118 protein-coding genes and 1 riboswitch (2 of these 119 cut by a window edge) are annotated in these 110,537 nt (G+C 68.2%); of the genes, 47 read left to right on the forward strand and 71 right to left on the reverse strand.

Annotation, left to right across the window (positions count from 1 at the left end; all coding sequences use genetic code 11):
* The 4 genes in view from EV650_RS36065 to EV650_RS36080 are tightly spaced (at most 54 nt apart) and all read left to right on the forward strand, a layout consistent with a single transcriptional unit that may run on beyond the window.
* Positions 1–450 carry the 3' end of an NAD-dependent epimerase/dehydratase family protein gene (locus EV650_RS36065; RefSeq protein ID WP_134123622.1) on the forward strand. The gene continues 453 nt to the left of window position 1, outside the view, so the window shows 450 of its 903 coding nt (coding positions 454–903); the start codon falls outside the window, past its left edge; the stop codon is at positions 448–450.
* Entirely contained in the window at positions 447–1,166 is a 720-nt protein-coding gene (locus EV650_RS36070; protein WP_134123623.1) for an LmeA family phospholipid-binding protein, read from the forward strand. Before EV650_RS36065 ends, EV650_RS36070 begins: the two co-directional genes overlap by 4 nt.
* Positions 1,167–1,220: 54 nt before the next feature.
* On the forward strand, positions 1,221–1,934 hold the full coding sequence (locus tag EV650_RS36075; protein WP_238174699.1) for a PadR family transcriptional regulator: 714 nt from the start codon (positions 1,221–1,223) through the stop codon (positions 1,932–1,934).
* Positions 1,931–2,458, forward strand: coding sequence for a DUF1707 SHOCT-like domain-containing protein (locus EV650_RS36080; protein ID WP_134123624.1), 528 nt, complete (start codon positions 1,931–1,933; stop codon positions 2,456–2,458). Before EV650_RS36075 ends, EV650_RS36080 begins: the two co-directional genes overlap by 4 nt.
* Here EV650_RS36080 and EV650_RS36085 read toward each other — a convergent pair.
* A complete protein-coding gene (locus EV650_RS36085) occupies positions 2,446–2,832 on the reverse strand; it encodes a VOC family protein (protein ID WP_134123625.1) in 387 nt (128 codons plus the stop codon). The two genes, EV650_RS36080 and EV650_RS36085, sit on opposite strands and share 13 nt — an antisense overlap.
* Positions 2,833–2,886: 54 nt before the next feature.
* Between EV650_RS36085 and EV650_RS36090 the strand changes: the two genes are divergently transcribed.
* Positions 2,887–3,471: a helix-turn-helix domain-containing protein gene (locus EV650_RS36090; RefSeq protein ID WP_134123626.1), complete on the forward strand. Its 585-nt coding sequence runs from the start codon at positions 2,887–2,889 to the stop codon at positions 3,469–3,471.
* A 192-nt stretch (positions 3,472–3,663) separates the two neighbouring features.
* Here EV650_RS36090 and lplAB read toward each other — a convergent pair whose 3' ends face one another.
* Positions 3,664–4,713 (reverse strand): lipoate-protein ligase LplAB, encoded by a 1,050-nt coding sequence (gene lplAB / locus EV650_RS36095; protein WP_134123627.1) that lies wholly within the window; start codon positions 4,711–4,713, stop codon positions 3,664–3,666.
* 71 nt (positions 4,714–4,784) lie between these two features.
* Here lplAB and EV650_RS36100 point away from each other — a divergent pair, with 71 nt between their 5' ends.
* Entirely contained in the window at positions 4,785–5,399 is a 615-nt protein-coding gene (locus tag EV650_RS36100) for a hemerythrin domain-containing protein (protein ID WP_166678394.1), read from the forward strand.
* Here EV650_RS36100 and EV650_RS36105 read toward each other — a convergent pair whose 3' ends face one another.
* Together EV650_RS36105 and EV650_RS36110 are read right to left on the reverse strand one after the other, a co-directional pair.
* Positions 5,400–5,981, reverse strand: a complete 582-nt coding sequence (locus EV650_RS36105) for an adenylate kinase (protein WP_134123629.1) — start codon at positions 5,979–5,981, stop codon at positions 5,400–5,402.
* Between the two features lie 139 nt (positions 5,982–6,120).
* Complete coding sequence (locus EV650_RS36110; RefSeq protein ID WP_134123630.1) at positions 6,121–6,498, reverse strand: YciI family protein; 378 nt, start codon at positions 6,496–6,498, stop codon at positions 6,121–6,123.
* A 170-nt stretch (positions 6,499–6,668) separates the two neighbouring features.
* On the opposite strand from EV650_RS36110, the gene EV650_RS36115 reads away from it, so the two are divergent.
* Complete coding sequence (locus EV650_RS36115) at positions 6,669–7,424, forward strand: SDR family oxidoreductase (RefSeq protein ID WP_238174700.1); 756 nt, start codon at positions 6,669–6,671, stop codon at positions 7,422–7,424.
* On the opposite strand, the gene EV650_RS36120 is transcribed toward EV650_RS36115, so the two are convergent.
* Positions 7,388–8,266: a DUF3800 domain-containing protein gene (locus EV650_RS36120; protein ID WP_134123631.1), complete on the reverse strand. Its 879-nt coding sequence runs from the start codon at positions 8,264–8,266 to the stop codon at positions 7,388–7,390. The two genes, EV650_RS36115 and EV650_RS36120, sit on opposite strands and share 37 nt — an antisense overlap.
* A gap of 239 nt (positions 8,267–8,505) precedes the next feature.
* Positions 8,506–9,327, reverse strand: coding sequence for an SAM-dependent methyltransferase (locus tag EV650_RS36125; RefSeq protein WP_134123632.1), 822 nt, complete (start codon positions 9,325–9,327; stop codon positions 8,506–8,508).
* A 219-nt stretch (positions 9,328–9,546) separates the two neighbouring features.
* Between EV650_RS36125 and EV650_RS36130 the strand changes: the two genes are divergently transcribed.
* Complete coding sequence (locus tag EV650_RS36130) at positions 9,547–10,992, forward strand: polysaccharide lyase 6 family protein (RefSeq protein ID WP_134123633.1); 1,446 nt, start codon at positions 9,547–9,549, stop codon at positions 10,990–10,992.
* A 118-nt stretch (positions 10,993–11,110) separates the two neighbouring features.
* Complete coding sequence (locus EV650_RS36135) at positions 11,111–11,656, forward strand: dihydrofolate reductase family protein (RefSeq protein ID WP_134123634.1); 546 nt, start codon at positions 11,111–11,113, stop codon at positions 11,654–11,656.
* Here EV650_RS36135 and EV650_RS36140 read toward each other — a convergent pair.
* Positions 11,653–11,952, reverse strand: coding sequence for a YciI family protein (locus tag EV650_RS36140; RefSeq protein WP_134123635.1), 300 nt, complete (start codon positions 11,950–11,952; stop codon positions 11,653–11,655). The genes EV650_RS36135 and EV650_RS36140 overlap by 4 nt on opposite strands.
* Before the next feature lie 60 nt (positions 11,953–12,012).
* On the opposite strand from EV650_RS36140, the gene EV650_RS36145 reads away from it, so the two are divergent.
* Positions 12,013–12,570: a GNAT family N-acetyltransferase gene (locus tag EV650_RS36145; RefSeq protein WP_134123636.1), complete on the forward strand. Its 558-nt coding sequence runs from the start codon at positions 12,013–12,015 to the stop codon at positions 12,568–12,570.
* Here the strand turns inward: EV650_RS36145 and EV650_RS36150 are convergent.
* On the reverse strand, positions 12,533–13,294 hold the full coding sequence (locus EV650_RS36150; RefSeq protein WP_134123637.1) for a class I SAM-dependent methyltransferase: 762 nt from the start codon (positions 13,292–13,294) through the stop codon (positions 12,533–12,535). The two genes, EV650_RS36145 and EV650_RS36150, sit on opposite strands and share 38 nt — an antisense overlap.
* A complete protein-coding gene (locus EV650_RS36155; protein ID WP_134123638.1) occupies positions 13,291–14,223 on the reverse strand; it encodes an SDR family oxidoreductase in 933 nt (310 codons plus the stop codon). Before EV650_RS36155 ends, EV650_RS36150 begins: the two co-directional genes overlap by 4 nt.
* A gap of 97 nt (positions 14,224–14,320) precedes the next feature.
* On the opposite strand from EV650_RS36155, the gene EV650_RS36160 reads away from it, so the two are divergent.
* Complete coding sequence (locus EV650_RS36160; protein WP_134123639.1) at positions 14,321–14,989, forward strand: TetR/AcrR family transcriptional regulator; 669 nt, start codon at positions 14,321–14,323, stop codon at positions 14,987–14,989.
* On the opposite strand, the gene EV650_RS36165 is transcribed toward EV650_RS36160, so the two are convergent.
* The 5 genes from EV650_RS36165 to sigJ all read right to left on the reverse strand — a co-directional run bounded on the left by EV650_RS36165 (position 14,990) and on the right by sigJ (position 18,265).
* Positions 14,990–15,841: an HAD family acid phosphatase gene (locus EV650_RS36165; protein ID WP_134123640.1), complete on the reverse strand. Its 852-nt coding sequence runs from the start codon at positions 15,839–15,841 to the stop codon at positions 14,990–14,992.
* A gap of 105 nt (positions 15,842–15,946) precedes the next feature.
* Entirely contained in the window at positions 15,947–16,423 is a 477-nt protein-coding gene (locus tag EV650_RS36170) for a GNAT family N-acetyltransferase (protein ID WP_134123641.1), read from the reverse strand.
* Complete coding sequence (locus EV650_RS36175; RefSeq protein ID WP_134123642.1) at positions 16,420–16,779, reverse strand: DoxX family protein; 360 nt, start codon at positions 16,777–16,779, stop codon at positions 16,420–16,422. The genes EV650_RS36170 and EV650_RS36175 overlap by 4 nt, the downstream gene beginning before the upstream one ends.
* Positions 16,779–17,405 carry an NAD(P)-dependent oxidoreductase gene (locus EV650_RS36180; RefSeq protein ID WP_134123643.1) on the reverse strand — a complete coding sequence of 209 codons (627 nt, stop codon included), beginning with the start codon at positions 17,403–17,405 and terminating at the stop codon, positions 16,779–16,781. Before EV650_RS36180 ends, EV650_RS36175 begins: the two co-directional genes overlap by 1 nt.
* Entirely contained in the window at positions 17,402–18,265 is an 864-nt protein-coding gene (gene sigJ, locus EV650_RS36185; protein WP_134123644.1) for an RNA polymerase sigma factor SigJ, read from the reverse strand. Before sigJ ends, EV650_RS36180 begins: the two co-directional genes overlap by 4 nt.
* Before the next feature lie 97 nt (positions 18,266–18,362).
* On the opposite strand from sigJ, the gene EV650_RS36190 reads away from it, so the two are divergent.
* On the forward strand, positions 18,363–19,367 hold the full coding sequence (locus EV650_RS36190) for a hypothetical protein (RefSeq protein ID WP_134123645.1): 1,005 nt from the start codon (positions 18,363–18,365) through the stop codon (positions 19,365–19,367).
* Here EV650_RS36190 and metH read toward each other — a convergent pair.
* The 5 genes from metH to EV650_RS36215 all read right to left on the reverse strand — a co-directional run bounded on the left by metH (position 19,252) and on the right by EV650_RS36215 (position 27,242).
* On the reverse strand, positions 19,252–22,869 hold the full coding sequence (gene metH / locus EV650_RS36195) for a methionine synthase (protein ID WP_134123646.1): 3,618 nt from the start codon (positions 22,867–22,869) through the stop codon (positions 19,252–19,254). The genes EV650_RS36190 and metH overlap by 116 nt on opposite strands.
* Positions 22,870–22,891: 22 nt before the next feature.
* A riboswitch (S-adenosyl-L-homocysteine riboswitch) is annotated at positions 22,892–22,969 on the reverse strand.
* 69 nt (positions 22,970–23,038) lie between these two features.
* Complete coding sequence (locus tag EV650_RS36200) at positions 23,039–23,572, reverse strand: TetR/AcrR family transcriptional regulator (RefSeq protein WP_134123647.1); 534 nt, start codon at positions 23,570–23,572, stop codon at positions 23,039–23,041.
* A complete protein-coding gene (locus EV650_RS36205; protein WP_134123648.1) occupies positions 23,569–24,978 on the reverse strand; it encodes an MFS transporter in 1,410 nt (469 codons plus the stop codon). The genes EV650_RS36200 and EV650_RS36205 overlap by 4 nt, the downstream gene beginning before the upstream one ends.
* 177 nt (positions 24,979–25,155) lie before the next feature.
* Positions 25,156–26,601, reverse strand: coding sequence for a S1C family serine protease (locus EV650_RS36210; RefSeq protein ID WP_134123649.1), 1,446 nt, complete (start codon positions 26,599–26,601; stop codon positions 25,156–25,158).
* Positions 26,602–26,684: 83 nt separating this feature from the next.
* Positions 26,685–27,242 (reverse strand): TetR/AcrR family transcriptional regulator, encoded by a 558-nt coding sequence (locus EV650_RS36215; protein WP_134123650.1) that lies wholly within the window; start codon positions 27,240–27,242, stop codon positions 26,685–26,687.
* Between the two features lie 97 nt (positions 27,243–27,339).
* Here EV650_RS36215 and EV650_RS36220 point away from each other — a divergent pair, with 97 nt between their 5' ends.
* Genes EV650_RS36220 through EV650_RS36230 form a run of 3 tightly spaced genes read left to right on the forward strand, consistent with a single transcriptional unit; the run spans position 27,340 to position 29,687 of the window.
* Positions 27,340–28,170 carry an oxidoreductase gene (locus EV650_RS36220; protein ID WP_134123651.1) on the forward strand — a complete coding sequence of 277 codons (831 nt, stop codon included), beginning with the start codon at positions 27,340–27,342 and terminating at the stop codon, positions 28,168–28,170.
* Between the two features lie 28 nt (positions 28,171–28,198).
* On the forward strand, positions 28,199–29,047 hold the full coding sequence (locus EV650_RS36225; RefSeq protein WP_134123652.1) for an alpha/beta hydrolase: 849 nt from the start codon (positions 28,199–28,201) through the stop codon (positions 29,045–29,047).
* A complete protein-coding gene (locus tag EV650_RS36230; RefSeq protein ID WP_134123653.1) occupies positions 29,040–29,687 on the forward strand; it encodes a TetR/AcrR family transcriptional regulator C-terminal domain-containing protein in 648 nt (215 codons plus the stop codon). Before EV650_RS36225 ends, EV650_RS36230 begins: the two co-directional genes overlap by 8 nt.
* On the opposite strand, the gene EV650_RS36235 is transcribed toward EV650_RS36230, so the two are convergent.
* Positions 29,650–30,789 (reverse strand): epoxide hydrolase family protein, encoded by a 1,140-nt coding sequence (locus EV650_RS36235; protein ID WP_134123654.1) that lies wholly within the window; start codon positions 30,787–30,789, stop codon positions 29,650–29,652. The two genes, EV650_RS36230 and EV650_RS36235, sit on opposite strands and share 38 nt — an antisense overlap.
* 63 nt (positions 30,790–30,852) lie before the next feature.
* Here EV650_RS36235 and EV650_RS36240 point away from each other — a divergent pair, with 63 nt between their 5' ends.
* A complete protein-coding gene (locus tag EV650_RS36240; protein ID WP_134123655.1) occupies positions 30,853–31,797 on the forward strand; it encodes a helix-turn-helix transcriptional regulator in 945 nt (314 codons plus the stop codon).
* Between the two features lie 16 nt (positions 31,798–31,813).
* Positions 31,814–32,623, forward strand: coding sequence for an alpha/beta fold hydrolase (locus EV650_RS36245; protein WP_134123656.1), 810 nt, complete (start codon positions 31,814–31,816; stop codon positions 32,621–32,623).
* Positions 32,624–33,011: 388 nt separating this feature from the next.
* Here EV650_RS36245 and EV650_RS36250 read toward each other — a convergent pair whose 3' ends face one another.
* From EV650_RS36250 to EV650_RS36265, 4 genes are read right to left on the reverse strand one after another with little or no spacing between them, the layout of a single operon-like run.
* Entirely contained in the window at positions 33,012–33,920 is a 909-nt protein-coding gene (locus EV650_RS36250) for a ribonuclease Z (RefSeq protein WP_134123657.1), read from the reverse strand.
* Positions 33,913–34,887, reverse strand: coding sequence for a pyridoxal-phosphate dependent enzyme (locus EV650_RS36255; protein WP_134123658.1), 975 nt, complete (start codon positions 34,885–34,887; stop codon positions 33,913–33,915). The genes EV650_RS36250 and EV650_RS36255 overlap by 8 nt, the downstream gene beginning before the upstream one ends.
* Positions 34,884–37,865 carry a glycine--tRNA ligase gene (locus EV650_RS36260; protein WP_166678410.1) on the reverse strand — a complete coding sequence of 994 codons (2,982 nt, stop codon included), beginning with the start codon at positions 37,863–37,865 and terminating at the stop codon, positions 34,884–34,886. The genes EV650_RS36255 and EV650_RS36260 overlap by 4 nt, the downstream gene beginning before the upstream one ends.
* A 57-nt stretch (positions 37,866–37,922) precedes the next feature.
* Positions 37,923–38,456: a TetR/AcrR family transcriptional regulator gene (locus EV650_RS36265; protein WP_238174701.1), complete on the reverse strand. Its 534-nt coding sequence runs from the start codon at positions 38,454–38,456 to the stop codon at positions 37,923–37,925.
* A 91-nt stretch (positions 38,457–38,547) separates the two neighbouring features.
* Here EV650_RS36265 and EV650_RS36270 point away from each other — a divergent pair, with 91 nt between their 5' ends.
* The 3 genes from EV650_RS36270 to EV650_RS36280 all read left to right on the forward strand — a co-directional run bounded on the left by EV650_RS36270 (position 38,548) and on the right by EV650_RS36280 (position 41,653).
* Complete coding sequence (locus tag EV650_RS36270) at positions 38,548–39,441, forward strand: TIGR03564 family F420-dependent LLM class oxidoreductase (RefSeq protein ID WP_134123660.1); 894 nt, start codon at positions 38,548–38,550, stop codon at positions 39,439–39,441.
* Positions 39,438–40,694, forward strand: coding sequence for an RNA polymerase sigma factor (locus tag EV650_RS36275; protein ID WP_134123661.1), 1,257 nt, complete (start codon positions 39,438–39,440; stop codon positions 40,692–40,694). Before EV650_RS36270 ends, EV650_RS36275 begins: the two co-directional genes overlap by 4 nt.
* A 176-nt stretch (positions 40,695–40,870) precedes the next feature.
* Positions 40,871–41,653 carry an alpha/beta fold hydrolase gene (locus EV650_RS36280; protein WP_134123662.1) on the forward strand — a complete coding sequence of 261 codons (783 nt, stop codon included), beginning with the start codon at positions 40,871–40,873 and terminating at the stop codon, positions 41,651–41,653.
* A gap of 99 nt (positions 41,654–41,752) precedes the next feature.
* Here EV650_RS36280 and EV650_RS36285 read toward each other — a convergent pair whose 3' ends face one another.
* Positions 41,753–42,379 (reverse strand): superoxide dismutase, encoded by a 627-nt coding sequence (locus tag EV650_RS36285; protein ID WP_134123663.1) that lies wholly within the window; start codon positions 42,377–42,379, stop codon positions 41,753–41,755.
* A gap of 221 nt (positions 42,380–42,600) precedes the next feature.
* The gene (locus EV650_RS36290) at positions 42,601–43,545 is read right to left on the reverse strand and encodes an NADP-dependent oxidoreductase (RefSeq protein WP_134123664.1); all 945 of its coding nucleotides are present in this window, start codon (positions 43,543–43,545) and stop codon (positions 42,601–42,603) included.
* Positions 43,546–43,619: 74 nt separating this feature from the next.
* On the opposite strand from EV650_RS36290, the gene EV650_RS36295 reads away from it, so the two are divergent.
* Positions 43,620–43,979: a winged helix-turn-helix transcriptional regulator gene (locus tag EV650_RS36295; protein WP_134123665.1), complete on the forward strand. Its 360-nt coding sequence runs from the start codon at positions 43,620–43,622 to the stop codon at positions 43,977–43,979.
* Here EV650_RS36295 and EV650_RS36300 read toward each other — a convergent pair.
* The 3 genes from EV650_RS36300 to EV650_RS36310 all read right to left on the reverse strand — a co-directional run bounded on the left by EV650_RS36300 (position 43,935) and on the right by EV650_RS36310 (position 46,059).
* Positions 43,935–44,756 carry an alpha/beta fold hydrolase gene (locus tag EV650_RS36300; RefSeq protein ID WP_134123666.1) on the reverse strand — a complete coding sequence of 274 codons (822 nt, stop codon included), beginning with the start codon at positions 44,754–44,756 and terminating at the stop codon, positions 43,935–43,937. The two genes, EV650_RS36295 and EV650_RS36300, sit on opposite strands and share 45 nt — an antisense overlap.
* A gap of 36 nt (positions 44,757–44,792) precedes the next feature.
* Complete coding sequence (locus EV650_RS36305) at positions 44,793–45,170, reverse strand: YciI family protein (protein WP_134123667.1); 378 nt, start codon at positions 45,168–45,170, stop codon at positions 44,793–44,795.
* A gap of 76 nt (positions 45,171–45,246) precedes the next feature.
* Entirely contained in the window at positions 45,247–46,059 is an 813-nt protein-coding gene (locus tag EV650_RS36310; RefSeq protein ID WP_134123668.1) for an SDR family NAD(P)-dependent oxidoreductase, read from the reverse strand.
* Positions 46,060–46,114: 55 nt separating this feature from the next.
* On the opposite strand from EV650_RS36310, the gene EV650_RS36315 reads away from it, so the two are divergent.
* On the forward strand, positions 46,115–46,723 hold the full coding sequence (locus EV650_RS36315; RefSeq protein ID WP_202875220.1) for a TetR/AcrR family transcriptional regulator: 609 nt from the start codon (positions 46,115–46,117) through the stop codon (positions 46,721–46,723).
* Here the strand turns inward: EV650_RS36315 and EV650_RS36320 are convergent.
* A complete protein-coding gene (locus EV650_RS36320; protein ID WP_134123669.1) occupies positions 46,720–47,076 on the reverse strand; it encodes a YciI family protein in 357 nt (118 codons plus the stop codon). The genes EV650_RS36315 and EV650_RS36320 overlap by 4 nt on opposite strands.
* 17 nt (positions 47,077–47,093) lie before the next feature.
* Complete coding sequence (locus EV650_RS36325; protein WP_238174702.1) at positions 47,094–48,548, reverse strand: LCP family protein; 1,455 nt, start codon at positions 48,546–48,548, stop codon at positions 47,094–47,096.
* Positions 48,549–48,714: 166 nt separating this feature from the next.
* Here EV650_RS36325 and EV650_RS36330 point away from each other — a divergent pair, with 166 nt between their 5' ends.
* The gene (locus EV650_RS36330; RefSeq protein ID WP_134123670.1) at positions 48,715–49,662 is read left to right on the forward strand and encodes an NAD-dependent epimerase/dehydratase family protein; all 948 of its coding nucleotides are present in this window, start codon (positions 48,715–48,717) and stop codon (positions 49,660–49,662) included.
* Here the strand turns inward: EV650_RS36330 and EV650_RS36335 are convergent.
* Positions 49,645–50,520 (reverse strand): hypothetical protein, encoded by an 876-nt coding sequence (locus EV650_RS36335; protein WP_238174703.1) that lies wholly within the window; start codon positions 50,518–50,520, stop codon positions 49,645–49,647. The two genes, EV650_RS36330 and EV650_RS36335, sit on opposite strands and share 18 nt — an antisense overlap.
* A 186-nt stretch (positions 50,521–50,706) precedes the next feature.
* Positions 50,707–51,600 (reverse strand): GntR family transcriptional regulator, encoded by an 894-nt coding sequence (locus EV650_RS36340; RefSeq protein ID WP_134123672.1) that lies wholly within the window; start codon positions 51,598–51,600, stop codon positions 50,707–50,709.
* Positions 51,601–51,678: 78 nt separating this feature from the next.
* On the opposite strand from EV650_RS36340, the gene EV650_RS36345 reads away from it, so the two are divergent.
* Positions 51,679–52,269 (forward strand): HhH-GPD-type base excision DNA repair protein, encoded by a 591-nt coding sequence (locus EV650_RS36345; RefSeq protein WP_134123673.1) that lies wholly within the window; start codon positions 51,679–51,681, stop codon positions 52,267–52,269.
* Positions 52,270–52,404: 135 nt separating this feature from the next.
* Entirely contained in the window at positions 52,405–52,995 is a 591-nt protein-coding gene (locus tag EV650_RS36350; RefSeq protein ID WP_134123674.1) for a TIGR03086 family metal-binding protein, read from the forward strand.
* Here EV650_RS36350 and EV650_RS36355 read toward each other — a convergent pair.
* From EV650_RS36355 to EV650_RS36365, 3 genes are all read right to left on the reverse strand, one after another.
* The gene (locus EV650_RS36355; RefSeq protein ID WP_134123675.1) at positions 52,945–54,177 is read right to left on the reverse strand and encodes an FAD-dependent monooxygenase; all 1,233 of its coding nucleotides are present in this window, start codon (positions 54,175–54,177) and stop codon (positions 52,945–52,947) included. The genes EV650_RS36350 and EV650_RS36355 overlap by 51 nt on opposite strands.
* 162 nt (positions 54,178–54,339) lie before the next feature.
* Positions 54,340–56,361 (reverse strand): NADPH-dependent 2,4-dienoyl-CoA reductase, encoded by a 2,022-nt coding sequence (locus EV650_RS36360; RefSeq protein WP_134123676.1) that lies wholly within the window; start codon positions 56,359–56,361, stop codon positions 54,340–54,342.
* Entirely contained in the window at positions 56,358–56,900 is a 543-nt protein-coding gene (locus EV650_RS36365; protein ID WP_134123677.1) for a PadR family transcriptional regulator, read from the reverse strand. Before EV650_RS36365 ends, EV650_RS36360 begins: the two co-directional genes overlap by 4 nt.
* A 127-nt stretch (positions 56,901–57,027) precedes the next feature.
* On the opposite strand from EV650_RS36365, the gene EV650_RS36370 reads away from it, so the two are divergent.
* Together EV650_RS36370 and EV650_RS36375 are read left to right on the forward strand one after the other, a co-directional pair.
* Entirely contained in the window at positions 57,028–57,507 is a 480-nt protein-coding gene (locus EV650_RS36370) for a cation:proton antiporter regulatory subunit (RefSeq protein WP_134123678.1), read from the forward strand.
* A 1-nt stretch (position 57,508) separates the two neighbouring features.
* On the forward strand, positions 57,509–58,726 hold the full coding sequence (locus EV650_RS36375; RefSeq protein WP_134123679.1) for a cation:proton antiporter: 1,218 nt from the start codon (positions 57,509–57,511) through the stop codon (positions 58,724–58,726).
* A 43-nt stretch (positions 58,727–58,769) separates the two neighbouring features.
* On the opposite strand, the gene EV650_RS36380 is transcribed toward EV650_RS36375, so the two are convergent.
* Genes EV650_RS36380 through EV650_RS36390 form a run of 3 tightly spaced genes read right to left on the reverse strand, consistent with a single transcriptional unit; the run spans position 58,770 to position 61,299 of the window.
* Complete coding sequence (locus EV650_RS36380) at positions 58,770–59,228, reverse strand: methylated-DNA--[protein]-cysteine S-methyltransferase (protein ID WP_238174704.1); 459 nt, start codon at positions 59,226–59,228, stop codon at positions 58,770–58,772.
* 41 nt (positions 59,229–59,269) lie between these two features.
* Positions 59,270–59,824 carry a GNAT family N-acetyltransferase gene (locus tag EV650_RS36385; RefSeq protein ID WP_134123681.1) on the reverse strand — a complete coding sequence of 185 codons (555 nt, stop codon included), beginning with the start codon at positions 59,822–59,824 and terminating at the stop codon, positions 59,270–59,272.
* A 2-nt stretch (positions 59,825–59,826) separates the two neighbouring features.
* Positions 59,827–61,299 (reverse strand): AlkA N-terminal domain-containing protein, encoded by a 1,473-nt coding sequence (locus tag EV650_RS36390; protein ID WP_134123682.1) that lies wholly within the window; start codon positions 61,297–61,299, stop codon positions 59,827–59,829.
* A 134-nt stretch (positions 61,300–61,433) separates the two neighbouring features.
* On the opposite strand from EV650_RS36390, the gene EV650_RS36395 reads away from it, so the two are divergent.
* The 4 genes from EV650_RS36395 (at position 61,434) to EV650_RS36410 (ending at position 66,768) form a co-directional block, all read left to right on the forward strand.
* Positions 61,434–62,174 (forward strand): SDR family oxidoreductase, encoded by a 741-nt coding sequence (locus EV650_RS36395; RefSeq protein WP_134123683.1) that lies wholly within the window; start codon positions 61,434–61,436, stop codon positions 62,172–62,174.
* A gap of 29 nt (positions 62,175–62,203) precedes the next feature.
* Entirely contained in the window at positions 62,204–62,980 is a 777-nt protein-coding gene (locus EV650_RS36400; protein WP_134123684.1) for an LLM class flavin-dependent oxidoreductase, read from the forward strand.
* 93 nt (positions 62,981–63,073) lie between these two features.
* Positions 63,074–64,078: a LacI family DNA-binding transcriptional regulator gene (locus EV650_RS36405; protein WP_134123685.1), complete on the forward strand. Its 1,005-nt coding sequence runs from the start codon at positions 63,074–63,076 to the stop codon at positions 64,076–64,078.
* A 44-nt stretch (positions 64,079–64,122) separates the two neighbouring features.
* Positions 64,123–66,768: a glucosidase family protein gene (locus EV650_RS36410; RefSeq protein WP_238174705.1), complete on the forward strand. Its 2,646-nt coding sequence runs from the start codon at positions 64,123–64,125 to the stop codon at positions 66,766–66,768.
* 401 nt (positions 66,769–67,169) lie between these two features.
* On the opposite strand, the gene EV650_RS36415 is transcribed toward EV650_RS36410, so the two are convergent.
* The 10 genes from EV650_RS36415 to EV650_RS36460 all read right to left on the reverse strand — a co-directional run bounded on the left by EV650_RS36415 (position 67,170) and on the right by EV650_RS36460 (position 75,417).
* Positions 67,170–67,922, reverse strand: coding sequence for a hypothetical protein (locus EV650_RS36415; protein ID WP_238174706.1), 753 nt, complete (start codon positions 67,920–67,922; stop codon positions 67,170–67,172).
* Positions 67,919–68,824: an ATP-binding cassette domain-containing protein gene (locus EV650_RS36420; protein WP_134123687.1), complete on the reverse strand. Its 906-nt coding sequence runs from the start codon at positions 68,822–68,824 to the stop codon at positions 67,919–67,921. Before EV650_RS36420 ends, EV650_RS36415 begins: the two co-directional genes overlap by 4 nt.
* Entirely contained in the window at positions 68,824–69,186 is a 363-nt protein-coding gene (locus tag EV650_RS36425; RefSeq protein WP_238174707.1) for a GntR family transcriptional regulator, read from the reverse strand. Before EV650_RS36425 ends, EV650_RS36420 begins: the two co-directional genes overlap by 1 nt.
* 57 nt (positions 69,187–69,243) lie before the next feature.
* Positions 69,244–69,870 (reverse strand): GOLPH3/VPS74 family protein, encoded by a 627-nt coding sequence (locus EV650_RS36430; RefSeq protein WP_166678395.1) that lies wholly within the window; start codon positions 69,868–69,870, stop codon positions 69,244–69,246.
* Between the two features lie 187 nt (positions 69,871–70,057).
* A complete protein-coding gene (locus EV650_RS36435; protein ID WP_134123689.1) occupies positions 70,058–70,267 on the reverse strand; it encodes a type II toxin-antitoxin system antitoxin in 210 nt (69 codons plus the stop codon).
* 13 nt (positions 70,268–70,280) lie between these two features.
* Complete coding sequence (locus EV650_RS36440; RefSeq protein ID WP_134123690.1) at positions 70,281–71,186, reverse strand: SPFH domain-containing protein; 906 nt, start codon at positions 71,184–71,186, stop codon at positions 70,281–70,283.
* Positions 71,187–71,746: 560 nt separating this feature from the next.
* Entirely contained in the window at positions 71,747–72,445 is a 699-nt protein-coding gene (locus tag EV650_RS36445) for an aminotransferase class IV (RefSeq protein ID WP_134123691.1), read from the reverse strand.
* 12 nt (positions 72,446–72,457) lie between these two features.
* Positions 72,458–73,810: an aminodeoxychorismate synthase component I gene (gene pabB / locus EV650_RS36450; protein ID WP_134123692.1), complete on the reverse strand. Its 1,353-nt coding sequence runs from the start codon at positions 73,808–73,810 to the stop codon at positions 72,458–72,460.
* Between the two features lie 43 nt (positions 73,811–73,853).
* Positions 73,854–74,633 (reverse strand): class I SAM-dependent methyltransferase, encoded by a 780-nt coding sequence (locus EV650_RS36455; protein ID WP_134123693.1) that lies wholly within the window; start codon positions 74,631–74,633, stop codon positions 73,854–73,856.
* A 70-nt stretch (positions 74,634–74,703) separates the two neighbouring features.
* Positions 74,704–75,417, reverse strand: coding sequence for an iron-dependent transcriptional repressor DtxR (locus tag EV650_RS36460; RefSeq protein WP_134123948.1), 714 nt, complete (start codon positions 75,415–75,417; stop codon positions 74,704–74,706).
* A 52-nt stretch (positions 75,418–75,469) separates the two neighbouring features.
* On the opposite strand from EV650_RS36460, the gene EV650_RS36465 reads away from it, so the two are divergent.
* Genes EV650_RS36465 through EV650_RS36480 form a run of 4 tightly spaced genes read left to right on the forward strand, consistent with a single transcriptional unit; the run spans position 75,470 to position 79,165 of the window.
* Positions 75,470–76,783, forward strand: a complete 1,314-nt coding sequence (locus EV650_RS36465) for a cryptochrome/photolyase family protein (protein ID WP_134123694.1) — start codon at positions 75,470–75,472, stop codon at positions 76,781–76,783.
* A gap of 56 nt (positions 76,784–76,839) precedes the next feature.
* On the forward strand, positions 76,840–77,232 hold the full coding sequence (locus tag EV650_RS36470) for a GntR family transcriptional regulator (protein ID WP_165549724.1): 393 nt from the start codon (positions 76,840–76,842) through the stop codon (positions 77,230–77,232).
* Positions 77,229–78,107: an ABC transporter ATP-binding protein gene (locus EV650_RS36475; RefSeq protein ID WP_134123696.1), complete on the forward strand. Its 879-nt coding sequence runs from the start codon at positions 77,229–77,231 to the stop codon at positions 78,105–78,107. Before EV650_RS36470 ends, EV650_RS36475 begins: the two co-directional genes overlap by 4 nt.
* A complete protein-coding gene (locus tag EV650_RS36480; RefSeq protein ID WP_134123697.1) occupies positions 78,104–79,165 on the forward strand; it encodes an ABC transporter permease in 1,062 nt (353 codons plus the stop codon). Before EV650_RS36475 ends, EV650_RS36480 begins: the two co-directional genes overlap by 4 nt.
* On the opposite strand, the gene EV650_RS36485 is transcribed toward EV650_RS36480, so the two are convergent.
* The 3 genes from EV650_RS36485 to EV650_RS36495 form a co-directional block, all read right to left on the reverse strand.
* The gene (locus tag EV650_RS36485) at positions 79,131–80,390 is read right to left on the reverse strand and encodes an APC family permease (RefSeq protein ID WP_238174709.1); all 1,260 of its coding nucleotides are present in this window, start codon (positions 80,388–80,390) and stop codon (positions 79,131–79,133) included. The two genes, EV650_RS36480 and EV650_RS36485, sit on opposite strands and share 35 nt — an antisense overlap.
* A gap of 1 nt (position 80,391) precedes the next feature.
* Positions 80,392–80,931 carry an HIT family protein gene (locus tag EV650_RS36490; protein ID WP_134123699.1) on the reverse strand — a complete coding sequence of 180 codons (540 nt, stop codon included), beginning with the start codon at positions 80,929–80,931 and terminating at the stop codon, positions 80,392–80,394.
* A gap of 77 nt (positions 80,932–81,008) precedes the next feature.
* Positions 81,009–81,566, reverse strand: coding sequence for a TetR/AcrR family transcriptional regulator (locus tag EV650_RS36495; protein ID WP_134123700.1), 558 nt, complete (start codon positions 81,564–81,566; stop codon positions 81,009–81,011).
* Between the two features lie 73 nt (positions 81,567–81,639).
* Between EV650_RS36495 and EV650_RS36500 the strand changes: the two genes are divergently transcribed.
* On the forward strand, positions 81,640–81,894 hold the full coding sequence (locus tag EV650_RS36500; RefSeq protein WP_134123701.1) for a hypothetical protein: 255 nt from the start codon (positions 81,640–81,642) through the stop codon (positions 81,892–81,894).
* Here the strand turns inward: EV650_RS36500 and EV650_RS36505 are convergent.
* From EV650_RS36505 to EV650_RS36525, 5 genes are all read right to left on the reverse strand, one after another.
* Complete coding sequence (locus tag EV650_RS36505) at positions 81,891–82,730, reverse strand: class II fructose-bisphosphate aldolase (RefSeq protein ID WP_134123702.1); 840 nt, start codon at positions 82,728–82,730, stop codon at positions 81,891–81,893. The two genes, EV650_RS36500 and EV650_RS36505, sit on opposite strands and share 4 nt — an antisense overlap.
* An 11-nt stretch (positions 82,731–82,741) precedes the next feature.
* On the reverse strand, positions 82,742–83,656 hold the full coding sequence (locus EV650_RS36510) for a 1-phosphofructokinase family hexose kinase (RefSeq protein ID WP_202875222.1): 915 nt from the start codon (positions 83,654–83,656) through the stop codon (positions 82,742–82,744).
* Positions 83,644–84,774: an N-acetylglucosamine-6-phosphate deacetylase gene (nagA, locus tag EV650_RS36515; protein ID WP_134123703.1), complete on the reverse strand. Its 1,131-nt coding sequence runs from the start codon at positions 84,772–84,774 to the stop codon at positions 83,644–83,646. The genes EV650_RS36510 and nagA overlap by 13 nt, the downstream gene beginning before the upstream one ends.
* Positions 84,771–85,718 (reverse strand): ROK family protein, encoded by a 948-nt coding sequence (locus EV650_RS36520; protein WP_238174710.1) that lies wholly within the window; start codon positions 85,716–85,718, stop codon positions 84,771–84,773. The genes nagA and EV650_RS36520 overlap by 4 nt, the downstream gene beginning before the upstream one ends.
* 182 nt (positions 85,719–85,900) lie before the next feature.
* Positions 85,901–86,536, reverse strand: a complete 636-nt coding sequence (locus tag EV650_RS36525; RefSeq protein WP_134123704.1) for a TetR/AcrR family transcriptional regulator — start codon at positions 86,534–86,536, stop codon at positions 85,901–85,903.
* Between the two features lie 235 nt (positions 86,537–86,771).
* Here EV650_RS36525 and EV650_RS36530 point away from each other — a divergent pair, with 235 nt between their 5' ends.
* A complete protein-coding gene (locus EV650_RS36530; RefSeq protein ID WP_134123705.1) occupies positions 86,772–87,494 on the forward strand; it encodes a hypothetical protein in 723 nt (240 codons plus the stop codon).
* Here EV650_RS36530 and EV650_RS36535 read toward each other — a convergent pair.
* From EV650_RS36535 to EV650_RS36555, 5 genes are all read right to left on the reverse strand, one after another.
* Positions 87,491–88,096: a CGNR zinc finger domain-containing protein gene (locus tag EV650_RS36535; RefSeq protein WP_134123706.1), complete on the reverse strand. Its 606-nt coding sequence runs from the start codon at positions 88,094–88,096 to the stop codon at positions 87,491–87,493. The genes EV650_RS36530 and EV650_RS36535 overlap by 4 nt on opposite strands.
* Positions 88,097–88,099: 3 nt before the next feature.
* Positions 88,100–89,074, reverse strand: coding sequence for an SPFH domain-containing protein (locus EV650_RS36540; protein ID WP_134123707.1), 975 nt, complete (start codon positions 89,072–89,074; stop codon positions 88,100–88,102).
* Complete coding sequence (locus EV650_RS36545; RefSeq protein WP_238174711.1) at positions 89,074–89,367, reverse strand: hypothetical protein; 294 nt, start codon at positions 89,365–89,367, stop codon at positions 89,074–89,076. The genes EV650_RS36540 and EV650_RS36545 overlap by 1 nt, the downstream gene beginning before the upstream one ends.
* A gap of 327 nt (positions 89,368–89,694) precedes the next feature.
* Positions 89,695–90,111, reverse strand: coding sequence for a nuclear transport factor 2 family protein (locus EV650_RS36550; RefSeq protein ID WP_134123708.1), 417 nt, complete (start codon positions 90,109–90,111; stop codon positions 89,695–89,697).
* Positions 90,102–90,908, reverse strand: coding sequence for an MBL fold metallo-hydrolase (locus tag EV650_RS36555; protein ID WP_134123709.1), 807 nt, complete (start codon positions 90,906–90,908; stop codon positions 90,102–90,104). The genes EV650_RS36550 and EV650_RS36555 overlap by 10 nt, the downstream gene beginning before the upstream one ends.
* 55 nt (positions 90,909–90,963) lie before the next feature.
* On the opposite strand from EV650_RS36555, the gene EV650_RS36560 reads away from it, so the two are divergent.
* A complete protein-coding gene (locus tag EV650_RS36560) occupies positions 90,964–91,866 on the forward strand; it encodes a helix-turn-helix domain-containing protein (protein WP_134123710.1) in 903 nt (300 codons plus the stop codon).
* 34 nt (positions 91,867–91,900) lie between these two features.
* Here the strand turns inward: EV650_RS36560 and EV650_RS36565 are convergent, their stop codons facing one another.
* Positions 91,901–92,617, reverse strand: a complete 717-nt coding sequence (locus tag EV650_RS36565; protein ID WP_134123711.1) for a TetR/AcrR family transcriptional regulator — start codon at positions 92,615–92,617, stop codon at positions 91,901–91,903.
* 115 nt (positions 92,618–92,732) lie between these two features.
* Here EV650_RS36565 and EV650_RS36570 point away from each other — a divergent pair, with 115 nt between their 5' ends.
* Positions 92,733–94,913 (forward strand): MMPL family transporter, encoded by a 2,181-nt coding sequence (locus tag EV650_RS36570; protein WP_134123712.1) that lies wholly within the window; start codon positions 92,733–92,735, stop codon positions 94,911–94,913.
* On the opposite strand, the gene pdxH is transcribed toward EV650_RS36570, so the two are convergent.
* The 3 genes from pdxH to EV650_RS36585 are packed head-to-tail and all read right to left on the reverse strand — an operon-like array spanning position 94,856 to position 97,733.
* Complete coding sequence (gene pdxH, locus EV650_RS36575) at positions 94,856–95,503, reverse strand: pyridoxamine 5'-phosphate oxidase (RefSeq protein WP_238174712.1); 648 nt, start codon at positions 95,501–95,503, stop codon at positions 94,856–94,858. The genes EV650_RS36570 and pdxH overlap by 58 nt on opposite strands.
* Positions 95,504–95,512: 9 nt before the next feature.
* Entirely contained in the window at positions 95,513–97,180 is a 1,668-nt protein-coding gene (locus EV650_RS36580; protein WP_134123713.1) for a hypothetical protein, read from the reverse strand.
* A 31-nt stretch (positions 97,181–97,211) separates the two neighbouring features.
* Positions 97,212–97,733 (reverse strand): hypothetical protein, encoded by a 522-nt coding sequence (locus tag EV650_RS36585; protein ID WP_134123714.1) that lies wholly within the window; start codon positions 97,731–97,733, stop codon positions 97,212–97,214.
* Positions 97,734–97,892: 159 nt separating this feature from the next.
* On the opposite strand from EV650_RS36585, the gene EV650_RS36590 reads away from it, so the two are divergent.
* Positions 97,893–99,005 (forward strand): citrate synthase 2, encoded by a 1,113-nt coding sequence (locus EV650_RS36590; RefSeq protein ID WP_134123715.1) that lies wholly within the window; start codon positions 97,893–97,895, stop codon positions 99,003–99,005.
* On the opposite strand, the gene EV650_RS36595 is transcribed toward EV650_RS36590, so the two are convergent.
* Positions 99,002–99,757: an AraC family transcriptional regulator gene (locus tag EV650_RS36595; RefSeq protein WP_238174713.1), complete on the reverse strand. Its 756-nt coding sequence runs from the start codon at positions 99,755–99,757 to the stop codon at positions 99,002–99,004. The two genes, EV650_RS36590 and EV650_RS36595, sit on opposite strands and share 4 nt — an antisense overlap.
* 101 nt (positions 99,758–99,858) lie before the next feature.
* On the opposite strand from EV650_RS36595, the gene EV650_RS36600 reads away from it, so the two are divergent.
* Positions 99,859–100,719 (forward strand): phytanoyl-CoA dioxygenase family protein, encoded by an 861-nt coding sequence (locus EV650_RS36600; RefSeq protein WP_134123716.1) that lies wholly within the window; start codon positions 99,859–99,861, stop codon positions 100,717–100,719.
* Between the two features lie 92 nt (positions 100,720–100,811).
* On the forward strand, positions 100,812–101,936 hold the full coding sequence (gene serC, locus EV650_RS36605; protein WP_134123717.1) for a phosphoserine transaminase: 1,125 nt from the start codon (positions 100,812–100,814) through the stop codon (positions 101,934–101,936).
* A 187-nt stretch (positions 101,937–102,123) separates the two neighbouring features.
* Here the strand turns inward: serC and EV650_RS36610 are convergent, their stop codons facing one another.
* The 3 genes from EV650_RS36610 to EV650_RS36620 all read right to left on the reverse strand — a co-directional run bounded on the left by EV650_RS36610 (position 102,124) and on the right by EV650_RS36620 (position 104,933).
* A complete protein-coding gene (locus EV650_RS36610) occupies positions 102,124–103,221 on the reverse strand; it encodes an SdiA-regulated/phytase-like domain-containing protein (protein ID WP_134123718.1) in 1,098 nt (365 codons plus the stop codon).
* Positions 103,218–104,471 (reverse strand): class I SAM-dependent methyltransferase, encoded by a 1,254-nt coding sequence (locus EV650_RS36615; RefSeq protein WP_134123719.1) that lies wholly within the window; start codon positions 104,469–104,471, stop codon positions 103,218–103,220. The genes EV650_RS36610 and EV650_RS36615 overlap by 4 nt, the downstream gene beginning before the upstream one ends.
* A 96-nt stretch (positions 104,472–104,567) precedes the next feature.
* On the reverse strand, positions 104,568–104,933 hold the full coding sequence (locus EV650_RS36620; RefSeq protein WP_134123720.1) for a hypothetical protein: 366 nt from the start codon (positions 104,931–104,933) through the stop codon (positions 104,568–104,570).
* Positions 104,934–105,094: 161 nt separating this feature from the next.
* Here EV650_RS36620 and EV650_RS36625 point away from each other — a divergent pair, with 161 nt between their 5' ends.
* Entirely contained in the window at positions 105,095–105,691 is a 597-nt protein-coding gene (locus tag EV650_RS36625; protein ID WP_134123721.1) for a helix-turn-helix domain-containing protein, read from the forward strand.
* A 20-nt stretch (positions 105,692–105,711) separates the two neighbouring features.
* On the forward strand, positions 105,712–106,995 hold the full coding sequence (locus EV650_RS36630; RefSeq protein ID WP_134123722.1) for an MFS transporter: 1,284 nt from the start codon (positions 105,712–105,714) through the stop codon (positions 106,993–106,995).
* Here the strand turns inward: EV650_RS36630 and EV650_RS36635 are convergent.
* On the reverse strand, positions 106,925–108,028 hold the full coding sequence (locus EV650_RS36635; protein ID WP_238174714.1) for a hypothetical protein: 1,104 nt from the start codon (positions 108,026–108,028) through the stop codon (positions 106,925–106,927). The two genes, EV650_RS36630 and EV650_RS36635, sit on opposite strands and share 71 nt — an antisense overlap.
* Before the next feature lie 184 nt (positions 108,029–108,212).
* Here EV650_RS36635 and EV650_RS36640 point away from each other — a divergent pair, with 184 nt between their 5' ends.
* The 3 genes in view from EV650_RS36640 to EV650_RS36650 are tightly spaced (at most 18 nt apart) and all read left to right on the forward strand, a layout consistent with a single transcriptional unit that may run on beyond the window.
* Positions 108,213–109,175: a carbohydrate ABC transporter permease gene (locus tag EV650_RS36640; protein ID WP_134123723.1), complete on the forward strand. Its 963-nt coding sequence runs from the start codon at positions 108,213–108,215 to the stop codon at positions 109,173–109,175.
* Positions 109,175–110,035, forward strand: coding sequence for a carbohydrate ABC transporter permease (locus EV650_RS36645; RefSeq protein WP_134123724.1), 861 nt, complete (start codon positions 109,175–109,177; stop codon positions 110,033–110,035). Before EV650_RS36640 ends, EV650_RS36645 begins: the two co-directional genes overlap by 1 nt.
* 18 nt (positions 110,036–110,053) lie before the next feature.
* On the forward strand, positions 110,054–110,537 hold the start of the coding sequence (locus EV650_RS36650) for an ABC transporter substrate-binding protein (protein WP_134123725.1). It continues 827 nt past the right edge of the window; the window shows 484 of its 1,311 coding nt (coding positions 1–484); the start codon lies at positions 110,054–110,056; its stop codon lies off the right edge, out of view.

Consider the following 110,537-nt stretch of genomic DNA (forward strand, 5'->3'; position numbering starts at 1 on the left):
GGTGCGGGCGCGGTGTCGCCGTTCAGTGTGACTGTGCTGCCGAAGGTGATCGCTGGCAAGCGCGGGATGATGCCGGGCGACCTGGATGCACCGCACAGCTGGACGTACGTCGGCGACGTCGCACGGACTCTGATCGCGGTGGCCGGTGACGAGAGCGCGTGGGGCCGCGCCTGGCACGTGCCGACCCCGGCGCCGCTGTCGGTCCGGGAGCTCGCCAGTCGCGCCGCCGAGCTGGCCGGCGCGTCCAAGGCACAGGTCGCCACGATGCCGTCCTTCGTACTGCGGCTAGCAGGGTTGGTGGACCCCGCCGCGCGCGAGATGGTGGAGATGCAGTACCAATGGCAGCGGCCGTTCGTCCTCGACTCCACCGCAGCAACTGTTGCCTTTGGCCTCAAACCGACGACGACCGATGAAGCACTCCGGGAAATGATCGTGAAAGGCAAGCGATGAGCTCCAACAGACCAGGCCGGTGGTTCCGCCGCCTCATCGTCACGCTGGTCGTGCTGGCGGTGCTGGCGATCGCCGTGGACCGGATCGCCGCGGTGGTCGCGCAGAACCAGCTCGCGTCGATGGCGACCAAGGAGGCCGCGAAGTACGACGTACGCTCGGCGGACACCTCGGTCAAGATCGGGGGCTTCGGGTTCTTCCCGCAGCTGTTCAAGGAGGACTTCTCCAAGGTCACCCTGACGATGGAGAAGCCGACGCTCACCAAGATCCCGGGTGAGAACCTCACCGTCGACATGCACAGCGTGCATGTGCCGCGATCCCTGCTGACACAGCAGTCCGGCGCGGTGACCATCGACACGACCAACCTGCGGCTGCAGTTCGCGCCGCGGGAGCTGGGCAGGCTCGCCGTCGCGGCCACCGACCTCCAAGGGCTGAGTCTGGTCGTGGTCGACGGCAAGCTGCACGCGAAGTTGACGCTGGGCGGATCCAGCGCCGACGTACCGATCACTCCGAAGATCAGCAACGGCCGGATGGCGCTGGCCGTCGACCAGCTGCCCGACGGCATCCCGGCCGTGCTGCGGACCGCCCTGCAGAACCGGCTCGCCGACGGCATCGAGATCCCGAAGCTGCCGTTCGGCGCACAGGTCACCGGGGTCAGCATCGAGGACAACTCCGTCGTCCTGACCGCGGCCGTGCAGGACCTGAAGTTCAATTCCTGACTCTCTTGGGTTGCGATGGTTCGCGATATATCGTCGAACTATCGCAATCACTTCGTGAGGGACGGGTGGGTCGAGATGACCGGATCGGCGTACGCCGCGGGCTTTCCTTGGCAGCAGTTCGCACGGCATTGTTCAAACTTCGACGACATCTTGGATGAGTTGCGCGCGGCGATGACCGGCCGCCGTACTCACCGGGGACACCAGCAGCAGCACTTCGGGCCGCAGTGGGGCATGTTCGGCGGCGGGCAGCCGTTCGGCCCGCCGTGGGGACCGCCGCCGCGGTGGCGCGGCCCGAAGGCCCGACGCGGCGACGTGCGGGCGGCGATTCTCGCCGTGCTCGCCGAGCAGCCGATGAACGGCTACCAGATCATCCAGGAGATCGCCGACCGCAGCGGTGGCGTGTGGAAGCCGAGCCCCGGCTCGATCTACCCGACCCTGCAGCAGCTCGAGGACGAGGGCCTGGTGGCGGCGGACGCCGAGACCGGCCGACGGACGTTCCAGCTGACCGACGAGGGCCGGGCGTACGTCGCTGAGCACCAGGACGAGGTGTCCGCGCCGTGGGAGGCGATGAGCCAGCCAGCCGGTGGCGACGACGAGAACGGGTTCCGGCCGGTGCTCGGTCAGGTCGCGACGGCGATGTGGCAGATCCTTTCCACCGGTACGCCGGAGCAGCAGGCGAAGGCCCGTGAGGCAGTCGGCGAGCTGCGCCGGAAGCTGTACGGCATCCTCGCCGAGGACGGCTCGGACAGTGAGCAGGACAAGTCATGACTGACCGGAGTCGGTCCCGAGGCGCCCGTCGCGGGCCTGACTGGCAGGGCTGGGGCGACCGGCACCAGCCTGGTTGGCCCGGCGACTGGCGGGACTCGCGCTGGGACGAGCCGCGTGAGGCCCGGCGTGACGACGTACCGACGAAGCGGTTGCGGATCGGCGACGCGGAGCGGGATCAGGCCGTGTCGCTGCTCAGTGAGCACTTCGTCGCCGGGCGGTTGACGCAGGCCGAGTTCGAGGAGCGGAGCGAGCAGGCGACCCGGTCGCGGTACACCGACGACCTCGAGCCGTTGTTCGACGACCTGCCGGCCTCGACGGAGCTACAGCTCGTGCAGGGTGGTCCGGTTCGGCCCCGCCGCCGGCCCGGCCCCCCGCCGCCGATCCTGATGCTGATGCCGTTCCTGATGGTCGGTCTGGTGATCAGCTCGATCGCACTGACCGCGCCGTGGTTGCTGTGGGGCGTGTTCTGGATCGTGATGATCAGCGGCATGTCCCGCCGCCGCTGGAACCACTACCGCCGCTGACGGTTCCGCGGGATCTCCTGCGCGAACTCCACGACGAACCCGTCCGGGTCGGCAACATGGACCGTCCGATGTCCCCACGGACGGTCCGCCGGCCCGGATAGCACGCGTACGCCGTCCGCTTCCAAGCGCTCGGCGTACGCATCCACGTCGTCAACCATCACCACCACTTCCCCACCGGCGCCCGGCATGACCCCACCCCCGGTCAACCACTCCGCCCGCCGCCGCTCGTACAACGCGAACCGAACCCCACCCGCGTCGAACTCCGCATACCCCGCATCCGTGAACTTGTACGCAAGCCCCACCACATCCCGGTAGAACTCAACCGACCGCCCCAAATCCCCCACATACAAGATCACGTACCCGATCCGCTCCATGAGCGAGACGCTACGCGCGTTGCCGCCTCGCGGTGTTGCATATATGCTACAAGCATGGAGGCGGGAGAGCTGGTGAGACGGGCACGGCAAGACGCCGGGCTGTCCCGGAGCGCGCTCGCGGCCAGGGCCGGGGTTCCGACCTCCACCGTGTCTCGCATCGAGGCCGGGTCGACCGATCCGACACTGACGATGCTTTCGCGATTGATAGCCGCGTCCGGCCATGAGCTGTCGATCACGACGGACAGCACCGCCCGGACGCATGGGCCGTCGATCGCGAGCCTTACCGATGCCTTCTCGCCAGACGCGCCAGTTCGCAAGGTGAACTGGGCTCGCCTGCGTGGATTCCTCGACCAGCTCCTCGCGCATCCCCACCTGACCGCGGACGCCATCGAGTCTCCCCCCAACCGGACCGGCGACGCCGCGTTCGACGCGCTCCTGGCCGGCATCGCGGAGAAGCTCGCCGACGACACCGGGCTACCCCGACCTCGATGGACCCGATCCGTGCCTCCCTCACCCGTTCCTTGGGAGGCTCCCGGTACGCCGTCGCGCGTCGAGCGAGCGCGCGCACAGGCCCCGGCCCAGTTGGCCGCTCGCAACATCTGGCTGGCGGCCCACGACCTCTGGCGTGACGCAGCATGAGTCAGCCCGACGCACACTGACCTACGACGACATGACGGTTCTGTGGCCGAGGTGGTGGGTTCCCCGATGCACGGGCCGCTGTGGAGGCCTATTACCTGGCCTATCCGTTCGAGGAGCACGATCCACACCTCGTCGACTACGTCCAGCAGATCGCGGACCAGGCCGCGCAAGTCTGATTGTCGTAGGCAATGGTCAGGGGACTCGGGTGAGCCAGTCGTTGGTGCCAAACTTTGCGTCGACGAGGTCCTGGGCGAGGGCGACGGTTGTGGGGTCGATTGTGCCGGGGGTTAGGCCGTAGCGGGTTCGGAAGGTGCCGATCATTCGGTTGATGACTTCGGCTCGGTCGAGGCCCGTCTGGCTGCGTAGGGGGTCGACGCGTTTGTTGGCGCTGGTTGTGCCCTTGTCGGACAGCTTTTCGCGACCGATGCGCAGTACGTCGAGCATCTTGGCTGCGTCCATGTCGTACGCCATCGTGACGTGGTGCAGGACCGCGCCGCCGGCGAACCGCTTCTGTGCGGCGCCGGCGATCTTGCCCGCCGGTGAGGTGATGTCGTTGATCGGCTGGTACGTCGCCGCGATGCCGAGATCGTTGAGCGCACCAATGACCCAGTCGTCCAGGAACGCGTACGAGTCGACGAACGACAGGCCGGAGACGAGCGACTCCGGAACGTAGAGCGAGTACGTGATCGTGTTGCCCGGCTCGACGAACATGGCTCCGCCGCCGCTGATCCGCCGTACCACCGTCACGTCGTTCCGCGCGGCGCCGTCCAGGTCGACCTCGTTGCGCAGGGACTGGAAGCTGCCAATGATGACCGCGTTCGAAGCCCATTCCCAGACACGCAAAGTCGGCGGACGCTCACCGGATCCGACCTGCTCGGTCAGTACTTCGTCCAGCGCCATCTGCAGCGCAGGCTCCCGCGGTACGTCGTGCACGAACTGCCACTCGTGGTCCCGCCAACCCGTTGCCCCGGTCAACGCCCGTCGTACCGCGACGGCCACCGCCTCAGGCGAAAAGCCAAGCATCTCGACCCCATCGCCCAGCACGCCCCGCACCCGCGCGGAGATCTGAGCCGCGGACGTGTCGACCGGCAACCCGGCCAACGCGCCGTTGATCCGCTCCAGCGCATCATCCGGCTCGAGGAAGAAGTCGCCGGAGATCTGCGCGGTCCGCACGTGCTCGTCGATGACGTCCAGGTCGGCAACGACGAGCTTCCCGCCCGGAACCTTGTACTCACCATGCATACCCAGCAACAACTTGCGCTGGTCAACGGTTGTTCCCGAGGCGCATACTCCGGGCCATGGGGGAAATGAGCATGAACAAGGCCATCCATGCCGCCGTACGACGGGATCTCGGTCGCTTCATCGACGCGCTGAGGAAGTTCAAGGACGGGGACCGGGAGCGGGCCGACCAGTTGGCGGCTGCCTGGGAGAACTTCGACGAGCAACTCACCCGGCACCACCAGGGTGAACACGAGACCGCTTGGCCCGCGTTGGAACAGGTCGGTGTGAGCCGGGACCTGCTGGCGCAGTTGGACGCCGAACACGACACGATGGCCAAGGCACTCGCGGCGGCCAGGACGACGATGGGCGGGGTGCACACCTTTGCGAGCGCAGCGGACGCGGAGGCCGCACTCGGCGCGATGCAGGAGCTGCAGCGGGTCACGGTCGAGCACTTCGAGCACGAGGAAGCGGAGATCGAGCCCGTCTACCTGGCCAAGAAGGACTCTCCGGAAATGAAGGCGATGGGTCGCGAGTTCGCCAAGGTCGGCCCGGTCCAAGGCGGCACGTTCTTCGCCTGGGCCCTCGACGGCGCCACCTCCGACGAGTCCGCCGCCATCGCCGACACCGTGCCCAAGCCGGTCCTCGTCGTGATCACCGGACTCTTCGGCCGCACCTACCGCAAGGCCGTGGCCCCGGTCTGGAAGTGATCAGGCCGCAGGCTTGAGTTGTACGGCGACCAGCCGGATCTCGGCGCGGACCGTGTCGATGTCGGCGGACGCGTCGACCTCGTGATGGATGCCCCGGGTCGCGTAGAACGCGATCAGCGGAGCGGTCTGATCGTGGTAGATCTCGAAGCGCCGGCGGATAACTTCCTCGGTGTCGTCCGAGCGGTGCTCGATCTCGGCCCGGCGCAGCAGCCGGTGCACCAGCGTGTCCGCCTGGACCTCCAGCACCAGCGCCGCGTCCAGCGAACGGCCTTGCTGGTCGAGGATCTCGTCCAGGACGCCGGCCTGGTCGAGGGTCCGTGGGTACCCGTCCAGGACGAATCCCGGACGGGCGTCGGCGGCCGCGAGGCGGTCGCGGACCATCTCGTTGGTGACCTCGTCGGGCACGTACTCGCCCGCGTCGAGATACCGCTTCGCCGTCCGCCCGAGCTCGGTGCCGTCCGCGATGTTGGCGCGGAACAGGTCGCCGGTGGAGATGACAGGTACGCCGAGATGTCCGGCGAGATGGCCCGCGTGTGTTCCCTTGCCCGCTCCCGGCGGCCCCATCATCAAGACAGTGGTCACGGCGCGCCCTCCTGACTCCCGGTAATTAACGCAGAATATGGGAGCCGCCGCTCCGGCGGTACGTCGTACGTCACTCCGAATGACCGGGCTTTGGTCACACCGCTCATTTCTGTCCGGAATCGCTACTTCTCGAGCACGCTCAGAACTCCCACTCCGGCCGGAGCTCGATCACATCGCCGGGACCGGCGAACTTGGCCGCCAGCTCCTCGGCCCGCTCCGGGGTCGCGCAGTCGAGGACGAAGAATCCGGCCAGCTGCTCCTTCGACTCGGCGTACGGCCCGTCGGTGCTGACCGGCCGCTTCCCCTCCCAGCGGAACGTCCGCGTGGTCGAGGGCGCGTCCAGCGCCAGCCCGGACACCAGCTCACCCGACGCGGACAGCTCCTTCAGCATCTCGTCGAACTCCTTGCCCATCGCCTCCCGTTCGGCCGCCGGGATCGCCCGGCCCACCTCGGTGAAGTCGATCGTCGGGTGACCCCACGGTTGCGGGTTGGAGTGGATCAGGACCACGTACTTCATCTCATAACCTCCAGTGTCGAGCCGGTACGCCGTACTGCGCCCCGGCACCGATGACGTCGGAGGCGCGGACAGCCCCTCGACATTTTTACTCGATGTATTCCAGCTCACATCCGGTCACACTCACCCGGCCGGGATCCGTCAGCCGGATAGACGCGAGAGGAGAACACATCATGACTACGATTCTGGTGACCGGCGGGACCGGGACGATCGGCCGCCACGCCGTACCGCTGCTTCAAGACGCCGGCTGTAAGGTCCGGGTCCTCAGCCGACACGCCCACGACCGCGGCGACGGCGTCGAGTACCTGGCGGTCGACCTGCTGAAGGGCGACGGACTGGACCAGGCGGTGGACGGGGTCGACACCATCCTGCACCTCGCCGGCGGACCGAAGGGCGACGAGATCGGCACCCGCAACCTGGTCAAGGCTGCCGAGAAGGCCGGAGTCGGTCACTTGGTACACATCTCGGTGACCGCGGTCGACCAGCTGCCGCTGACGTACTTCAAGTCCAAGCTGGGCGCCGAGCAAGCCGTCCTTCAATCGTCGGTGCCGTCGACGGTACTGCGGGTCGCCCAGCTGCATGATTTCGCCTGGAACACCGTGCAGACGATGGCGAAACTGCCCGTACTGCCGATGCCCGGCGGGATCCGGTTCCAGCCGGTCGACGGCCGGGACGTGGCCCAGCGACTCGTCGAGCTCGCGCTCGGTGAGCCACAGGGCCTCGTTCCGGACCTGGTCGGTCCGAAGGTGTACAGCCTGTCCGAGCTGGCCCACGACTATCTGCGGGCCACCGGCAAGCATCGGCTGTCGCTCCCGATCCGCGTACCCGGCAAGGCAGGCAAGGTCTACCGCGCGGGCGGCAACCTCACCCTGACCGGCGCCGAGATCGGCACTCATACCTGGGAAGACTTCGTCGCCGCACAGGTGTAAGGCTCGAGCAGCTCCACCAGATCCGGCGTACGGCGGCGTGCGATCCCGGCCAGGAAGTCCGCCACCTGCACCCGCGGATCATGCTTGGAGTCGACCTGCGTGAACGAGCGCAGCGGCGCCGGCTCCACCCGTTCGGCCAGGAACGCTCCCAGCCTGGCCACCCGGCCAGGGGTCAGCGCACTCTGCTCGTCATGCACCACGTCGACCGATCGACGGCCGGCGCTCCAGTAGAGGATCGTCTCGGCGAGCGCCGGCACCAGCGGCTCGAGTGGTGGCGGGATGTCCGGATCCTCGTCGATCAACCGCTGCATCACCTCCTCGACCCGGGCACGGGTGATCGCACGCAACGCCGGTGCGTCGGCCGGCATCGTCGCGAAGAACCGATCGACGGCGTCGTGATCCATCAACCGCACCCGCTTGGTCCGGCTCAGGTCCACGAAGGCCGCGAGGAATCCGGTCCGCGGCCGCAACGCAGCCACGACCCCAGAATGATCCGAGCCGAGGCTGGTCCCCGCGCCGTACGACGGCTCCTCGGTGAACAGCTCGAGCACCCGCGCGGCGACGTACCCGGTCTTGTCGATGAGGTGGACGTGCGCGCGCCCGCGCAGGCTGGTGAGCAGCCACTCGAGCGCGGGCCGCTGCTCGGGTCGGAGCAGCTGGTTCGCCTTGTACTCCGTCCGTCGGCGCAGACGGGATCGCAGTACGTCGATCACGTCGGCGGCCTCGGGTACGGCGAGATCGACACTGGCATGGGTGATCACGGGTGAGGTGGGGTCGAGCAGGTTGGTTCCGGAGAACCCCGACTCGTCACACGCGACCTCTACCCAGGAATGGGTTGTCATCTGAAGGCTGACTCCAAGGCTGAAGGACTGCACGCTTCGGAGCCCGTCCGCGGGACGGGCGTGATCGGACGCGCCAGGAATCATCGGGCGCGGTTGATCAGTAAGCGGCAGCAGCCTGAGCAGACATGCGACCCATCATGGTCCGGCGGCTCGCCGGACTCCAGTGAATTAAGAGGGCGTCTGAGAGCCCTGCGCCTACTGCGGGGCACTCGGTGCGGTGCAGGGTTCTCAGACGCCCTCTAAGGCTTGCGGCCGAGGGCGACGAGCAGCAACTTCCCGGCGCCGGTCGGGGTGAGCGTCTGCTTGTCGTCCGGCCACCACGCCGTCAGGTCGACCAGCCCGGGCTCGACAAGCTCGAGCCCAGCGACGAGCGACGCAGTCTCGTCCCGGGTCCGGAACCCGATCCGCGGGAAGGGTTCCCGCAGCTTCTCCTCGATCGCGGACGAGAACTCGGCCAGCCGGCCGCCGTCGCGCGGGTTGAGCGGATGAGTCAGCGCCAGATACGACCCGGACGGTACTGCGGCCAGGTAGTCCGCGATGATCTGGACAGCCTCGGGACCGGGGACGTTGTGCAGGACGAGGCCGAGCAGGATCCCGACCGGCCGGTTCAGGTCGAGTGCTGCCTTGACGACCGGATCGGTGAGTACGGCGGCCGGATCCGTCAGGTCCACGCCGGCGAAGAAGCTGTGACGGTCGTCGGCGAGCAGCGCCTGACCGTGCGAGATCGCCGTCAGGTCGTTGTCGACGTACACGACGGTCGCGTCGGCGTTGGCCCGCAGCGCGACGTCGTGGGTGTTCTGCGCGGTCGGGAGGCCGGCGCCGAGATCGAGGAACTGGTCGACCCCACCCTCGGTCGCCATCCGGAAGACGGCCTCGGCCAGCCAGCGCCGGTTCTGCCTGGTCAGCTCGGGCACTTCGGGCGCGATCTTCAGCAGCTCGTGGACGAACCGGCGATCGACCTCGAAGTTGTTCTTGCCGCCGAGCAGCAGGTCGTAGACCCGCGCCTGGGACGCCCGGTCGAGGTCGATCGGGGCCGGCCGCGCGTCGTTCCGCTCGGGCACCCGCCTCACCTCGTTCCGCCATCCGAAAGTTCCGCCATCCGAAAACCTGGATTGCCGGAAGGCTACCGAGCCAACCGTCCACTGGCTGCATCGGGGCTCTGTCGTGGAACCTCGGGCCTTCAGCGTCCCGCCCCACGGGAGTTCGTCGGCAAACGCTTGCCAGCCCTTCGAAAGGCCATCCACACTGAGCGCCTACCGCCCCACCTCCCAGGAGGAACCATGCACCGACGAACGTTCCTGATCGGCAGCCTCGGTCTCACCGCGACCACCTTCGCCAGACCGGCGAGCGCCACCACCACCCGGGCGCGAGCCGTCCGGGTCCGCACCCTCGACGAGCTCCGCACCGCGATCACGGCCGCCAAACCAGGCGCCGACATCGTGCTGGCGAACGGCACGTACGACGTACCCGGTGAGCAGACCATCGCCGTCAACGGGAAGCACGGGACCTCGGATGCACCGATCACGGTGCGGGCCGAGTCGGTCGGCGGCGTGACGCTGACCGGCAACCATGGGTTCGTCTTCGCGAATTCGTCGTACGTCGTGATCGACGGGTTCAAGCTGCGCCAGCAGACGACCTTCGAGGTGCCGACGACCTGTCAGCACGTCCGGATCAGCCGGAACGACATCCAGCTCGGCGACATCGAGGGCCTGCACTGGGTGATGGTCACCGGCGACGCGACAGTTGTCGAGCGCAACCACTTCCACGGGAAGTCCAAGCTCGGCGTCTTCCTCGGCGTCGAGGGTCCAGGCTCGGACGGGATGGCCCGTGGAGTGCACATCGTCCGGAACTACTTCTCCGACCACACGTACGCCGGTGACAACGGCGGCGAGCCGATCCGCCTCGGACTGAGCGGCCGGTCGCTCAGCGACGCCGGCGCGATGGTCGAGGAGAACCTGTTCGAGCGCTGCAACGGCGACCCGGAGGCGATCTCGGTCAAGTCGACCGGCAACACCATCCGGCACAACACGATCCGGGACAGTCTCGGCGGAATCGTGCTCCGGCACGGCAACCGGTCCCGGGTGGACGCCAACTTCCTCCTTGCCGGAAGCAACGGAATCCGGATCTACGGCAACGATCACCTGATCGTGAACAACTACGCCGAGCAGATCGCCGGCGCCGGCATCGTGCTCGGCAGCGGTAGCGTCCGCGACCACAAACCCGAGGACTCCCCCGAGAGCCGCCGCGGCAACGACGCACCGGACCGCGTCACGATCGCGCTCAACACCGTCCTGTCCTGCGGTACGGCGATCAGCGGCGAGTCGCAACGCCCGCTGCCGCCGCTCGGCTGCTCGATCACCGACAACCTGCTCGTGGGCGACACCGGCACGCAACTGGTGAGCATGCCGTACCTCGACGGGATCACCTTCGCCGGCAACCTCTGCTGGGGCGCCGCCGCCGACGGCACCATCCCCACCGGTGGATCCACGAGGAAGGACCCGAAACTCGCGGCCGGCTCCGACGGCGTACGACGACTGACCTCCGGCAGCCCCGCGATCAACGCCGCCAAGAAGACCTACCCGACCGTGACCCGCGACCTCGACGACCACCCGCGCACCGGCAAGGCGGACGTCGGCGCCGACGAGTACGACAAGGCGGCCCCGTCCAACCGCCCATTGCAACCGGCGGACGTCGGACCGGGTTCGCGGACCGCCATGCATGCATAAGTCGCGATTCCCACGTTGAACCGGCACCGAGCGGCGGGTTCTGCATGCGTGGCGGTCCGCCCCGATGAGTTTTCTCGCCCTCACTCGTCTCAACACCACCTACAAGTCAGGAGGACGCATGGCGAAGGCGAAGGTGTTGTATTCGGTGACGATGTCGGTGGACGGCTTCATTACCGGGCCGGGCGGGGACATGCAGTGGATCCGGCCGTATCTCGGGCCGAACCCGGAGGTCAACGAGCTGGTCCCGCGGATCGGGTCGATCCTGGTCGGCCGGCGGTCGCACGACGGGGACGACCCGTACAAAGGTGAGCCCGGCGAAGGGCAGGCGTTCGGCGGTGGGTGGGACGGACCGATCTTCGTCGTCACGCACCGCCCACTCGCCGACCCCGAGCCGGGTGTCACGTACGTCGATGACTTCGCCAAAGCACTCGCGGCGGCGAAGGAGGCGGCCGGCGACAAGTACGTCAACGTGATCGGAGCCAATATCGCCAAGCAGTGCATCGAGGCCGGCGAACTCGACGAGGTCTTCCTCCTCTACGCACCGGCGATGCTCGGCGACGGCACCCGCTTGTTCGATCACCCCGGCGGCCACACTGTTCGGCTCGAACGAATCAGCGTCACCGAGACCGCGATGGCCACCAGCCTCTGGTTCAAAGTCATCTAGAAGTCCGCAGCGGTCGGCTGCATCACCGCTCGGATCTCGACGGATCGACCGGCGACTCGCGCGTCTGGCAACAGGCGCGCGAGTTCGACCGCCCGATCGCGGGTCTCCACGTCGATCACGTAGTACCCGTCGATCAGCACGGGCTCGGTGGTCCCGTCGGGCAGCCGGACGGACAGCTGTGGATCCGCGAGCAGCTCACCGCCGACCAGTTCACCGGCGTCGTAGGCAACTCGCTCGAACTCGTGGCGCTGCAGGCGCGGCTCACCGTCACCCTGCAGGAGCAGTAAGAACTTCATCGGCGCACTCCTCTCACTCCTACGACGGAGTCGAGCGCGCTGTCTTGACATGATGACCCAATGTTCGTGCGCACCGAGCGGCTGACCCTGCGCCGCTTCGCTCCGGCCGATGCCGAGCGGTTCGCCGCCTACCGCTCCGATCCCGTGGTCGCCAACTACCAGTCGTGGACCGCTCCGCTTCCGCTCGCCGAGGCCCAGCAGACGGTCGAGCGGTTCGCGCAGGATGATCCGGAGGCGCCCGGCTGGTTCCAGTACGCCGTCGATCTGGACGGCGCCTTGATCGGTGACCTCGGCCTCAAGCTGCACGAGAACCTGATGCAGGCCGAGCTCGGCTTCACCCTCGCAGCGGAGTACCAAGGCCATGGCTATGCGTCCGAGGCTGTGCGTGGTTTGCTCGAATATCTCTTCGTCGAGCGTGAGCTGCATCGGGTCTCGGCGGAGTGCGACGCCCGCAACACCGCGTCGGCCCGGCTGCTCGAGCGCGTCGGCTTCACCCGCGAAGGTCTGCGGTTGTCCAACACCTGGTTCAAAGGCGAGTGGACCGACGACCTGATCTTCGGCTTCCTCCGTGACGACTACCTCAACCGATCGCGGCCCACGCCCGCGCCGTCAGCTTGATCGAACCGTCCGCCTCGATCGGCAACCGGGCGCGCACCGCCTCCCGCAACTCGACCTGATCCGCCTCGGCCAGACTGCGCAGGTACGCCGGAGCAACGCCCTGCCCACCGAGGAACGGATTCCAGTAGTCGTCGAACGATTCGAACTGCGTCGGTACGACGATCTCGCGGATGCGGACCGTGCTGAACCCGGCCGCGGCGAACAGTTCGTCGAGCCCTTCCGGCGTACAGAAAGCGAACCGGCGACCCTCGTCCTGATCGCGGTCCTGCGGGCGGACCTCGGTCATCGCGTCGAAGAAGTACCGCATCAACTGCATGCCGCCGGCGTAGTCCCAGACGTAGATCGCAACAGTCGACCCGATCTCGCGCATCCGCCGCAGCGCCTCGACCCGCTCCGGGACGAAGTTGAGCACGAGTCCCGAGACCACCGCATCGAACGGGCCGTCGGGCAGCTCGGCCGCCGAACGTACGTCGAAGCTCACTCGCTCGTCGTGGATCGTCTGCCGGGCGTACTCGATGAAGCCGTCCGACGGATCGACCCCGACCACGGCCGCCGGATCCGCCGTACGAAGGATCGTGCTGGTCAGTGCGCCGGTACCGCAGCCGACATCGAGCCAGCGCAACCCCGCCGGCTGCTCGAGCCAGTCGACGAACTCCGTGGCGACGAGCCGGCTCCAGCGGCCGACGTACGACTCGTAGATTCCCCCACTCGACCACTCACTCACTTGGGCAGGATAGACGGGAGCGACGCGCCCGTCAGGCCCTCGGCAACCGTCCAGAGGCGGGCGCTGGTCGCGGCGTCGAGAGCGGCCTTCGGCTGCTTGGCGACGGCGGTGGGACCGACGAGACCGAAGATTCCGGACGGGCCGTAGTAGCCGCCGGCCTCGGCGGTCGGGTCGGCGGCCGCGAACAGGAGAGGCTCGGCGCCGGTCTCGACGTCCTGCTTCGGGAGCGGGTTGAAGCGCATGCCCACTCGGTTGATGAGCGACGGCCGCTCCCGGCCGAGCGCGGCACCGGCGGACTGCAGGTTGGTGCGGGTGTAGCCGGGGTGCGCGGCGACGCTGAGCAGGCCCCAACCGCGGTCGGCGGAGAGCTTGGCCAGGTGGTTGCTCATCATCAGGTCGGCAAGCTTCGACTGCGAGTACGCCGCCGTACGCCGGTACCGCCGCTCCCACTGGAGGTCGTCGAAGTGGATGGTGCCGAAGTTCGCGGCGCCACTGGCCATGGTTGCGATCCGCGGTGCGGGAGCGGCGAGGACCAGCGGAAGCAGGCGCACGGTCAGCGCGAACGGGCCGAGGAAGTTCGATCCGAACTGCAGCTCGAAGCCGTCCTTGGTGGTGATGCGGGTCGGCGGGACCATCACGCCGGCGTTGTTCACCAGCAGGTCCAGGTGCGGCTCGTCGGCGCTGAGTTGCTCGGCGAACTCCTGGATCGAGGCCAGGTCGGCGAGGTCGACCCGGCGGATCTCGAGCTGCGCGTCGGGGTGCTCCGCCAGGATCTCGGCCTTCGCTGCCTCGCCTTTGGCCGGCGTCCGGACGGCCATCACAACCCGGGCGCCGGCGGCCGCGAGCCGCTTGGTGGCCTCCTTGCCGGTACCGCTGTTGGCGCCGGTGACGACGACGAGCTTGCCGGTCTGATCGGGTACGTCGTACATGGTCCACTCTCCATAAAAGACTGACGGTCTGTTATGGCTCGACGCTATCAGACCGTCGGTCCGATAACAACAGACCGATGGTCTGTAGAATGTGAGCGTGACGACATTCAAGCGCGCCCGGAGCGCGGAGCAGCGGGCCGAGCGGCAGCGGGCGATCCTCGCGACGGCCGCCGCCATGCTGACCGAGATGCCGGTCGCGGATCTGAGCCTGAACGAGCTGAGCCGCCGGGTCGGTCTGGCGAAGTCGAACGTGCTGAACTACTTCGACTCCCGCGAGGCCGTCCTGCTCGAGCTGTCGAGCAGCGAACTCACGGCCTGGGTGAAGGACCTGGACGCCACGGTCGGCGATGCGCTACCGGAGCTGACGATCAGAGATCGGACCGAGCAGTTGATCAGCGCCGTCGTCGGCACGCTGGCGGAGCGGCCGGTCCTCTGCGATCTGATCAGTGCGCAGGCAGGAGTCCTGGAGCGCAACATCTCGACCGAGACGGCGCTCGCCTTCAAACGGGCGGCGATGCAGAGCTTCGAGCAGATGATCGAGGCGGTCGTCGGCGTTCTGCCGGAGCTGGGGCGGGACGGAGCGGGCCAGTTCATCGCCACCGCGAGCCTGCTCGCGGGCGCGATCTGGTCCCACTCCCATCCCGTCCCGGCGATCCTCGCCGCCTACGAGGCCGACCCGGCCCTCGCCGCCATCCGGCTGGAGTTCGAGCCGGCCCTCACGGAAGCACTCCGCACCCTGCTGTACGGCGCACTCCCCCGCAGGTGATCAGGGCAGGTAGTAGTTCGGGTTCGGCAGCTTGAAGGTGCGGTCGGCGAAACCGCCCTTGAGGTCGGAGAACTGGTCGCCGAAGTTCGCCACGATGTCGTAGCCGAGGGACTCGATGTGCGCCCGGGTGGCCGACTTGTAGTGGATCGTCGTACACGAACCGTTCGGGTCTGCCGCACAGGCCTGCTTCAGGTAGTCCGGGTAGTCGGCGACGGCCGGCTTGGTGAACAGGCCGTCCTCGCCGTTGCTCAGCCCGGTCGGCTTCGGGTAGCCGGCGTCGACGCCGATCCCGTCCGCGGTGAGGTTGCCCAGCGTCGCCTGCTCCTGCGCGGCACCCCGGCCGGTCAGGAAGAAGATCGCGTAGCCCTCACGCTCGGCGGTCTTCACCAGGTCGACCATGCCCGGTACGGCGGGGAATCGCTGGTTCAGCACGTAGTCCGCGTTGGTCGTCGGGTTGAACGCCCAATTGCTGAAGATCTCGTAGTTCCACGTCGCCAGCGAAGTGTCGTCGACGTCGAGCAGGATCGCCTTGGTCTTGCGCGTGTGGTGGGGCGCGGAGATGTAGCGCTTGCCCGCGACGGCGACCGAGCGGGCCTCCTTGGCGTAGTTGCTGTCGTCCGCGAACGTGCCGGTTCCGAGCGGGTCACCGTAGTAGTTGCGCAGCTGCTGACGCAGTACGTCGATGTTGGTGACCTGCTTCTCGCTGCGCGGCGTCGTGGTCTGAATCGCCGGCTGCGGCGAAGCGGCGCCGGCCGAGTACGCGACCCCGCCGACAACGGATGCCATCGCGACTGCGGCGACGCTGGTCAGAACTACCCGGCGGGACGGCCGGCGCCAGGAACGGAATGCCATGGTGACCTTCTTCGGAGAACGGGAATGCTTGCCGGAGCAACGTAACCCCAACCCCGTCGGATCATCTGCGCGACAACCAGAAGTCCAGGGGAATCCTCCGTCCGTTCACACCGGCTTCACGTAACGATGGCAAGGAACCGGGACCGATCCGCCGTCCACCGCGGCCGGGTAGTCGAAGGCGCCGCCGTCGGTCCAGCCGCTGCGTTCGTAGAAGCGGCGCGCCCGCGCGTTGCCGGTCGCCACGGCGAGCCAGGCTTCGCTGTGCCCGTTGGCTTTCACCTGCTGCTCGGCTTCGGTGAGTAGCGTCCCGGCTACTCCCGATCCGCGGTGGTCGCCCGACACGTACACCTGCTCGACCTCGTCCCCCACCACCATCACGAAACCGGCGACCTCGTCCCCCACCAAGGCAACGGTCGTGTCCGCAACCCGTTGCGCAGCACGCGTCCCGAAGGATTCCTCGGTCCGGAACGCGACCAGTTCGTCCGGCACATGACCAAGATGCCCGTCGCGCCAACCGGCGTACCAGATCGCCGCTACGGCACCCGCATCCTCTGCCCGAGCTCGTCGCAGCTTCGCAGTCATGCGGTCAGGGTAAGCACCAACGAGGCACAGGCCATACCCAGAAAGAAGACCGCGAGGAAGAACTGCGCGGTGAAGTCCGCGGCCCGGATATGCGTGTACAAAGCGCACACGAAGAACAGCACCAGCCCGATCGCGGCCGCGATGATCAACGAGGGCAGTTGCACAAGCAGTCCGGCGAGCAGTCCCACGGCACCCAGCGTCTTGAAGGTGCCGATCGGAAACGTCAGCCACGACTCCGGTACGGCGGCCTTCTTCATCCCGGGCAGGATCGCTTGCCAGTGCACGAGCGCCGCGACTCCGGAGAAGCCGTTGATCAGGATCGTGACCAGAACGACGGTGACAGCAGCGGTCGTCATCAGTACGCCGCCATCATCGTCTGCCGAACCGTCTCCGGCTGCTCCAGCGTTCGCAGCATGCAGTGCGCGGCATCGGCCCGCGAGAGCCGACTTGCCTTCGGCAACCATTCTCCGACGGCAACGCGGTACTTCGTGGTCAGCGGATCGTCGCTGAGCAACGGCACCCCGACCGATGTCCATTCCAATTCCGTCGTACGCAGCAACGCCTCCAGCTCGGCGACGTCTGCGTAGTGCCGGCGGAACACGATCCCGGCGAGACCGCTCAGCAGCCTCTCGCCTATCGACCGAGACGACGGCTGCGGCAGGCCGATGCCGGCCACGCTGACGACTACGAGGCGCCGAGCCGTGGTCTCCTGCATCGCATCGACGATCGCCCGGGTTCCTTTGGACAAGATCCCGGCGTCGGCCCGGCGGCGCGGACCGAGACCGGAGAGTACGGCGTCCGCTCCGTCGACGGCCGCCCGCAGTACGGCTGGATCTGCCGTGAGCAAGTCTGCGCGAACGCCATGAATACCGAGTGCACTTGGATCGCGCACGACGGCGGTGACCTCGTGGCCGGCCGCGACGGCCTGGGTGAGGAGGTGGCGGCCGGTGCCACCGGTTGCGGCGAAGAGGGTGAGTTTCACGGCGTGACCTCCAGCCGGGCGAGCTTTTCCGGGTTGGTCACGGCGTAGATCCCGCTGATCGCGTCGCCGTCCACGTCCAGTACGACGACCGCGAACGGAGTGTCGCCGGACAGCAACACGGCCGACGGATCGCCGTTGATCCAGCGGTACTGGACGTCCAGCGATTGCACCGGCCGACGGGTGGCGTCCCCGACGATCAAGCGGGCGATCTTGTCGCGACCCTGGACCGGGTGCAGACCGGCCGCGCGGGCCTTGCCGCCGCCGTCGGCCCACAGGGTGACGTCCGGTGCGAGCACTTCCATCAACGCATTCAGGTCACCACCGACGATCGCGTCGACGAACCGCTGCGTGACCTCCAACCGCACCTCCGGATCCGCGGCGAACCGGGGCCGACGGGCTTGCACGTGTTCGCGGGCCCGATGGGCGAGCTGCCGTACGGCGGCCGGCGTACGGTCGACCAGCTCCCCGATCTCCGGATGGGAGTAGCCGAACACGTCGTGCAGCACGAACACCGCCCGCTCCAACGGCGTCAGCGTCTCGAGTACGACGAGAACCGCGAGCGACACGGTCTCCGCCTGCTCGACCGGGTCGGCCGGCGTGATCACCGGCTCCGGCAACCAGGGTCCGACGTACTCCTCCTTGCGCCGGTTGATCGCCGTACGACGTGCCAGCGCCGCGTTGACCGCGATCCGGACCAGGTACGCGCGGGGATTCTCGATGCCGGACCGCCCGGACCAGGCCAGCCAGGTCTCCTGCACGACGTCTTCGGTATCGGCGACCGAGCCGAGGATGTTGTAGGCGATCGAGAACAGCAACTCCCGATGGCTCAGGAACACCTCGGTCGAGTTCATTTCACTCATGCCCCCTTTGAGTCGTTCCGGCCGGGAAGTGTGACATCTGAACCCACCACGCCCCTACGCTGACTTCCGTCCGGGCGCTCGTTGAGGGGACAGCACAATGGCCGGCGAACTGCTGCGACTCGGTACGGAGTACTTCTGGGCGACCTCGATCATCGAGGCCGTCGATCCGGTCGGTGGACACTACGCCGCCGAGCGCTGGAACGGACAGGTTCTGGTCACCGACGGCGAGCCCAGTCTGGCCCTCCAGGAAAACCTGATGAACTCCACCGACCGTCCGCTGATTCTGCCGCGGCGCCACCTCGAAACGGTGCGCGAGGCGATCGGCCGGCAGAACGGTGACTTGCTCGGAAAGCCCGCGAGCCAGCTGCAGGATTTGGTCGAGGCAACCGGCTACGCGACCTCGCAGGCGGTGGAGTTGACCTGCGCGATCCCGGACCTGCAGGGCAACCCGGGATCCGGGCCGGAGACTCAGCTGAACTCCGACCTGGCCGACATCGTGACCCGGGATCAGCTCGCCATGGTCTGGCATGAGAGCGACTCCGCCGAGCTCATGCCTGCCGGCGATCTTCCGTCGCCGGAGTTCTCCTGGCCGGGCCGAAGCGCGTCGACCGCCGCCACCCGTGAGCTCCTCACCGCAATCGTCACGCAACAAGGCTGGGAGCCGACGCCCGCGAACATTTCCGCGACCGCCCACAGGCTCATCGCCGTACCGCCCGATCGTCGCTGGGCGGCGACGACCGGCATGCTTCTCGGCGCCGACGAGCCAGGGCGGGCCGACTTGCGAGAGCTGGCCGGCGGCGAGCTACGCCGGGGCTTCGAGGCCGCGGTCCGGGAGCCTGAAACGGGTGCGGCGGCGCTGGCTGTCCGCGGCCTCCTCGCGGACCCTCAAGGGGCCGCGAGGAGGACGGCTATGGAAGCGCTCGACGCCGGACAGCATCTGTACGGCATCGATCCCGCCCTGGTTCCGGCCCGTGGCGCGGTCGCTGCTACGCCGGCTCGTACGCCAGGTTCGGACGCAGCCAGCGTTCAACCTCAGCTACCGGCAGATTCCGACGTACGGCGTAGTCCTCGATCTGATCGCGACCGAGGCGGCCGACACTGAAGTAGCGGGCGGACGGGCTGGCAAAGATCAGGCCGCTGACCGCCGCGGCCGGCGTCATCGCGAACGACTCGGTCAGTGCGAGACCGACCTTGTCCGCCTCGAGCAGCTCGAACAGCTCCTGCTTCTCGGAGTGGTCCGGGCTCGCCGGGTAGCCGAGCGCCGGCCGGATCCCGCGGAACCGCTCCGCGTGCAGATCCTCGAGCACCGGCTGCGCGTCCGGCTCGAACCACGCCCGCCGCGCCTCCAGGTGGATCCACTCGGCGAACGCCTCCGCCAGCCGATCGGCCAGCGCCTTCACCATGATCGCCCGGTAGTCGTCGTTGTTCTGCTCGTACGTCGCCGCGAGCGCCTCGGCACCGTGGATCGCGACACCGAACCCACCCAGGTGGTCACCGGACGGCGCGACGTAGTCCGCCAGGCAACGGTTGTACCGGCCCGCGGGCTTCTCGGTCTGCTGCCGCAGCATCGGGAACGACCGGTCCGTCCCGTCCAGGATGATGTCGTCGCCCTCGCTGTGCGCCGGCCAGAACCCGTACACGCCTTCGGCCGTGAAGGACCCGTTGGCGATGATCTCGTCCAGCAAGGTGTTCGCGTCGTCGAACAACTCCCGCGCCACCGGCTGATCGAGGATCGCCGGGTACTTGCCCTTCAACTCCCAGGCCAGGAACAGGAACTGCCAGTCGATCATTGCGCGCAGAGCTTCCAGCGAAGGCGTCTCCCGACGCAGCCCGGTGAAGTCGGGCACCGGCAGTTCGCCGTACTCGACCGGCTCCTTGTTGGCCCGCGCCTGGGCGACCGACAGCAGCGGACTGCGCTGCTTGTTCGCGTGCTGCTCACGCAACCGCTCCTGCTCAAGACTGTTGCTCTTGGCAAGCGTCTCGGCGCGGCCCTCGTCGAGCAGGTCCGACACCACGCCGACGACGCGCGATGCGTCGAGCACGTGCACGGTCGTCTGGTCGTACGCCGGAGCGATCCGGACCGCCGTGTGTTGCTTGGAGGTGGTCGCGCCGCCGATCAGCAGCGGGAGCTTGAGCCCGCGGCGTTCCATTTCGGCGGCCACGGCAACCATCTCGTCGAGCGACGGAGTGATCAGTCCGGACAGGCCGACCACATCGGCGCCCTCGGCAACGGCGGTGTCCAGGATCCTTGCCGCCGGCACCATCACGCCGAGGTCGATCACCTCGTAGTTGTTACAGCCGAGCACCACGCCGACGATGTTCTTGCCGATGTCGTGGACGTCGCCCTTGACCGTCGCGATCACGACCTTGCCCTGACCGCGGACGGCCTCGGGCCGACCTTCGAGCCGGGCCTGCTCCTTCTCGGCCTCCATGAACGGCTCCAGGTAGGCGACCGAGCGCTTCATCACCCGTGCGCTCTTCACCACCTGCGGCAGGAACATCTTGCCGGCGCCGAACAGGTCGCCGACCACCTTCATGCCGTCCATCAACGGGCCTTCGATCACTTCCAGCGGCCGCGGCAGCTTCTGCCGGGCCTCCTCGGTGTCGTCCTCGATGTAGTCGACGATGCCGTGGACGAGCGCGTGCGACAGCCGCTCCTCGACGGTGCCCTCGCGCCAGGTCAGGTCGATCTCGCGCTTGGTGCCCTTGCCCTTGACGTTCTCGGCGAAGCTGACCAGCCGGTCGGTGGCGTCGTCGCGGCGGTCGAAGATCACGTCCTCGACCAGCTCCAGCAGGTCCTTCGGGATGTCCTCGTAGACCGCGAGCTGCCCGGCGTTGACGATTCCCATGTCCAGGCCGACCTTGCCTGCGTGGTACAGGAACGCCGAGTGCATCGCCTCACGGACGATGTCGTTGCCGCGGAACGAGAACGACAGGTTCGAGATGCCGCCGCTGATGTGGACGCCCGGACAGCGGGCTTTGATCAAAGGCAAAGCGTCGATGAAGTTCTTCGCGTAGCCGTTGTGCTCGGACATACCGGTCGCGACGGCCAGCACGTTCGGGTCGAAGATGATGTCCTCGGGCGGGAAGCCGATCTTCTGCGTGAGCAGGTCGTACGCTCGGCCGCAGATCGAAACCTTGCGCTCGACGGTGTCGGCCTGGCCCTGCTCGTCGAACGCCATCACCACCGCACCCGCGCCGTAGTCGCGGATCCGCCGGGCGCGTTCGAGGAACTCCTCCTCGCCCTCCTTCAGGCTGATCGAGTTGACCACGCCCTTGCCCTGCACGCATTTCAGCCCGGCCTCGAGCACGGACCACTTCGAGCTGTCGACCATGATCGGGATCCGGGCCACCTCGGGCTCGGTCGCGATCAGGTTCAGGAACGTGGTCATCGCCTGCTCGCTGTCGAGCAGGTCGGCGTCCATGTTCACGTCCAGCAGGTTCGCGCCGCCGCGGACCTGCTCCAGCGCCACGTCGACCGCGGCCTGGTGGTTGTCGCCCTCGATCAGCCGGCGGAACTTCGCCGACCCGGTCACGTTGGTGCGCTCACCGATCATCACGAACCCGGTGTCCGCGCTGATCTTGAACGGCTCGAGCCCGGAGAACCTGGTGGTGTGATCGGTCGGTACGACCGTCCGCGGGGTCATCCCGTCGACCGCCTCCGCGATCTTCTTGATGTGGGCCGGCGACGTACCGCAGCAGCCGCCGACGATGTTGACCAGCCCGGACTGCGCGAACTCCTCGAGCATCCCGGCCGTCTCTTCCGGCGTCTCGTCGTACCCGCCGAAGGCGTTCGGGAGGCCGGCGTTCGGGTGCGAGGCGACGTACGTGTCGGCGAACCGGGCCAGGTCCGCGACGTGCGGCCGCATCTCGGCGGCACCGAGCGAACAGTTGACGCCGACGACAAGCGGCTTGGCGTGCTCGACCGAGCTCCAGAACGCCTCGACGGTCTGGCCCGACAGCGTCCGTCCGCTCAGGTCGACAATGGTCACCGAGATCCACAGCGGCAGCTGCGGCGCGACCTCGCGGGCCGCGGTGACGGCCGCCTTGGCGTTCAGCGTGTCGAAGATCGTCTCGATCAGCAGCAGGTCGACGCCGCCCTCCGCAAGCGCCGCGATCTGCTCGGCGTACGCAGCTTTGACCTGCTCGAACGTGACCGCGCGGTACGACGGGTCCTCGACGCGCGGGGACAGCGACAGCGTGACGTTCAGCGGGCCGATCGAACCGGCCACGAACCTCGGACGGTCCGGGGTGGCGAACTCGTCTGCGGCCTGCCGGGCCAGCCGGGCACCGGCGACGTTCATCTCGCGGACGTACTCCTGCAGGCCGTAGTCGGCCTGACCAATGCTGGTCGCGGTGAACGTGTTCGTAGTGGTGATGTCCGCGCCGGCCGCCAGATACTGCCGGTGGACGTCGAGGATCAGGTCCGGACGGGTCAGGATAAGCACGTCCGGGTCACCGGTGACGTCGTGCGTGTGGTCGCCGAACCGGTCGCCCTGGAAATCCTCGGGCTTCAGCTTGGCGCCCTGCAGCATCGTGCCCCAGGCGCCGTCCAGGATCCCCACCCGCTGATCGAGCAGCTCCCGCAGCGCGGTTTCGCTCATCTGCCAACCCCTCCAGAAAGACTCTCCGGAGGCGCCCTTGCAGTGATGCCCCAGGCCGAGCGTGGCGGGCCCGGGGCCCGTTGCAGCGCCTCTCGGCCTGGATGCTCCATGTTAGTGGCGTCACACCCAGCGCCAAGCGCCTTGTCCACATTCTAGGACGGTTGTTCAATCAGTGGATGAGCTCCTGGATCGCCGGGGCATAGAGGGCGGCCACATTCTCGGGGTCGGCGGCGGCGATCGGACCGCTCTTGTCGATCGCCATCATGGCTCCGAGACCGAGGAGTTGCGCGGTGATCAGACTGGCGCGCAGCGCGGCGTCCGGGCCGGTCAACCGCGCGGCGAAGGCACGGGCCACCTGATCGCGGAAGTGCTCGCGGATCAGCGCGCGTTCGTCACCCTTGCCTGCCGCGAACACGACCCGGACGAGGAGGTCCTGGTCGTTTTCCCGGCGGTACTCGACCAGGGTGCGGACGGCATGCTCGCCGAGTCGCTCGTTCGGTGCGGCGAGCAACAACTGGGCCGCGTCGGTGAAGTCGGCGACCCGTTCGAACAGCGCTTCCTTGCCGCCGAAGTACTTCACGATCAGGGCGGCACTGACGCCGGCATCCGCAGCGACCCCGCGCAGCGTGACCGCGTCGTACGGCTCCCGTGCGAACGCCTTACGCGCCGCGCGGAGGATCGCCGTCCGCCCCGGATCGGTCACGTCGTAGTCACCTCGTACGCCGGCTCACGACGTCGCGCCGGAATCAGCAGCACCAGTCCAGCCGCTGCCACGGCGGCGATCCCCGCAATCACGAAGACGATCAGGTACGCCGACAGCGCGGGCGCGGTCTGGCCAGCCCGGGAGATCGTGACTCCCGCGAGCACGGTGGCCACGATCGTGCTGCAGATCGCCTGCCCGATCGTGCGCATCAGCGTGTTGAGGCCGTTCGCGGCGGCCGTTTCGGTCACTGGCACAGCATGCATGATCAGGGCCGGAAGAGCGGAGTACGCAACGGCGGTGCCGGCGGAAACGACGGTCGCGCCGACGACGATCCCGGCGACGTTGCTGCTGGTGAACAAGCGGACGACGTACCCGGCCGCCATCAGCACCGACGCGATCGCGAGGGTGAACCGCGGACCACGTGCGTTGGAGATCCGGGCGGACACCGGCGAGAGCAGCACCATCGCGACACCGCCGGGCAGCAGGCACAGTCCGCTGACCACGATCGATTCGCCCAGCCCGTAGCCGGTCCAGGTGGGCTCCTGGACGAGTTGGGCTGTGGACAGCGAGTTCGCGTAGAAGGCGAACCCGATCAGCAGCGCACCGAGGTTGGTGAAGAGCACAGCGGGCCGCGCGGACACCCGGAGATCGACGAGTGGGCTCTTGATCCGCAGCTCGTACCACCCCCAGATCGGCACGAGCAGCACAGCAACGGCGTACAGCGCGACGAGCCTGCCGGCACCCCAGGCGTTGGTCTTCGAGACGGCAAGCAGCAGGGAGACCAGGAAGGCGCTCAGGCCGAGCGCGCCGACGACGTCGAAGCGGCCGCGGCTGCGAACCGGCGACTCGGGGACGATCAGCAGGACGAGTACGACGTCGAGCAGGCCGAGGCCGAGGTTGATCCAGAACATCGTGTGCCAGTTCGCGTACTGGACCACCAGCGTCGCGGCCGGGATGCCGAACGCCGCGCCGATGCCCAGGGTTGAGCTCATGATCGCGATCGACGGGATCACCCGCCGTGGCGGCAGTTCGTCGCGCAGGATGCTGATCCCGAGCGGGATGACCGCGACCGCGGCGCCCTGGAACGCCCGGCCGACGATCAGCACGGTCAGATCCGAACTGCTCGCGCAGAGGAACGAACCGACGACCATCGAGGACAGCGCGATCAGCAGGACGCGGCGCTTGCCGTACATGTCACCGGCCCGGCCCAGCAGTGGCGTGAAGACCGCGCCGGTGAGCAGGGTGATCGTGATCAGCCAGCTGACGTCCGAGGCCGGACTGTGGGTGATCTGCGGAAGCAGGGGCAGCAGCGGTACGACGATGGTCTGGCTGATCGAGACGAGCACGCCGCAGAACGCGAGCGCGGCCAGAATCAGGCGTGGGTGAGCGGCGGGACGGACGATCAAGCGGAGTCCTCACAGGGGTGAACAGTTGTTTACGCAGGAATCGTAAACGGTCGTTCACCCCTGCCGGAAGCGAACCCGGATGTTCGTGGACAGCAGATCGGGCCCGGGCGCTCTGAGGGGGAGGAGAGCGCCGGGCCCGATCATTCGGTCCGCTGCAGCGAGGGGGTAGCGCTGAGGTCAGCGAACCGGGCCGGTGATGAGTTCGATGGTTGCCTTGTGGGACTGACCGGACTGGTCGACCCAGCCGACCGCGACCTTGTCCCCGGGGTGCTGCGCGTTGAGCAGCGAGGACAGCGTGTCGGGCGAGTCGACGGTGTGACCGGCGAAGGAGGTGATCACGTCACCGGCCTCGAGTCCGGCCGCGGCCGCGTGGCTGTTCTCGACTACGTCGCCGATGACGGCGCCGGTGGTGCCGGGGCTGGTCTCGACCGAGACTCCGAGCATCGCGGAGGCGCCGAGGTGTACGGCGTCCGACGACTTGCCGTTCTCGATCTGCTGAGCGATGTCGAGCGCCTGGTTGATCGGGATGGCGTACCCCTCGGTGGTCGTCCCGCTCCCGCTACCCGAGCCGTTGCCCGAGCCGCCTTGGCCGTTGCCGGAGCCGTCGCCGTTGCCGTTGCTCGAACCGTTTCCGTTGCCGTTGCTCGAACCGTTGCCGTTGCTCGAACCGTTTCCGTTCCTGTTGCCGAAGCCGTTGCCGCCGAACGGGGTTCCGCTGCCGTTGCCGTACCCGTAGCCGCCGCCGTAGCCGTTGCCGTCAGCCGTCAGCGTGGCCGTCTTGGTGGAGCCGGACGTGACCGCGGTCTGACCCGGGGCGCCCTGTCCGCCGTTGTTGCCACTGCCGCCGGCGACGTCGACACCGACCACGTTGCCGTTCGCGTCCACCAGCGGGCCGCCGGAGTCACCGGCCTGGATGTTCGCGTCGGTCTCGATCAGGTTGGTGAGGTTCTCCGGGTCCTGCCCGCTCTCGTCGGTCGCGGTGATCGCCTGGTTCAGCCCGGTCACCTTGCCGGCCGCGTAACTCGGCGTACCGCCGGCGCCGCCCGCGTTGCCGACCCCGACCACCTGGTCGCCGAGCTTCACCTGGTCGGAGTTCCCGGTCTTCGCGGTCTGCAGCCCAGACGCGTCCTTCAGCTTCAGTACGGCGATGTCGTGCTGTACGTCGTACCCGACCACGCTCGCGGTGTACGTCTTCCCGTTGCCGATGTCCGTCACGGTGATCGAGGTCGCACCCTCGACCACGTGGTGGTTGGTGAGCACCTCACCGTCGGAGCTCAGCACGATCCCGGTGCCGGCCGCCCGTGCGTTCTCGTACCCCAGCACGGTGTTCACGTCGACCAGTCCGGGCGACACCTTGGCCGCCACAGTCGCCGCGTCGAACGCCTTCTGGGACAGCTCGGAGGTGTTCCCGCTGCTCCGCTGGTCGATGCCCCAGGCAACCGACCCGGCGACGACAACCGCTGCCAGCCCGAGTACACCGGCCCCTAGCAGTCGCCGGCCGCGCTTCTTCGGTGCCGGCGGCTGCGGCGCGTGCGGGTACTGCTGCGGATATCCGCCGTGTGCCGGCGGCCAGCTCCCATATGACCCACCGTTGTACGGTCCAGGCCCAACGCTGTCATTCATTTTCCCGAGTCCTCCTCAGCCAGTTCCCTCTGTCTTCGAGTACACCTCGCAAGACTGAGAACTCCATCGGGCCAACCAATGAATCAGCTGAGAATCTTCTGGACCGCCATCACCACGGCCCGGCGGCGGATGATCGGGTTCGGCACGTCGACGCCGTACTCCGGATTCATCGACGTCCAGTGCGTCGCGATCGCCTGGATCAGCGACAGCAGCGTGACCGCGGTGAACTGCCGCGGCACCACCCGGCGGCGCATTCCCCGGTGCAACTCGTCCAGCCGGGCCTGGTTGACCGCGACGATCGCCTCCAACGGCTGACCGTCGGGCCGCTCGAGCCGGTACCAGGTCGAGAGCCGTAGCCGCTCCGGATGCGCCTCGAAGTAGTCGAACACCCGCCCCGCGTACGCCGGAAGATCGTCGACGTCGAACCCGACCTCGTCCAGGTACTGCGCCACGGACGCGGTGAACGCCGCGTCGAACAGCTCGTCCTTGTTGCCGAAGTACGCGTACAGCATGGCCTTGTTGCAACCGGCAACCTCGGCGATCCGGCTGACCCGCGCGCCGGCGATCCCGCGGGCGGCGAACTCCTCGGTGGCGGCCTCCAGGATCCGGGCCTTGGTCCGGTCGGCGTTGCGCTGCTGCATGCCCGCCAGCCTAGCAACCAACTGGTTAGTTGATTTCCAACCAACTAGTTGGTTAGCTTGAAGGCGTATCCAACCAACCGGTTAGTTAGGAATCGTGATGAGCAAGATCTGGTTGATCACCGGCAGCTCCCGCGGGCTGGGCCGCGCCCTCACCGAGGCCGTGCTGAACGCCGGAGACCGAGTCGTCGCCACCGCCCGCCAGCCCGAGCAGCTCGACGACCTGGTCACGAAGTACGGCGAGCAGATCCGCGCCGTCGCCCTCGACGTGACCGACACCGAGGCCTCCCGCGCCGCCGTCCAGACCGCACTCGACGCGTTCGGTGGCCTGGATGTGGTGGCGAACAACGCCGGCTACGCCAACAGCGCCCCGATCGAGGAGACGCCCGACGAGGACTTCCGGGCACAGATCGAGACCAACCTCTTCGGCGTGGTCAACGTGACCAAGGCAGCCCTGCCGGTGTTCCGCGAGCAGCGCGGCGGGCACTTCCTGCAGTTCTCGTCGATCGGCGGCCGCGTCGGCGGCACTCCGGGCATGGGCGCTTACCAGACCGCGAAGTTCGCCGTCGAAGGCTTCTCCGAGGTGCTGCACAACGAGGTACAGCCGTTCGGCGTGAAGGTGACGATCGTCGAGCCGGGCGCCTTCCGGACCGACTGGGGCGGCTCGTCGATGCGGCTCGCCGAGGTACACCCGGACTACGACGCGACCGTCGGGCAGATGAACCGCTTCCGCGTAGAGACCGACGGCACGCAGGCCGGCGACCCGGCCAAGGCCGCCCAGGCGATCCTCCAGGTCGTCGGCCTCGACAACCCGCCGCTCCGCCTCCTGCTCGGCAAGGACGCGCTCACCCACGCCGACCGCGCCTCCAAATCCCGCGCCGAGGAGGCCGCCACCTGGTCACACCTGACCACCTCGACCGACTTCGACTGACGGTCCGCTCTGTGTCTACACTGTAGATATGATCTACACCGTAGACACGCCGGCAGCCGCCCTGCACGTCGAACGCACCGGCGAAGGGCCGGCGATCGTGCTGATTCCCGGTGGTGGCGGGGACGCCGCGATGTACACGGCCCTGATCGACGAGCTGGCCCGGAAGCACACCGTCATCACCTACGACCGCCGCGGCAACTCCCGCAGCAGCCTCAAGCCGGGCGCCGGAGCGAGCTTGCCCGATCAAGCGGCCGACGTCGTCGCGATCCTCGACGACGCCGGCTTCGATCAGGCCTTCGTTTTCGGCTCCAGCGCCGGCGCATTGGTGACGCTCAGCCTGCTCACGTCGTACGCCGATCGCGTCGCGGCCGCCGTCGTCCACGAGCCGCCGGTGATCCAGGTGCTCCCCGACGCCGCCGAACGTACGGCGTACTTCGACGACCTCGGCCGGATCGCCGAACGCGAAGGCGCGCTGCCCGCGATGATGAAGTTCGCCACCAGCACGATGGACCGGCCGACCAAGTTCTTCGACTCGCGGTTCGGCCGGACCATCGGCGCGGCCGCCGTCGGCCTCGCGAGCCGCGTCACCCCGAAGAACGAGATGAACCGCCTGTTCGGGAACGCGGACCAGCTGATGCGGACCGAGATGCCGGACTTCACCCGCTACCAGCCGGACCGCGAGGCCCTTCGCAACGCCAATAGCCGCTGGGCCTTCGGCGTCGGCGCTCTGAGTGAGGGCCGCTACTACAGCCGCCCGGCCCGGCAGTTGAGCGCCGAGCTCGGCGTACCGTGTCTGGAGTTCCCCGGCGGACACCTCGGCTACCAGAGCGAGGCCGCCGAGTTCGCGCGCCGCCTCCAGGAGTTCTTCGATGCCTGACCGCACCCCACCGACGCGGCCCGCCCTCAACCGCGAGTACATCGCCGAGGTCGCCCTCGACCTGATCGATCGGATCGGGCTGGCCACGTTCTCGATGCGCAAGCTCGGGGCGGAGCTGGGCGCCGACCCGATGGCGGCGTACCGGCACTTCGCCGACCAGGAGGATCTGTACGACGGCATTGCCGAGCTGCTCTTCGACCGCCTCGACGCCGACTCGTTGCCCTGGGCAACAGAGTGGACCGAGCTCGCGACGGCGTACTGCGAACGGCTGCGGACCACCCTGCTCGAGCACCCGCAGGCCGTCACGGTCTTCGCCTCCCGACCGGTCCGCTCCCCCGCCGCGATCGGCACCGGCAACCGGATGCTCGAGTCCCTGCAGGCCGCCGGCTTCGGGCCCGCCGACGCCCTGCGGATCACCCGCTGCCTGCGCGAGTACACGATCGGCCACGCGCTCACGATGGCCGTGCCAACGGTGGACGCCCGCCGCCGCAGCCGCAAGCCGGCGCCCACCGATCCCGCCTACAACCTGCTCGCCGAGGCCGCCGACGGCGCCACCCCCGGCGACCACTTCGACCCCGGCCTGCAGGCCATGCTCAACGGATTCAGCGCAGGTCGCGGAAGAACTCGCGGACGTCGCTGACCAGCAACTCCGGCTCCTCCAGCGCGGCGAAGTGACCGCCGTGGTCGACGTCGGTCCAGCGCGTGATCGTGTTCGACGTCTCGCAGTACCGGCGGATCGCGACGTCGTGGGCGAGCGCGAGGACGGCCGTCGGGACACCCGAGTCCGGCCGGGGCGCCCACGACCGCGGCTGGGCGTAGCCGATGTACGCCGCCGACCCACCGGTGCCGGTCAGCCAGTACATCATCACGTTGGTGAGCAGCCGGTCCTTACTGATGATTGCTTCCGGCAACGTCTCGGCCGGGAAGGTCCAGGCCCGGAACTTGTCCATGATCCAGGCCAGCTGCGCGACCGGCGAGTCGACCAGCCCGTACGCCAGCGTCTGCGGCCGGGTCGACTGGATCGAGATGTAGCCGAACTCGTCCTGCATGAACTGACCGATCCGCGCCATCTTGTCCTGCTCCAGCGGCGTCAGCGTCTTCAGCTCCTCGTCGGACATTTGCAGCGGCGGCAGGTTCGTCCCGCCGTTCGTGTGTACGCCGACCACGCGCTCCGGAGCCGACCGTCCGACCTCGGGTGACACCGACCCACCCAGGTCCCCGCCCTGTACGCCGTACCGTTCGTACCCGAGCCGGCTCATCAGCTCCGCCCACACCCGCCCGATCCGCGGGAACGTCCAGTCGCCGTCCGCGGTCGGCCCGGAGAACCCGAACCCGGGCAGCGCCGGGATCACCACATCGAACGCGTCCGCCGCCTGACCGCCATGAGCAACCGGGTCGGTCAGCGGGCCGATCACATCCAGGAACTCGACGATCGACCCCGGCCAACCGTGCGTCAGCAGCAGCGGCAGCGCACCCGGCTCGGCGGACCGGACGTGGATGAAGTGGATCTGCTGCCCCTCGATCTCGGTGGTGAACTGCGGGTACGAGTTCAGCTCCTTCTCCGCGGCCCGCCAGTCGTAGGAAGTCCGCCAGTACTCGACCAGCGACGACAGCCAGGCGACCGGCACGCCGGTGTCCCAGTCGTCACCGGGCAGCGGAGCGGGAAGCCGGGTGCTCGCCAGCTTAGCGGCGAGGTCGTCGAGGGTGCTCTGCGGGATGTCAATCGTGAAGGGCTTGATCATGTCCCAAACTCTGTCACTTGCTTAGGACACCTTCAGTCCTAACCAGGTGGCAGACTTCAGAACATGCTCGAAACCTCGGCACGACTGCTCAAACTGCTCTCGCTCCTGCAGCAACCCAGGGAGTGGAGCGGCGCTGCCCTGGCCGACGAGCTCGCGGTCGGGGTCCGGACGGTACGGCGGGACGTCGACAAGCTCCGCAACCTCGGCTACCCGGTCGACGCCGTACCGGGTGTGGCCGGCTACCGCCTCGGCTCGGGCGCCGCGCTCCCGCCACTGCTCCTAGATGACGAGGAGGCCGTCGCGGTCGCAATCGGATTGCGCGCCGCCGCGAGCGGCACCGTGGCCGGGACCGAGGAGTCGTCGGTCCGCGCGCTCACCAAGCTCGAACAGGTCCTGCCGTCCCGGCTCCGACACCGGATCACACTCCTCCAGCAGATCGCCGTCACCCCGGCCGGCGGTCCGTCGGTGCAACCCGACGTACTGCTCGCTGTTGCGGCCGCTTGTCGCGATCATCAGCGGATGCGGTTCGACTACCGCAATCACGACGGTACGGCGACCACTCGGACGACGGAGCCGCATCGGCTGGTGCACACCGGTCGCCGTTGGTACCTGGTCGCGTGGGATCTCGACCGGACCGACTGGCGGACGTTCCGGCTCGACCGGTTGGAGCCGCGGATCCCGACCGGGCCGCGGTTCACGCCGCGCGACGTACCGGATCTGGCGACCATCGCGCGCGGCGTCGCCTCCGGTGGTTACCGCTACCAGGCCCGCATCCTGGTGCATGCCCCGGCCGAGCAGGTCGCGGATCGGTACGGACCGAACGTCGCGGCGGTGACGCCGGTCGACGACTCGACGACGCTGGTTGAGACCGGCGCCAACTCGCTCGACCAACTCGCGTTGCACTTCGGTCTGCTCGGGCTTCCGTTCGAGATCCAGTCACCACCCGAGCTGATCGAGACCGTTCGCGAACTCACGACGCGCCTAACAGCAGCGATTCCGGCACCCTGACCGGTACCGTTCAGGCATGCAGGATCGGTACGTCGAGACCGTGCTGGGCCGGATCCGGTTGCGCGTGGATGGGTCCGGACCCGCGATGCTGTTCTGGCCGAGCCTGTTGATGGACGGCACCCTCTGGTCCGCCCAGGCCGCGCACTTCGCCGACCGCTTCCAGGTGATCCTCGTCGATCCGCCCGGCCACGGCGGCAGCGAGCCGCTGACCGGACCGTTCAGCTTCGACCAGTGCGCCGAGGTGATCCTCGCGATCATCGACGACCTCGGCGCCGACCGGGTCCATGTCATCGGCAACAGTTGGGGCGGCATGATCGGCGGCACGTTCGCCGCGCTGCATCCCGACCGGATCGGCATCGCGGTCCTAATGAACGCCACCGCCTCCCCGTCCGGTCGGCGGCAACGGTTCGAGTACGGCGTCCTGACCCGATCGGCCCGACTGCTCGGCGGCATCCGCGGACCACTCGTCGGGCCGGTCCGCGACGCCTTCCTCGGACCGACCGCCAAACGCGAGAAGCCCGAGGTCGTTGCTACTGTCAACGAGCTCGCGCAACGGGTGAACATTGCCTCCGGCCACCATGCCGTCACCAGCGTCGTACCGCGCCGCCCCGATCAGCGGGCTCTGTTCGGCACCATCCGCACGCCAGTCCTGGTGGTAGCCGGCGCCGAGGACGCGACGTTCCCGGTGGCCGAGACCGAGGAGATGGCGGACTCGATCCCCGGCGCTCGCTTCGTCGTCCTCGAACAGTCCGCGCACCTGGCCGCACTCGAGTCCCCAAAGGAAGTCAACACCCTGATCGACGACTTCCTGGCAGACAACGCCTAGCGTCGCGACGGGGGGGTGGCGGTCATCTGGACAGGTAGTGTCGGGCAGCCGGTAGTACACCTGAGCGTTAAAACGCCGACGCGTACGGCGTATCGCAGATGTACTACCTGTCGAGCTGCAGATCGCCGGCCCGTGACCGATCCACGACTCGACGAACCCGGCACCAACCACAACACACGACTCGACGACGGCCAACCACCGAGCACCCGCCGCCTAGCAGGCCAACTCAACCCACCCACACATCATCCACAAGAGCCAACTCGGGGAGGATCTTGTGCCGTTCTGGGTGCAAAACCCTCCCCACATCCGCAGTGACGGTCAGTCGCTCGGGTGAGGCGCCGGCTGGTCGGGTCAACAGCGTTACGACCTCAACCTTTGTGGACAACGCCTAGCGTCGCGCCGGGACCGGGGTGCGGGTCAGGTCGGCGGCGACGACTATCTCGCCGCTGAACTCGGCGGCGGCTTCCTCGTGGAAGCGTCCGGGTTCCAGGTAGCGCTGGGAGAAGTGCGTCAGGACGAGTTTGCGGACGCCGCACTCCTCGGCGACGCGAGCAGCTTGGCGCGCGGTGAGGTGGCCGAAGCGGCGGGCCAGGTCGGCCTCGGACGACAAGTACGTGGACTCGATCACCAGCAGGTCGGCACGGTCGGCCAAGCGCAGTACGTTCTCGCACAGCCGCGTGTCCATGATGAAGGCAAACCGCTGGCCGGGTCGGGGCTCACTGACGTCCTCGATGCGCACCGTGCGACCGTCCACCTCGAGGGAGCCGGCTTGCTGGAGGCGACTGATGGCCGGACCAACGATCCCGTGAGCAGCGAGCTGGTCCGGCAGCATCCGGCGGCCGTCGGGCTCGATCAGCTGGTAGCCGAACGACTCGATCGAATGCTCCAGCCGGCGTGCCCACAGCTGCCCGAACGACCCGACCGACAGCAGCCCGTCCTCCTCCACCGGCTCCTCGACCAACTCGGCCCGCTCGAAGAACGAAGCGGCGTACCGCAGCCGGGTGAAGTACGTCTGCCCCGACGCCGGGTAGTGCGCGCGGACCGGATGCGGTACGTCGTCCAGCGACAACCGCTGCACGATCCCGGGCACGCCGAGGCAATGATCACCGTGGAAATGCGTCACGCACAGCCGGGTGATCGCGCCGGCCGCAACCCCGGCGTACAGCATCTGCCGTTGCGTCCCCTCGCCCGGATCGAACAGGAACCCCTCCTCGTCCCAGCGCAGGAAGTACCCGTTCTGCGTGCGTTCCCGGGACGGCACCTGGCTGCCGGTCCCGAGCACGACCAGCTCACGCAAGCGCGGCCACCAACGTCGAGGACGACATGTTGCCGCCGCAGGACACCACCGCGACGCGCTTGCCGGCCAATTCGGTACGGCGTTCCCGCGCGGCCGCGAACGCCAGCGCGGCCGAACCCTCGATCAACTGATGCTCGGTGTCGATGACCATCCGGAGCGCATCCCGGATCGCGTCCTCTTCGACCAGCACCCAATCGTCGACGAGCTCCCGGCACAGCTCGAACGTGATGCTGCCCGGCTCGACGCTGCCCGCCGTACCGTCCGACAACGTCTGCGCGGCGTCGACCTGGACGATCTCACCGGCCCGCACCGAGGCCGCCATCGCATCATCCATAGCGGGCTGCGCGCCATAGACCGTGATGTCAGGCAGGTGCTTCTTCAACACCGAAGCGACCCCGCTGATCAGCCCGCCACCACCGACCGAGACCACGACCGCGTCCAGCGGCGCACCGCCGAGCTGCTCGAGAATCTCCACCGCCAGCGTGCCCTGCCCGGCGACGATGTCCAGGTCGTTGTACGGCGACACGTAGGCCAGACCGTGCTCCGCGGCGTACGCCCGCGCCTTCGGCTCGAGCACCCCGGAATCGTTGCCCTCAGCCCGCAGTTCCAGCCCGAGCCGACGCAGCGCCGCGACCTTGCTCGGCGAGGCGTTCTCCGGCAGGTAAACGATCCCGTGCCCGCCGAGAGTCGCAAGCGCATTACCGACCCCGAGCGCGTGATTCCCAGTCGAAGCGGTCACCACCCCCGGCCGCCGCTCCTCGTCACTGAGCGTCAGAATCTTCGCCATCGCCCCACGAGCCTTGAACGACCCAGTGACCTGCCGGTGCTCACACTTCACCAGCAGGTCGGCGCCCACGTCGTCGCTGACCGCGTCGTACCTGACGAACGGCGTCGGCGGCAGATACTCACGCAACCGCAGCGCAACCAGCTCCGACCGCTCGGCCACTTCGGCAGGCGTGACCATCATGCGTTCAAACTCGTGCCCAGTTCTTGCCAGTCGAGGACCGGGGCGGCGAGTTGACTGATGGTGGCGAGGAGGCCGAGGCGGGCGGCTCGGATGTCCGGCTCCTTGGCCATCACCAGGATCTCGTCGAAGAAGGCGTTGACGGGCTCGACCAGGACCGAGGCGGCCGCGACGAAGTCGCCGAGGCCGGTCGGTGCCTGTCCGATCTTCTCGACCGCTTCGTGTACGACGACCTCGGCCGGCTCGGTCAGCTTGCTCGAGTCGTACGACGCCTCGGTGCCCTCGGGGACGATCCGGCGTACCCGCTGGAGGACGGCGACCAGGTCGGCGAAGTCGCGGTTGCCGACCAGCTCCTGCAGGGTCTTCAGCGTCTCGTCCGCATCCGCCGGAGCCGTTGCCAACGGCAACACAGCGGCGACCTGGAAGTGGTCGTCGCCGCGGTCGAGCAGCTGCTGCTCGTACCGCCGGACGGTGAACTCGGCGACCTCGTCCAGCGAGGACTCCGGTACGTCGATGCCCTGGGCACCGATCTCGTCCGCGGCCGCCTTCAGGCCGACGGGCAGGGTGATCGCCCGCAGTTCGGGGTGTTCGCGGAGGATCGCGACCACACCGGCGGCCGCGCGCCGCAGCGCGAACGGGTCCGAGCTTCCGGTCGGCTTCGCACCGACACCGAACAGGCCGGCCAGCAGGTCGAACCGGTCGGCCAGCGCGAGCAGCGCACCCGGGGTCGTCGACGGCACCGGGTCACCGGCCGAGCGCGGCAGCTCCATGTCGAACAGCGCCTGGGCAACCGCCTCGGTCTCACCGGCGCGGCGCGCGTACTCGCGGGCCATCGTGCCGGCCAGGCTGGTCAGCTCGACCACCATCTGCGACCCGAGGTCGAACTTCGCCAGCTCGGCGGCCCGCTTCAGCGTGGTCAGGTCGTCGCCACCCAGGTCGACGACCTCGGCAAGCTTTAAGGCCACCCGCCCAATCCGGCCCGCGCGGTCGGCCATCGAGCCGAGCCGCTCCTCGAAGGCGAGCTTCTCCAGCTCGCCCTTCATCGACTCCAGCGGCGTGTCCAGGTCGGCCCGCCAGAAGAACGCGGCGTCCTCGTAGCGCGCCCGCAGTACGCCTTCGTTGCCTGCCCTGACCAGGTCCTCGTCGACCGAACCGTTGGCCACAGCAACGAAATGCGGAAGCAGCTTGCCATCGGCATCGCGGACCGGCAGGTAGCGCTGGTGCTTGCGCATCACCGTCGTGAGGATCTCGCTCGGCAGGTCCAGATAGTCCGCAGAGAAGCCACCGAGGATCGGCGTCGGCTCCTCGACCAGGTTGACGATCTGGTCGACCAACGCGGCCTCGCCCTCGACGTCCACCGTGCCGTCGACGCCCTTTGCGAGCTCGCTCGCGGCCGACACGATCACGGAACGGCGCCGTGCCGGGTCGGCCTCGATGCCGTGGATCCGGAGCAGATCGAGGTACCCCTCGGCCGCGGCGATCTCGACCTTCGGCGGAGCGGCCGTCCGGTGGACCCGCGTCGTACGGCCGGCGGCCAGGGACGACACCGAGACCGGAACGACCTGGTCACCGAGCAGCGCGACCAGCCAGCGGACCGGGCGGGTGAACGACAACTTGGCGTCGTTCCACCGCATGTTCTTGTCCGAGCGCAGTCCGGCGACGATCTCGCTCAGTACGCCGCTCAGCACCTCGGCCGCACCCCGACCCGGGTCCGGCTTGGTCACCGCGACGTACTCGACGCCGTCGACATCCAGGTCGTGCAGCTCGGTCGGCTCGACCTTCTGGCCGCGGGCGAACCCGGCAGCGGCCTTGGTCAGGTTGCCGTCGGCGTCGTACGCGGCCGCCTTCTTCGGGCCGCGGACCACGCGCTCGGCGTCGGGCTCACCGGCCTGGACCTCGGCGACGAACGCGACCACCCGACGCGGCGTCGCGTACGTCGTGATCGCGCCATGACCGAGCCGGGTCGCGCCGAGCTTCTCTTCCAGCGCGGATCGAACGGCCTCGGCGGTCTTGGTGACCTCGGACGGCGGCATCTCCTCGGTGCCGATCTCGAAGGTCAGCTGCCGGGTCCCGGTGATCTTGGGGAACTCAGTCGGTTCGGCGACTGCGGCCGGAAGCTCGGCGAGTCCGAGCGGGTACTCGAGCTCCTCGCGCCGCTCGGCCCACAGCCGCGAGACCTCGCGGGCAAGCGTCCGCATCCGGCCGAAGGCCTTGGCGCGTTCCGTCGTACTCACGGCACCGCGGGCGTCGAGCACGTTGAAGGTGTGCGAGCAACGCAGTACCTGGATGTGCGCGGGCACCGGGAGCCGGTCGTCGATCATCCGACGGGCCTCGTTCGCATATTCCTCGAACAGACGCTTCTGCGACTCCACGTCCGCGTCGTCGAGGTAGTAGCGGCTCATCTCGTACTCCGCCTGGCCGAACGCCTCGCCGTACGAGATGCCCGGTGCGTAGGCGATGTCCTTGAAGTTCGAGACGCCCTGCAGCGCCATCATGATCCGCTCGATGCCGTAGGTGATCTCCACCGACACCGGGTCGAGCGTCATGCCGCCGGCCTGCTGGAAGTAGGTGAACTGGGTGATCTCCAGCCCGTCCAGCCAGACCTCCCAGCCGAGACCCCAGGACCCGGTCGCCGGGTTCGCCCAGTTGTCCTCGACGAACCGGATGTCGTGCGCGTGGATGTCGACCCCGAGCGTGGCCAGGCTGTCCAGGAACTGCTCCTGCGGGTTGCCCGGGTCCGGCTTGAGCACCACCTGGAACTGGGTGTGGGTCTGCAGGCGGTTCGGGTTCTCGCCGTAACGGCTGTCGTCGGGCCGGACACTCGGCTCGACGTACGCGACCCGCCACGGCTCGGGACCGAGCACCCGCAGGATCGTCGCCGGGTTCAGCGTTCCCGCACCGACCTCGCTGTTGAACGGCTGCACGACCATGCAGCCCCGGTCGGTCCAGTACTTCGTCAGCGCGATCAGCGCGTCCTGCATGGTGAGCACAACAAACCTCGAGCCATCGTTCGGAGGGGGTTCAGGGGACGAAGTCTATTAGCTCGCGCCTGGTGCTACGCCCCGGATGACCAGGTCGACGAGACGGTCGGCCTGAGCGGTGTCGGAGTCACTGGCCAGCGTGATGCCGTTGAGCAGTTGCAGTACGTCGGAGATGGCGACGTCGGCCGGGACCGAGCCGTCCTTCTGAGCCCGATCCAGCAAGCTCTGGCCGGCCGCGCGGATCCGCTGATGGCACTGCGAACCGCGCTCGGCGCTCATCATCAGCGCCGGCCCGAGACCATGCACTGTGGTGATGTGGCCGACCATGTCGTGGAGCCAGATCGTCAACGCCTGCAGGGGTTTCGGGTAATCCTGGAGCTCGTCGGCCCGCGCGCAGACTGCTTCAATACTGCTCTCGAAGACGGCCTCCAGCAGAGCGACCCGGCCACCGAAGTGACGGTGCAACGTCGCCGACCCGACCTCCGCCCGCCGCGCGATCTCCTCCAAGGAGGCGCCGGCGCCCTGCTCGGCGACCACCTCGGCGGCCACCGCGACCATCCGGTCGTAGTTCCGCCGGGCATCCGCACGCACGATCGAACTCCCTTGCTAACTGGGGTGGTACCCCATATCGTAGCGCAGGTTAACCGGGGGGATACCCCACTTACTACCTCAGGAGCTTCAGATGCGAATCGGACTGGCGTACGGCGACGCCCGCAAGCAGACCGACCTGGCAGACATCACGCACCAGATCCAGTCGGCGAGCGGCATCGGCACCGCCTGGCTGACCCAGGGCCCGAACCTCGATGCCCTCACCACCCTGGCCATCGCCGGCGCAACGTCGACCGGCGAGCTCGGCACCGCGGTGGTGCCCTTCCCGCAGCGGCATCCGCTGGTGCTGGCAAGCCAGGCGCTCACCGTCCAGGCAGCGACCGGCAACCGGCTGACGCTGGGGATCGGCGCCGGGATCGCCGCGATGGTCGGCCCGATGTTCGGCCTACCGACAGACCGGCCGGCTCGTCGGCTCCGCGAGTACCTGGAGGTACTGCGGCCACTGCTCCGGGGCGAGCCTGTCGACCATCACGGCGAGACGCTGACCGCGGTCGGCGCAGTCGCGATCGAAGGCGCCACCGCTCCCCCGGTGCTGGTCGCCGCGCTCGGCCCGGCCATGCTCAAGGTGACCGGAGAACTGGCGGACGGCACGATCACCTGGATGACCGGACCGAGGACGCTCGCGGAACACGTCGTACCGTCGATCACCAAGGCTGCGCAGGGTCGTCCGGCGCCACGGATCGTCGCCGGGCTGCACATCTGCCTGACGAACGACACCGACTCCACGCAAGCCCAGTACGCCACCGACTTCGCGCTGTCCGGCCAGGTCCCGGAGTACCGCGCCGTCCTCGACCGCGAGGGCGTCAGCGGTCCGGCCGACGTACTGCTTGCCGGCGACGAGGAGACGCTGGCCAAGCGGATCGCCCAGCTCCGCGACACCGGCATCACCGACCTGATGCTCGCGCCGATCGGCACCGCGGCCGAGCAAACCCGCACGATCGAGTTCCTGTCTACTATCGGCGGGTGACAGTAACGGAGGCGAGCGGGGCGGTCGACGCGGTCTGGCGGATCGAGTCGGCGCGGATTGTCGCGGGTGTCGCGCGGATCGTGCGGGACGTCGGGCTGGCGGAGGAGCTGGCCCAGGACGCGCTGGTCGCGGCGCTGGAGCAGTGGCCGAAGTCCGGCGTACCGAACAATCCGGGCGCCTGGCTGATGGCGATCGCGAAGCGGCGGGCGATCGACCTGATCCGGCGTAAGGAGACCTACCAGCGCAAGCTCGCCGAGATGGGCCACGAGCTCGAGATCGACGGCGACAGCGTGGAAGACGACGTCGAATCGATCCTCGAGGACCACATCGAGGACGATCTGCTCCGGCTGGTGTTCACCGCGTGTCACCCGGTGCTGACCATGGACGCCCGGGTGACGCTGACGCTGAAGCTGCTGGGCGGCCTGAAGACCGACGAGATCGCCCGCGCGTTCCTCGCGCCGGAGCCGACCATCGCGCAGCGGATCGTCCGGGCCAAGCGCAACCTGGCCAAGGCCGAGGTCGAGTTCGAGGTGCCGTCCGGGCCGGAGCTGCTGGAGCGGCTGTCGTCGGTGCTCGAGGTCGTCTACCTGATCTACAACGAGGGGTACTCCGCGACCGCGGGCGACGACTGGATGCGTCCGACCCTGTGCAACGAGGCGATACGACTCGGCCGTCTGCTCGCCGAGCTGATGCCGACCGAACCCGAAGTACTCGGACTGCTCGCCCTGATGGAGCTGCAGTCGTCCCGGGCCAACGCGCGCGTCGGGCCTGATGGCGAGCCGGTGCTGCTGCTCGACCAGGACCGCCGTCGCTGGGACCGGCTGCTGATCCGCCGCGGCCTCGAAGGGATCGAGCGCGCCTGGGCCTTGGAGAAGCCACCCGGCCCGTACCTCCTCCAGGCTGCGATCGCCGCTTGCCACGCCCGCGCGGCCGATCCGGACGACACCGATTGGGCCCGGATCGCCGGCCTGTACGCCGTACTCGCGCAGGTGACCCCGTCGCCGGTGGTCGAGCTGAACCAGGCGGTCGCGATCTCGATGGCGTTCGGTCCGCAGCGTGGTCTGGATGCGGTCGACGCACTCGCCGACGACCCGTCGTTGAAGGACTACCACCTGCTGCCGAGTGTGCGCGGTGACTTCCTCTTCAAACTCGGCCGCCTGACCGAGGCCAGGACCGAGTTCGAGAAGGCCGCCGCCCTCACCCGGAACGAACGCGAACGCAAGCTCCTGCTGGAACGCGCCGCCGCCTGCTAGCTCACTCGGCTTCGTGGAGGAGGACGGCGACCTGCGTGCGGTTCGCGACGTCCAGCTTCGCCACCGCGGTAACCATCACTGCGAGCTGTGGAAGTGATCTAGGTCACACGTGGTCGATTCGGATCCGGGACCGTCGACGCACCAGTGAAGACTGCCGCTCTAACAGGAGGAACGACATGAACACGGTGGAGTCGAAGGACGGAACGACGATCGCGTACGACCGGCGTGGAGACGGGCCGGCGCTCGTCCTCGTCGACGGCGCGCTCTGCTCTCGGGCGCAAGGGCCGATGCCGGACGTGGCCGCGGAACTCGCGGACCGGTTCACCGTCTACAACTACGACCGGCGCGGCCGCGGGGACTCCGGCGACGCGGAGTCCTACGAGGTCGAGCGGGAGATCGAGGACCTGGCCGCGGTGATCGAGGCCGCCGGCGGATCGGCGTACGTCTACGGCTCGTCATCCGGTGCGGCGCTCGCACTGCGGGCGACCGCCGCCGGGCTGCCGATCGAGAAGCTGGTCGCCTTCGAGCCGCCGTACGTCGTCGACGACAGCCGCAAGCAGATCCCGCGGACCTGGGTCGCCGACCTGCAGGCGCTCGAGCCGGCTGATGCGATCAAGTACTTCTTCACCAAGGGGATCGGCCTGCCCGGGATCATCGTCTCGATGATGAAGCTGATGCCGGCCTGGAAACCGATGAAGGCGATCGCGCACACCCTGCCGTACGACGCTCAGGTCGTCGGTGACAACTGCTTCGGCGACCCGATGGACGCGTCCCAATGGGCCGGGATCGAGCAGCCGGTGCTGGTGGTCAACGGCGGGAAGAGCCCGGGCTGGATGAAGACCTCGACCCGCGCGCTCGCGGACGCGGTCCGGGGCGCCGGGCATACCGAGGTGCCGGGTCAGACCCATGTGATCAAGGCCGGGGCGATCGCCCCGGTGATTGCGGACTTCTGTCGGTGATGCCGGATCGCCAGGCCATCACAATCGCGCCCGCCCGGCCCCGCTGAGCGGGAACCGGGCGGGCGCGAGTGATTGTGATGGTGTGGAGATCCGCCTTTGTCAGGCGCCGGTGATCAGCGCGCCGGCGCCGGTGCGGGCCGCGTCGAACCGAGCCTGCGCGTCGGCCCAGTTGACGACGTTCCACCAAGCCTTGACGTAGTCCGGCTTGACGTTCTTGTACTGCAGGTAGAAGGCGTGCTCCCACATGTCCAGCATCACGATCGGGATCTGGCCGGCCGGCAGGTTGCCCTGCTGGTCGTACAGCTGGTGCACGAGCAGCTGGCCGCCGAGCGCGTCCCAGCCGAGGATGGCCCAGCCGGAGCCCTGGATGGTGGTCGCGCTGGCGGTGAAGTTGGCCTGGAAGCCGTCGAACGAGCCGAACGACTCGTCGATCGCCGCGCCCAGCTCGCCGTCCGGCTTGTCGCCACCGTCCGGCGACAGGTTCTTCCAGAAGATCGAGTGGTTGACGTGACCACCGAGGTTGAAGGCGAGCGTCTTCTCCAGCCCGACGATCGAGCCGAAGTCACCCTTGTCGCGGGCCTCGGCCAGCTTGTCCAGGGTGTCGTTCAGACCCTTCACGTAGGTGGCGTGGTGCTTGTCGTGATGCAGCTCCATGATCTCGCCGGCGATACTCGGCGCGAGCGCGCTGTAGTCGTAGGGGAGGTCGGGAAGCGTGTACGTGGTCAACTCTGCTCCTTCGTCGGGGCCCGCGGGGGCCGATATCTCCGATGTCCTGTGCCAGCGGCACCAGCTTGAAACTTCAACCACGGTTGAGGTCAAGACACCACGCTGCGGAACGGCCACGCGGTACCTGAGACCGGTGCCCGGCGCGATCGCTTTCACACCCCAGCGCACGCACCGGACTACCCCAGCTTCACATACCGCCCCACATCACCCACGAGCGCGTCTCACTTGACCTCGAGGACCAGCTTCCCGCGCGCCCGGCCAGTCTCCAACCGCCGGTGCGCGTCGGCCGCCGCGGCCAGCGCGAACACCTCCTCGACCTCGATCCGGACTGCTCCGTCCTCGATCAGCCGGGCGATCTCCCCGAGCGCGTGACCGTCCGGTTCGACCAGGAACGGCGCGACCCGGACACCCGACTCGGCGGCCTTGGCGATCAGCTCCGGCGACGCCCCGGACGGTACGGCGACCAGGAGTCCGCCCGGCCGGATCACGGCCACCGATTGGCTGAGCGTGGTCTCGCTGCCGACCAGGTCGACCACGACGTCGATGTCCGCGGTCGCGGCCGCCAGGTCGGTGGAGTGGTAGTCGATGAGCTCGTCGGCGCCGAGTCCACGCAACCAGTCGTGCTTGCCGGCGCTCGCCGTACCGACGACGTACGCGCCGAGCTCCTTGGCGAACTGGACGGCGAGGTGCCCGACCCCGCCTCCGGCCGCGTGAATCAGCACCCGCTGACCTTTCTCCACCCCGGCCAGCGCGGTAAGGATCTGGTACGCCGTCAGTCCGGCGAGCGGGACCGCGGCCGCCTCGGTGTGGCTCAGGTTGGCCGGCTTGCGGGCGAAGTGCCGCGACGGCGCGGTCACGTACTCCGCGTACGCCGAGGCTGCTCGCGGGAACCAGGGCATGCCGTAGACCTCGTCGCCGACCGCGAGGGTGTGGACTCCGTGACCGACTTCCTCGACGACGCCCGACACGTCCCAGCCGAGGACGAACGGGGGCTCGCCGAGCAGGCCGGCCACGCCCGATCCGGCGCGGGTCTTGGCGTCGACCGGGTTCACACCGGCCGCGCGGACCCGGACCAGGACCTCGGTCGGCAGCGGCTCCGGCCGCTCGATGTCGACCAGGTGCAGGACCTCGGGACCGCCGTACATGTCTTGAGTGATGGCTTTCATGCCCGCAAGCTATCTAGAAGGAGGTAGTATCCCGCAAGGACCACTACTTCCTAATGGGTAGTACGGAGAGGCAAATGACTACGCGATGTGCGACCGGGGTACACGACAAGCACGACGTGTACGCCGCCCAGTGTCCGTGCCGGGACGTGCTCGATCTGCTCGCGAACAAGTGGGCCGCCCTCGCGATCGGTGCGCTGGAGGACGGCCCGCTGCGGTTCGGTGAGCTGCAGCGGCGGCTGCAAGGGATCAGTCCGAAGGTGCTGACCCAGACGCTGCGCCGGCTCGAGGACAACGGCTTCCTGCACCGGGAGATCTACCCGGCTGTGCCGCTGCACGTGGAGTACTCACTCACCGACCTCGGCCACAGCGTGTCCAAGCCGCTCGGCGCCCTACGCACCTGGGTCGAGACGAACCTGGACAAGCTGAGCGCGTAGCGCCTCGGCGAACGCTCCCGGTTGCTCGGCGAAACCGAGATGACCGCCCGGGAAGCGGGTCGGTACGACGCCGAGCCCGTCAGCCAGTGCGATCGAGGTCCGCTCGCACAGCTGACCGGTCGATTCCGTACCGATCCCGACCACGATCCGTACGCCGTTCCCGCGGAGCCGATCCAGGTCCGGCCGCCAGCTGATCGACTCACGCATCTCGTGCGCGAACCAGAACCGCTCGTCGGCGACGTCCTGCGGGTCCCGCTCGCCGCTGTACATCTGCTCGACCGAACCGTCCGGCGCCGGGACGTTCGACAACTCGAAGAACTGCTTCCACGCCCCGATCACGTCGCCGGCCAGGTAGTCGGCCATCATCCGCTCGGACGCGGCCAGCAACTCGTCGGCGTCGGCGACCAGCCGGTCCAGCGGCGGCTCGTGCGCGATCACGGTGCTCGCCACGTCCGGATGCTCCTGCGCCAACGCGAGCACGCTGACCGCTCCGCCGCTCGACCCGAGCACGGCGGCCGGGCCTGCGTCGACGTGTCGGATCAGTCGGGCCAGGTCATCGGCCCGTTCGGAGGGTGTCGACGTACCGCCGGGGTTGAGTTTGCTGCGCTTCACGCCGCGCGGGTCCGTGGTGAGCACGGTGTAGTCGGTCGCCAGCAAGTCGGCCAGCGGCGCGAACCAGCCCGCGTCCATGGGGGCGCCGACCAGGACCACCAAGGGTCCTGATCCGCGCACCTCGTAGTACAGCTCTGCCTCGGGAACCTTCAGTGTGTTGTTCATGCCACTTCCACGAACGGAGGCGGCCGGAATGGACGATCAGTTCTGGAAAATGTCCGAGTCGGGCCCGAAGTCCGCCTCGTCGACCACCCGGCGTACCTCGACCTCGGCACGGAGCGCCTCGGCCAGCCGGGCCGCCCACTCGATCGCCTCGTCGCGGTTGCGGACCTCGACGACGATGATGCCGCCGACCAGCTCCTTGGTCTCGGCGAACGGACCGTCGGTGACGGTACGCCGGCCGTCGTCGACCTTGACCCGGGCGCCGAGCGAGCTGCGGTGCACACCCTCCGCGAACAGCAGGACCCCGGCCTTCGACAGGTCCTCGACCACCTTGCCGACCCCTTCGGCCACCTCCGGCGGCGGGAACTTCCCGGCCTCGCTGTCGGCGTCCACCTTGTTGATGATCATGTAGCGCATCGCTGCCGCTCCTCGTCGTGTCGGTCCATCACTTACTCTCACGTCGAGCGAGCCACCACCAGATCGACACGCGAACTCAAATCATCGGAAGCGTCAGCTCGTACAGCCTCTTCGCGTCGTCAGGATCGAACGTCTTCAACGTCGGATCAACCGGTTCGCCGACCGCTCGCAGGATCAACCGCTCATCCGGCTGGTCGTCCATCACAGCGAGCGTGTCCCTGACGCTCTCCGCCGGCGGCTTCGCGAACAGGGCCGCGCTGACCTTGGCCACAGTCCGGAGCGGCTGCGGGAGATGGTTGGTGCCGCTCTTCGTGTACGGCGGCTGCACCCCGAAGTACTTCGTCCGTCCGTCCGGATGGTTCTGCAGGTAGTGAACGGCGAGCAGGTCGTTCGCCCGGCCACCGCTCAACGTCGCCTGGACCATGCTGAACTTCTTCGCGAACTGCAGGTCGTCCCAGTTGACCGCGCCCTTGGTGATGCCAGTCGCGCCGATGTTGGTGATGATCGGCGTCTCGCCGCGCTCGAGCAGGTCGGTCAGGCCGTAGCTGAGGATGAAACGGCTCAGGTAGTAGAGGACGAACGCTCCCTCGAGTCCGTCGACCGTCTCCCGACGCTTCACGAACGGGACCATCGCGGCCAGGACCAGTGCATCCAGGGCCTCATGTCTGGCCGTCACCTCCTTGATCACCCGATGGTTCTCGGCGACGGACAGCAGATCGGCCTGCAGGTACGACGCTTCGCCGTCGAGCGGCTCGGCGTCGCGGAGGAACTGTTCCCCGCGGGACGGCGTACTGCCGATCACCGTCACCCTGGCACCCCGGCGCAGGTAGTGCAGGGCGATCTCACGGCCCATCCCGGTAGTCCCACCGGCCACCACGGCGTTCTTCATTTCAGCTCCTAAGTCATCGATCGGTGACTTAGACCGTAGACGCGGTGTGGGTAGCATGTCAACGATCGATGACTTGGAGGGCCTGATGGCGCACAAGCGGGACCGGGAGGCGACGCGGGCGCGGTTGCTGGAGTGTTCGCGGCTCCGGTTCGCCCGGGACGGGTACGACGGGACGAGCGTGCGGGACGTGGCCGGGGACGTCGGCGTGGATCCGGCGCTGGTCTTCCGGTACTTCGGGTCGAAGTCGTCGTTGTTCACCGAAGCGATGGCCGGCTCGTCGGCTCCCGTCGTACTGCCCGACGGTCCGGTCGAGGAGCTGCCCGCGAAGCTGATGCACCAGCTCGTCTTCGAGGACTGGTCAGAGTACGCCGGTGAGCATCCGTTGATCGCGATGCTCCGGTCCGCCGGGCACGAGGACACCAAGGACCGCCTCCGCCAGCAGGTCTGCGAAGGCTATCTGGACGTCCTGTCACAACTTGCCGACGGCAACGAAGACAAGAACCTCCGGACCGAGCTGTTCGGCGCGTGGCTGCTCGGCATCGGAATCCTCCGCACCGCCGTCGGCACCCCGACGTTGGCCAAGGCGACCGAGGAGGACCTTCGCCCGCACCTCGCCGCGGTTGCCGAAGCCCTCTTCGGAAGGCCGGTGCCGACCGACGGCTAGTCGGCCATCACTTCTGCGATCGACCTGGGCGCGCGCACCTTCGAGAACTGCAGGTTGCCCGCCGGCATGTTCCAGGTCATCACCTCGACCGCGAGACGACCGACCAGCACCGCCGGATCGGCCGCGGCGTGCTCGCGGGCAGTCGCGGCGTCCACCGACCAGATCGAGAATCCGCGGAAGCGCTCGTCGTCCTGATCGGTCAGCGGTCCGCGAGCCAGCACCAGGCCGCGCTCTTGCAGGTCGGCACCGTGGGCGAGGTGCCGGTCCTGCAGGGCAGCAGCCTCCTCGTCGGTCATCACCGGCGCATCAGTGCGCAGCGTCAGCAGAGTCACGGTGTAGCTGTCGAAGCGCATGGGGCCAAAGCTACCCCTCAGTTGGGCTGGTCGCCGTTGGGTTGATAGGCGCACGCGTCGGCCAGGTTCTGAGTAGGACCTGGAGGTGGCGCCGTCGTGGTGGTTGTGGGCTTGCGAGTCGTGGTCGGTGGCGGGGTGGCGGACGGGGCCGGCGTGGACTCGAGGGCGTTCTCAACCGTGTCGCGGAGGGCCTGGTAGTCGGGGTGGAGGTACTTGAGGCGGAGCTTCTCCGAGTCCAGCGTCACGTTGGAGACTGTGCCGGACTTGACCTTGAGGGCCAGCTGGACCATCGCGGGGAGCAACTCCTGCGGGATGTCGGTCCGGAGCAGATGCTGACCGGCCTTCGCGATCGCCTTGTACTTCGTCACCAGGGTCTGCGGATCGGCAGCGTCGACGATGCTCTTGATCACGCACCGCTGGCGGACCTGGCGCTGGTCGTCGTCCGCGCCGTACCGCCCGCGGGCGAACCACAGCGCGTGCCGCCCGTCGAGGTGCTGGCTCGGGCCTGGCTCGATCCATTCCTTCGGCGGGATGTGGGAGCTGCTGATGCCGCCCATCGCGACCCGCTCGTTGACGTTGACGGTGATCCCGCCGAGGGCGTCGACGATCTCCGGGAAGCTCTGCAGGTTGACCTGCAGGTAGTAGTCGAGCTTCAGCCCGAGCGCCTCGCCGACCGACTGCTTCACGACGTCCGCGCCCTCGTTGTCAGACGGGCCGAGGATGCCGGGATGCGCATCCGGGACGTTCTGGTACATCGCGGTCAGCATCCACTCCAGCCGGCCCTCGAGGCTGAGCCCTTCCTTGCCGAAGCCCTCCGGGTAGTACTTGTACAGCGGCGAGTCCTTCGGGAACGGCATGAAGGTCAGGTTCCGCGGCAGTGAGATCAGGGAGGTGTTGCCGGTCTTGGTGTCGATGCTCGCCACGATCACCGTGTCGGTCCGCACGCCCTCCCGGCTCGGTGCGTCGTCACCGCCGAGCAGCAGCAGGTTCAGCCGCGGCTTGCCCTCCCACGGGTCCTTGACGTTGACCACCTTCGGCCGGGTCGCGCTCTTACTCTCGCCCTGGGCCTGGAAGACGTCCTGCACGAGCGTCCGCTGCGCGAGGACGGTCTGCACGCCGACCGCGGCCGGCGCCGCGATCGCGAAGCACAGGATCCCGACGAACCCAGCGCCGAGGGCCCGACCGCCCGCTCCACCGGTTGCCGGACGCAACGACCGGTGCGACGCGACGATCACGATGATCCAGAGGAACGCGAGGGCTCCGATCAGCACCGACGTCAGCAGCAGCCGGCTGGGTACGACGGCAGCCGCGAGGACCTGATCCCGTCGGGTCAGGCCGACGTACACGCCGAGGCCGACCAATCCGAGGAACAGGGTGAGGACGAACGCGCCGATCCGCCGGCGGCCACCGGCGATCAATCCGAGTCCTGGAAGCAGTGCGCCCAACAGGGTCAGCCCCAGCAACCTCGGCACCGATCGTGGCCGTCTCGTTGCCGCGCGCGCACGACTCCCCATGGGCTCCCCTGTCCGCCGTCCCGCCTCCAGTGTGCGCCACATCCCGCGCCCCGTACCTCTTCAGACGTGTTACAGCGTTAATCGGTTGTCAATCGGCCGGATCCGGCCGGTAGGTTGACCGATCGTGCAGATTCTCGTGCTGGGTGGAAATGGGTTTGTCGGACGCGCGATCGTCGAGGACGCGCTGGCGCACGGGGCGGAGGTCGCCTCCTTCAGCCGCGGGCAGAGCGGATCACCGCTGCCTGCGGGCGTGACCGCGCTGATCGGAGACCGGGAGACCGGGGACTACGAGGCGCTGCGGACCGGTGAATGGGACGCGGTGGTCGATCTGAGCGGCTTCCGGACTCGGGACGTCGACCAGGCGATGGACGTGCTCGGCGATCGGGTCGGGCGCTACGTGTTCATCTCGAGCCACGCCGTCTACGTGCGGGACCTACCGGCCGGGACCGACGAGACCGCGCCGCGCCGCGAGCCGCTCCGCGATGCCGACGTACTCACGAACGACACCTACGGACCCTGCAAGGTCGCCTGCGAGGACGACATCGTCGAGCGGTACGGCGACCAGGCAACAATCGTCCGTCCCGGCCGCGTCACCGGTCCCGGCGACTCGTCCGGTACGGCGCTCTACTGGATCCGCCGCGGCGCCCGTGGTGGCCGGGTCGCCCTGCCGACCGGGCCGGAGCAGCCGCTCCAGTTGATCGACAGCCGCGATGTCGCTCGTCTCGTCAACCAACTCGTCACCGATGAGCGCGCCGGAGCGTTCAACGCGGTCGGGCCGGAATCCACCATCACCGAGCTGATCGAACTGTCGGCCGAGCTCGCCGGTACGTCGGTCGACATCGTCCCCATCGCACCCGACGCCGTACCGCCCCGCTTCCCGTTGGTCGACCCCGAACCCGAATGGGGCGAACGCCGCCGCAACCCGGCCAAGGCCCGCTCGGCCGGCATGTCCGTCACCCCGCTCCGCCAGACCGTCGCCGACGTCCTCAAGTGGGACCACGACCGCGGCGAGCCCGAGCTCAGCATCGGGCTGACCCCTGAGCAGGAAGCCGAACTACTCGGGCAGCGCTAAGGTCCGGCCGGCGTCGCGGGCTGCGTTGATGGAGCGGGTGAGGGTGTCCTTCAAGGCGGTGGCTTCGTCGGCGAATCCTTGGATCACGGAGGTGTCGCCTACTGGTTCGGTGCGGGCGAGGAGTTCGATGTAGCGGTCGCCGTCCTCCAAGGCCGCTTCGGCGCGGAGGGCGGCGTCGGCGGAACGGACCCGGTCGGCGTACCGGTCCAGGAGGTCCACCTTGCGTTTGATCGCGTCGACGGACAGGGCCAGGGCGCGACGCTGTGGACCCAGTACGGCGTCGAGCTCGGCGGTCTCCATCCCGCGGGCGATGTCCTTCTGCCGCGCCCGCAGTACCGTCTGCTCCCGGAGCACCTGCGCGATATCCCAGAGCTGCTCCGGCAGCACCAGCTCGTTCTTCATCTCGTCCAGCAGCCCGCGCCGGGTAACTGTTGCCTCAAGCACCGTTTTTACCGCACGCTGAGCCCGCCCGAGCAGCCGCCCGGCCGCGTCGTCGAAGTCCTTCGGCAGCAGGTACTTCCCGTGCTGCACCCGGACCGCCTTGTGCCCGCGGTCCTCGACCACCGACTTCACCAGGATCCCGCCGGTCGCCAGGACCGCGATCCCGGCCAGCACCACCGCGGCCCATGCGGCCACCGCGGTCGGCAAGATCGCTGCCATCACGATCAGCGCCAGGATCCACCCGCCGACACACACCGCAGCCCACACCAGCAACGTCCCGAAGGTGTTCCCGGGAGCCACCGACCACGAGGTCTGCCGCTTCGGTCGCGGCGCGTCGGCGGCAACGAACAACTCCGGCCGGTGCTCGTACAACCGCCGTACGCCCACAGGCACACCCGGCGCGAACACAGGCTCCATCGCCACCTCCGGAGAAGACGTCAGCACTTAGCGTAAGGGGTGCTTGGTGCTCCCGCGCCGTAGCGAGCAGGTGCTCGGTGCGGTGCATCGGCGCGCGGGAGCGAAGGTCTCGATGCGGAGCATCGTGGCCTTTGCTCACGTGCGGCGAGGTGCCGTGCCGAGTGCCGCGCAGTAGGCGCGGGAGCATCAAGCACCCCTTCCCCGGGTGGCGAGCCCATCGAGGAAGACCTCGAGGCCGAACTCGAACAGCCGGTCCAGGTCGTACTCGTAGTCGAAGCCGTCCGCGAGCAACTCCCGGAACGCGGTCAGATTCCCCATCGCGATCATCGCCGCCAACTGATCGCCTTGCTGCACGACCCACTCGTCGGCAGTCACCCCGGTGTCCTGCTCGGCCTGCGCCTCGGCCTCCATCACCAGCGCCACCCCGCGCACATACGCGAACAGGCTGATCATCGTCGACAACGCCGCACTCTTCTCGAACCCACGCAACGCCCGCAGCATCGCATCCGTGTGCGGCAGCAGCCGCGGCACCAACTGCGGCCGGCTCAAACTGATCGCACTCGCCAGCCAAAGATGCCGCCGGTACGCCGCCCAGTGCACCCGCGCCACCGCCGTGATCGCATCCCGCCAATCACTCGGCGCCTCCCCCAACGGGAACTCCCCGATCGCCTCGTTGACCATCTGCACGACCAGCGCGTCCTTGCCGCCGACGTACCGATAGAGCGCCATCGTCGACACCCCGAGCTCGGCCGCGATCCGCCGCATCGACAACGCCGCCAGCCCCTCGGCGTCGGCGATCTCGATCCCCATCCGCACGACCTCGTCGCGATTCAGCTCTGGTTGCTGAGTACGACGCGCGGCTCGGGGCGGCGGACCTACCACGGTGCCGACGCCGGGACTCGGATGCACGAGTCGCTCGGCCTGCAACGCCTGCAGCGCCTTCGTGGCGGTCGCCATCGCCACCCCGAAGTCGCGGACCAGCGCCCGCGTCGACGGCACCCGGTCCCCCGGCTTCAGCTCCCCCGCCTCGATCCGCCGACGCAACTCGGCCGCGATCACCTGGTACGGCGCCTCACTCATCCACCCCTCCTGAACTAGTGCACATACATCGTACGCGCACTACCTCGGCCGCGCCGACTTCATGTCAAGATGGGCGGCATGCTGCGCGAACTACACCTCACCGGCAACCCGGACGCCGACAAGTTGCTCAACGACGACCCGTTCGCCTTGCTGGTCGGGATGCTCCTGGACCAGCAGTATCCGATGGAGCACGCCTTCTCCGGCCCGCTGAAACTCGCGAACCGGATGGACGGTTTCGACCTGCACAAGATCGCCGCGACCGACCTCGACACGTTCGTCGAGCTCAGCGTCACGCCACCGGCCATCCACCGGTACGGCGGATCGATGGGCCGCCGCGTGCACGCGCTGGCGCAGCACATCATCGACAACTACGACGGCGAGACCACGAACATCTGGCTGGCCGGCCGCCCGAAGCCGGACGGGGCCGAGGTGCTGAAGCGGTTGAAGGCGCTGCCGGGGTTCGGCGAGCAGAAGGCGAAGATCTTCCTTGCCCTGCTCGGCAAGCAGCGCGGCATCCAGCCGAAGGGCTGGCGCGAGGCCGCCGGCCACTACGGCGACCGCGGTTCCCGCCGGTCGATCGCCGACGTCACCGACCCCGCTTCGCTGGGTGAGGTCCGCAACTTCAAGAAGGCCGCGAAGGCCGCCGCCAAGGACGTCGCCGGCGCCTGATCCCGAGACATCGGAGCCCGACCTGTTGCAGGTCGGGCCGTCTGCGTGCGGGTTGTCCCTTGTGAACCACGCGGTTTCCTGCGAAGGCGGCGTACCCGCCTTATGCTCGCAGGGGCAGCCACGGGAGGAGAGCGGATGGACATCCGGGATCTGGATCGGCGCGCCGGCGCAGTGCTCGGGGAAGTCGTGATGCAGGTGCGACCCGAGCAACTGTGGTTCCCCACCCCGTGCCCGGACTGGACCGTCCGCGGGCTCATGCGTCATCTGGTCAGTCAGAACGAAGGCCTCGCCGCCGCCGCGCTGAACGGCTCCGCTTCCATCCATACCTGGAACGGCGGCCGCCTCGGCGACAACCCGGCCGGTGCGTACCGGCGGTCCAACGTGCGGGTCGCGGACGCGTTCGCCGACGGCGGTGCGCTCGACCGGCTGGTGGAGGTGCGCGAATTCGGTTCGTTTCCGCGCCGGATCGCACTGACCTTCCACCAGCTCGACTGCGTCGTACACGCCTGGGATCTCGCTCGCGCGATCGACGTCCCGTACAACCCGCCGCCGGACATGATCGAGCTCGCACTCGTGCTGGCTCGCCGGATCCCCGACACCGAGTCCAACCGCGGCACCGGCTACGCGTTCGAACGCAGCGTCAAGGTCTCCGGCACGGCCCCCGACCTCGACCAACTACTGGCCCTGCTCGGACGCAACCCCGAGTGGGTCTCCCCGCTCGACTGAGTACTCGGGCAGGTCGATCGCGTCCGGCTTCGCGATCGCCATCTTGGTCAGCGCTCCAGCCATCAATCGCGACGTCATCGCCCGCAGCATCAGGTCCCGATACCCGATCCCGAACGACGTCATCGGCATCGCCATCTTGATCCCGCCCGGCGGGAGCTCCATCCGCTGAGCGACGTACGCCTGCAGCCGGGCCTGGTACGCCGGGAACGCGCGGACGTGATCTCCGTCCACAGCAGCCAGCTCTCCCGCGAGGACGTACGCCCCGACGAGTGAGAGCGCCGTACCGTGACCGGCCAGCGGCGAACCGCAATACCCGGCGTCACCGGCCAGCGTGATCCGGCCGCGTGACCACTGCGGCACGATGACCCGGCTGATGCTGTCGAGGTAGAAGTCCTCGGCCGTCTCCAGCTGTTTGAGAACGTGCTCGGTGTGCCAGCCGAGCCCCTCGAAACGCTTGTGCACTAGACGCTTCTGCGCCTCGACATCACGCCGGTCGTACTCGAGCACCGGCGATCGGAAGCTCAGCAACGCCTTCGCGAACTGCGGACCGTGGTCCGGCCGGAGAGCGACCCAGCGACCGCGCGGCGCGGTGTAGACCTTCATCCAATGGTTGAGGTCCTCGGGCGCCTCGACCGTGAAGTACGACGTGTAGCCGCCGAGATGGTGCACGAACTCCGACTCCGGCCCGAACGCCAACCGCCGTACTCCCGAGTGCACGCCATCCGCGCCGACCACCAGATCGAACCGCCGCCGCGTCCCGCTCGCGAACGTCACGTCGACCCCGCTCGCGTCTTGATCCAGCTCCGCGATCGAGTCGCCGTACAGGTACTCCACCTCGTCGGTCGCGTCGGCAAGGATCGCGGCGAGATCACCACGCAGGATCTCGATCTCCGCCACCGGCCCGGCCCCGTCGAGCAACTCGGCCGCCATCGCCGCGGACCGCCGACCGTCGGCCCGCACGTACTCGAGCCCACGCTCATGCAACTGCAGCTCGGCAACCGCCGGCATCAACCCCATCCGCTCAGCCACCACTCGCGAGACCCCACGCAGATCAACGGTCTGCCCACCCGGCCGCGGTGTCGCCGCGATCTCCACAACGGTCGGCGCAAACCCGAACCGCCGCAGCCAGAACGCCAACGCCGGCCCAGCGATCCCGCCACCAGAAATCAGAACAGTCTTCATCCCACACCCCTTCAACTAGTGCACGTACGCCGTAAACGGTGCACTACTCAAACGGCGTGACGCCAGCGCGCACTAGTGCGCGGACGCCCACGCAGGCAGAACCCCGGTTATCCGGGCAATCTGACCCCGGATCCGGGGGTTCTGCATGCGTGGCGGTCCGCCTCAGAGGGTGAGGGCCAACCGAGTCGCCTGGTCGATCGCCCGTTTGGCGTCCAGTTCGGCGGCGACGTCGGCGCCCCCGATCAGGTGGACGGGACGGTTGGTCGCACGAAGGGCGTCGACGAGGTCGCGGACCGGTTCCTGACCGGCGCACACCACGACGTTGTCGACGGCAAGCACCCGCGGCTTCTCGCGCTTCTGGCCGAAGGTGATGTGCAGGCCCTCGTCGTCGATGCGTTCGTAGTTGACGTCGCGAAGCTGCTCGACCTGCTTGTTCTTCAGCGCAGCCCGATGCACCCAGCCCGTGGTCTTACCAAGGCCGGCGCCGATCTTCCCGGCCTTACGCTGCAGCAGGTACACCTTCCGCGGCGACGGCTCCGGATGCGGTACGCCGAGCCCGCCCGCGACCGCGGTCGGATCACCGACACCCCACTCCGCCTTCCACGCCTCAAGATCCAGCGTCGGCGACTCCGCGGTGGTCAGGAACTCGCTCACATCCACACCGATCCCGCCGGCCCCGATCACCGCGACCGTGGCCCCGACCGGCTTCCCTTCACGGACAGCTTCGGCGTACGAGAGAACCTTGGGGTGGTCGATCCCGGGGATCGCCGGCACCCGCGGTACGACGCCGGTCGCGAGCACGATCTCGTCGAACCCGGCCAGGTCCTCAACGGTCGCGCGCCGTCCGAGGTGCAGCTTCACGCCGGTCAGGTCGAGCCGCCGCCGGTAGTACCGGATCGTCTCGGCGAACTCCTCCTTACCCGGGATCCGCCGCGCGATCCCGAACTGCCCACCGATCTCCCCATCTTTTTCAAACAGCTCAACCCGATGTCCCCGTTCGGCGGCAGTCACCGCCGCGGCCAACCCAGCCGGCCCGGCTCCGACAACTGCGATGCTCTTGGTACGGCGAGTTGGCAGCAGGGTCAGCTCGGTCTCGCGAGCGGCCCGCGGGTTGACCATGCAGCTGGCCTTCTTCTTCGCGAACACGTGGTCCAGACACGCCTGATTACAGGCGATGCAGACGTTGATCTCGTCGGCCCGATCCGTTGTTGCCTTCAGCACCCATTCCGGATCGGCCAGGAACGGACGGGCCATGCTGACCAGGTCGGCGTCGCCACGGGCCAGCACCTCCTCGGCGACCTGCGGCAGGTTGATCCGGTTCGACGTGACGACCGGGATGTTCACATGCGGCTTGAAGGCGGCGGTCACGCTGGTGAACGCAGCGCGGGGCACGGACGTGACGATGGTCGGGATGCGTGCCTCGTGCCAACCGATGCCGGTGTTGATGATCGACGCACCGGCCGCCTCGATCTCCTTGCCCAGCGCAATCACTTCGTCCCAGGTCTGACCGCCCTCGACCAGGTCGGCCATCGACAGCCGGTAGATGATCAGGAAGTCGTCGCCGACCCGCTCCCGGGTCCGCCGGACGATCTCGACCGCGATCCGCCGACGGTTCTCCGGGCTGCCGCCCCAGCGGTCGGTCCGCTTGTTCGTCCGTTCGGACAGGAACTGGTTGATGAAGTACCCCTCGGACCCCATGATCTCGACACCGTCGTACCCCGCCTCGCGGGCGAGCGCCGCACAGTCGACGTACGCCGTGATCTGCTTCAGTACGCCGCGATCGGAGAGGGCTCGGGGTTTGAACGGGTTGATCGGGGCCTTCAGCGCCGACGCCGAGACGCTGAACGGATGGTAGGAGTAACGGCCGGCATGCAGGATCTGCAGCGCGATCCGGCCGCCTTCGGCATGGACGGCGTTGGTGAGGAGGCGATGCCTGCGAGCTTGCCGATGAGTGGTGAGCGTTGAAGAGAACGGCGTGAGCCAACCGGTGCGGTTGGGCGCGTAGCCACCGGTGACCATCAGGCCGACACCGCCGCGAGCCCGCTCGGCGAAGTACGCCGCCAGCTTCGGCAGGTCACTGAGCCGGTCCTCGAGACCGGTGTGCATCGAGCCCATGATCACCCGGTTCGGCAGCACGACGTGACCGAGATCCAGCGGCTCGAGCAAGTGCGGGTATGGATTCATCGGTTGTCCTTCCGGAGGGCATCGATCACTTCGTCGCACCAGGTCACGAACGACTCCTCGGCACGGATCCCGCCGCGCAGCACGAGGTACTGGTGCAGTTCGCGGCCGCGCAGAGTGTTCGGCTTCGGGAAGTCCCGCCGCTGGATCCCGCGGTACACCTCGAGCCGGGTGGCGTGCTCGGCGCGATGCCGCTCCATCTCCTTGAGCACCAGGCCCACGTCACCGAGCGAGGCGCCACGGAGTTTCACGCTGAGCCCATCCCGCAGTACGGCGGGATCCGCGGGCTCGGCCAGCCAGCGAGAGATTTCGGCTCGCCCGGGCGCCGCGACCCGGTAGACCTTCTTGTCCGGGCGGCCCTCCTGGGCGATCTCCGTGTGCGTCACCCAACCGGCCTCGTCCATCCGGCGCAGCACCCGGTAGATCTGCTGGTGGGTGGCCGGCCAGAAGTAGCCGATCGACCGGTCGAACCGCCGGGCCAGCTCGTACCCGGACCCGGCGCGCTCGGTCAACGAGATCAGGATCGCGTGTTCCAACGCCATGCCGGGAGCCTACCTATGCAACTGGTTGCAGTGCACCTGATTGCAACCTGGATCACAGCCATAGACCGGAATGCCTGCCCGGGATTTGAGAGAATGGTTGCAGACGCCAGCTATTGATCGGAGCATCATGAACCACCACCCGACCAAAACGACGTTGCCCGGTATCGGCCTGCGGTACGACCTCGTCACCGAAGCCGGTAAGCACGTCTCGGTGGTGGTGCACAACGACGGCCGGCGGTTCCTCGGCTTCCACGATCCCGAGGACGACGACACCTGTACGGCGACGGTTCCGCTCGGTCAGGGCGAGGCCGCCGCGCTGGCGCAGCTGCTGATCCCGGAGCGGATCGACCCGGTCCGCGGTGAGATGGAAATCGACCTGGTCACCGAGCACATCCCGGTCACGGCCAAGTCGCCGTACTCCGGCCGGACGCTCGGGGACACGCAGGCCCGCAGCCGGACCGGCGCATCGATCGTCGCCGTACTGCGGCGGATCGGGGCGACGCCGTCACCGACGCCGGACTTCCGGTTCGCGATCGGGGACACCCTGGTCGTGGTCGGCACCCGCGAGGGCGTGGACGCCGTGGCCGACCTGATCGCGGGTGGGTGACATGCACGAGAACATCACTGCTCTGCTGATCGAGCTCGGCGCGGTCATCCTTGCCCTGGGCATCCTCGGACGGATCGCCGGGCGGCTCGGGTTCTCGCCGATTCCCCTGTATTTGTTGGCCGGGCTGGCCTTCGGGCACGGCGGGTTGTTGCCGCTGGCAGCGAGTGAGGAGTTCGTTGCCACCGGCGCCGAGATCGGCGTGATCCTGCTGCTGTTGCTGCTCGGACTCGAGTACACCGCGTCCGATCTGGTCGGCACGCTGAAGACGCAGTACGTGTCGGGTGCGGTGGACTTCCTGCTGAACGCGTTGCCTGGCGCGGCCGTGGCTCTGCTGCTCGGCTGGGGTCCGGTGGCCGCGGTCGCGTTGGGCGGGGTCACGTGGATCTCGTCGTCCGGCGTGATCGCGAAGGTGGTCGGGGACCTCGGCCGATTGGGCAATCGGGAAACGCCCGTCGTACTGGGGATCCTGGTGCTCGAGGACCTGTCGATGGCGGTCTATCTACCGATCCTGACCGCCCTGCTGGCCGGTGTCGGGCTGGCCGGCGGGAGTATCACGCTGCTGATCTCGCTGGGGACGGTGAGCGTGGTGCTGTTCATCGCGCTCCGGTACGGACGCGTGATCAGCCGGGCCGTGTCGTCGGACAACCCGGAGATGCTGCTCCTCGTCGTGCTGGGCCTAACCCTGCTGGTCGCGGGGATCGCGCAGCACCTGCAGGTGTCGGCCGCGGTCGGGGCGTTCCTGGTCGGGATCGCGTTGTCCGGCGAGGTCGCGCACGGCGCCCGGAACCTGCTCAGCCCATTGCGCGATCTGTTCGCCGCGGTGTTCTTCGTGTTCTTCGGCTTGAGCACCGACCCGGCGAAGATCCCGCCGGTGCTGGCGATCGCGTTCGGCCTGGCCGTCTTCACCGCGCTGACCAAGATCGCCACCGGCTGGTACGCCGCCCGCCGCGCCGGCATCTCCACCGCCGGCCGCTGGCGAGCCGGCGGCACCCTGGTCGCCCGCGGCGAGTTCTCCATCGTCATCGCCGGCCTGGCCGTCGGCGTCGAACCCAAACTCGGCCCCCTGGCGACGGCCTACGTCCTGATCCTGGTCATCCTCGGCCCAGTCGCCGCCCGCTACACCGAGCCCCTCGCCCGCCGCCTGACCCGCAAGCCGCCGAAGGCGACCGTGGCCCCGGCGACGGAACGCCTGGACGACACCGCCAACACCACGACCTGACGCGGACCGCCACGCAGGCAGAACCCCCGATTCGGCGGTGTTTTCAGGCCCGACGGGTGGGTTCTGCATGCATGGCGGTCCGCTCGTGGTCCAGAAGGAACTGCTTGCGCTGGATGCCGCCGCCGTAGCCGGTGAGGTTGCCTGTCGAGCCGACCAGGCGGTGGCACGGGATGATGATGCTGATTGGGTTCTTGCCGTTCGCGAGGCCGACCGCTCGGGCCGACTGCGGTTTCAGGCCGAGCGCGGTGGCGAGACCGCCGTACGTGGTGGTCTCGCCGTAAGGAATGGCCTGCAGAGCGGTCCAGATCTGACGCTGGAACGGCGTGCCCGCCAGCCGCATGGGTACGTCGAAGGTCGTGCGGCCGTGATGGAAGTACTCGTCGAGTTCCTCGGCGACTCCAGGAAGGGCGGAGTCGTCGCGGTCGCCGAAGGTCTCCGGCTCGGGACGGTAGAGCTGCTGGTCCATGTAGAGACCGGTCAGCTCGCCCGCGTCGGTCCCCACCAGAGTGAGGGGACCGAGCGGGCTGTCTATCACGGCGTATGTCATCGAGTGGCGTCCCACTGGGCGCGGTTGATCCGGTAGAGCACGTGCCGCCGCAGCCGGTCGCCCTCCGCGATCCGCGGGTTGTCGAAGTCGCCGGGCTCGTCGTGCACCATGCCGATCCGTTGCATCACGCGCTGCGACGGCAGGTTCGTGGTCGTGGTGAACGAGACGATCTCGTCCAGCCCGGCCGGCCCGAAGCCGTGCGCGAGCGACGCCCGAGCCGCCTCGGTGGCATAGCCGTTGCCCCAGGCCCCTTTCGCCAACCGCCAGCCGATCTCGACGCCCGGCAAGAAGTGCGCCTCGAAACTCGGCACCGACAGCCCGGTGAACCCGATGAACTCGCCGGTCTCCTTCACCTCCAGCGCCCACAGTCCCCAGCCGCGCTCGTCGATCGCCGTGAGGTTCCGGTCGATCAGCCCGTCGCTCACCTCGCGGCTCTGCAGGCTCGGGAAGTGTTCCATCACGGCCGGATCCGCGTTCAGCGCCGCGAACGGATCGCGGTCGGAGTCACGCCACTGACGCAGCAGAAGACGGTCGGTGGACAGTTCGGTCATACTCACTCCACAGGAATCTTGTTGATGGCGTGGTCGCCCGTCGCCCACAGGTACTGGACCGCATAGGCACGCCAAGGCCGCCACGCGCGTGCGTGGTCGGTCAAGGGTTTAGGGGCTTCAGGCAAGCCTAGGTCACGGGCGGCGTAGCGGATACCCAAATCACTGGCCACAAAGGCATCCGGATCCCCGAGCGCCCGCATCGCGATCGACTCCACCGTCCACGGCCCGATCCCCGGCAGCGCGGCCAACTGCTCGCGCGCCTTGTCCCAGTCCGCGCCCGCACCCAGATCGATCTCCCCGGCGGCCAGCGTTTCGACCAGAGTCGTGAGCGTCGTACGCCGGGACTTCGGGAACGCCAGCGTCTCCGGGTCGAGCCCGGCCAGCGCCTGCACCGTCGGGAACAGATGCGTGAGTCCACCAGCCGCGTCCTCGATCGGCTCGCCGTGCTGCAGCACCAAACGATGCGCATGCGTCCGAGCCGCCGCCGTCGACACCTGCTGACCGAGCACCGCGCGTACGGCGAACTCCTCACCGTCGACTGTGTGCGGAACTCGCCGGCCCGGCGCCTTCGCGATCAGCGGCGCGAGCACTGGGTCCTCACTGAGCAGATCGTCGACCGCGATCGGATCCGCGTCGAGATCGAGCATCCGTCGGCAGCGGCTGATCGCGATCGCCAGATCACGCTGGTCGGTGAGCGAGAGCTGGCAGGCGATGTGGTCCGGCATGGGCTGCAACGCGACCACGCCGTGGCCGTGCGGGAGTCGAAGGGTGCGCCGGTACTGACCGTCGCGCCACTCCTCGACGCCTGGCACACCTGTCGCGATCAGATGACCGAACAGGTTGTCCGGCGTCAACGGAGCGCGGAACGGCAGTCGCAGCGAGATCGTGCCCGGCGCGGCAGACGTCGTACCCCGGCGGGCTCGGTGGCGCAGCTCGGTCGGTGAGAGTGCGAAGACCTCCTGCACCGTCTCGTTGAACGTCCGCACGCTGGAGAAGCCGGCCGCGAACGCGACGTCCGCCATCTGCAACTTGCTCGTCTCGATCAACAGTCGCGCGGTCTGCGCACGCTGCGCCCGGGCGAGCGCGAGCGGTCCGGCGCCGAGCTCGGCCAGGAGCTGTCGCTGCACCTGCCGCACGCTGTACCCGAGCTGACCAGCAAGCCCTGGTACGCCGTCCCGGTCGACGACGCCGTCCGCGATCAGGCGCATGGCGCGGGCGACGAGGTCGGCGCGGTCGTTCCACTCCGGTGAGCCCGGGCTGGCGTCCGGCCGGCACCGCTTACAGGCGCGGAACCCGGCCTGCTGGGCGGCGGCCGCGCTCGGGTAGAACCGCATGTTCTCGACCTTCGGCGGCACCACCGGGCAGCTCGGCCGGCAGTAGATCTTCGTGGTCAGGACAGCAGTGAAGAACCACCCGTCGAACCGGGCGTCCTTGGACTGGACCGCGCGGACGCATCGCTCCCTGCATTCGTACACCTCCCCAGCATCCCTGCCGCCACCGACAGATCTCTAGCGGTTTTGCGACATCGAGGTGTCGCGAGAAAACGACGCCAGGATCCCGGGGCGGATTTCCGCCAGCTTGGGCGGCTGCAGCCCGCTGGACTTGAGGCATGAACGAACTACTGAACAAGTTTGCCCTGGTGACCGGTGGCAGCCGCGGGATCGGCGCCGCGACGGCGATCGCGCTGGCGGAGCGTGGAGCCGATGTCGCCTTTACTTACAAGAGTTCCGCCGACGCCGCCGCCAAGGTGGTCAAGGAGATCGAGGCGCTCGGGCGGCGGGCGTTCGCGCTCGAGGTCGACGCCGCTGACGCGGTGGCGGTCGCGGACGGCGTACAGCAGGCCGCGGATCGGCTCGGCGGGCTGGACATCCTGGTCAACAACGCCGGCGTCGGCGCGATCGCTCCGATCGGAGACCTGACCTTGGCCGACGTCGACCGGGTGCTCGCGGTCAACATCCGGGGCGCGTACGCCGCCGCGCAGGCCGCCGTACTGCTGTTGTCCGAGGGCGGCCGGATGATCCACCTCGGCAGCTGCGCAACCGAGCGGGTGCCTGGTCCGGGGATGACGCTGTACGCGATGAGCAAGTCCGCGATCACCGGCCTGAGCAAGGGCCTGGCCCGTGAACTCGGGTCGCGCGGCATCACGTCGAACGTCGTACACCCCGGGCCGATCGACACCGACATGAACCCGGCCGACGGCCCGTTCGCCGAGGCTCAGCTGACCAACCTCGCCGTACCCCGCTTCGGCACGGCGGCCGAGGTCGCAGCGGCCATCACCTACCTGGCCGGCCCACAGGCGGCGTACATCACCGGCACCGCGCTCTCCATCGACGGCGGGCACGCCGCCTGACTGTCGGTGGGCCTGACTAGCTTGAGGCCATGAGGTTTTCGGTCACGGTGGGAGCGGTTGGGCCGGGGCGGGATCCGCGCGGGTTGGCGGAGCTGGCTCGGGCGGTGGAGGACGCCGGATGGGATGCGTTGTTCCTGGAGGACTACCTCATCTACCAGGGCGACGCGTCCCAGCCGACGTACGACCCGTGGATCTGCCTGGCGGCGATGGCGATGGCCACGGAGCGGATCCGGATCGGGACGACCGTGACGCCGCTCCCCCGGCGCAGACCGTGGAAGGTGGCGGCGGAGGCGGTCGCGCTGGATCACTTGTCGAACGGACGGTTCGTGCTCGGCGTCGGGATCGGGGACCCCGGCGACCCGTTCATGGAAGGGAAGAGCCCGAAGGTGCTGGCGGAGATGCTGGACGAAGGGCTGGAGCTGATCGACCGGCTGTGGACCGGACAGCCGGTGACGTTCGCGGGCAAGCATTACCAGCTCGACGGCGTGCAACTGACGGCGCGGCCGGTGCAGCAGCCGCGGATCCCGATCTGGGTCGGAGGCAACTTTCTCGTACCCGCGGTACGGCGGAGGATCCTGCGCTGGGACGGATCGTGTGCGTACAAAGGGAGTACGGATGCGCCGCAGCAGATCACGCCGGCCGATGTCCGCGGATTGCTGGCCGAGCGGGAGCTCGACGTGAAGGTGAGCGGGGGCGATCCGGCGGCCTTCGCGGTGGCGGGTGCGACGTGGTGGGGGCGGTGGATCCCGCCGCTGTCCGTCGACGAGACGCTGGCGATCGTCCGGCCGGGGCCGCCGGTGATCTGACGTCACAGCTCGGAGTGAACCGTTGACAGGTTTGGACGGGCCGAGGCAGACTTCGGATGTTTTTAACGTTCAAAACGTCCGTGGGAGGCTGCTGTGGCTACCTTGAAGCAGGTCGCCGCCCACGCCGAGGTGTCTGTCCAGACGGTGTCGAACGCTTTGAACGCCCCGCACCGGCTGCGGCCGGACACGCTCGAACGGGTGAATCGCTCGATCGAACTGCTCAACTACCGGCCCAATCGTAACGCCCGCAGTCTCCGCACCAGTTCGGTCGAGCTGATCGGGTACTGCGTCCCGGACTGGCCGGACCAGACGCACCTGGTGATGGACCAGTTCCTGCACGCACTCTGCGCCGCCGCCGAACGCACCGGCCGGCACATCCTGTTGTTCACCGCACCGCCCGGCGTCGACGGCATGCCGACGTACGACGACTTGCACGCGCGCCGTCTTGTCGACGGGTTCGTGCTGTCGCAAACCGAGACCCACGACCCGCGGCACGGCTGGCTGAAGGAGCAGGGCATCCCGTTCGTCAGCTTCGGCCGGGTGTGGAAGGAAACCACGCAGCCCGGCCCGTGGGTGGACGTCGACGGCGCCGCCGGATCCGCGATGGCGGTCCGGCATCTGTACGACACCGGCCGTCGCCGGATCGCGTTCATCGGCTGGCCGAAATCGTCCGGCCTGGGCGAGGACCGGCTCGGCGGCTGGCGTGACGAGTGCAAAGCGCTCGGTCTGCCGACGGCCGGACTGTCCGTCCGTTGCCGCGAGGACAGCCTCGACGAAGGTGCCCGCGCGGCCGCGAGCCTGCTCGACGCCGGCCGCGAGGTCGACGGGATCGTTGCCCTGAGCGACATTCTCGCCCTCGGCGCACTCCGCGAGCTCACCCGCCGCGGCCTCACCCCCGGCCGCGACCTCAGCGTCACCGGCTTCGACGACTCACCGCTCGCCGACGTCGTCGCCCCCGGCCTGACCAGCCTCCGGCAACCGATGGACGACATCGCCGGAGAACTGATCACAATCCTGACCGGCTCCGCTGACGGCAGACCGGTCGAACGCCTACTGCAGCCAGAACTGGTGATCAGGGGCAGCACAGCCCCTGGCTGATTCGCGGCGCTGTCCCCCGGGCGCCGTGAGAAGGAGGAACCGCCATGACTCCCCATCCGACCGAACGAAGCTCCGCCCCACCCGGCCGCAGACCGGTACGCCGGACTGCCGGCATCGCCCTGCTCGCCACCGCGACCATCCTGGCCGGCACCGCGTCCGCGATCGCCGGCCCCTCAAAACCAACGCCCACCAGTGTCACCGCGACCGGTCCGTCCGAGTTGTCCACGACCACCCGGCTGGCCGACCGGCGGTCGCTCGTCGTCGGCGACCGTGCGTACGCGATGGGCGACGAGTCCGGCCTCTACCCCGCCACCGGTTGGCACATCCGCGGTGAGATGGGCGGCTTCTGGAGCCAGCCGATCAAGCTGCTCGACGGCATCTGGTTCGGCCTCGACGGCAACTGGCTCGGCAAGGACGTGGCCGCCGCGAAGTACACCAGCGGCCACGGCTACAGCCGGATCGACTACTCCGGCTCCGTCAACGTACGCCGTACCGACTTCGTCCCGGACGGGGTGCGCGCAACGCTCGTCGGACTGACGCTCAGCTCGAGTACGGCGAAGACGGTCAAACTCAACGTCGACGCGCACTCCGAACTGATGCAGTCGTACCCGTGGGGCGGGACCACCCCGAGCACGGCCGACGCCAACCTGCCCGACACCGGCGACTACACCGACGGTGCGCTTCGATTCCGCGAGCAGGGCACGCCGTCGTACCCGAACGCGACCGCTCACGACTACGCCGCGTTCGTCGGATCGTCCCTGCGTCCGACGGCCCACGCACTTGGTCCGGACCACCGCGGTCCGCAGGACCCGGCGGTCATCTGCCCGGCCGACGGTACGGCGCCGCCGCGTTGCGACGACAGTGCCTTCGGCAAGGGCACCGGCGGCGGGCTCACGTACGACGTGAAGCTGGGGGCGGGTCAGCAGAAGACGATCTGGTTCGCCGTGGCCGGTTCGGACCAGGGCAGCCAAGCGGCAGAACGCGAGTACGGCAAGGCACTGAGCAACCCGGACAAGTTGCTGCGGGCAAAGACCGCCGCGCGGCAGCAGATCGACGCGCAGTCGGCAGTGGACCTTCCTGGTGATCGTCAACTGCAGCAGAGCGTCGAGTGGAGCAAGCAGAACCTCGCCGATTCGGTGCAGCAGGCAAACAACCTGCAGATCCGGGACGTGAACGAGGGCAAGGACTACCCGGCACCGGCCGGAACGGTCGCGACCGCCCGCTGGTTCGGCGCCGGCTTCCCCGACTATCCATGGCTGTTCGCGACCGACGGTGAGTACACCTCGTTCGCCGCGGTCGCAGCCGGTCAGTTCGACACGGTCAAGGACCATCTCAAGTCGCTGCGCGACGTCAGTGACATCCTGAACAACCGCAGCGGCAAGGTCGCCCACGAGGTGACGCCGACCGGCGACGTGTACTTCGGCTCGAACCAGAGCGCGGGCAACACCGACGAGACGGTGAAGTTCCCGAGCACGGTCGCGCTGCTGTGGCGGTGGACGGGCGACAACAAGTTCCGCGACGAGATGTACGACTTCACCGTCCGGAACCTGCAGTACGTGTACCGCGAGCTGGACAAGGACGGCGACGGCTGGCCCGAGGGTCTTGGCAACGTCGAGCGCTCCGGGATGGGCGTGGAGAAACTCGACAACACCGTCTACCTCATCCGCGGCCTGAGCGACCTTGCCGACCTGGCCGCGTCCAAGCACGACGCGAAGACCCAGCAGTGGGCGACCACTCGCGTGAACGATCTCGAGTCGCGGTTCGAGGCGCAGTGGTGGGTGCCGCAGGCAATGGGGTACGCCGATTCCGTCGACGACCCGGCCAACCCGGCGAACGACAACACGCCGATCTTCCAGCGGCACTGGATCGGTGTCACGCCGATGGAGGCAGTGGTGACCAAGCCGGGGCAGCCGGCCTCGCCGCTTGCGTCCGCCGACCACGCGAAGACCGCGCTCGACCAGCGTGAAACTGCTTGCTACACAGGGGAATTCGGCCTCTTCCACACCGGCACCGGCGCCACCTCGGACCCGGGTGGCAACCATGGCGCGACGTGCGACCCGGTCGTGTCCCAGGTGCAGAGCGAGCGCAGCATCTTCAGCCTGAACACGTCGATCATGGCCGTTGCGGAAGGCAACTTCGGCCGGATGGGCACGAAGCAGCAGCAGACCTACACGACCGACAACGCCCGGATCCAGCTCGATCCGTCGGTCTGGGAGACCCCCGGCGCGATGCCGGAGATCGCCCCGTCGCCGGACTCCCCGGCGAACATCGGACGGCCGTTCTACGACCGCTCGATGACGCTGCAGGCCTGGGGCACGTACGGCATCCTCTGGCCGGTGATCCACCAGCAGCTGGGTGTCGACCCGGATCTCGGGCACGGCCGGATCGCCGTCGTACCGCAGATTCCGGCGGGCCAGCCGAAGGTGGCCGGTAGCAACATCCGGGTCGGTAAGGGATCGCTCGATGTGTCCGCACGCCTTGCAGGTAAGGCGTTGTCGACCGACGTGACAGTCAAGGGAGTCTCGGCCGCGCTCACGGTCGGCGCCGTACTGCCGTCCGGAGCGAAGGTGAAGAGCGTGACAGTTGATGGCCACGCGGCGCAGTACAAGCTCGTGACGACCAGTCGCGGGACCGAGGTGCAGGTGCCGGGTAACGGCTCACACACCGAACTGAGGATCACTCTCCGCTGAGAGACAGCAACATCCGAGAACCCCCGGGGTCGTTCGCGACCTCGGGGGTTCTTTACGGCACCAATGAGTTCAGCTCCGAACAGGAGGGCGAGCCCCTCCGAGTATGAGTCGGAGGGGCCCGCACCAGCTGAAGGAAGGTGACGTCTCCAGCTTCCCGATACGGGTCCGTGGAGGCCGGCAGACCCCGTCACCGGTCTACCTCGGTGGGGATCCCCACCGCGAGGGCCCTCGGTTTCCGTTCGACCCGCCGCTCCGATCCGAAGCAGCGTGTCGACATTTCTACGCCCGTCGGCCCCGGTCGCACAAGCGTTTCAGGGCAACAGTTTCAGTCGTCCACAGTGAACACGCTGCCATCCACAGAAACCGTCGCAGTTATGCACACCCCCTGTGCATAACGTGTCTCAGCCCTTGGCTGGTTTGAGTGCCATCGGTTGCAGCATGCGATACCCGGCGTACACACCGAGCGCGCTAACCACGAGGACAGCGGGTACGGCGACGGCGAGTGGCGGGCGGTGATATCCGGTGTTGGCCAGGATGCCCCCGAGCAACTGGGGCACGACCATGAACTCACCGACCACCCCGGGGATCACAGCCAGCGGCAACAGCAGCACACCGCGCCAGAAGCCGAAACGGACGAACGAGATGCCGAGCAACCAACCGGTCGCTTCGTGCGACAGGATCAGCAGGAAGAACTCGGCGAAGATCAGCCCGACCTGCGAGGTGCTGGTGAACAGGTGCGGATTGCTGAGGGTCTCGCTCCAGCCCTGCCAGCTGTAGAGCAAATGCTCGATCTGATAGACCACCACCCACACGAGCGCGGTGGCGATCGCGGCGCCGGTGAGATAGATGCCTGCGGCAACCGAGATCATCCGCCTGGTGATCCCCTGCGCCACTAGCAGCGCGAAGTACGCCGGGGTGATCATGATGCCGACGGCCATCGAGAAGTACGTCGGCGACGCGGAGCCGTAGTCCCACATGCTGTGGTCCACGCCGCCGTTCGCGAGCTGGATGACGATGCCCACCAGAAGGAACGCGACCACCATCACCACCCAGTAGCCGACGAGCATCTGCCGGAGGCCGAGTGTCATCGACAGCAGAACCTTCTGCAGGCGATACCGGTCGGTGGCTCCCCGTGGGAGCGTCGCAGTACTCACGATCGGGCTCCTGTCGGGGCGGTGAGATGGACGAAGAGGTCCTGCAGGCCGACCGGGCCGACCTCAAGACCGGCAGCGGTTGCCTGCCCGAGCAGTGCCGGGTCGAGGTCGCCGAGGATCGTGGCGGACTTGGTGCCGCCGAGCCGCTCCTCCGCGAGTACGGCGAAGCCGGCGGTGAACTCGTCGACGGCCGCGGCCGGGCCGACGATCGAGGCGCCGCGACCGCGGAGCGCGTCCACCGGCGACTGGGTGACGAGACGTCCGTTGTCGAGGATCACGACCTCCTCGAGCAGCGCGCTGACCTCGCTGACCAGGTGCGTGGAGAGCAGGATCGTCCGCGGTACTTCGGTGTAGTCGGCGAGCAGCGCGTCGTAGAAGAGGTTCCGCGACGGGACGTCCATGCCGAGGTAGCTCTCATCGAAGATCGTCAGCGGAGCGCGGGCAGCGAGGCCGAGGACGACGCCGAGCGCGGACTTCTTGCCGCGGGAGAGCTTCTGGATCTTCTTGTTCAGCGGGATCTCGAAGCGATCGAGCAGGGCGCCCGCGACGTCGGCGTCCCAGTACGGGCGCAGCGCTGCGGCGAGACTGATCGCCTGTTTGACCGGCACGGCCTCCACCAGGTCGCCGGACTCACGGATCAGGCAGACCCGGCTGGTGACGACCGCGTTCTCGTACGGCTCCTGCGCCGTACCGAGATCACCGCCCTCGATCAGCACCCGGCCCTCGTCCGGGCGACGGAACCCGGCCAGCGTCGCGGCGAGCGTGCTCTTGCCGGACCCGTTCCGGCCGAGCAGGCCGTGGATCTTCCCGGGCGCCAGTCGCAGATCGAGCCGATCCAGCGCGGGCGCACCAGCAAACCGGACCGAGAGCTCCTCGGTCCGCACAGTCAGGGCGGTGGTCATCAGGCGTCTCCATAGCTGCGGATGTGCTGGAGGATGTCTTTCAAGGGAATGCCGATGGCTTTGGCTTCGCGGATCATCGGGTCGACGACGTCGGCGAAGAACGAGTCGCGGCGGCCGGTGCGGAGCAGGTCGCGGGCGTTCGGGGCGACGAACATCCCGATCCCGCGCCGCTTGTACAGCACGCCCTCGTCGACCAGCTGGGCGAACCCCTTCGCCGCGGTGGCCGGGTTGATCCGGTAGAAGGCGGCGTACTGGTTCGTCGACATGACCTGCTCGTCCTCGGCCAGCGCGCCGGTCACGATGTCGGTCTTGATCTGCTCGGCGATCTGCAGATAGATCGGGCTCCGGTCGTCGAACACCATCCCACCTCCCCTCCTCGGTTCATTACTTGAGTAACGAACCGTAGCACCTGGCCAGGGTCATGCCGAGTACTGCGCCTGCTGGAGAGACTTCTTCAGAGCCGGTACGACGGGTCCGACGCGGACCGCGAGTTGCGCGAGGCGGTCCTTGTGGCGGGCACGCTGGTCCTTGGTGACGACCGTCCGCAGGTCAGCAGTGGACGCGAGCACGACGATCGAGGCGTCACGGAGGTCCACCCGGGATACCAGCCGCGAGGCCCGGAGAGTGTCATGGGCGGCCTGGAGGAGCTGGCGGCGCATGAGCGGCTGACGGACGGTGATGCGGTCGGCCGGGAAGATCCCGAGGATGCGATGCGGTTCGACCTTGATCAGGCGGGAGCGATCGAGGTCGTCCCGGACCCGGCGGACGATCGCCCCCGGCCGCCGATCGATCCAATGCCGCCACCGCCGCGGCCCCACCCCACGGACCTCCTCGAGCACCGCCGCGAGCACCGGGTCGGCCGGAGCCATCGCCCTCGTCACCCGCGCCCGACCGTCCTCGTCGACAAGGTTTCCGGACAGCTGGAGATCCACCAAGGCGGCTGCGCGCAGTACTTTCCCGAGCTTCGACCTGGCCGTCAGCCGCCCGTGCTCGGGATCGTACGCCAGCAGAAACATCCTTGCCGGCAAGGCGTCCGGAGTTTGCAAGTTGCCGAGCGCAACAACCTTCCGAGGCGGCCGCGCTGCACCGGAGCCTGATCCAGCTCCGCCCGGCCCGGCCGGACCACGGGGCACCCGAACCCCACCTCCGCGTACTCCACTTCCTACGCCACCCGCCGTTCCTCGAACAGCGGAGCCCAGCCCCACCTGACCAGCAGCAAGCACTGCGTCTTTTCTACTCATCGTCTTCCTCCTTCGGAGGGCGGCCCGGACCACGGAGTTTGCCTACGCCTTTGGGGAGCCGGCCGGCATCGGCCAGCGCCCGGCGAAGCAGGTACTCGATCTGAGCGTTGGTGCTGCGCAGGTCGTCGGCCGCCCAGCGGGCCAGAGCATCGTGCACCACGGGATCCAGCCGGAGCAGGATCTTCTTGCGTTCGACAGCCACGGCAGACGACCACTCACTGGTAGAGCGAGCCGGCGTTGACCACCGGCTGGGCGTCACGGTCGCCGCACAGCACCACCAGCAGGTTGCTGACCATGGTCGCCTTCCGCTCCTCGTCCAGCTCGACCACCTCGTGCTCGGACAGCCGATCCAGCGCCAGTTCGACCATTCCGACCGCGCCTTCGACGATCCGCTGCCGGGCCGCGACGACCGCGCCGGCCTGCTGGCGCCGCAACATCGCCTGGGCGATCTCGGGGGCGTAGGCGAGGTGGGTGATGCGGGACTCGATCACATGTACACCGGCCGCGTGCACCCGGACGCCGATCTCGGCCGACAGCTTCTCGGTGATCTCGTCGGTGCTGTCCCGGAGCGACAGCACATCGTCGTCGGTGTGTACGTCGTACGGGTAGCTGTTGGCGATGTGCCGGACGGCGGTCTCGGTCTGGATCGCGACGAACTCGACGAAGTCGTCGACCTCGAACATCGCCTGCGCGGTGTCCTCGACCTGCCAGACCACGACGGCGGCGATCTCGATCGGGTTGCCGTCGGCATCGTTGACCTTGGCAACGGCCGTTTCGTGGTTGCGGATCCGGGTCGAGACCTCACGCCGGGACGAGATCGGGTTCACCCAGCGCAGACCGTTGGTCCGAACAGTCCCGGAGTACCGCCCGAGGATCTGCAACACCCGCGCCCGGCCCGGCGAGACCGCGGTCAGCCCGGCGGCGACGATCACGCCGACGATGAACATCGCGATCCCGAGCACCACCTGTGGACCCCGGTCGTGGGTGGCACCAATGATGACCCCGGCCACCCCCGCCACCAGCAACACGAACGCCAGCAGCGCCATCGGCCATCCGTTCAGATCCCGACCCGACCGCTCGGTCACCTTCGGCGCCGGCATCTCCACCGCAACATCCACCATCACACAGCCTCCTTCTCGAATAGCTCGAAGGTAGCAAAGTGATATCACATTTACAACCCGGCTCTGCAGCTCGACAGGAGGTGTCCCGTTCGAGGAGCCGGATTGCCGGTCCGCCCAGGCGGGGAGTGGTCGACAGCAGACGTATACGTACTGTCGAGCTGCACCTAGGGCAGGCGGGTGGCGAGGGATCCAAGTACAAGCCGCGACCGCTCAACCCAGCCCGACCGTCTCAGGGGTCAACCCCCGAGCTGGACGGTTGCCCGTCCAGATTCTCAGGGGGCAAGCATCCATCTGAGGGGTTAACCCCTGAAACGAACGGCGGGGCGAGCGGGCGGCGCGGGAACGGCCCTCGGGGCGGCGGCGAGCGGTGCGGCGGCGGTCCGCGGTCGCGGCGCGGGCGGTGCGGCGGTGTGCGGCGGGGCGGTGCGGTGCGGTGCGGCGGGTGGTGCGGCGGGGCGGCGGTGCCGTGCGGCGGTGCGGTGCGGCGGGCGGTGCGGCGGTGCCGTGCGGCGGTGCGGGGCGGCGGCGCCGTGCGGCGATGCGGGGCGGCGGCGCGGGGGTTAGGGGAGGCGGGTTGCTAGGGATTCGAGGTGGGATTGCCAGGGGGTGGCTTGGGAGTTGGGGAGGGGGTCTATGGCTGAGGCGGACCAGGCGTGGATGGGGCGGATGCCGTGGAGGGCGTTGAGGAGCCAGGCCTCGGTGCTGTTCTGGAGGGCCTCGGGAGTGGCTGGGTGTTCGGAGATCTCGACGCCTTGGGTGGTGGCGATTCGGCGGAGGAGTTGGGCCGTGACGGACGGGAGGAGCGGGCGGTCGGAGGGCGGGAAGCAGAGCGTGTCGTCCTCCCACCAGGCGACGGCCGAGTACGCCGCCTCGAGCACGGTGCCGTCGGTGTCGAGCAGCAGGATCTCGTCGGCGCGGTCCGGCGCCGACTCCTTCAGCTTGCCGAGCAGCTCCAGATCGGGACCCTTCACCCGCGGCGCAGTCCGCGGATCCGGACCTTCATGTACGGCGACCCGCACGCGACCGCCGATCGGCGGCGCCGGCCTCAGCTGTACGGCGAGCTCACCCGACGCCTGCAACTCGAACCGCGGGAACCACCGCCCGAACCCGGGCAACCGCCCGACCTGCTCGTCCCAGAACCGATCCGCCGACACCCCCGCCGCGGCACACGACCGGACGAACCGGTCCCGGTGCAGCTCCAGCCCCCGAACCTTGCCATTGGCAACCAGAAACGAATCCGCCACCAGCAAACCACTCATCTCCCCACCCCTTTACCTGCGGCTCTGCCCGCCGACAGCCGCCGTTGCCTTCAGCACCATTTCGTCGTACTCCGCGACCGGGTCGGAGTCGAGCACGATCGCACCCCCGGCCCCGATCACGGTCTGGTCCGGGGTCAGCACCGCCGTCCGGATCACCACACTCAGGTCCGCCCGCCCGTCCAGGGTCAAGTAGCCGAGCGCCCCGGAGTACACGCCCCGCGCGCTCCACTCGAGCTCGTCGATGATCTGCATCGTGCGGATCTTCGGCGCACCTGTCATCGACCCCGGCGGGAAGCAGGCCCGGACCGCGTCGACCGCGGTCAGCCCGTCCCGCAACCGGCCGCGGACCGTCGTCACCAGCTGATGCATGGTCCGGTAGCTCTCGACCTCCATCAGCTGCGGCACGTTCACGGTCCCCGGCACGCTGACCCGGCCGAGGTCGTTGCGGATCAGGTCGACGATCATCAGGTTCTCGGCCCGGGTCTTGTCGTCCTCGGCCAGCGCCTTCGCCGCGAGCTGGTCCTGGGCCGGGTCGAGGTCCCGCGGCGCGGTCCCCTTGATCGGACGGCACTCGGCCCACCCGTCCGCGTCCACGGTCAGGAACCGCTCCGGCGACGAGCTCGCCACCGCCAGGTCGCCGTACCGGATGAAGGCGGCGTACGGCGCAGGGTTCGCGGACCGCTGCCAGCGGAAGAACTCGAACGGGTCCTGGACGGCCGGCAGCCGGACCCGGTTCGTCAGGTTGACCTCGTACGTCTCGCCGGCCTCGAGCTCCTCCAGACAGCGAGCGATGCCGGCGAGGTACGTCGTTCGGTCCTGCTCGAGATGCGCCTCGAGATCGAGGCTGGCGATCGCCGGCACGTCCAGGCTGCCCATCCACCAGTCGGCGGCGGCCTCGTCGGCGCGGTCCAGCCAGTCCTCGCCGGCGCCGGGTTCGTCGACCGCGACCAGGTAGGTCAGGTCGCGATCGTGGTCGATGACGACGAACCGGTTCGCCCAGATCCACAGCGCGTCCGGCGTCGTCGCCTCGTGCGCCGCCACTCCCCCGGTGAGTGCCTTCAGCTCGTACCCGAAGTACCCGACGTAGCCACCGCAGAACAGCCCGGCCAACTCGTCCGGAGGCGTCGCAGCCCGCTCCGCCACCAGCTCCTTCAGCTCGGCGAAGACATCACCGTCGGCAACATTCCTGGTGATGACCTCGGCGCCGATGCTCGTGCCCAAGACCGAGATACGTCGGGGCGAGCGGTCGGTCAGGCTGCCGTCGAGCCAGAACGCGACCGGCTCGCCGGCCAGCAGCTCGCGGTAGACCGTCTCACCGTCGAGCGCCCGGTCGAGCGTCCGGACGGACCAGCTCAGCGCACTCACCAGCACACCGTACCCAGCGTGAGCGCCGAGCGGACCCCAGCGGTCAGGAGATGGTCAAAGCGACCTTCGTGCGCATCGCCGTGATGCGGCGGATCGGGATCGCGACCTCGAGTCCGTCCTTCGATTCCGCGCGGTCCGCGAGCCAACCGGCCGCGGTGTCTCGCCGGACGTCCGGCGTACCCGGGAGGTAGAGGGCGTTCACCAGCCGCATGGCGTCGTCGCGGCTGCGGATCATGTACACGTACCGCTCCCGCTGGCTCTCCATCACGTCGAACCCGGCGTGACGGAGCTGGTCCTTCAGCTCGGTGATCTCGCCACCGGCCGGGAACTGCGGCGTCGACCGCAGCCGCGTGGTCAGACCGCTCAACGTACGGATGTCACCCCGCCGCAGCGGCCGTACGGCGGGCACGATCGCGGCCAGCACTCCGCCGCGCCGCAGTACTCGGGCCGCCTCCGCGAGCACCTCCGTGAGCGGCTGCAGGACCATCAGGCCCATCGAGCAGGTGACGACGTCGAAGACCTCGTTCGCGAACGGCAGGTGCAGCGCGTCGGCCTGCACCTTGGGTCCGGGCGCACCGGCGAGCTGGGCCGGGTTGTTGTCGACACCGACCACCCAGCGTCCGTACAGCTCGCGCGCGACCGGCCCGTTGCCGCAGGCGAGGTCGAGCACCCTGCGCGCCTCGCCGGAAACGGCGCGGACCAGCCAGCGGTACGGCGTATGGTCGCCGGCCACCGCCCGGGACAGCAGGGCCTCGGTGCTACCCGGAGCCGCGGTGTGGAACTCCCGCAGGTACTCCGGCCAGTTGATCGGATTCTCAGACATTGCGGACCGACGCTACCCGCCCGCAACCCGACGTACCGCATCGGGTGCTCAGCGTTAACGCAGCTTTGACTCAGACCAGGCTGACGAAGATGTGGCCGGCCGTCTCGTCGCTGATGACGCCACCGGCTTCGCGGCTGCCCATCAGCACGCCCTCGGCGTCCAGGGTCGAGTCGACCTCGCGGCCGGGCAGTGCGCCGGCCTTCCGCAGGATCGCCATCGCGAGGTCGTCGGTCTGCACCGGCTCGGCGATTCGCCGGACCAGCACCCGCACGCTCTCGCCGGTGGCCTGGTCGAGGACCTGGTCCAGCGGCTCGACGCCGATCCGGAACGCGCCGATGTCACTCGCCGTACCGTCCAGCTGCAGCTCCTCCAGGCCCGGGATCGGGTTGCCGTACGGCGACTCGGTCGGGTTGTCGAGGATCTTCAGCAGTCGCAGCTCGACCGCGTCACTCATCACGTGTTCCCAGCGGCAGGCCTCGGCGTGCACGTCTTCCCACTCCAGGCCGATCACGTCGACCAGCAGCCGCTCGGCCAGCCGGTGCTTGCGCATCACCCGGACGGCTTGCTTGCGACCGACGTCCGTGAGCTCCAGGTGGCGGTCGCCCTCCACCTTGATCAATCCGTCCCGTTCCATCCGGCCGACCGTCTGGCTGACCGTCGGACCGGACTGGTGCAGCCGCTCGGCAATCCGTGCCCGCAACGGCAGGATCCCCTCTTCTTCCAGCTCGTAGACGGTCCGCAGGTACATCTCGGTGGTATCGATCAGCTCGCTCACGACAACCATTCTCACCTATGTAGGCAAGCCTTACCCAATTCGCGATGGGTACAGGGGGAAGATGGGCTCGGTGACGGCTGTGATGTGGTTCCGGCGCGACCTCCGGCTGGGCGACAACCCGGCATTACTTGACGCCGTCGCCGCGGGTGGCGGGCGAGTACTCGGAGTGTTCGTACTGGATCCGTTGCTCTGGGATCGTTCCGGTGATCCACGGCGGAATCGCTTGGCCGCGTCGCTCCGCAGCCTGTCCGAATCGATCGGCGGGCGGCTCGTCGTACGGCGGGGCGATCCGGCAACCGTCGTACCGGCGATCGCGGCCGAGGTCGGGGCGGCGAGCGTGCACGTCAGCGCGGACTACGCGCCCTACGGACAACAACGCGATCAAGAAGTTGAAGCCTCATTGAAGTGTCCGCTGGTGCGGACAGGATCGCCGTACGCCGTTGCGCCGGGGCGGGTGCTCAATCAGCAGAGGCGTTCGTACCAGGTGTTCACGCCGTACTTCAAAGCGTGGTTGGCGCACGGATGGCGGCAGCCGGCGGAGGCGCCGGCGGACGTGACGTGGGTGAAGGCGTCCAGCGAGGAACTGCCGCTCGGTGCTGACGATGCGGGCGAGGGGGCGGCGCTCAAGCACTGGAAGGCGTACCTCGAGGACGTTGCGGCGTACGACGACGAGCGGGACCGGCCCGATCTGGACAGCACCTCGCGGATGTCGATTCCGTTGAAGTACGGCGAGATCCACCCGCGGACGATGCTCGCCGACCTGGCTCGCAAACGCAGCGCCGGCGCGGAGGCATACCGGCGCGAGGTGGCCTGGCGCGAGTTCTGCGCGGACCTCCTCGCGCGGCACCCGCAGGCCGCCTGGAAGCCGCTGCGTCCGGAGTTCGACAAGATGCAGTACGACGAACCCGGCGAACTGTTCGACGCATGGCGTGCGGGCCGGACCGGGTTCCCTTTCGTGGACGCCGGAATGCGACAGCTGGCCGAGACCGGGTTCATGCACAACCGGGTGCGGATGGTCGTCGCGTCGTTCCTGGTCAAGGATCTCCACGTCCATTGGCGGTTCGGCGCCCGCTGGTTCATGCGCTCGCTGCGCGACGGCGATCTCGCATCGAACGCGCTCAACTGGCAGTGGGTGGCCGGCTGCGGCGCGGACGCGGCGCCGTACTTCCGGATCTTCAACCCGGTCGGGCAGGGACTGAAGTTCGACCCCGACGGTGACTACGTCCGCCGGTGGGTGCCCGAGTTGCGGCACCTCGACGGCAAGGCCGCGCACGAGCCCTGGCGGTACGACGCCAGCGGCTACCCGGATCCGATCGTCGACCACGCCGAGGCCCGCCGCGAGGCGCTCCGCCGGTACGACGCGATGCGCTCTTGACGGAGGCTTACCTCGCAGCCCTATAGTACTAGGTAACTAGATGAATGGGGTTGGAGATGATCGAGTTCCATCTGGACGGCCGGTCGGGGGTGTCGCCGTACCAGCAGATCGTCCAGCAGGTCCGCAACGCGCTCCGGCTCGGTCTGCTGCGCGAAGGGGACCAGCTGCCGACCGTGAAGGACGTGGTCGCGGCGCTGGCGATCAACCCGAACACGGTGCTCAAGGCGTACCGCGAACTGGAGCACGAGGGCCTGGTCCAGGCCCGGCCGGGCCGCGGCACGTTCGTGACCCGCACGCTCACCGACAACACCCTCGCCGCGCACGGTCCGCTCCGGCAGGACCTCCGCCGCTGGCTCGCGAAGGCGCGCAAGGCCGGCCTCGACGACGAGAGCATCGAGGCGCTGTTCCTGACAACCTTTCGGTCCGCCGCTCAGGAGGACATAGCGTGAATACAGTGCTGCAGGCCCAGGGGTTGGGCAAGAGATACGGTCGGCGGTGGGCGTTGACCGATTGCGACTTGGAGGTTCCGGCCGGGCATGTGGTCGGGCTGGTTGGGCCTAACGGGGCGGGTAAGAGCACGCTGCTGAATCTGGCGGTCGGGATGCTGACGCCGAGTGCGGGGTCGGTCGAGGTGCTGGGAGCGGCGGCCGGGACGCAGCAGGCCAAGGTCGGGTACGTCGCTCAGGACACGCCGACGTACGCCCGGTTGAGTGTCGCGGATCATCTCCGGCTCGGTGCGCGACTCAATCCCGCGTGGGACGAATCCCTTGCCCAGCGACGACTTCAGCACTTGAAATTCGATCCGAAGCAGCGCGCGGGCAAGCTGTCCGGTGGTCAGCGAGCCCAGCTCGCGCTCACCCTCGGCCTGGCCAAGCGACCCGAACTGCTGATCCTCGACGAGCCGGTCGCCGCACTCGATCCGCTAGCTCGGCGTGAGTTCCTGCAGGACCTGATGGAGGCGGTCGCCGAACAAGAGCTCAGCGTCTTGCTGTCCTCGCACCTCGTCTCCGACGTGGAACGCGCCTGCGACTACCTGATCGTCCTCGTGGACTCCCGGGTGCAGGTCAGCGGCGAGATCGACACGTTGCTGGCAACACACTTCCGGCTGACCGGTCCGCGGCGCGATCCGAAGGACCTGCCGCGCGACCAGCACGTCGTGACCGAGAGCCACACCGACCGGCAGTCGACGTACCTGATCCGGACCGAGAAACCGATCCTCGATCCGGCCTGGAACGTCACCCAACTCACGCTCGAGGATCTCGTGCTGGCCTACATGGGCCGCGACGTCCAGCCGGAGCGTCCCGTGCTGGAGGTGCAGCGATGATCTGGTTGACCTGGCGACAGTTCCGCGTCCAGTTCCTGGTGGTCGCGTCGGTGATCCTGGCCGCCGCGATCGTCCTCGCCCTCAAGGGACCGGGACTCGCCGACGAGTACCGGCAGCTCACGACCCAATTCATCCAGAACCTCGCGTTCCAGCGCCTCAACCCCCTGCTGTACGTCGTCGGTCAGGTGATGCTGTACGCCGTACCTCCGGTGATCGGAGCGTTCTGGGGCGCACCGCTGATCGCGCGCGAACTCGAGACCGGGACGCACCGGCTGGTCTGGAGCCAGAGCATCTCCCGGTCGCGCTGGCTCGCGACGAAGGTCGGAGTCACCGGCCTCACCGCGATCGCGATCACCGGCCTGCTCAGCCTCGCCGTCACCTGGTGGGCCGATCCGATCGACAAGGCGATCAACGCCGGGCAGGACTCGAACACCTACCTACCGCGGATGTTCCCGCCGGTCTTCTCCGCGCGCGGGCTGGTCCCGGTCGGGTACGCGGCCTTCGCCTTCGCTCTCGGGGTCGCGGTGGGTCTGCTGGTACGCCGTACCGTGGTCGCGCTCGCGGTCACCCTGGCGGCCGTGATCCTGGTGGAGATCCTCGCACCGCACTTCATCCGGCCGCACCTGCTCGCGCCGACGGAGCAGTACATCGTCGTGACGTCCGACAACATCCGGGGCTTCGGGCTCAGCGGCGACGGGCCGAATCCACGGGTGGTGATGATCGAGGTCGCGTCCGGAGCGGTCGGCGGCTGGAAGCTGTCCGACACGACCGTGAATAAGGCCGGCAAGAAGGTGGGCCTGCCGAACTGGGTGGTCGACTGTGCGCCGCGGCCCCCGGGCGGGTCGGACGGCGCCACCGTGTCGAGCCGGGGCGCCGTGTCGGCGAAGGCGGCCGCCTGTTACCAGCGGCTGGCCGACGAAGGGTACCGGCAGCACATCAAGTACTTCACTGCCGACAAGTTCTGGCCGCTGCAATGGCGGGAGTTCGGGTTCTTCCTGCTGCTGGCGTTGGCGCTGACCGGGTTCAGTTTCTGGCGGATCCGGCGCGACCTGTCCTGAAACGCCGTACCAGCAGGGCTGCGGCGAGGAGAGCCGCGGCGACGACGGCCGACGTCCACGGCAGCGTGACTGCGAGGACGAGGCAACCAGTCAGGCCGATCACGTTGACGGCGCGAGGCCAGCGACGTTGATCGGCCGGCTGGGTGAAGGCCGAGGCGTTCGCAATCGCGTAGTACAGCAGGACACCGAACGACGAGAAGCCGATCACGCCGCGCAGGTCGGTAGTGAGGACGAGTACGCCGACGACCGCGGCGAGTGCGAGCTCGGCGTGGTGCGGGACCTGGTAGCGGGGATGTACGGCGGCCAGCCAGCTGGGCAAGTCCCGGTTGCGGGCCATGGCGAGCGTGGTACGGCCGACGCCGGCGATCAAGGCGAGCAGTGCGCCGAGGCTGGCGAGCGCGGCACCGATCCGGACGACCGGTACCGCCCAGGCCGCACCGACCCCGTCGACTGCGGCTGCGAGGGGCGCCGCGGTCGACGCGGGGTCGCCGGTCCTCAACAGCGCAAGGGCGACGGCGAAGTAGATGCCGATGGCAATGATCAGCGCGACGGTGATGGCGCGGGGAATGGTCCTGGCCGGCTCGCGGACCTCCTCCCCCATGGTCGCGATCCGCGCGTAGCCGGCGAACGCGAAGAAGAGCAGTCCGGCCGACTGCAGGACGCCGTACGCCGAGGTGCCGGTGGAGGCGTGGTGATGGGGCTCACCGGTGTAGAGCAGGATCAGTACGAGGGCGAGTACGGCGAGGGTGCAGGTGACGAGGATCCTGGTCAGGCGAGCTGTCTTGGTCACTCCTCGGAGGTTCACCGCAGCCAGGCCCAGGACCGCCACCAACGCCACCAAACGCCTCAACCAGTCGATGTCCGTGACGTAGGTTGCGAAGGTCAGCGCCATCGCCGCACACGACGCGGTCTTTCCGATGACGAAGCACCAGCCCGCGGCGAACCCCCACCACTCCCCTAATCGCTCACGTCCATATACATAGGTCCCACCCGAGACCGGGTACACCGCCGCCAGTTGCGCGGAGGACACTGCGTTGCAATAGGCAACGACTGCCGCGATCCCGAGTCCGATCAGCAACCCGGATCCGGCGGCGCGCGCGGCCGGCGACCAGACCGCGAACACGCCGGCACCAACCATCGACCCCAGCCCGATCACTACCGCGTCGCCGACTCCCAGCCGCCGAGCGAGACCGGGGCCGCTCGGCGCGGGCTGGGGCGAGTTCAAGTCAGTGATCCGTCGCCAGCGCCGTGGCGATCTTTCGCTCGGCATCGGCGACGACCTCCTTCGGGGCTTCTGGCAGGACGTTGGCCCACACGGCCAGCATCTCCCGCTTGGCCTCGAGCATGCCCAACGGCCGCGGGTAGAACCACACGTGGAAATGGGCCGAACCGTCGCCCCAACGATAGACATGCACCCGGGCGATGTCGCCGAGCGCGAGGATGGCCCGCTCGACCCGTGCGACCATCGGCCCGTAACTGCGTGCGAGGCCGTCCGGCAGATCGGCGAAGGAGTCGTGGTGGGCCCGGCTGGTCAGCCAGACCACGCCGGGGATGGTGACTCCGGTCGCCCGGCACAGCGCCCAGTCGTCGTCGTACCAGAGCGGCTTGTCCTCGGCGGGCAGAGAGTCCGCGGCGTCGTCCAGGCCGGACAGCCAGCCGCACAGTCCGCAGGGATCCCCGCCGGGCTCGCCGACGCGCGGCGGTTCGGGGATCACCCTGGGCTGCGGGTCGAGCTGGGTCAGCGGTTCGGCGTACGGAAGTGTCATGGCGGCCTCCATCGCGGCAGCAGGAGATGATGGCCTCAATGAAACACGACTGTTGCAGTTTGTGCAACAGGCATGTTTCAGGCCTCGAGCACGCCGCGGAGCACCAGGTCGAGGGTGAGCCGCCGGGTCCGGGACCGCGACCAGTGATGCCGGCCGCGCATGTGCACGTAGGTGAAGGCCGCCGAGACCATCAGCACCTCGGCCACATCGCTGACCCGGCCGTGCGGATGCAGCGTGCCGTCCGTCTCGCCCTCGCGCAGAAACCGCTCGAACGGGTCGAGGAACGACACCGGCCCGTTGCGCGCCTGCTCCTGGTGGAACACCAGATCCGACGACAGCATCAGCGGCAGATGCCGGTCGATCACGTCGAACAGCGCCTCCAGCGTCCGGATCAGGCCCTCACGGCCGGTGCCGGAGCCGGCCAGCACCGGCCACATCGTGTCCCGGTAGTCGTCGGCCAGCGCATCCAGCAGCGAACTCAGCAGCGCCTCGACGGTCAGTCCCTGCCGCCACAGCGTGACCCGGGACCGGCCGACCTTCTCCGCGACCCGCTCCAGCGTCACGCCGGCCCAGCCGTACTCGGCCAGGACGGCGATGGCCGCCGTCCGCAGCGTCTCGTCCACCGCCACCGTCATCGCGATCCCTCACCTCTTGTGCAACATGGTCGTTGCACTGCACCATGACTGTATCAACCCTCGAGGAGGCCGTGTGGACAGCAGGACCGAGCTCCGGGTGCAGTTCACCGATCAGGAACTGGCCGGGCTGACAGCACTCGCCGCCGGGCTGCGAGGAGTGGCCGAGGCCGACCTGTCCGAGGAGGACGCGCTGGTCGCGGCGGTGGAGATGGCCCTCACCCGGTTGATCGACGATTTCGAGGTCCCCGATCCGACGACCCGCGAGCAGGTTCAGGTCGCCCGCGACGACCTGCGCGCGCACTGGATCCGGGGCAGCGCCGGGATCTAGGCCGTCGCCTTCAGCACACCGAGCAGGCGCGCGACCTCCGCCGCTACCGCGTCGCGGGCCGGGCCAAGGTATTTGCGGGTGTCGACGAGTTTTGGGTTCTCGGTGAGGACCTGGCGGACCTTGTCGGTGAAGACGTTGTTGAGGTGGGTGGCGATGTTGACCTTGGTCATGCCGGCCTCAACTGCCCGGGTGAGGTCGGGGTCCGCGACGCCGGAGGAGCCGTGCAGGACGAGTGGTACTGCGACGGCTTCGTGGAGGCGGGTGATGAGGTCGAAGTCGAGCGTCGCCGTACGTTCGGTCATCGCGTGCGAGGACCCGACCGCGACCGCGAGCGCGTCGACCCCGGTGGCCTCGGCGAAGGCGACGGCCTCGTCCGGACGGGTGCGGGCGCCGGGCGCGTGGACGCCGTCCTTCCCGCCGACCTCACCGATCTCGGCCTCGACGAAGACGCCGTGGTCGTGGCAGAAGGCAGTCACCTCGGTGGTGGCCGCGACGTTGTCGGCGTACTCGAGCTTGGACCCGTCGTACATGACCGACGTGAACCCGAGCGCGACGGCCTCGTTGACCAGGTCGCGATCCATCGCGTGATCAAGGTGTACGACGACCGGCACCGAAGCGGCCGCCGCGGCGGCCAGCGTCGCGACCCCGATCGGCTTGAGCGCTCCGTGGTACTTCACCGCGTTCTCACTGATCTGCAGGATCACCGGTGCACCGACCTGCTCGGCACCCGCGATCAGCGCGGTCGCGTGCTCCAGCTGGATCACGTTGAACGCACCGACACCACGACCGGCCTTGGCAGCGGCCAGCACGACCTCGGCCCCAGAGACCAACGGCATGAGAACTCCTTCTAATTAACGGTTACCTGAGGCTGCCAGCGCCGGTAGGCGGCCAGGTCGATGTCTCCGGCAACGGGTGTCAGCACGGCCGCGGCGGATGCGGCGACGGCGGACTTGAGTACGACGGACCAGTCGGGCTCCGGCGATTCCGCGACGGCCGCCGCGACCACCGCCGTACAGGCATCGCCTGCACCGGTTGGGTTACCGCTCACCGTCTCGACCGGCAGCGCGCGCCACACACCTTTATTGCTGGCAGCAACCATTCCGCGCGGCCCGTCGGTGATCACGGCTGCGGTCGCACCAAGCGCGACCAGTTCCGACGCGCCTTCCTCGACCTCGGCGTCGCCCACTGCTGCACGCAGTTCGGCCGCGTTTGCCCGCACCACTGCACCGGTCTTCGCTGCCGCGGTCAACGCAGGACCACCGGCATCGATGACGGACAGTACGTCGTGATGGCGCGCCCGTACCGCGATCTCGGCGTACGCATCGGCCGGCAACCCCGGCGGCAGACTGCCCGAGCATGCCAGCACGCCCAGCCGACCCCACGGCATCCGATCCAGCAACGCGCGCCACTCGTCCCCGGTGACCGACGGCCCGGCCTCGTTGAAGATCGTCGCGTCCCCGTCCGCTCCGTTGACGATGGCAACGGTACGGCGGGTTTCACCGGCGATCGGAGTCAGCAGCGCGGTCAGTCCGGCGTCGAACAACTCCTCGGCGACCAGCTCACCGGTGACACCACCGACGAACCCGAGCACCAGCACCTGATGCCCGAGCGTCGCCGCGACCCGCGCGACGTTCACACCCTTGCCGCCGGCGCGCCGGCGGATCCGGTCGACGCGATGGCTCCCGCCGACCCGCAGTTCGTCGACCTCGTAGGTGACGTCCAGCGCCAGGTTGAGGGTGACGGTTCCGATCAGTCCAGCCACGACCCGGCCCGCATCACCTTCTGCACGACGTACTCGTCGTCGAACAGCACCAGGTCCGCCCGCTTCCCGGTCTCGATCGAGCCGACGTCGTACCAGCCGAAGGTCTGTGCCGGGGTCGTCGACGCCATCCGCGACGCGTCCACCAGCGAGACTCCGGCCTGCACCGCGTTGCGGTAGGCAACGTCCATGGTCAGCGTGCTGCCGGCGATCGAATGCGTGCCGTGGGCAAGCGTCGCCAGGCCGTCCTTGACGTCGACCTCGAGGTTGCCGATCTTGTAGCGGCCGTTGCCCATCCCGGTCGCCTCCATCGCGTCGGTGATCAGCGCGATCCGGTTCACCCCGGCGGCGGCGAGCGCGACCCGGACCACCTGCGGGTCCAGGTGCATGCCGTCGTTGATCACTTCCAGCAGCAGCCGGTCGTCGTTCAGCGCGGCGCCGACCGGACCGGGATCGCGGTGGTGGAACGGCCGCATCCCGTTGAACAAGTGCGTCGCCACGGTCGCGCCGGCATCCGCCCCGGCGACCATCTGCTCGTACGTCGCGTCCGTGTGCCCGAGCGCCGCGATCGCACCCGCGTCGACGACCTGGCGGATCGCTTCCAGCCCGTTCTCGAGCTCCGGCGCGATCGTCACCATCTTCACCGCGTCGCTGAGGACCTTGGCCACATCGTCCTTGAGCGGCGGCCGGAGCAGCGAAGGATCATGCGCACCACACCGCGCCTTGGACAGAAACGGTCCCTCAAGATGTACGCCGGCAATGACCCCGTCGGCGATCAGCTCAGCCAGACAAGCCGTCTGCGAGACGAGCACGTCGAGCGGCGAGGTGACCAGACTGGCCAGCGTGGTCGTCGTACCGTGCTTGCCATGGAAGGCCGCGACCTTGCGCGCCTCCTCCGGATCGGTGGTCGAGTACGTCGACCCGCCGCCACCGTGGGTGTGGATGTCGACGAACCCAGGAACGACGGTCACGTCACCGAGATCCTCAGGACGCTTGCCGTCGGCCGGCATCCCCTCGGATCGGCGACCGAACGCGTGGATGTCCTCGTCGACCACCTGGATCCAGGCGTTCTCGAGAACATCGTCCGGCGTGACCACCCGGCCGACCCGGTACGTCGTCATTCCTGTCCCTCCCCATCGGCGGTGACGCTGTCCCAGGCCATCTGGGCGGCGCCGAGCATGCCCGCCTCGTCGCCCAGCACCGCGGCCACGATCTCCGGCTCGCGCTGGAACGTCAGGCGCTCGTGCACACCTTCGCGCAAGGGCTGCAGAAGGGTCTCACCGGCCCCGATCAGACCGCCGCCGATCGCGATCCGGGTCGGCGCGACCAGGGTCGTGTAGAGGACCAGGGCGTCGATCAGGAAGGTCAGCGCGTCCTTCCAGACCTGTGCGGCGTCCGGGTCTCCGGCAGCCAGCAGCTCCATCACCTCGCGGGCACCGTCCACGGTCCGTCCGGTGCGAGTGGAGTATCGCCTGGCGATGGCGGCAGCGGAAGCGACCGTCTCGAGGCAACCCCACTGGCCGCAGGCGCAGAGTTCGGCGGCATCGCCGTAGATGAACTTCGAGTGGCCGAGCTCACCGGCGTACCCGTCGCCGCTGACCAGCGAGCCGTCGACGACCATCGCGGCCGCGATACCGGTGCCGAGCGGGAGGAACATCGAGTTCGTGGTGCCGGCCAGGGCGCCTTGACGCAACTCGGCGTACCCGCCGGCGCGGACGTCGTGGGCGAGCACGATCGGGATGTCCTCACCGATCGCTGCCTTGAGCTCGGCGAAGACCGGCGTACGGACCCACTCCAGGTTCTCGGCGCCGACGGTGCCGTTCTCGGCGTCGATGACCCCGGGTACGACGACACCGATCGCACGCACCCGGTGACCGTCGGCAGTCGCCTTCTGGCTCAGCTCGACGACGGTCTCGAGCAGCGCGTCGAGCACGGCACGGCCCCCAGCGTCCCGGGGAGTAGGCCTGGTCTCGCGGTGCAGCAGGGCACCGTCGGCGGCGACCAGGCCGCACTTCATCCGGGTTCCACCGAGGTCGACGGCAACCACGACTTCACAGGGGTCCACGGAGCGCCATTATGCAGCGTTACCCGGCGGTCCGAACATCCATGAGCAAAACACGGACAAATGTCACCCAGACCACTGCTCAGACCAGTGCCCAGATCAGTGCCCAGACTTTGGCCCAGATGAGGGCTCCGAGTGGCCGGGAAGCCGCGGGCAGGTATCCACGGTTTCCAGACCTCGTCGAGCTACGGGCGCAGGCCGCGATCGAACGCCGCGACCAGAAATGCGACCAGGTTCTCGGCCAGCTTGCCGGGATCCTCCGGGTCTCCCACGCCGGCGGCACCCGGCGTCGGGGACAACGCTTGCGACTGATGCAGGGCCAGCAGGCCGAGCATGTTCACGTACCCGAACGCGACCGCCTCCGGCGATGCCTGCGGCAACGCCCGTTGCAGCGCGGCCAGGTAGCGGCGCTCGATCGGATCCGACTCGGTCGCGTACAGCTCCCGGATCCGCTTGCTCGGATCGAACGCGATCCGGCCGATGAACCGCGCGACCACAGCGCCGCGTTCACCACGGCGCAGTACCAGCTCCAGCCCGGGCTCGATGAAAGCCCGGATCAGTTCCTCCGGCGTCGGCGGCCCGCCGGCCTCCAACTGGTCCAGCCGGCGCCGCCGTTCGGTGTTGACCGGCGCCATCGCCCGCGCCACGGCTGCCCGCAGCAGGGCTTCCTTGGAACCGAAGTGGTAGTTCACCGCGGCGATGTTCGCGGCTGCCGCGACCGTGATGGCCCGCAGCGACGTTCCTTCGTAACCCCCTTCACCAAATCGCTGTTCGGCGACGTTGAGCAATCTCTCCCTGGTCGTTTCGACCGGTGTTTCCACTAGTTCTCCTTCCCCCCAGCTACCGCGCGCCCAGGCACCCCACCTGCTCACGCGCAGTAGCCTGCAGTCAGCATAGTTCAAACGGTCGTTTGAACTGGAGGGCTCAGCTCAGTTGTCTGCGAGAAATCCTCAGATTTCTCTGAAACCCTTTCCTTCCCCTGTTCACGCGGCTCACACCTCATCACGCGTTGTGCTCGGACGAGTGATTCTCGTTAGTGGATTAGTGTTCTGGGCCATGAGCTTTGTGCGGGTCGAGCATCGATTCCAGGGTCCGGAGCGATCCGGCAACGGCGGATACGTGGCCGGTTTGCTAGGTACTGCGCTTGCACCCGAGCTCGACTCCGCATTAGTGCCGAAGGTGACATTGCGAATGCCGCCGCCATTGGAGAAGGAGCTGGCTCTCGCGGCCGGCGACACTGGCGCGAAACTCACGGACGGTGATGCAGTGGTCGCGGAAGCGATCCCGGTGGACGCTGATTTCCTCACCGACGCGACGATCGATCCGGTGTTGCCGGACGAGGCGCGCGCAGCAGAGGCGTCGTACCGCGGGCTGAACGACCATCCGTTTCCGACCTGCTTCGTCTGCGGGCCTGCGAACCAGAGCGGTCTGCAACTCAAACCTGGACCGATCGGCGACGGGCGTACGGCGTGCACCTGGACGCCGGCCGCTGATCTCGCCACCAACGGCTTGGTCGACGAGCTGTTCCTCTGGGCAGCGCTCGACTGCCCCGGCGGCTGGACGATCGACCTCGAGGGCAGGCCATCGGTGCTCGGCCAGCTGACCGCATGCATCGACGCGCGACCGCAGGCCGGCGAGGAATGCGTCGCGCTCGGCCGCTATCTCGGCGAGGACGGCCGCAAGACGTTCACCGCCAGCACCCTGTACGACGCCGACGGCCGCGTGCTCGCTCGCGCGAAGCACACCTGGATCACCGTCGACCCAGCTGCCTTCAACTAGCGAACGCGGGCCGCGTGGGCCCGGACCTTCGCGCGGTTGCCACAGGTCGCCATCGAGCACCACCGCCGACGGCCACGCGGATCAAGGAACAGCCAGCCGCAGGACGGGCAGGTCCGCACATGGTCGCGAGACGGGCTGGTGAGCAGCTCACCGGCGAGCAGTGCGAGGTTGTGGAGCGGGAGCGCGAGGTCCTCACGCAGTTCCCAGGTCAGCTCGTCATCCGTTCGCACCAGCCGCCGCCGGCCGGAGGCCTTCTCGATGAGCCGGGCCGCGGCTTCGAAGGTGCTCTCAGTCGCCTGGCCGGTCAGGACGTCGTACAGATCGACCCGGAAGTCCAGCGTGGCCTGGAGCCGCCGCGTGACCTCTGTGGGGCTACTGCCGGTCTGCTCGATCAGCCGGAACACGGTCGCCGGCGACAGCAGGCCGATGTACGAGTTCCAGATCAGGAAGGCCTCGTACGACGTCAGCCACTCGGTCCGGGCGGGGCCACCGTTGGTCCACTCGGACCGAGTGTTGACGAAGTCGAGCACCGGGTGCGCGCCGACCGGCTTGGGCAGGACGACGCCCTGCACAAGCTCTAGATGCGACGGCAGCCCGGTCATGCTTTACCGGGGTGGTTCGGTTGTGGTGGTGGCGGACGGCGTCGGCACCGGGATGCTGACGTTGCCGTTCTGCGGGATGACCATGAACTGGATCTTGCCCGATTCGATCGCGGTCTTCAGCAGGTAGCCGTTCGCGCCGAGCATCGCGACCTGCTGCTTGACCGACTGCAGCTCGACGTTCACCTGCTGGTTCTTCTGCTCCTGGGTCGCCTTCGCCAGCTCGGCCCGCTGCTTGGCCTCCAGGCCGTCGATGATGCCCTTGTCCAGCGGCATCGGCTTCTGGATCGTGAACGACAGCTCACCGCAGTCGTTGCTGCCGTTGTAGCCCGGGCCGCAGAAGTAGTCGCCGCCGACGGCGGCCGGCAGCAGCCGGGTGAACTCCTTGGCCGCCGCGCTCTGGAACGCGGACTTCTTCGCCTCGTTGTTGTAGAGCTCGGCCCAGTTGTAGTTCGTCGCCACCGCGGACAGCGCGCGGTCGATCTGTGGGCGGAAGTAGCTCTGCAGCATGTCGTTCCAGCCGCTCTCCTCGTACGCCTCGGTCTTCAGGCCGATCCGCTCATGGAAGGACTTGATCACGTCCTTGTCCCGGTTCAGCGTGAAGTACACCTGCACCCGGACGCCGAGCCGGACGTTGTCCTTGCTGACCACGGTGACCTCGTCGGCCGCGTCGGTGTCCGCGCCGTCGCCACCGATGATGTACGAGCGCTGGTCGATCGGGTAGGTGTAGAGGGTGTCGCCGGGGCCGATCAGCTTGTTCGTCGAGCCCGGCGGGACGATCGACTTGAACTTCTTGTCCTCGATCACACCGCCGCCGTAGTGCAGGCCGATCCGGTTCGCGTCGGTGTTCGCGAAGTTGAAGATGTTGGCCAGCAGGATGATCACCAGTACGACGAGGATGATGCCGCCGATCACCTTCGCCTTGACGCTGCCACCACCCTTGGGCTTGATCGCGGCGGCTGCGTTCCCCAGTTTCACCATCAGTCGTCGAGCTCCTTGCTACGTTCCACCAAGCGCCGTACGTCGGCGAGGGTCAGGTCGGCGGTGACCGCGACGTCGCGCGGCACCGACGGATGCGAGCTGAGCGTACGCAGGCCCTGCTCGGCAGCCGCGACCGCCCGCTCGAGCGCCCTGACCTCCTGCATCAGTGCCCGGTGCTCGGCATTGACCTCGGCCAAGGCCTGCTCTGCCTGGGCGGCCCGGCGGTACGACGCCCACGCCCACCAGGCGGTTCCGACCAGCAAGACGATCACCGGCAGCCCGAGTCTGATCATGGCTCCGATTGTCGTGCATCCCTGGGTGCGGTGTTCGTCCTCAGTGAAAAACGGTTGAACCGTTGACCGGCTGACAGTAAGTTCTGAGTACACGCGAAGGGAGGTGGTCCAACGCATGAATTGCTATCGGACTCGTGAGGTGGCGGCGGGCTAACCGCCAACCACAGTTTGTGGGCAAGTGGTCGGCCGAAACCAACGCCAGCCACCGGGCCCGCGGGTAGTCAGGACAGTCCGCCTGACCCTGAGTTCGGCCACCCGGTCGTGTCTCTGGAAGCGCCCGCGGGCTTTTTTCTTTGTACCGCCGGTTTCTTTGTACCGCCGGCAGCCTCAGGTTGCGGCATCGCGGACGAGCGCGGTGTCGACGAACTGCTCGAACCTGACGATGAGTCCGCCGCGGACCACGAAGTGATGGGCCACCCGGACAGCCAGTGGCTTGCCGGTCATCCGATGCCGCGCGGTGTAGCGAGCCAGGACGACGACGTTCTCGCCCTCGACGACGTACGTGTCGTCGTGGGCGGCCCAGCCCTCCCACTCCACGGCGAGCTTCTCCATGATATTCGCGGTCACCCCCTCAGGAGTGCGGTAGGTGCCGGCCAGTGGGAACCCGGCCATCTCGGTCCATTCCACGTCCGGAGCCAGAGTCGCGCGGAGCGCCTCGAGGTCACCCGCCGCCGAGGCCAGGTACTGGCGTCGTACCACGTCCGCCGGGGCGAACTCCGGGTTCGATCCGGGGTTCAGCCCCACGTCATCTCCCCCTTGGCGACCTTGGTACCGAGGCCCGCAGCAATCTGTAGCCCGGCGTCCGGATAAGCCGCCAGCAAGGACGCTTCGGCCTCGGCCGCGTCCGCGGATGCGGCGATCGTCTTCTCGAAGAGCTCTAGATACTCGCGGGTGTGGGTGATGGCGGTCAGGTCAGTCGGAGCGCCGGCGACCCGGTGACCCGCGACGACGTAGGCCGGAGCGAGAGCCTCCAGGTCGTTCAGCACCCGGATCCACTCGGCCCTGAGCTCCGGGGTGGCGCTGTCCGCGGTCCACACGTGCAAACCCTCGAACAGCAGGACGCCGCCGACCAGCGAACGTGATGCGGGCTCGAACAAGTACCACGACCGGTCGCCGAGCAGATCGCTGCCGCGGTGCACCTCGATCGTCGTCCCGTCCACGCTGAGCGCAGGCTCGATGAGGGTGGCGATGTCGACCAAGCGCGTGGGCAGGTTCTGGCCGAGGTGAGCCCATGCCTGGAGCTTGCCCTGATAGCTGTGCCGGATGTGCTCGATCACATCGGCCGGGGCCACGAAGACTGCCTCGGGAAAGGCGTCGGCGATGACCTCGGCACCGAAGTAGAAGTCAGGGTCGCCCGCGGTGATCACCACGGTCGTGAGCCGAGTACCCGCATCGAGCACCTCGGCGACGATCCGGTGGCCGTCAGCGCGGGTGAAGGCCGCGTCGACCACCAGGGCCTCGGACTCGCCGGTGACGAGCACGCTGGTCTTGTTCAGCGACGTGTCCGCCGCGTCGATGACGGTGAACGTAAGATTTGACATGCCGGTAACGCTAGGCCGGAGGCCACCGATTCTCACGGTCAGGACGGGAACCCAGATGGTGAAAACAGGACATTCCGCCATTCGGCGCGTCCGGTTCCTGCCTCCGGCCCGGAGCGTGGGCGACATCGAGGTGAACACGCTGAAAGGCATCCGTGACCGCGGCGGACCGGATGAGTTCCTCACCCCGCAGCGCCTCGACTTCGACCTGCTGCTGCACCTCGAGCGCGGCGCCGCCGTGCACACGGTCGACTTCACCGACTACCCCTTGCGCCCGGGCGACGTCTTGTGGGTGCGCGCCGGCCAGGTCCACCGTTGGGGCGCGATCGGGAACATCGAGGGGCCGGTGATCATGTTCGGCCCGCACATGGTCGACAAGCACACCCGCGACGTCATCCGATCGCACCAGGTCCGCCCGCAGAGCTACTGGCCCGCTTCCGAACTCGCAGACTCGCCGGTCCCGCGAGCCCTCGACCTGCTCACCATCAGCGCCGGTCCCCGCGCAAGCGAACAGAACGACCTGCGCCAAGCCGCCCTTGCGCACGGACTCGCCTCGCTCCTGGTCCAGCTGACCCTCGTCGGGCCACCCGGCGGCATGCCGCCGACGCCGCCGACCCACGAGGTCTATGGCTGGTTCCGCGACCACATCGAGGAGCACTTCCACCACTGGCACACTGTCAGCGAGTACGCCGACCGGCTGGGGTACTCCGCCCGCACCCTCAACCGACTCGCCCGACTGAACACCGGCCTGTCCGCCAAGGAGCTCATCGACGAACGCGTCGTGCTCGAGGCCAAGCGCCAACTCAGTCACGGTGACGCCTCCGTGGCCGAGATTGCCGAGGAACTCGGCTTCGACGACGCCTCGAACTTCTCGTCGTACTTCCGTCGGCAGACCCAGATGACCCCCGGCACCTTCCGGACCCGGAGCCGCGTGGGTAACCCAACGGCGCCGGCAGGTTGAGAAGACCGATGGGACTCGCCGCAGGCTGGTCCGATCAGGTTTTGTCGTCGGGAGGCGGGCAGTCGAGCCCGAGGGCCTCGCCGATCTCCCGTAGCTGGGCCTCGAAGTACGCCGCGGCATCCGGCAGCACCCAGTGCAGCTGGCCGAAGACCTCCATGCAGATCAGGCCGTACAGCCTGGTCCAGTAGGTCAGCGACAGGTAGATCGCACCGGGCGGCATGCCCTGGAAGTGCTCCGACTCCTCCGTAAGCTGGGCGATCAGCTCTTTCCCGAGCAGCTCGTCGGGCGGGTACGGGAACGGTTTCCAGTGCCAGATCTGCGCGACCAGTTCCTTGAAGACCGCGCCGAACCGCATCGCCGCTTGATGCCCGGGGGTCTCGTCATGATCGTCCGCGTCGGCGATCGGGACCGCCGTACCGAACAGCAGGGCGAACTCGGCGGGATGCTCTAGTCCCCAGTTCCGCAGGCCGTTGGCCAGCAGGTACAGCCGCTCCCCTAGGTCGGGGACTTCCTCGGTCGTCTGCAACTGCATCAGCGCAGCGGTCAGTTCGTCGTACAGATCGGCGATCAGGGCGCCGATCAGCGCGTCGTGACTCGGGAAGTATCGGTAGAGCGCCGGCGGGGTCAGGCCGAGCTCGCGTGCGACCGCGCGCAGACCGACCGCGGTCGATCCGCCGCTGACCAGCAGCCGGCGGGCGGCCGCCTTGATCTCGGCCAGCGTCGCCGCTCGCCGCCGGTCCCGGCTCTCCACTTCGAAACTCTCCTTGACATCGCGGTAGGGCAGGACCTTAGAGTGAACACTGTTAACAGTTAACACTGTTCACTGAAGCTCCTGCCGCTCAATCTACTCGCTGGGGGACAGTTTCGTGTTCGAGACGCTCGGCCACTTCACGTACCGGCGCCGCCGTCTGGTGCTCACGCTGACCGGACTCTTCGTCGTCCTCGGGCTGGCCTGGGGCACCGGCGTGTTCGGGTCGCTCGCGAACGGCGGCTTCGACGCGCCGAACACCGAGGCCGCCAACGCGGTCCAGACCATCGAGCAGAACGTCCGCCGCACCGGCACCGACGTGATCGTGCTCTACCGCAGCTCGACCGAGACCGTCGCCGACCCGGCCTTCAAGCAGTCCGTCGAGCAGCATCTCGCCGCGTTGCCGAGCGCCGACGTGACCGGAGTTTCGACGTACTGGAGCACGAAGTCGCCAGCCTTCGTGTCCAAGGATCAGCACAGCACGTACGCCGTACTGACGCTGGCCGGCGCCGATCCGGAGGCGCGGCTGGACACGTTCCACCGGATCGCCTCGCAGGTCCGGACAGCGCCGGCCGGACTCGAGTCGAAGGTCGGCGGCGAGGTCGCGGTGTTCGACGAGGTGAATACCCAGACCGAGCACGACATCGTGAAGGCCGAGACGATCTCGACGCCGATCGTGCTGGTGCTGCTGGTGATCGTGTTCGGCGGGCTGGTCGCGGCCTCGCTGCCGTTGTTCGTCGGCGCGCTCGCGATCCTGGGTGCGTTCGTGCTACTGCGCGGGTTGTCGGCGATCACCGACGTGTCGATCTTCTCGATCAACATCGTCACGATGATCGGGCTCGGGCTGGCGATCGACTACGCGTTGTTCATCGTCACCCGGTTCCGCGAAGAACTTGCTCGCGGCAACGATGTCGAGACGGCGCTGACCGCGACGATGGCGACGGCCGGGCGCACGGTCGCGTTCTCCGGTGTGACGGTCGGGGTGGCGATCAGCAGCCTGGTGCTGTTCCCGGTGATGTTCCTGAAGTCGATGGCGTACGGCGGTGCGGCCGCGGTGGCGATCGCGATGATCGCGGCGCTGACCGCGCTGCCGGCGCTGCTCGCCGTACTTGGGCATCGGGTGAACAGTCTGCGGATCTTCAAGCCCCGCAAGGCTTCCACGGACCGGGGTGCCTGGTATCGCCTTGCGCACAGCGTGATGCGGCGGCCGGTGCGGTATGTGCTCGTACTCGTCCCGCTGCTGCTAGTGCTAGGGATCCCTTTCCTGTCGGCGCAATTGGGCGGGGTGGACCATCGATCGTTGCCGCCCGGAGCGACCTCGCGGACGGTGACCGAGACGCTGCAACGCGACTTCCCGGGAGCAGGCGGGTCGGACATTTACGCGGCCGTGCGGTTCGACTCCGCCCCGAGCGATCCGTCGGCAGCGTTGGCGCCGTACGTCGCTCAGTTGAAGCAGGTGCGGGACGTCGAGGACGTGCGGATCGGCGGTTATGCCAAGGGGGTCGCGTCCGTCGTCGTACACACTCACTTCACCGGGCAGGAGCTGGCGGCGCGGGACGTCGTACATGGAGTACGGGCGGTTTCGGCGCCGGCCGGGACGCAGGTCCAGGTTGGCGGCGAGACGGCCGCGGTGATCGATCTGCTGCACGTGCTGAAGGAACGAGCGCCGTACATGGCCGGGTTCATCGTGGTGGTGACGTTCGTGCTGCTGTTCGTTGCCTTTGGCTCGTTCGTGCTGCCGGCGAAGGCGCTGCTGATGAACGTGCTGTCGCTGTCGGCGGCGTTCGGGGCGATGGTGTGGATCTTCCAGGACGGGCATCTGTCCGGGTTCCTCGGCTTCACGCCGGCCGGGTTCCTCGACGCGACCAACCCGGTGATGCTGTTCGCCGTGCTGTTCGGGCTGTCGATGGACTACGAGGTGTTCCTGCTCAGCCGGATCCGGGAGGAGTACGACCGGACCGGCGACAATACCGAGGCGGTCGCGCACGGGCTGCAGCGGACCGGCGGGATCATCACCAGTGCGGCTTTGCTGCTGATCATCGTGGTGGCGGCGTTCTCCACCTCGGGCATCGTGTTCGTGAAGATGATCGGGGTCGGGCTGGTGATCGCGATCGCACTGGACGCGACGATCGTCCGGGCGCTGCTGGTGCCGGCGACGATGCGGCTGCTCGGACGCGCCAACTGGTGGGCACCGAAGCCGCTGGTGCGGTGGTGGGAACGCAACGGCTTCCGGGAAGACGATCAGGGTTGGAGCCGGGACAGCTCCCAGGAACCGTCGCCGGAGTTAGTACGGCGATAAGCCAGGCGGTCGTGCAGTCGGCCGGTGCGGCCCTGCCAGAACTCGAATGCCTCCGGGGCGACCAGATAGCCGCCCCAGAAGTACGGCGTGGAGATGTCGGTGCCCTCCGGCCACTGCCGCTCGTACGACTCGTACTGCAAGTCGAGCTCCTCGCGGGACGCGACCGGCTGGCTCTGCTGGGATGCCCACGCACCGAGCTGTGATCCGCGCGGCCGGCTGGCGAAGTACTCGTCGACCTCGTCGGTGGGGAGCTTGGTCACGCTGCCTTCGATACGGACCTGACGCTCCATCGCGTGCCACGGGAACACCAGCGCGCAGTGCGGGTTGGTGTCGAGGTCGTCAGCCTTGCGGGACTGCTGGTTGGTGTAGAACACGAACCCGCGCTGGTCGACGCGCTTCAGCAGGACGGTCCGCGCCGAGGGCCGCCCGTCGCCGTCGGCCGTGGCCAGCACCATCGCGTTGGGCTCCGCCAGTCCGGCGTCCCGAGCCTGCTCCAACCACACCTCGAACTGCGCGATCGGGTCAGCATCAACCTGACTCTCGAGCAGCTCCCCGAGGCCGTACGCGCGCCGCATCTCCGCAAGATCCACGCTTCGAGCCTACTTGCGAAGGTGCTGGTTGACCTCGGCGAGGTGCTGGTCGAAGGTGGCCCGCCAGAGGGCCTGGCGGAGAGTGGCCTCGCCGGTGGCTGAACTGGCGCCGGCTGCCGATGCGGCCCACAGGGTGCTGAGGGGCTGGAAGCCCTCGACGTCGGTGAGGAGTTGCTCGATCAGGTCGCGGTCGGCGGCGTCCGCGAGACAGCGGACCTTGGCCGGGTTCCTTCGGGCGCTGACGGCCGGGTTGGGCTCGAAGAACGGGACGTCGGTCCACTCGGGGACAAGTCGTCGTACCAGCTCGCGGTGCAGGGTGTTGTCGAGGCGTTGAGCCGGGTCGAGCGCGAGGGCCGCGCGTATGAAGGGCCGGATCAGCAGCGGTGAGACTGCGCCTGCCCATTGGCGGAGGGGCTCAACGACGTAGAAGTAGTCGAGCATCGTGGCGTTCTCGATGCCTTCGTCGACGGCGGTCCGCAGTACCCGATCGATCTGCTCGGCCACCATGGCGCGAGCCGGCTCGCTGGGGCCTGCGGCCGGGGTCAGTCGCGTTTGGAGGTGGTTGCTGAAGGCATTCAGTTTTTGGGGCAACGGCAGGGCGTCGAGTTGCAGTACGTCGCGTGGGTAGAAGTAGCCGTGGGCAACCTCACCGCCGGCGCCGCCGATCGCTCGGTGGTGGCGATCGGGTGGGGACTGGAACAGGTCGTTGGCCGGCCGCAGGCCCTCCGCGTACCTGTGCCAGCGGAGGGCTTGGTTGACGAGCTCCAGAGGCTGCGGCCTGGCTGGGGTCGTCTTGCTCACCACATGCTCGACCGGCTTCCGCAATGCTTGCACCAGAGACTCAGCCACCTCCAGCTCACCAGGTACCGCGTCACAACTGTTGAGCTTCAGATCGACTCTAGCCGCTAGAAACGCGGCTGCAACCACCCGTGAGTCCCGGCCGCCACTCAGGTCGACGGTCGGCTGTCCCGGCCACAGGCGGTCCACCGACCGTGCTACGTCTTGCAGGGCGGCGGCTGTCTCGTCCAGCGTGTCCGCGCTGGTTGTCTCGAGCTTGCCCACGGTCTGTTGCTGACGGTGGCCGTCGGCAACAATGTGTGCCGCTCCGGGCACGGCCAGCACACCGTCGTACGGCGTGCTGTCGTCCATGAACCACCCGCAGGCCGCGGCGAAGTTCCAGCCCCGCGATGACGCCACAGCCGGTACGCCCGCGAACAACAGTGCGGCGACCGGCCGATTGGTCCAGACGCACCCGTCCGGCAACTGGAGTTGGAACAGCCGGCCGACACCGAGCGAATCGGTGAACAGGTCCAGTCGTTCCTCGCCCGGGTCCAGAACCGCCATCGTGAACGGCGGCGCCAATTCGAGGAAGCTGGACGGAGTACGCCGTACTGCTTGGGCCAACTGGGGCGGGGCGTCGTGCGGTGCGACGTCGCCGATCAGCCGCTCGTAGCCGAGTGGTGCGTGCACGCTGGCGACTCGGAGGTCACCGGTGTCGTGCCAGGACTGCCAGCGACAGGTGCCGTCTTGGCGGTCCCACAGGTGCAGTCCGACCGCTTTGCCGTCGTAGCCCTGGTGTTGCCACAGGTCGCCGTAGTACGCCTCCACCCGAGCACGTCCGGCAGCGGCCCGCGTGGCGCTGTCGTGCGCGAAGGTGTAGGCGACCAGCGTTTCCATGCAGAGCCTGATGCTGGCTCTGCCGGGAAAGTTATCGGGGTGGTTGCTGCTGCTGACCCGGGTAGCCGCCCCACTGCTGAGGTTGCTGGTAGCCGTCCTGCAGTTGCCCAGGGCCCTGCGTGAGCTTGGCCAGCTTGGCGTCCACGGCCCAGCGCCGGATCCCGATCAGCAGCAGCGGTATGCCGAACACGATGAACGATCCGTCGAACAGCAGATACGAACCGAAGTACTTCGTCCCGGGGAACTGGAAGAGCTTGGACAGGTCGAACGCCTGCCGCACCGGCAGCAGCACGATCGCCAGCCCGACCACGGTCAGCAGCAGGCCGGCGCCAGTGGTCACACCGGAGCCGATGACCGGCACCATCATCAGTACGCCGAGGACCAGCGCGATGGCGGCCAACGCCAGCACCCAGGGCAGCACTTTGCCGACTGCTGCGTCGTACACCTGAATACGCATCGTGACCCGCATGGTCGCGTAGGACGCGCAGACCATCGCGGCGTAGGTGGCGATGACGCCGATCACGAGCCCGAGGGCGGGGAGGGGCTTGGCCATGCCTGCGAGCCTAGACCTCTGACCGGTCACCGACGCGAGACCTCGAACCGGTCACAAAGCTGTCGTGTCATCAGTACGGAGAACTATGCTGCGGGAGCGCCCAGGGCGCGCGGCTCGCCTGGTGGGCCGTGCGGGCCGACACGAGGACGAGGGAGTCGCATGTCTGATCCGAGGACCGAGGTGCAGCACGGGCTGGAGGGCGTGGTCGCGTTCGATACGCAGATCGCCGAGCCGGACAAGGAAGGTTCGGCGCTCCGGTACCGCGGTGTGGACATCGAGGACCTGGTCGGCCGCGTGCCGTTCGAGAACGTCTGGGGCCTGCTGGTCGACGGTTCGTTCACTCCGGGTCTGCCGCCTGCCGAGCCGTTCCCACTTCCGGTGCACACCGGCGACGTCCGGGTCGACGTGCAGTCCGCGCTGGCGATGCTCGCACCTGCCTGGGGTCTGCGCCCGCTCTACGACATCGACGACGTACAGGCGCGTGAGGATCTGTCCCGGGCGGCGGTGATGGCCTTGTCGTACGTCGCCCAGGCGGCCCGCGGGGTCGGTCACCCGATGGTGCCGCAACGCGAGGTGGACAAGGCGACGACGATCACCGAGCGGTTCATGATCCGCTGGCGCGGCGAGCCGGATCCCAAGCACGTACAGGCGGTCGACGCGTACTGGACGTCCGCGGCCGAGCACGGCATGAACGCGTCGACGTTCACCGCGCGGGTGATCGCATCGACCGGTGCGGACGTCGCTGCAGCGTTGTCCGGTGCGGTCGGCGCCATGTCCGGACCACTGCACGGCGGTGCGCCGGCCCGGGTGCTGACGATGATCGAGGGCGTGGAGCGGTCGGGTGACGCTCGCTCGTACGTGAAGGGTTTGCTGGACGCCGGCGAGCGGCTGATGGGCTTCGGGCACCGGGTGTACCGGGCGGAGGACCCGCGCGCTCGGGTACTTCGCCGTACCGCACGGGAGCTGGATGCACCGCGGTACGAGGTTGCGGAGGCACTGGAGCAGGCTGCGCTCGCGGAGCTGCGGGAGCGGCGACCGGACCGGGTGCTGGAGACCAACGTGGAGTTCTGGGCGGCGATCGTCCTCGACTTCGCCGAAGTACCGCCGCCGATGTTCACGTCGATGTTCACCTGCGCACGAACGGCCGGTTGGAGCGCCCACGTACTCGAGCAGAAGCGGACCGGCCGCTTGATCCGCCCGTCGGCGATCTACTCCGGCCCGGCCTCCCGCCCCGCCGACTCGATCGAGGGCTGGAACCCCAACTGGGCCTAGCGGTCCTGGCTGGGTAGGCGGCCGGTGCGTTGCTTGTACTGGCGGCTGAAGTACGGGACGTCGGTGTAGCCGAGGGCGGCGGCTGTCTCGGTGACGGTCATGCCGCTCTCGGTGAGGAGCTGGTGGGCGCGGTCGATCCGGGCCTGGATCAGGTACTGCGCCGGTGACATCCCGAGCTGGGCGACAAACCGCCGGGTGAACTGGGCCCTGCTCAGGGAAGCTTTGGAGGCCATCTCCGCCACGGTCCAGTCGCGGCCCGGGTCCTGCCGGAGTTGCCGGGCGATGTCGTCGACAGCGGTGTCGGTGACGCGGCGGCCTGGGTTGTGGACGGCGTCCCAGATCAGGGCGATCAGTTGCTCGAGGCACAGTTCCGCCTGATGCCGCCCGAGTGCGTCCTGCCTGCGGTACGCCGCATCACTCGTACGGGCGAGGACACCGAGCAGCTCGCGGTCCATCACCTCGCCCCAGCGTGGATCCGGTGCTGCCTGCTGCGTGGTGCGGAAGTGCATGCCGAAGACGAGCAGCCGGCGGTGCGGATCGTGGGTGGCTCGTGGTGCGTCACCGGGCTGGAAGACCGCGCAGACGCCGGGGTGCAGCTCCCGGCGCTCGGTCTCCAGTTCGAGGGCGCCGCGGCCGTCGAGTACGCACCAGAGCAGGTGGTCGGCCAGCGGGCGGGAGGTCCAGGACCAGCTCGGCTCACACCGCCAGAAGGTCGGCGCGAGCATCCGCTCGATCTCCAGTCGGTGCGACAAAAGTTCAACTCCTCGCGCGAATCCTCCGTGGTTCACAACCCGTCCTGGATCGGAGAATTGGTTCTGACAGGCAGCGTAGAGCACAGATGCGGGAGTCGTGCATGAGCGTTTCATCCAACCTCGACGAGCGAGCCGCCGTACTGCGGGAGGAGTTCGAGCAGACCGGGTACACGCTGGTGCGCGGGCTGTTCAGCGCCGAGGAGGCCGCCAGGCTGCGGGACCACTACATGGAGGCCCGGAAGCGCGGACCGCGGTCCCATGACTTCTCCGGGCTCAACTCGACCGACCGGGATCCGCTGAAGCGGTACCCGCGGATGGGCCAGATGCACCGCTGGGACGACGTGTCGTTGCAGTGGCTGGTCGACCCGCGGATCGACGAGGTGATGACGGCGCTCCTCGGCAGGTCGCCGTACGCCGTGCAGACGATGCTCTACTTCAAGCCGCCGGGCTCCCGCGGGCAGGCGCTTCACCAGGACAACTTCTATCTGAAGGCCGATCCGGGCACGTGTGTCGCGGCGTGGATGGCGCTCGACCGGGTCGACGAGGCGAACGGATGTCTCGAGGTCGTACCTGGTTCGCACCGCTGGCCGATTCTCTGCACGGAGAAGGCCGACACCACGGTCAGCTTCACCGACGTCACGGTGCCGATGCCGTCCGCTGAGTCCGCGGTACCGGTGGAGATGGAGCCTGGGGATGTGTTGTTCTTCCATGGCGCGGTGGTCCACGGCAGCAAGCCGAACGTCACCACCGACCGGTTCCGGCGTGCGCTGATCGGCCACTACATCCAGGGCGAGGCCGAGCGGGTGGCGCAGTACTACCACCCTGCTCTGCGCATGGACGGCACCGAACTCCCCCTCGAGGTGGCCGAGGGCGGCGGCGCTTGTGGCGAGTGGACGGACACTCCGGACGGGCCGGTCGCAGTACTGACGGGCACCCAGACGATCAACCGCAAGCACGAGTAGCCCCCGGGTGGTGGGTTGGCGCGGGTGTGGGAAGATGGGTTGCGCTGACAGCGTCGTCGGCTTTCTGATTCGACGACGAAGGAGTTGCGCTGGTGACCAGCGACATTCAGATTCCTGCAGAGCTCAAGCCCGCTGACGGCCGCTTCGGTGCGGGTCCGTCGAAGGTCCGCCCGGAGGCCGTCGCCGCGCTGGCGACCGAGGGCGCGAAGCTGCTCGGCACCTCCCACCGCCAGGCCCCGGTCAAGAACCTGGTGAAGCGTGTCCAGGACGGCGTGGCCGAACTCTTCCAGCTGCCCGAGGGGTACCAGGTCGTGCTCGGCAACGGCGGCTCGACCGCGTTCTGGGACATCGCGACGTTCGGGCTGATCCGGGAGAAGAGCCAGCACCTGAGCTTCGGTGAGTTCTCGTCCAAGTTCGCGAAGGCGGCCCAGCTCGCGCCGCACCTCGGCGACCCGACGATCGTGAAGTCCGAGCCCGGCACCCGCCCGGTCGCGGTGGCCGAGGCCGGCGTCGACCTGTACGCGTGGCCGCACAACGAGACCTCAACAGGTGTGATGGCGCCGGTCAAGCGCGTCGCAGGCGCCGACGAGGGTGCGCTGGTCGCGATCGACGCCACGTCGGGTGCGGCCGGTCTGCCGGTCGACATCAACGAGGCCGACGTGTACTACTTCGCACCGCAGAAGGGCTTCGCGTCCGACGGCGGGCTGTGGATCGCCCTGATGAGCCCGGCGGCACTCGCCCGGGTCGAGGAGATCGCCGCGTCGGGCCGGTGGATCCCGGCGTTCCTGGACCTGGCGACCGCGGTCGACAACTCGAGTAAGAACCAGACGTACAACACGCCGTCGCTGGCCACGCTCTTCCTGATGGCGGAGCAGACCGATTGGATCAACAACCAGGGCGGCCTGGACTGGAGCGTCGCCCGTACGACGGACGCGAGCACCCGGCTGTACACGTGGGCCGAGAAGTCGGAGTACGCCACCCCGTACGTCGCCGACCCCGACGCCCGCTCGCTCGTCGTCGGCACCATCGACCTCGACGACGCGATCGACGCCGCCGCGGTCGCGAAAACACTCCGCGCGAACGGGATCGTCGACACCGAGCCCTACCGCAAACTCGGCCGCAACCAGCTCCGCGTCGCCATGTTCCCCGCGGTTGACCCCGACGACGTCGAAAAGCTGACCCAGGCGATCGACTACGTAGTAGAAAACCTCAAGTAACCCGCTCCACCCCGACAGCCGCCGACCCCACCGGGCTCGGCGGCTGTCCCATTCCCAACCGCAACCAGAGAGCGTGACCTGAGACAGGAACTCGTGGCCGGGGACCTGAAATAACCTGTCTCCACCCACCACAACCTGTCCCAAGCCACCACACCCGGCTGGCGGCGGCTGCGGGACCCGGGCTCGGTTAGGGGTTGCGGCGGTGGCCGGTGGGGGTGGATTGGCCGGTTAGGCGGGCGTTTTCGGCCATTCGGTCTTGGCGTTCGCGGCGGCCTGGGGGGAACGTGACGATGGTGATGATCAGGGCGAACAGGACGGCGCCGATGATGATCCAGCGGAGGTTGTGGCTCTTGCCGGAGCTGGTGCTGGCGTCGGGGGTGGTGGCCGGCTTGGGGGTCGCGCTCGCGGACGGCGGGGTGGAGACGACTGCCTTGGCCGGCGCGGTGAGTTGGTAGACGGCCGAGTTGGGGCCTTCGCTGCCGACGAGGACGGTGTTGTCGGTGGGGCCGACGGCAACGGTCTCGCCTTGGCCGAACGGTGCGGCGCCGCGGGCGATGGCGTTGGGGGTGTCGCCCCAGGCAACGGTCGCCACGTCGGCGTACGTCCGGAGAACCACCCGCTGGCCGTCGGGCAGGAACGTTCCGTCGGTGATGATCCCGGAGGGCGCCGGCGCGAGCTTGGAGAGCTCGTTCGTGCCTTCGCGGGACGGGGCCGGCGGGGCGGCGTAGATCGCGCCGGTGCCCTTGATCGCCTTCGTCACGATGTAGAGCTGACTGGTCCCGGGCTCGATCAGCAGCGTCTCGGCGTCATGCGCACCGTCCGGGTACTTGAAGTCGAACTGGTGGTACTTGACGTCCTGGTCCTGCAGCGTCTCCGGCTCCGGGATCGTGTAGATCTCGATCTGCTCCCGGTCGGCCTTGTTGTCGCCGATGTCCGCGATGTAGATCGTGCCGTCGCGGTCGACCCCGAGCGCCTCGACGTCGGTCACGTTCGCACCGAACTTCAGGACGGCCTTCACCTTGCCGGTCGTCCCGTCGATCGCGAACACCCGGCCGCTGTCACCGGAGTCGTTCACCGTGTAGTAGGTGCCGCTGTGCTTGACGCTCTTCGCCAGCCCGGACGACTCCTTGATCCGGTCGTCCCCGATCGTGAACAGCTTCTTCGGCGCCGCCGCCGTCGGATCCGCGGTCACCGTCGCCGAGGCCGTCGTTGTGGGAAGCGCCACACCCGCCACCGTGAAGAGCGTCGCACCCACCAATGCGAACGCCGTCCGGAGTTGTCTCACGACACCACCTCGGCGCCGGCGGCAGGCTCGGCAGGCAGCAGGAGCTGTGCCAGTCGCGGCTTGACCTGCCACTCGGTGACCAGAGCCTCGTACTCGGCCTGGAGGTCGGCGGTCGGCTTGGCGCCCGTCCGCGCAGCGCGGAGCAGTAGATTGCGCGGCGTGTGCTGACTGTCCACGAACTGCACGACCTCCACCCGGTAACCGACCTGTCGGAGCACCGCCGCCCGCAGGGAGTCCGTCAGGACGTCGGCGAACCGCTCACGAACGATGCCATATCTCGTCATCAGCGCATAAGGCGCCGGTGGTGTGACGCTCTTGAGCTGCTTTTGGATGTCGTGATGACAACATGGGGCCGCGAGCACCAGCGGAGCCTCCCAGCCGACGGCCCGCGCCAGCGCGTCGTCGGTCGCGGTGTCGCAGGCGTGCAGCGCCAGTACGACGTCCGGCTGGACGTCGAGCTCCGCCGCCTCGATCGTCGCATCCACGAACCGCAGGTGCTCCTGCCAGTCGAGCGCTTCGACCACCCGGGTGTTCCGCTTCCGGGCGGCCGGATTGTGGTCGATACCGGTCATCCGGACGTCGTGCCCGGCCACGGTCAGCAGGTGGTACGCCGCCAGCGTGAGGTACGCGTTCCCGCAGCCGAGGTCGACCACCTGCAACGGCCGCCCAGCAGCGATCCGCCCCGCCGCGATCGCCTCGTCGAGCGCCGGCGCGAGCAGCTTGCAGAACTCCTCGATCTGCTTGTACTTCGCCTGCCGCGACGGCTTCACCCGGCCCAGGTGATCGCTGATCCCGAGCTCGATCAGGAACGGCGCGGCCGGATCGAGCACCCGCTGCTTGACCCGGTCGTGGCTGGTCTCCTGCTCCCGGCTGTCGTCGTGCCGGTGCAGCAGCTCCTTGCCCTTCTTGGTGTAGCGCAGCCGCAGGGTCTCGCTCGTCGTCTCGACGTGCCACGACCCGTACCCAAGGTCGAGCAGCTCGTCGACCGCCTTCTCCGCGTCCGGGCCCGCGACGTTCCGCGTGTGGGCCTGGCGCTCGTCGAACTCGGTGATCTGCAGGTGCCGCTGACCCTTCAGGTCGACGTACCGCAGCTCGACCCGCAGGTACGACGGAGGCTCCAGGCCGCGGCGCCGGCCGGACGCGAGCCCGCGCACCAGCTCGGTCTGGTCGAGCAGGGCAGCGCGGATCGCCTCCAGCGCGCCGGTCTCCGCCGGCTGCGCCGGATCGCCCGACCGCACCTGTGACTGCATCGCGCCATTGTCCCCGACCACCGGACCGGATCACAAAAGGGTCTCGCACACCCACTGTCGCGACCGGTGAACTCATCGCGGTTGCGCCCGGCGGACTCATGGCAGCTTCTGGTCGTCGCCGAGCAATCCGAGGCCCCGGAGGCGAGTGGCGATGCCACCCTCCTGGCGGCCGAGCGCTTCGATCAGCTCCTCCTTGGTGGCGCCGTTGTTGAACAGCTTGACCAGCAGTTGCTCGTCGTCCTCGGTCCACTGGCGGAACGCGTTCGGGTGGGTCTTGCGGGCCCGCTCGATCCTGCGGGTCATCGAGCGCACGTTCAGCAGCTCGAGTGAGCGGATCCGGGTCTGGCGGTGGCGGCCGACTTCCTCGCCCTCCCGCCAGAACACCACCGCTCCTTCGTCGAATGTCATCAGGTCGGCCGGGACGTCGCAGTAGTCGGCGTCCTCGAGCATCACGCGCATCATCGCTGGTTCTCTCCGTTCTCGGGTGGATGCGTGGTCGACAGAGAAGATGCCGCGATCGCACCCGCCCGGAGACACCGATCCGAAACCTGTGGACAACCAATTGCAGAACTCCTTTGCAAGATCTCTTTGCAAAGAGCCTTTGCAGTTCTACGCTGAAGAGCATGAGCGACGAGAGCAAGCCCGACAGCGCAGAGCCGGCCAGGACGGTCCGGCTGGATCGGCACCTCGTCCGGGCGCTGGCACACCCGATGCGAAACCGGATCGTCGGGCTGCTCCGGGTCTACGGACCACAGACCGCCACGACCCTGGCAGGACGCCTCGGCGTCAACACCGGCGCGACCAGCTACCACCTGCGCCAACTCGCCGACGCCGGACTGGTGGTCGAGGACGACACCCGCGGCAACGCCCGCGACCGGTGGTGGAAGTCGGCCCACCAAGGGACCGAGTTCGACGCGGCCGAGCTGCTGGACCAGGAGCCGGAGCTGGCCCTGGGCTTCCTGCACGGCGTCGGGCAGACCTACACCGAGAACATCTTCGGCTTCATCGACGCGATGCAGACGATGCCGGAGGACTGGCGGGAAGCCAGCATGCTCTCGGACTATTTCTTCCACCTGCGGTCCGACCAGCTCGAGGCGATGATGCGCGAGGTCGTGGCGGTGCTGGAGAAGTACAAGACACCCGACCTCACCGCTCCCCTGCCCGAGGGCGCCGAGCAGGTGACCGTCCAGATCCAGGCCTTCCCGCGCGAGACGCGCTAACGGGACACGGGGTGAGGCAAATGAGCAACAAGGGAAACCGGGCGCCGCTGATCGCGTTCCTGGTGGCCAACGTGGTGTCGATCTGTGGCACGAAGGTCAGTGCGATCGCGATCCCGTGGTTCGTGCTGATCACCACCGGCTCGCCGGTCAAGACCGGTCTGGTGGCGATGGCCGAGATGGCGCCCTTGGTCGTCGTGAAGGCCGTCGGCGGACCGATGATCGACAAGGTCGGAGCACGCCGGATCAGCGTCGTCGCAGATACCGCGAGTACGGCGATTGTCGGCCTCGTGCCGCTGCTGCACACGCTCGGCCTACTGCACTTTCCGACGCTCCTCGTGCTCGTTGCGATCGCCGGCGCCTTCCGGGGACCAGGTGACTCCGCGAAGGAGACCCTCATCCCGGACATCGCCCGGGCGGCCAGGGTCCCGCTGGAACGAGTGACAGGCCTGGAGAGTACGACGGAACGCCTGGCCGGCTTCTTCGCGTACGCACTGGCCGGCGGACTCATTACCCTGGTCGGAGCTGTCAACGCACTCTGGATCGACGCTGCGTCGTTCGGCGTCTGCGCCGTACTCATCGCGCACTGGATCCCCAAGCTCGCCAAGCAGGAGACCACCAACGACACCGAGCAGGGCTACGGACAGAGGCTCCTTGAGGGCTGGCACTTCCTCCGCACCGACAAGCTGCTACTTCCACTGGTCAGCATGATCGCCGTGACCAACCTGCTCGACGCCGCGACCAGCACAGTCCTGCTGCCGGTCTGGATCAAGTCGCACGGCTACGGCCCCGGACACACCAGCCTGATCCTCACGTCGTTCGGAGTGACCGCTACCGCATTCGCCTTACTGGCTTCGGCAATCGGCGACCGGATCCCCCGCAAGCTGGTCTTCACAGTGGCCTTCCTCATCGCCGGAGCACCACGCTTCGTCGCGCTGGCGGCAGGCGCACCGATCTGGGCGCTGATGGCTGTGTACGCCGTCGGCGGCATCGGCGCCGGCTTCATCAACCCCGTACTCGGCGCGATCCGCGTCGAACGGATCCCCAGCCACCTGCTCGGTCGAGTCAACTCACTCACGAACGCGGCCTGCTGGACCGGCGTACCACTGGGTGGCGTAGTCGCCGGAGTGGCCATCGCAGCCGTCGGTTTCGCACCTGCCGCGCTCGCCGGTGGTGCGATCTACCTGATCGCGACCATGTCACCGGTGCTGATCGGCCGACACGAGAAATGGAAGGCTACACAGGATCCGACGGATCCTCCGGGAACGGCGGCAGATCCGGATCGGGTGGCAGTCGCAGCGTCCTAGCCTTCGTGGCGCTCTCCACCTCGCGCCGCATCCGGTCCCGCTCCGCCCGCAGCAGCCCGAGCATCACCAGGTCCAGCAGCATGCCGAAAGCCGCCGCGAACTGCGTAGCGGCGAACTGGAAGACCTGTGTCATCAGCAACGACACCAGCACCGCCAGCTCGAACAGCCGGACCGCCCTGGCCCGGTTGCCTTTCCGCAGCGCCAGAGCGCCCCGCACCGTAAAGGTGGCCGACAGCAAGCTCCCTGCGGTAACCCCCAGCACAGGAAGGTGATTGAGCCCATCACCGACGACGATCGCGATGACCAGAGCACCTACTACCTGCAGGGCCAGCACGGCAACGGCCACGCGCGGAGCCTTCGGGTGGGTGGCGAGCCGCTCGAACCAACGCTGCAACGCCTGCCAGGCCGCGTCGACCGGAGCGGCCAACTCGACCTCGTCGGCCGGGCAGGCCGCGAGTAGCTCCCGTGTCTCGCGCCGCCCCTGCACCTGCTGGGGCACAGCGCGCAGCAGCTCCGACGCCTCCGCACGGCGCCGCCGGGACAGCCCGCCGGCAACACCCTCGACCGCGTGGTCGATGACGTTCGCCAGCTCCTCACGCGGGTCGATCGGCCGCCGCGTGGTGAGGAACCGGAACCCGAGCACGATCAGCACGAAGACGACGTACACGATCGCCGCTGTCGGCTTGTAGAAGTAGTTGTTGTCCGAGGTGACGAACTTCCCCACCTCGTCGATGAACAGCCCGAACCCGATCCCGCCGACCGTCGCGGCGGCCGGCCGGACCACAGGGCCGACGTACCCGAGCAGCAGTGAGATCGCGATCAGCATGAGCAGACCGCCCGGCAGCACGTGGGCGATGTGCAGTCCCTTGCCACCGATCTGCGGATAACCGCTGAGGCTGAGCAGCAGCCGGGTCACCAGGACGGTCGCCACCCCGGACACCACGAACGTGGTCAGGTGCTCCCCCGAACGCACATTGCGGACCAGTCCGGCCCGCATCAGGTACGACGACCGCTCGGCGGTGCTGTTCGTCATTGGCGGGACGTTACCCGGGCGCCGGACTCAGCACAGGACCCAGAGCGTTTGAGACGTGTGAATACGAATCCACTGCGCTATTGCGCTTCGTCCAGCGGCGGCCTAATCTCTCGCGTAGCGGAATACCACTTCCACCAAGTGGTACCGCCGGCGCTTCAGAAGCGACTCCTGAGAGGAGGCCGCCATGAGCACGAGCACCGAGATCTCTGCTCCGGCAGGCCGCGAACCGACAGCCGAGGTCCCTCCCCCGCCCACCCGTCCCAGACCCGGCCGGCGCACGGACCGGGTCGCCTACCTCTTCCTGCTCCCCTGGTTCGCAGGACTGCTGCTGCTGACAGCCGCACCCCTGCTCGGATCGCTGTACCTGTCGTTCACCAAGTTCAACCTGCTGCAGTCACCCACCTGGAACGGCTTCGGCAACTACGTGAAGCTGTTCACCGACGACCCGCGCTACCTGCAGTCGTTGAAGGTCACCTTCATCTACGTCGCACTGACCGTCCCACTGCAGCTGGGATTCGCACTGGCCGTCGCCGTGATGCTGAACCGGCCGATGCGCGGGATGGCGTTGTACCGCTCGATCTACTACATCCCCTCGCTGCTCGGCGGCAGCGTCGCGATCGCGGTGATCTGGGGCCAGCTCTTCGACGACGACGGCGTACTCAACGCCTTCCTCGCGTTCTTCGGCGTCGGCGGCCGCAGCTGGATCTCCAACCCCGACACGGCCCTCTACACGCTGGTATTGCTCAACATCTGGCAGTTCGGTTCGCCGATGGTGATCTTCCTGGCCGGCCTCAAGCAGATACCGCAGGAGCTGTACGACGCGGCGTCGGTCGACGGCGCGAACGCCTGGCGACGGTTCTGGTCGGTCACGGTGCCGCTGCTGACACCGATCATCTTCTTCAACGTGGTGCTGCAGATCATCCAGGCGTTCCAGGCCTTCACCCCGGCGTACGTCGTCAGCGGCGGCAGCGGAGGTCCGTCGGACTCCACGTTGTTCTACACGCTTTACCTGTACCAGCAGGGTTTCACGAACCTGAACATGGGCTACGCCTCCGCGATGGCGTGGGTGCTGCTGCTGATCATCGCGATCTTCACGCTGATCAACTTCGGGCTCGCCCGCCGCTGGGTCTACTACGAGGACCGCTGATGACGACGCTCCAGCACGCTCCCGCAGCCCGGCGGCGGACCCGCAGGTGGCTGACCCACCTCGCGTTGATCGCGGGGACCCTGGTGATGGTCTATCCGCTGCTCTGGATGGTCGGCGGGTCCTTCAAGGACGAGTCCGACATCTTCTCGCAGCTCAACCCGTTCCCCAGTTCGCTCGACCCGCGCAACTACATCGCCGGCTGGACCGCGACCGATCCCACCTTCACCCGGTTCTACGTCAACTCGACGCTGATCGCGGTACTCGCCGTGGCCGGCAACGTGATCGCCTGCACGCTCACGGCGTACGCCTTCGCCCGGCTGGAGTTCCGCGGCAAGAAGGTGTTCTTCGCGATCATGCTCGGGTCGATCATGTTGCCGGCGCACGCGCTGCTGATCCCGCAGTACGTGCTGTTCTTCCACCTCGGCTGGGTGAACACCTATCTCCCGCTGGTGGTGCCGAAGTTCCTGGCCACCGACGCGTTCTTCATCTTCCTGATGGTCCAGTTCATCCGCACGATCCCGCGGACGCTGGACGAGGCCGCGATGATCGACGGCTGCGGCAAGGTCCGCATCTTCAGCCGGATCATCCTGCCGCTGACCGGACCGGTGCTGATCACCACCGCGATCTTCACCTTCATCTGGACGTACAACGACTTCTTCTCCCAGCTGATCTACCTGTCCTACCCGAGCAGCGAGACCGTGCCGGTCGCGCTGCGCCGGTTCGTCGACGCGACCGGCGACTCGTCGTACGGGCAACTGCTGGCCATGTCGGTGCTGTCGCTGGTGCCGACCTTCATCGTCTTCCTTCTCGCCCAGCGCCGGATCGTCGAGGGCATCGCCACGACCGGCCTGAAGGGCTAGCCCGAAAGGAACCCAGTCATGACCACAGATCTCAGCCGCCGGCGCTTCCTGCAGGCCGGACTCGCGGCCGGCGTCCTCGCACCGCTGCTGTCCGCCTGCAACCTCGACCCCGCGGCCAAGGAGGCGAAGAACTCGGTCCGGTTCTCGAGCTACGGGGACCCGACCAAGCTCGGCCTGCGCAGCAAGCTCGCGGACCAGTACACCTCGAGCCATCAGAGCGTGAAGATGGTCTTCGAGGGCACCGCGACCGCGGAGTACTGGGACAAGCTCGCCACCCAGATGGCCGGCGGCAACGCCCCGGACGTGATCAACATCGACGCCCCGCGGATCGGCCAGTACGGCGCAGCCGGAGCACTGCAGTCCCTGCAGAAGTACATCCCGGACACGATCGACACGAAGCCGATCGACCGCAACCTGCTCGTCCAGGGCCAGCTGAAGGGCGAACAGTTCGGCATCCCGGTTGCGATGAGCACCTACAGCATCGGGTACGACGTAACCGTGC

The organism is Kribbella kalugense (assembly GCF_004365875.1).
Lineage (GTDB): Bacteria > Actinomycetota > Actinomycetes > Propionibacteriales > Kribbellaceae > Kribbella > Kribbella kalugense.

Bases quoted from the DNA above. Each gene is read 5' to 3' on its own strand.
- EV650_RS36070 (WP_134123623.1), top strand. From the start codon at position 447: ATGAGCTCCAACAGACCAGGCCGGTGGTTCCGCCGCCTCATCGTCACG.
- EV650_RS36080 (WP_134123624.1), top strand. From the start codon at position 1,931: ATGACTGACCGGAGTCGGTCCCGAGGCGCCCGTCGCGGGCCTGACTGG.
- EV650_RS36085 (WP_134123625.1), bottom strand. From the start codon at position 2,832: ATGGAGCGGATCGGGTACGTGATCTTGTATGTGGGGGATTTGGGGCGG.
- EV650_RS36090 (WP_134123626.1), top strand. From the start codon at position 2,887: ATGGAGGCGGGAGAGCTGGTGAGACGGGCACGGCAAGACGCCGGGCTG.
- lplAB (WP_134123627.1), bottom strand. From the start codon at position 4,713: ATGCATGGTGAGTACAAGGTTCCGGGCGGGAAGCTCGTCGTTGCCGAC.
- EV650_RS36100 (WP_166678394.1), top strand. From the start codon at position 4,785: ATGAACAAGGCCATCCATGCCGCCGTACGACGGGATCTCGGTCGCTTC.
- EV650_RS36110 (WP_134123630.1), bottom strand. From the start codon at position 6,498: ATGAAGTACGTGGTCCTGATCCACTCCAACCCGCAACCGTGGGGTCAC.
- EV650_RS36115 (WP_238174700.1), top strand. From the start codon at position 6,669: ATGACTACGATTCTGGTGACCGGCGGGACCGGGACGATCGGCCGCCAC.
- EV650_RS36120 (WP_134123631.1), bottom strand. From the start codon at position 8,266: ATGACAACCCATTCCTGGGTAGAGGTCGCGTGTGACGAGTCGGGGTTC.
- EV650_RS36130 (WP_134123633.1), top strand. From the start codon at position 9,547: ATGCACCGACGAACGTTCCTGATCGGCAGCCTCGGTCTCACCGCGACC.
- EV650_RS36135 (WP_134123634.1), top strand. From the start codon at position 11,111: ATGGCGAAGGCGAAGGTGTTGTATTCGGTGACGATGTCGGTGGACGGC.
- EV650_RS36140 (WP_134123635.1), bottom strand. From the start codon at position 11,952: ATGAAGTTCTTACTGCTCCTGCAGGGTGACGGTGAGCCGCGCCTGCAG.
- EV650_RS36145 (WP_134123636.1), top strand. From the start codon at position 12,013: ATGTTCGTGCGCACCGAGCGGCTGACCCTGCGCCGCTTCGCTCCGGCC.
- EV650_RS36155 (WP_134123638.1), bottom strand. From the start codon at position 14,223: ATGTACGACGTACCCGATCAGACCGGCAAGCTCGTCGTCGTCACCGGC.
- EV650_RS36165 (WP_134123640.1), bottom strand. From the start codon at position 15,841: ATGGCATTCCGTTCCTGGCGCCGGCCGTCCCGCCGGGTAGTTCTGACC.
- EV650_RS36170 (WP_134123641.1), bottom strand. From the start codon at position 16,423: ATGACTGCGAAGCTGCGACGAGCTCGGGCAGAGGATGCGGGTGCCGTA.
- EV650_RS36175 (WP_134123642.1), bottom strand. From the start codon at position 16,779: ATGACGACCGCTGCTGTCACCGTCGTTCTGGTCACGATCCTGATCAAC.
- sigJ (WP_134123644.1), bottom strand. From the start codon at position 18,265: ATGAGTGAAATGAACTCGACCGAGGTGTTCCTGAGCCATCGGGAGTTG.
- EV650_RS36190 (WP_134123645.1), top strand. From the start codon at position 18,363: ATGGCCGGCGAACTGCTGCGACTCGGTACGGAGTACTTCTGGGCGACC.
- metH (WP_134123646.1), bottom strand. From the start codon at position 22,869: ATGAGCGAAACCGCGCTGCGGGAGCTGCTCGATCAGCGGGTGGGGATC.
- EV650_RS36210 (WP_134123649.1), bottom strand. From the start codon at position 26,601: ATGAATGACAGCGTTGGGCCTGGACCGTACAACGGTGGGTCATATGGG.
- EV650_RS36215 (WP_134123650.1), bottom strand. From the start codon at position 27,242: ATGCAGCAGCGCAACGCCGACCGGACCAAGGCCCGGATCCTGGAGGCC.
- EV650_RS36220 (WP_134123651.1), top strand. From the start codon at position 27,340: ATGAGCAAGATCTGGTTGATCACCGGCAGCTCCCGCGGGCTGGGCCGC.
- EV650_RS36225 (WP_134123652.1), top strand. From the start codon at position 28,199: ATGATCTACACCGTAGACACGCCGGCAGCCGCCCTGCACGTCGAACGC.
- EV650_RS36230 (WP_134123653.1), top strand. From the start codon at position 29,040: ATGCCTGACCGCACCCCACCGACGCGGCCCGCCCTCAACCGCGAGTAC.
- EV650_RS36235 (WP_134123654.1), bottom strand. From the start codon at position 30,789: ATGATCAAGCCCTTCACGATTGACATCCCGCAGAGCACCCTCGACGAC.
- EV650_RS36240 (WP_134123655.1), top strand. From the start codon at position 30,853: ATGCTCGAAACCTCGGCACGACTGCTCAAACTGCTCTCGCTCCTGCAG.
- EV650_RS36245 (WP_134123656.1), top strand. From the start codon at position 31,814: ATGCAGGATCGGTACGTCGAGACCGTGCTGGGCCGGATCCGGTTGCGC.
- EV650_RS36255 (WP_134123658.1), bottom strand. From the start codon at position 34,887: ATGATGGTCACGCCTGCCGAAGTGGCCGAGCGGTCGGAGCTGGTTGCG.
- EV650_RS36260 (WP_166678410.1), bottom strand. From the start codon at position 37,865: ATGCAGGACGCGCTGATCGCGCTGACGAAGTACTGGACCGACCGGGGC.
- EV650_RS36270 (WP_134123660.1), top strand. From the start codon at position 38,548: ATGCGAATCGGACTGGCGTACGGCGACGCCCGCAAGCAGACCGACCTG.
- EV650_RS36280 (WP_134123662.1), top strand. From the start codon at position 40,871: ATGAACACGGTGGAGTCGAAGGACGGAACGACGATCGCGTACGACCGG.
- EV650_RS36290 (WP_134123664.1), bottom strand. From the start codon at position 43,545: ATGAAAGCCATCACTCAAGACATGTACGGCGGTCCCGAGGTCCTGCAC.
- EV650_RS36295 (WP_134123665.1), top strand. From the start codon at position 43,620: ATGACTACGCGATGTGCGACCGGGGTACACGACAAGCACGACGTGTAC.
- EV650_RS36300 (WP_134123666.1), bottom strand. From the start codon at position 44,756: ATGAACAACACACTGAAGGTTCCCGAGGCAGAGCTGTACTACGAGGTG.
- EV650_RS36305 (WP_134123667.1), bottom strand. From the start codon at position 45,170: ATGCGCTACATGATCATCAACAAGGTGGACGCCGACAGCGAGGCCGGG.
- EV650_RS36310 (WP_134123668.1), bottom strand. From the start codon at position 46,059: ATGAAGAACGCCGTGGTGGCCGGTGGGACTACCGGGATGGGCCGTGAG.
- EV650_RS36315 (WP_202875220.1), top strand. From the start codon at position 46,115: ATGTCAACGATCGATGACTTGGAGGGCCTGATGGCGCACAAGCGGGAC.
- EV650_RS36320 (WP_134123669.1), bottom strand. From the start codon at position 47,076: ATGCGCTTCGACAGCTACACCGTGACTCTGCTGACGCTGCGCACTGAT.
- EV650_RS36335 (WP_238174703.1), bottom strand. From the start codon at position 50,520: ATGGAGCCTGTGTTCGCGCCGGGTGTGCCTGTGGGCGTACGGCGGTTG.
- EV650_RS36340 (WP_134123672.1), bottom strand. From the start codon at position 51,600: ATGAGTGAGGCGCCGTACCAGGTGATCGCGGCCGAGTTGCGTCGGCGG.
- EV650_RS36345 (WP_134123673.1), top strand. From the start codon at position 51,679: ATGCTGCGCGAACTACACCTCACCGGCAACCCGGACGCCGACAAGTTG.
- EV650_RS36350 (WP_134123674.1), top strand. From the start codon at position 52,405: ATGGACATCCGGGATCTGGATCGGCGCGCCGGCGCAGTGCTCGGGGAA.
- EV650_RS36355 (WP_134123675.1), bottom strand. From the start codon at position 54,177: ATGAAGACTGTTCTGATTTCTGGTGGCGGGATCGCTGGGCCGGCGTTG.
- EV650_RS36360 (WP_134123676.1), bottom strand. From the start codon at position 56,361: ATGAATCCATACCCGCACTTGCTCGAGCCGCTGGATCTCGGTCACGTC.
- EV650_RS36365 (WP_134123677.1), bottom strand. From the start codon at position 56,900: ATGGCGTTGGAACACGCGATCCTGATCTCGTTGACCGAGCGCGCCGGG.
- EV650_RS36370 (WP_134123678.1), top strand. From the start codon at position 57,028: ATGAACCACCACCCGACCAAAACGACGTTGCCCGGTATCGGCCTGCGG.
- EV650_RS36375 (WP_134123679.1), top strand. From the start codon at position 57,509: ATGCACGAGAACATCACTGCTCTGCTGATCGAGCTCGGCGCGGTCATC.
- EV650_RS36385 (WP_134123681.1), bottom strand. From the start codon at position 59,824: ATGACCGAACTGTCCACCGACCGTCTTCTGCTGCGTCAGTGGCGTGAC.
- EV650_RS36395 (WP_134123683.1), top strand. From the start codon at position 61,434: ATGAACGAACTACTGAACAAGTTTGCCCTGGTGACCGGTGGCAGCCGC.
- EV650_RS36400 (WP_134123684.1), top strand. From the start codon at position 62,204: ATGAGGTTTTCGGTCACGGTGGGAGCGGTTGGGCCGGGGCGGGATCCG.
- EV650_RS36410 (WP_238174705.1), top strand. From the start codon at position 64,123: ATGACTCCCCATCCGACCGAACGAAGCTCCGCCCCACCCGGCCGCAGA.
- EV650_RS36420 (WP_134123687.1), bottom strand. From the start codon at position 68,824: ATGACCACCGCCCTGACTGTGCGGACCGAGGAGCTCTCGGTCCGGTTT.
- EV650_RS36425 (WP_238174707.1), bottom strand. From the start codon at position 69,186: ATGGTGTTCGACGACCGGAGCCCGATCTATCTGCAGATCGCCGAGCAG.
- EV650_RS36440 (WP_134123690.1), bottom strand. From the start codon at position 71,186: ATGGTGGATGTTGCGGTGGAGATGCCGGCGCCGAAGGTGACCGAGCGG.
- EV650_RS36445 (WP_134123691.1), bottom strand. From the start codon at position 72,445: ATGAGTGGTTTGCTGGTGGCGGATTCGTTTCTGGTTGCCAATGGCAAG.
- EV650_RS36455 (WP_134123693.1), bottom strand. From the start codon at position 74,633: ATGTCTGAGAATCCGATCAACTGGCCGGAGTACCTGCGGGAGTTCCAC.
- EV650_RS36460 (WP_134123948.1), bottom strand. From the start codon at position 75,417: ATGGTTGTCGTGAGCGAGCTGATCGATACCACCGAGATGTACCTGCGG.
- EV650_RS36465 (WP_134123694.1), top strand. From the start codon at position 75,470: ATGGGCTCGGTGACGGCTGTGATGTGGTTCCGGCGCGACCTCCGGCTG.
- EV650_RS36470 (WP_165549724.1), top strand. From the start codon at position 76,840: ATGATCGAGTTCCATCTGGACGGCCGGTCGGGGGTGTCGCCGTACCAG.
- EV650_RS36480 (WP_134123697.1), top strand. From the start codon at position 78,104: ATGATCTGGTTGACCTGGCGACAGTTCCGCGTCCAGTTCCTGGTGGTC.
- EV650_RS36490 (WP_134123699.1), bottom strand. From the start codon at position 80,931: ATGACACTTCCGTACGCCGAACCGCTGACCCAGCTCGACCCGCAGCCC.
- EV650_RS36495 (WP_134123700.1), bottom strand. From the start codon at position 81,566: ATGACGGTGGCGGTGGACGAGACGCTGCGGACGGCGGCCATCGCCGTC.
- EV650_RS36505 (WP_134123702.1), bottom strand. From the start codon at position 82,730: ATGCCGTTGGTCTCTGGGGCCGAGGTCGTGCTGGCCGCTGCCAAGGCC.
- nagA (WP_134123703.1), bottom strand. From the start codon at position 84,774: ATGACGACGTACCGGGTCGGCCGGGTGGTCACGCCGGACGATGTTCTC.
- EV650_RS36530 (WP_134123705.1), top strand. From the start codon at position 86,772: ATGAGCTTTGTGCGGGTCGAGCATCGATTCCAGGGTCCGGAGCGATCC.
- EV650_RS36535 (WP_134123706.1), bottom strand. From the start codon at position 88,096: ATGACCGGGCTGCCGTCGCATCTAGAGCTTGTGCAGGGCGTCGTCCTG.
- EV650_RS36540 (WP_134123707.1), bottom strand. From the start codon at position 89,074: ATGGTGAAACTGGGGAACGCAGCCGCCGCGATCAAGCCCAAGGGTGGT.
- EV650_RS36545 (WP_238174711.1), bottom strand. From the start codon at position 89,367: ATGATCAGACTCGGGCTGCCGGTGATCGTCTTGCTGGTCGGAACCGCC.
- EV650_RS36555 (WP_134123709.1), bottom strand. From the start codon at position 90,908: ATGTCAAATCTTACGTTCACCGTCATCGACGCGGCGGACACGTCGCTG.
- EV650_RS36560 (WP_134123710.1), top strand. From the start codon at position 90,964: ATGGTGAAAACAGGACATTCCGCCATTCGGCGCGTCCGGTTCCTGCCT.
- EV650_RS36580 (WP_134123713.1), bottom strand. From the start codon at position 97,180: ATGGAAACGCTGGTCGCCTACACCTTCGCGCACGACAGCGCCACGCGG.
- EV650_RS36585 (WP_134123714.1), bottom strand. From the start codon at position 97,733: ATGGCCAAGCCCCTCCCCGCCCTCGGGCTCGTGATCGGCGTCATCGCC.
- EV650_RS36590 (WP_134123715.1), top strand. From the start codon at position 97,893: ATGTCTGATCCGAGGACCGAGGTGCAGCACGGGCTGGAGGGCGTGGTC.
- EV650_RS36600 (WP_134123716.1), top strand. From the start codon at position 99,859: ATGAGCGTTTCATCCAACCTCGACGAGCGAGCCGCCGTACTGCGGGAG.
- EV650_RS36615 (WP_134123719.1), bottom strand. From the start codon at position 104,471: ATGCAGTCACAGGTGCGGTCGGGCGATCCGGCGCAGCCGGCGGAGACC.
- EV650_RS36620 (WP_134123720.1), bottom strand. From the start codon at position 104,933: ATGATGCGCGTGATGCTCGAGGACGCCGACTACTGCGACGTCCCGGCC.
- EV650_RS36625 (WP_134123721.1), top strand. From the start codon at position 105,095: ATGAGCGACGAGAGCAAGCCCGACAGCGCAGAGCCGGCCAGGACGGTC.
- EV650_RS36630 (WP_134123722.1), top strand. From the start codon at position 105,712: ATGAGCAACAAGGGAAACCGGGCGCCGCTGATCGCGTTCCTGGTGGCC.
- EV650_RS36635 (WP_238174714.1), bottom strand. From the start codon at position 108,028: ATGACGAACAGCACCGCCGAGCGGTCGTCGTACCTGATGCGGGCCGGA.
- EV650_RS36640 (WP_134123723.1), top strand. From the start codon at position 108,213: ATGAGCACGAGCACCGAGATCTCTGCTCCGGCAGGCCGCGAACCGACA.
- EV650_RS36645 (WP_134123724.1), top strand. From the start codon at position 109,175: ATGACGACGCTCCAGCACGCTCCCGCAGCCCGGCGGCGGACCCGCAGG.